Annotated in this window: 94 protein-coding genes, 10 tRNA genes, 9 rRNA genes and 2 other annotated features (1 of these 115 cut by a window edge); of the genes, 2 read left to right on the top strand and 111 right to left on the bottom strand. The window is 40.3% G+C overall.

Going from position 1 to position 115,343, the window contains the following annotated elements:
• Positions 1–104 precede the first annotated feature (104 nt).
• The 70 genes from fusA to spoIIE form a co-directional block, all read right to left on the bottom strand.
• Positions 105–2,183 (bottom strand): elongation factor G, encoded by a 2,079-nt coding sequence (gene fusA / locus ACZ5R4_RS14145; protein ID WP_109985133.1) that lies wholly within the window; start codon positions 2,181–2,183, stop codon positions 105–107.
• A 98-nt stretch (positions 2,184–2,281) separates the two neighbouring features.
• Positions 2,282–2,752: a 30S ribosomal protein S7 gene (rpsG, locus tag ACZ5R4_RS14140; protein ID WP_054787928.1), complete on the bottom strand. Its 471-nt coding sequence runs from the start codon at positions 2,750–2,752 to the stop codon at positions 2,282–2,284.
• A 43-nt stretch (positions 2,753–2,795) separates the two neighbouring features.
• Entirely contained in the window at positions 2,796–3,209 is a 414-nt protein-coding gene (rpsL, locus tag ACZ5R4_RS14135) for a 30S ribosomal protein S12 (RefSeq protein ID WP_109985134.1), read from the bottom strand.
• 105 nt (positions 3,210–3,314) lie between these two features.
• Entirely contained in the window at positions 3,315–3,566 is a 252-nt protein-coding gene (locus tag ACZ5R4_RS14130) for a 50S ribosomal protein L7ae-like protein (protein WP_054861128.1), read from the bottom strand.
• A 210-nt stretch (positions 3,567–3,776) separates the two neighbouring features.
• A complete protein-coding gene (gene rpoC / locus ACZ5R4_RS14125; protein ID WP_464367518.1) occupies positions 3,777–7,388 on the bottom strand; it encodes a DNA-directed RNA polymerase subunit beta' in 3,612 nt (1,203 codons plus the stop codon).
• Between the two features lie 93 nt (positions 7,389–7,481).
• Positions 7,482–11,024 (bottom strand): DNA-directed RNA polymerase subunit beta, encoded by a 3,543-nt coding sequence (gene rpoB / locus ACZ5R4_RS14120; protein WP_109985136.1) that lies wholly within the window; start codon positions 11,022–11,024, stop codon positions 7,482–7,484.
• A 564-nt stretch (positions 11,025–11,588) separates the two neighbouring features.
• On the bottom strand, positions 11,589–12,185 hold the full coding sequence (locus tag ACZ5R4_RS14115; RefSeq protein WP_464367517.1) for a class I SAM-dependent methyltransferase: 597 nt from the start codon (positions 12,183–12,185) through the stop codon (positions 11,589–11,591).
• 117 nt (positions 12,186–12,302) lie between these two features.
• Positions 12,303–12,665, bottom strand: coding sequence for a 50S ribosomal protein L7/L12 (rplL, locus tag ACZ5R4_RS14110; RefSeq protein ID WP_054787931.1), 363 nt, complete (start codon positions 12,663–12,665; stop codon positions 12,303–12,305).
• 65 nt (positions 12,666–12,730) lie between these two features.
• Positions 12,731–13,231: a 50S ribosomal protein L10 gene (gene rplJ, locus ACZ5R4_RS14105; RefSeq protein ID WP_054787932.1), complete on the bottom strand. Its 501-nt coding sequence runs from the start codon at positions 13,229–13,231 to the stop codon at positions 12,731–12,733.
• 55 nt (positions 13,232–13,286) lie between these two features.
• Positions 13,287–13,449, bottom strand: a sequence feature (ribosomal protein L10 leader region).
• Positions 13,450–13,504: 55 nt separating this feature from the next.
• Positions 13,505–14,200: a 50S ribosomal protein L1 gene (gene rplA, locus ACZ5R4_RS14100; RefSeq protein ID WP_109985138.1), complete on the bottom strand. Its 696-nt coding sequence runs from the start codon at positions 14,198–14,200 to the stop codon at positions 13,505–13,507.
• A gap of 132 nt (positions 14,201–14,332) precedes the next feature.
• Positions 14,333–14,758, bottom strand: a complete 426-nt coding sequence (gene rplK, locus ACZ5R4_RS14095) for a 50S ribosomal protein L11 (RefSeq protein ID WP_139180338.1) — start codon at positions 14,756–14,758, stop codon at positions 14,333–14,335.
• A 165-nt stretch (positions 14,759–14,923) separates the two neighbouring features.
• The gene (gene nusG / locus ACZ5R4_RS14090; protein WP_109985158.1) at positions 14,924–15,460 is read right to left on the bottom strand and encodes a transcription termination/antitermination protein NusG; all 537 of its coding nucleotides are present in this window, start codon (positions 15,458–15,460) and stop codon (positions 14,924–14,926) included.
• 166 nt (positions 15,461–15,626) lie between these two features.
• Positions 15,627–15,806, bottom strand: a complete 180-nt coding sequence (secE, locus tag ACZ5R4_RS14085; protein WP_109985139.1) for a preprotein translocase subunit SecE — start codon at positions 15,804–15,806, stop codon at positions 15,627–15,629.
• Between the two features lie 37 nt (positions 15,807–15,843).
• Positions 15,844–15,990 (bottom strand): 50S ribosomal protein L33, encoded by a 147-nt coding sequence (gene rpmG, locus ACZ5R4_RS14080; RefSeq protein ID WP_109985140.1) that lies wholly within the window; start codon positions 15,988–15,990, stop codon positions 15,844–15,846.
• 76 nt (positions 15,991–16,066) lie between these two features.
• The gene (sigH, locus tag ACZ5R4_RS14075; protein ID WP_054787933.1) at positions 16,067–16,711 is read right to left on the bottom strand and encodes an RNA polymerase sporulation sigma factor SigH; all 645 of its coding nucleotides are present in this window, start codon (positions 16,709–16,711) and stop codon (positions 16,067–16,069) included.
• 106 nt (positions 16,712–16,817) lie between these two features.
• Positions 16,818–17,327 (bottom strand): NYN domain-containing protein, encoded by a 510-nt coding sequence (locus ACZ5R4_RS14070; protein ID WP_054787934.1) that lies wholly within the window; start codon positions 17,325–17,327, stop codon positions 16,818–16,820.
• Complete coding sequence (gene rlmB, locus ACZ5R4_RS14065; protein WP_464367516.1) at positions 17,327–18,076, bottom strand: 23S rRNA (guanosine(2251)-2'-O)-methyltransferase RlmB; 750 nt, start codon at positions 18,074–18,076, stop codon at positions 17,327–17,329. The genes ACZ5R4_RS14070 and rlmB overlap by 1 nt, the downstream gene beginning before the upstream one ends.
• A 1-nt stretch (position 18,077) precedes the next feature.
• Positions 18,078–18,473, bottom strand: a complete 396-nt coding sequence (locus ACZ5R4_RS14060) for a Mini-ribonuclease 3 (RefSeq protein ID WP_054787935.1) — start codon at positions 18,471–18,473, stop codon at positions 18,078–18,080.
• Positions 18,473–19,873 (bottom strand): cysteine--tRNA ligase, encoded by a 1,401-nt coding sequence (gene cysS / locus ACZ5R4_RS14055; RefSeq protein ID WP_464367515.1) that lies wholly within the window; start codon positions 19,871–19,873, stop codon positions 18,473–18,475. Before cysS ends, ACZ5R4_RS14060 begins: the two co-directional genes overlap by 1 nt.
• The gene (gene cysE, locus ACZ5R4_RS14050; protein WP_109985159.1) at positions 19,863–20,516 is read right to left on the bottom strand and encodes a serine O-acetyltransferase; all 654 of its coding nucleotides are present in this window, start codon (positions 20,514–20,516) and stop codon (positions 19,863–19,865) included. The genes cysS and cysE overlap by 11 nt, the downstream gene beginning before the upstream one ends.
• A 174-nt stretch (positions 20,517–20,690) precedes the next feature.
• Positions 20,691–20,919, bottom strand: a binding site (T-box leader).
• Positions 20,920–20,962: 43 nt separating this feature from the next.
• Positions 20,963–22,429 carry a glutamate--tRNA ligase gene (gltX, locus tag ACZ5R4_RS14045; RefSeq protein WP_054861131.1) on the bottom strand — a complete coding sequence of 489 codons (1,467 nt, stop codon included), beginning with the start codon at positions 22,427–22,429 and terminating at the stop codon, positions 20,963–20,965.
• Positions 22,430–22,529: 100 nt separating this feature from the next.
• Positions 22,530–23,009, bottom strand: a complete 480-nt coding sequence (gene ispF / locus ACZ5R4_RS14040; RefSeq protein WP_054861132.1) for a 2-C-methyl-D-erythritol 2,4-cyclodiphosphate synthase — start codon at positions 23,007–23,009, stop codon at positions 22,530–22,532.
• The gene (gene ispD / locus ACZ5R4_RS14035; RefSeq protein WP_464367514.1) at positions 23,010–23,711 is read right to left on the bottom strand and encodes a 2-C-methyl-D-erythritol 4-phosphate cytidylyltransferase; all 702 of its coding nucleotides are present in this window, start codon (positions 23,709–23,711) and stop codon (positions 23,010–23,012) included. It abuts the gene before it with no gap.
• A gap of 128 nt (positions 23,712–23,839) precedes the next feature.
• A complete protein-coding gene (locus ACZ5R4_RS14030; RefSeq protein WP_109985145.1) occupies positions 23,840–24,940 on the bottom strand; it encodes a PIN/TRAM domain-containing protein in 1,101 nt (366 codons plus the stop codon).
• 57 nt (positions 24,941–24,997) lie between these two features.
• The gene (gene radA, locus ACZ5R4_RS14025) at positions 24,998–26,371 is read right to left on the bottom strand and encodes a DNA repair protein RadA (RefSeq protein ID WP_054787936.1); all 1,374 of its coding nucleotides are present in this window, start codon (positions 26,369–26,371) and stop codon (positions 24,998–25,000) included.
• A gap of 187 nt (positions 26,372–26,558) precedes the next feature.
• A complete protein-coding gene (clpC, locus tag ACZ5R4_RS14020; protein WP_109985146.1) occupies positions 26,559–28,988 on the bottom strand; it encodes an ATP-dependent protease ATP-binding subunit ClpC in 2,430 nt (809 codons plus the stop codon).
• A 1-nt stretch (position 28,989) separates the two neighbouring features.
• Positions 28,990–30,066, bottom strand: a complete 1,077-nt coding sequence (locus ACZ5R4_RS14015; protein WP_054787937.1) for a protein arginine kinase — start codon at positions 30,064–30,066, stop codon at positions 28,990–28,992.
• Positions 30,066–30,608, bottom strand: a complete 543-nt coding sequence (locus tag ACZ5R4_RS14010; RefSeq protein ID WP_277679392.1) for a UvrB/UvrC motif-containing protein — start codon at positions 30,606–30,608, stop codon at positions 30,066–30,068. The genes ACZ5R4_RS14015 and ACZ5R4_RS14010 overlap by 1 nt, the downstream gene beginning before the upstream one ends.
• Before the next feature lie 11 nt (positions 30,609–30,619).
• Entirely contained in the window at positions 30,620–31,084 is a 465-nt protein-coding gene (locus ACZ5R4_RS14005) for a CtsR family transcriptional regulator (protein ID WP_054787938.1), read from the bottom strand.
• 174 nt (positions 31,085–31,258) lie between these two features.
• On the bottom strand, positions 31,259–31,951 hold the full coding sequence (locus tag ACZ5R4_RS14000) for an MgtC/SapB family protein (RefSeq protein WP_245902359.1): 693 nt from the start codon (positions 31,949–31,951) through the stop codon (positions 31,259–31,261).
• Positions 31,952–32,069: 118 nt separating this feature from the next.
• On the bottom strand, positions 32,070–33,236 hold the full coding sequence (locus ACZ5R4_RS13995) for a GNAT family N-acetyltransferase (RefSeq protein WP_109985148.1): 1,167 nt from the start codon (positions 33,234–33,236) through the stop codon (positions 32,070–32,072).
• Positions 33,233–33,436, bottom strand: a complete 204-nt coding sequence (locus ACZ5R4_RS13990) for a hypothetical protein (RefSeq protein WP_109985149.1) — start codon at positions 33,434–33,436, stop codon at positions 33,233–33,235. The genes ACZ5R4_RS13995 and ACZ5R4_RS13990 overlap by 4 nt, the downstream gene beginning before the upstream one ends.
• On the bottom strand, positions 33,417–35,477 hold the full coding sequence (locus ACZ5R4_RS13985) for a GxGYxYP domain-containing protein (RefSeq protein WP_245902360.1): 2,061 nt from the start codon (positions 35,475–35,477) through the stop codon (positions 33,417–33,419). The genes ACZ5R4_RS13990 and ACZ5R4_RS13985 overlap by 20 nt, the downstream gene beginning before the upstream one ends.
• A 107-nt stretch (positions 35,478–35,584) precedes the next feature.
• Positions 35,585–38,584: an alpha-mannosidase gene (locus tag ACZ5R4_RS13980; protein ID WP_464367513.1), complete on the bottom strand. Its 3,000-nt coding sequence runs from the start codon at positions 38,582–38,584 to the stop codon at positions 35,585–35,587.
• 51 nt (positions 38,585–38,635) lie between these two features.
• On the bottom strand, positions 38,636–40,834 hold the full coding sequence (locus ACZ5R4_RS13975; protein ID WP_464367512.1) for a hypothetical protein: 2,199 nt from the start codon (positions 40,832–40,834) through the stop codon (positions 38,636–38,638).
• A 21-nt stretch (positions 40,835–40,855) separates the two neighbouring features.
• Positions 40,856–42,877 carry a glutaminase family protein gene (locus ACZ5R4_RS13970; protein WP_109985152.1) on the bottom strand — a complete coding sequence of 674 codons (2,022 nt, stop codon included), beginning with the start codon at positions 42,875–42,877 and terminating at the stop codon, positions 40,856–40,858.
• 85 nt (positions 42,878–42,962) lie between these two features.
• Positions 42,963–44,597 (bottom strand): extracellular solute-binding protein, encoded by a 1,635-nt coding sequence (locus ACZ5R4_RS13965; RefSeq protein ID WP_109985153.1) that lies wholly within the window; start codon positions 44,595–44,597, stop codon positions 42,963–42,965.
• A 37-nt stretch (positions 44,598–44,634) separates the two neighbouring features.
• Entirely contained in the window at positions 44,635–45,525 is an 891-nt protein-coding gene (locus ACZ5R4_RS13960) for a carbohydrate ABC transporter permease (protein WP_109985154.1), read from the bottom strand.
• A 17-nt stretch (positions 45,526–45,542) separates the two neighbouring features.
• Complete coding sequence (locus tag ACZ5R4_RS13955) at positions 45,543–46,493, bottom strand: ABC transporter permease (protein WP_054861140.1); 951 nt, start codon at positions 46,491–46,493, stop codon at positions 45,543–45,545.
• Between the two features lie 208 nt (positions 46,494–46,701).
• Positions 46,702–47,826, bottom strand: a complete 1,125-nt coding sequence (locus ACZ5R4_RS13950) for a GntR family transcriptional regulator (RefSeq protein WP_109985155.1) — start codon at positions 47,824–47,826, stop codon at positions 46,702–46,704.
• A 149-nt stretch (positions 47,827–47,975) separates the two neighbouring features.
• Positions 47,976–48,092: ribosomal RNA gene (gene rrf, locus ACZ5R4_RS13945) — 5S ribosomal RNA — on the bottom strand.
• Between the two features lie 100 nt (positions 48,093–48,192).
• A 23S ribosomal RNA gene (locus ACZ5R4_RS13940) occupies positions 48,193–51,106 on the bottom strand.
• Positions 51,107–51,534: 428 nt separating this feature from the next.
• Positions 51,535–53,096, bottom strand: a 16S ribosomal RNA gene (locus ACZ5R4_RS13935).
• Positions 53,097–53,199: 103 nt separating this feature from the next.
• Positions 53,200–53,275 (bottom strand) — tRNA-Ala (locus tag ACZ5R4_RS13930).
• Positions 53,276–53,291: 16 nt separating this feature from the next.
• Positions 53,292–53,368 (bottom strand) — tRNA-Pro (locus ACZ5R4_RS13925).
• 4 nt (positions 53,369–53,372) lie between these two features.
• Positions 53,373–53,449, bottom strand: a tRNA-Arg gene (locus ACZ5R4_RS13920).
• 4 nt (positions 53,450–53,453) lie between these two features.
• A tRNA-Leu gene (locus ACZ5R4_RS13915) sits at positions 53,454–53,542 on the bottom strand.
• A 50-nt stretch (positions 53,543–53,592) separates the two neighbouring features.
• Positions 53,593–53,667: transfer RNA gene (locus ACZ5R4_RS13910), tRNA-Gly, on the bottom strand.
• Between the two features lie 16 nt (positions 53,668–53,683).
• Positions 53,684–53,768, bottom strand: a tRNA-Leu gene (locus tag ACZ5R4_RS13905).
• Positions 53,769–53,775: 7 nt separating this feature from the next.
• Positions 53,776–53,851 (bottom strand) — tRNA-Lys (locus ACZ5R4_RS13900).
• 4 nt (positions 53,852–53,855) lie between these two features.
• Positions 53,856–53,931, bottom strand: a tRNA-Thr gene (locus ACZ5R4_RS13895).
• Positions 53,932–53,937: 6 nt separating this feature from the next.
• Positions 53,938–54,013 (bottom strand) — tRNA-Val (locus ACZ5R4_RS13890).
• Positions 54,014–54,020: 7 nt separating this feature from the next.
• Positions 54,021–54,137 (bottom strand): 5S ribosomal RNA (rrf, locus tag ACZ5R4_RS13885).
• 125 nt (positions 54,138–54,262) lie between these two features.
• Positions 54,263–57,176, bottom strand: a 23S ribosomal RNA gene (locus ACZ5R4_RS13880).
• Positions 57,177–57,604: 428 nt separating this feature from the next.
• Positions 57,605–59,166: ribosomal RNA gene (locus ACZ5R4_RS13875) — 16S ribosomal RNA — on the bottom strand.
• Together the 16S, 23S and 5S rRNA genes with 9 tRNA genes alongside form the textbook arrangement of a ribosomal RNA operon.
• Positions 59,167–59,559: 393 nt before the next feature.
• A complete protein-coding gene (lysS, locus tag ACZ5R4_RS13870; RefSeq protein WP_109984857.1) occupies positions 59,560–61,041 on the bottom strand; it encodes a lysine--tRNA ligase in 1,482 nt (493 codons plus the stop codon).
• A 66-nt stretch (positions 61,042–61,107) separates the two neighbouring features.
• Positions 61,108–61,314, bottom strand: a complete 207-nt coding sequence (locus ACZ5R4_RS13865) for a helix-turn-helix domain-containing protein (RefSeq protein ID WP_109984858.1) — start codon at positions 61,312–61,314, stop codon at positions 61,108–61,110.
• Positions 61,284–61,796: a 2-amino-4-hydroxy-6-hydroxymethyldihydropteridine diphosphokinase gene (gene folK, locus ACZ5R4_RS13860; RefSeq protein ID WP_464367511.1), complete on the bottom strand. Its 513-nt coding sequence runs from the start codon at positions 61,794–61,796 to the stop codon at positions 61,284–61,286. Before folK ends, ACZ5R4_RS13865 begins: the two co-directional genes overlap by 31 nt.
• Complete coding sequence (gene folB, locus ACZ5R4_RS13855; RefSeq protein WP_464367510.1) at positions 61,793–62,158, bottom strand: dihydroneopterin aldolase; 366 nt, start codon at positions 62,156–62,158, stop codon at positions 61,793–61,795. The genes folK and folB overlap by 4 nt, the downstream gene beginning before the upstream one ends.
• Positions 62,151–62,987, bottom strand: coding sequence for a dihydropteroate synthase (folP, locus tag ACZ5R4_RS13850; protein WP_109984860.1), 837 nt, complete (start codon positions 62,985–62,987; stop codon positions 62,151–62,153). The genes folB and folP overlap by 8 nt, the downstream gene beginning before the upstream one ends.
• Before the next feature lie 210 nt (positions 62,988–63,197).
• Positions 63,198–64,124 (bottom strand): cysteine synthase A, encoded by a 927-nt coding sequence (cysK, locus tag ACZ5R4_RS13845; RefSeq protein WP_054861461.1) that lies wholly within the window; start codon positions 64,122–64,124, stop codon positions 63,198–63,200.
• 117 nt (positions 64,125–64,241) lie between these two features.
• Positions 64,242–65,150, bottom strand: a complete 909-nt coding sequence (locus tag ACZ5R4_RS13840) for a peptidylprolyl isomerase (RefSeq protein ID WP_277678496.1) — start codon at positions 65,148–65,150, stop codon at positions 64,242–64,244.
• Between the two features lie 14 nt (positions 65,151–65,164).
• The gene (gene hslO, locus ACZ5R4_RS13835; RefSeq protein ID WP_054789113.1) at positions 65,165–66,040 is read right to left on the bottom strand and encodes an Hsp33 family molecular chaperone HslO; all 876 of its coding nucleotides are present in this window, start codon (positions 66,038–66,040) and stop codon (positions 65,165–65,167) included.
• Between the two features lie 13 nt (positions 66,041–66,053).
• Complete coding sequence (locus tag ACZ5R4_RS13830; protein WP_109984862.1) at positions 66,054–66,833, bottom strand: type III pantothenate kinase; 780 nt, start codon at positions 66,831–66,833, stop codon at positions 66,054–66,056.
• 273 nt (positions 66,834–67,106) lie between these two features.
• On the bottom strand, positions 67,107–69,065 hold the full coding sequence (gene ftsH / locus ACZ5R4_RS13825; RefSeq protein ID WP_109984863.1) for an ATP-dependent zinc metalloprotease FtsH: 1,959 nt from the start codon (positions 69,063–69,065) through the stop codon (positions 67,107–67,109).
• A gap of 134 nt (positions 69,066–69,199) precedes the next feature.
• Entirely contained in the window at positions 69,200–69,745 is a 546-nt protein-coding gene (gene hpt, locus ACZ5R4_RS13820) for a hypoxanthine phosphoribosyltransferase (protein ID WP_054789114.1), read from the bottom strand.
• Positions 69,735–71,192 (bottom strand): tRNA lysidine(34) synthetase TilS, encoded by a 1,458-nt coding sequence (gene tilS, locus ACZ5R4_RS13815; protein WP_464367509.1) that lies wholly within the window; start codon positions 71,190–71,192, stop codon positions 69,735–69,737. The genes hpt and tilS overlap by 11 nt, the downstream gene beginning before the upstream one ends.
• A gap of 66 nt (positions 71,193–71,258) precedes the next feature.
• Complete coding sequence (locus ACZ5R4_RS13810) at positions 71,259–72,188, bottom strand: serine/threonine protein kinase (protein WP_277678494.1); 930 nt, start codon at positions 72,186–72,188, stop codon at positions 71,259–71,261.
• Positions 72,160–72,894 (bottom strand): vWA domain-containing protein, encoded by a 735-nt coding sequence (locus ACZ5R4_RS13805; protein WP_109984866.1) that lies wholly within the window; start codon positions 72,892–72,894, stop codon positions 72,160–72,162. The genes ACZ5R4_RS13810 and ACZ5R4_RS13805 overlap by 29 nt, the downstream gene beginning before the upstream one ends.
• A gap of 93 nt (positions 72,895–72,987) precedes the next feature.
• Entirely contained in the window at positions 72,988–75,447 is a 2,460-nt protein-coding gene (spoIIE, locus tag ACZ5R4_RS13800; protein WP_464367508.1) for a stage II sporulation protein E, read from the bottom strand.
• Between the two features lie 264 nt (positions 75,448–75,711).
• Here spoIIE and ACZ5R4_RS13795 point away from each other — a divergent pair.
• Positions 75,712–75,785: transfer RNA gene (locus ACZ5R4_RS13795), tRNA-Met, on the top strand.
• A 157-nt stretch (positions 75,786–75,942) separates the two neighbouring features.
• Here ACZ5R4_RS13795 and ACZ5R4_RS13790 read toward each other — a convergent pair.
• The 26 genes from ACZ5R4_RS13790 to metG form a co-directional block, all read right to left on the bottom strand.
• On the bottom strand, positions 75,943–76,347 hold the full coding sequence (locus ACZ5R4_RS13790) for a S1 domain-containing RNA-binding protein (protein ID WP_054861456.1): 405 nt from the start codon (positions 76,345–76,347) through the stop codon (positions 75,943–75,945).
• Positions 76,348–76,422: 75 nt separating this feature from the next.
• A complete protein-coding gene (locus tag ACZ5R4_RS13785) occupies positions 76,423–76,800 on the bottom strand; it encodes an FtsB family cell division protein (protein ID WP_054861455.1) in 378 nt (125 codons plus the stop codon).
• Between the two features lie 29 nt (positions 76,801–76,829).
• Complete coding sequence (yabQ, locus tag ACZ5R4_RS13780) at positions 76,830–77,393, bottom strand: spore cortex biosynthesis protein YabQ (RefSeq protein WP_277678492.1); 564 nt, start codon at positions 77,391–77,393, stop codon at positions 76,830–76,832.
• Positions 77,390–77,689: a sporulation protein YabP gene (gene yabP, locus ACZ5R4_RS13775; RefSeq protein ID WP_054789119.1), complete on the bottom strand. Its 300-nt coding sequence runs from the start codon at positions 77,687–77,689 to the stop codon at positions 77,390–77,392. Before yabP ends, yabQ begins: the two co-directional genes overlap by 4 nt.
• A 79-nt stretch (positions 77,690–77,768) precedes the next feature.
• Positions 77,769–78,032, bottom strand: coding sequence for an RNA-binding S4 domain-containing protein (locus ACZ5R4_RS13770; protein WP_109984869.1), 264 nt, complete (start codon positions 78,030–78,032; stop codon positions 77,769–77,771).
• Positions 78,033–78,060: 28 nt separating this feature from the next.
• Positions 78,061–79,512: a bifunctional methyltransferase/pyrophosphohydrolase YabN gene (gene yabN, locus ACZ5R4_RS13765; protein ID WP_277678491.1), complete on the bottom strand. Its 1,452-nt coding sequence runs from the start codon at positions 79,510–79,512 to the stop codon at positions 78,061–78,063.
• A complete protein-coding gene (locus ACZ5R4_RS13760; RefSeq protein ID WP_464367507.1) occupies positions 79,496–81,085 on the bottom strand; it encodes a putative polysaccharide biosynthesis protein in 1,590 nt (529 codons plus the stop codon). The genes yabN and ACZ5R4_RS13760 overlap by 17 nt, the downstream gene beginning before the upstream one ends.
• A gap of 178 nt (positions 81,086–81,263) precedes the next feature.
• Positions 81,264–83,285: a glucose-specific PTS transporter subunit IIBC gene (gene ptsG / locus ACZ5R4_RS13755; RefSeq protein WP_464367506.1), complete on the bottom strand. Its 2,022-nt coding sequence runs from the start codon at positions 83,283–83,285 to the stop codon at positions 81,264–81,266.
• Between the two features lie 139 nt (positions 83,286–83,424).
• A complete protein-coding gene (gene glcT / locus ACZ5R4_RS13750) occupies positions 83,425–84,267 on the bottom strand; it encodes a glucose PTS transporter transcription antiterminator GlcT (protein WP_109984873.1) in 843 nt (280 codons plus the stop codon).
• 173 nt (positions 84,268–84,440) lie between these two features.
• On the bottom strand, positions 84,441–84,977 hold the full coding sequence (gene spoVT / locus ACZ5R4_RS13745) for a stage V sporulation protein T (RefSeq protein WP_054861463.1): 537 nt from the start codon (positions 84,975–84,977) through the stop codon (positions 84,441–84,443).
• 138 nt (positions 84,978–85,115) lie between these two features.
• Positions 85,116–88,649: a transcription-repair coupling factor gene (mfd, locus tag ACZ5R4_RS13740; protein WP_277678486.1), complete on the bottom strand. Its 3,534-nt coding sequence runs from the start codon at positions 88,647–88,649 to the stop codon at positions 85,116–85,118.
• Positions 88,650–88,755: 106 nt separating this feature from the next.
• A complete protein-coding gene (locus ACZ5R4_RS13735) occupies positions 88,756–88,986 on the bottom strand; it encodes an anti-sigma-F factor Fin (protein ID WP_054789165.1) in 231 nt (76 codons plus the stop codon).
• 99 nt (positions 88,987–89,085) lie between these two features.
• Entirely contained in the window at positions 89,086–89,646 is a 561-nt protein-coding gene (pth, locus tag ACZ5R4_RS13730; RefSeq protein WP_464367505.1) for an aminoacyl-tRNA hydrolase, read from the bottom strand.
• 166 nt (positions 89,647–89,812) lie between these two features.
• Positions 89,813–90,439, bottom strand: a complete 627-nt coding sequence (locus ACZ5R4_RS13725; RefSeq protein ID WP_054789163.1) for a 50S ribosomal protein L25/general stress protein Ctc — start codon at positions 90,437–90,439, stop codon at positions 89,813–89,815.
• A 292-nt stretch (positions 90,440–90,731) separates the two neighbouring features.
• Positions 90,732–91,682, bottom strand: a complete 951-nt coding sequence (locus tag ACZ5R4_RS13720) for a ribose-phosphate diphosphokinase (RefSeq protein WP_109984877.1) — start codon at positions 91,680–91,682, stop codon at positions 90,732–90,734.
• Between the two features lie 42 nt (positions 91,683–91,724).
• Complete coding sequence (glmU, locus tag ACZ5R4_RS13715; RefSeq protein ID WP_109984878.1) at positions 91,725–93,089, bottom strand: bifunctional UDP-N-acetylglucosamine diphosphorylase/glucosamine-1-phosphate N-acetyltransferase GlmU; 1,365 nt, start codon at positions 93,087–93,089, stop codon at positions 91,725–91,727.
• 310 nt (positions 93,090–93,399) lie between these two features.
• Positions 93,400–93,687, bottom strand: a complete 288-nt coding sequence (gene spoVG, locus ACZ5R4_RS13710) for a septation regulator SpoVG (protein WP_054789162.1) — start codon at positions 93,685–93,687, stop codon at positions 93,400–93,402.
• Positions 93,688–93,796: 109 nt separating this feature from the next.
• On the bottom strand, positions 93,797–94,621 hold the full coding sequence (gene purR, locus ACZ5R4_RS13705) for a pur operon repressor (protein ID WP_109984879.1): 825 nt from the start codon (positions 94,619–94,621) through the stop codon (positions 93,797–93,799).
• Between the two features lie 54 nt (positions 94,622–94,675).
• Entirely contained in the window at positions 94,676–95,545 is an 870-nt protein-coding gene (gene ispE / locus ACZ5R4_RS13700; RefSeq protein ID WP_464368494.1) for a 4-(cytidine 5'-diphospho)-2-C-methyl-D-erythritol kinase, read from the bottom strand.
• Positions 95,546–95,637: 92 nt separating this feature from the next.
• Positions 95,638–95,817, bottom strand: a complete 180-nt coding sequence (locus ACZ5R4_RS13695; RefSeq protein ID WP_054789161.1) for a small, acid-soluble spore protein, alpha/beta type — start codon at positions 95,815–95,817, stop codon at positions 95,638–95,640.
• Positions 95,818–95,969: 152 nt separating this feature from the next.
• The gene (gene veg, locus ACZ5R4_RS13690; protein ID WP_054789160.1) at positions 95,970–96,236 is read right to left on the bottom strand and encodes a biofilm formation stimulator Veg; all 267 of its coding nucleotides are present in this window, start codon (positions 96,234–96,236) and stop codon (positions 95,970–95,972) included.
• Positions 96,237–96,476: 240 nt separating this feature from the next.
• Positions 96,477–97,352: a 16S rRNA (adenine(1518)-N(6)/adenine(1519)-N(6))-dimethyltransferase RsmA gene (rsmA, locus tag ACZ5R4_RS13685; RefSeq protein ID WP_109984882.1), complete on the bottom strand. Its 876-nt coding sequence runs from the start codon at positions 97,350–97,352 to the stop codon at positions 96,477–96,479.
• Positions 97,340–97,906 carry a ribonuclease M5 gene (gene rnmV / locus ACZ5R4_RS13680; RefSeq protein WP_054861443.1) on the bottom strand — a complete coding sequence of 189 codons (567 nt, stop codon included), beginning with the start codon at positions 97,904–97,906 and terminating at the stop codon, positions 97,340–97,342. Before rnmV ends, rsmA begins: the two co-directional genes overlap by 13 nt.
• Positions 97,907–98,029: 123 nt before the next feature.
• Entirely contained in the window at positions 98,030–99,292 is a 1,263-nt protein-coding gene (locus ACZ5R4_RS13675; RefSeq protein ID WP_054861442.1) for a G5 and 3D domain-containing protein, read from the bottom strand.
• A 168-nt stretch (positions 99,293–99,460) separates the two neighbouring features.
• Positions 99,461–100,228 carry a TatD family hydrolase gene (locus ACZ5R4_RS13670; protein WP_054861441.1) on the bottom strand — a complete coding sequence of 256 codons (768 nt, stop codon included), beginning with the start codon at positions 100,226–100,228 and terminating at the stop codon, positions 99,461–99,463.
• Positions 100,229–100,336: 108 nt separating this feature from the next.
• Positions 100,337–102,280 (bottom strand): methionine--tRNA ligase, encoded by a 1,944-nt coding sequence (gene metG, locus ACZ5R4_RS13665; protein ID WP_464367504.1) that lies wholly within the window; start codon positions 102,278–102,280, stop codon positions 100,337–100,339.
• Positions 102,281–102,570: 290 nt separating this feature from the next.
• Between metG and ACZ5R4_RS13660 the strand changes: the two genes are divergently transcribed.
• The gene (locus ACZ5R4_RS13660) at positions 102,571–102,846 is read left to right on the top strand and encodes an AbrB/MazE/SpoVT family DNA-binding domain-containing protein (protein WP_054789157.1); all 276 of its coding nucleotides are present in this window, start codon (positions 102,571–102,573) and stop codon (positions 102,844–102,846) included.
• Positions 102,847–102,923: 77 nt separating this feature from the next.
• Here ACZ5R4_RS13660 and rsmI read toward each other — a convergent pair whose 3' ends face one another.
• The 15 genes from rsmI to ACZ5R4_RS13585 form a co-directional block, all read right to left on the bottom strand.
• Positions 102,924–103,790: a 16S rRNA (cytidine(1402)-2'-O)-methyltransferase gene (gene rsmI / locus ACZ5R4_RS13655; RefSeq protein ID WP_464367503.1), complete on the bottom strand. Its 867-nt coding sequence runs from the start codon at positions 103,788–103,790 to the stop codon at positions 102,924–102,926.
• Positions 103,753–104,067, bottom strand: a complete 315-nt coding sequence (locus tag ACZ5R4_RS13650; protein WP_109984886.1) for a GIY-YIG nuclease family protein — start codon at positions 104,065–104,067, stop codon at positions 103,753–103,755. Before ACZ5R4_RS13650 ends, rsmI begins: the two co-directional genes overlap by 38 nt.
• Positions 104,054–104,806 carry a tRNA1(Val) (adenine(37)-N6)-methyltransferase gene (locus ACZ5R4_RS13645; protein WP_347836777.1) on the bottom strand — a complete coding sequence of 251 codons (753 nt, stop codon included), beginning with the start codon at positions 104,804–104,806 and terminating at the stop codon, positions 104,054–104,056. The genes ACZ5R4_RS13650 and ACZ5R4_RS13645 overlap by 14 nt, the downstream gene beginning before the upstream one ends.
• An 88-nt stretch (positions 104,807–104,894) precedes the next feature.
• Positions 104,895–105,239, bottom strand: coding sequence for a DNA replication initiation control protein YabA (gene yabA / locus ACZ5R4_RS13640; protein WP_054789156.1), 345 nt, complete (start codon positions 105,237–105,239; stop codon positions 104,895–104,897).
• A 14-nt stretch (positions 105,240–105,253) separates the two neighbouring features.
• Positions 105,254–106,081, bottom strand: coding sequence for a PSP1 domain-containing protein (locus ACZ5R4_RS13635; protein ID WP_109984888.1), 828 nt, complete (start codon positions 106,079–106,081; stop codon positions 105,254–105,256).
• 6 nt (positions 106,082–106,087) lie between these two features.
• Positions 106,088–107,077, bottom strand: a complete 990-nt coding sequence (gene holB, locus ACZ5R4_RS13630; RefSeq protein WP_109984889.1) for a DNA polymerase III subunit delta' — start codon at positions 107,075–107,077, stop codon at positions 106,088–106,090.
• Between the two features lie 110 nt (positions 107,078–107,187).
• Positions 107,188–107,628, bottom strand: coding sequence for a YaaR family protein (locus ACZ5R4_RS13625; RefSeq protein WP_054861692.1), 441 nt, complete (start codon positions 107,626–107,628; stop codon positions 107,188–107,190).
• Between the two features lie 18 nt (positions 107,629–107,646).
• Positions 107,647–107,976 carry a cyclic-di-AMP receptor gene (locus ACZ5R4_RS13620; protein ID WP_054789155.1) on the bottom strand — a complete coding sequence of 110 codons (330 nt, stop codon included), beginning with the start codon at positions 107,974–107,976 and terminating at the stop codon, positions 107,647–107,649.
• A 27-nt stretch (positions 107,977–108,003) separates the two neighbouring features.
• Complete coding sequence (gene tmk, locus ACZ5R4_RS13615; protein WP_054861697.1) at positions 108,004–108,630, bottom strand: dTMP kinase; 627 nt, start codon at positions 108,628–108,630, stop codon at positions 108,004–108,006.
• A 3-nt stretch (positions 108,631–108,633) separates the two neighbouring features.
• A complete protein-coding gene (locus tag ACZ5R4_RS13610; RefSeq protein ID WP_464367502.1) occupies positions 108,634–110,097 on the bottom strand; it encodes an aminotransferase class I/II-fold pyridoxal phosphate-dependent enzyme in 1,464 nt (487 codons plus the stop codon).
• Between the two features lie 14 nt (positions 110,098–110,111).
• Complete coding sequence (locus tag ACZ5R4_RS13605) at positions 110,112–110,306, bottom strand: sigma factor G inhibitor Gin (protein WP_054789151.1); 195 nt, start codon at positions 110,304–110,306, stop codon at positions 110,112–110,114.
• An 82-nt stretch (positions 110,307–110,388) separates the two neighbouring features.
• Positions 110,389–110,811 carry a GNAT family N-acetyltransferase gene (locus ACZ5R4_RS13600; RefSeq protein ID WP_054861696.1) on the bottom strand — a complete coding sequence of 141 codons (423 nt, stop codon included), beginning with the start codon at positions 110,809–110,811 and terminating at the stop codon, positions 110,389–110,391.
• A 123-nt stretch (positions 110,812–110,934) separates the two neighbouring features.
• Positions 110,935–111,051, bottom strand: a 5S ribosomal RNA gene (rrf, locus tag ACZ5R4_RS13595).
• Between the two features lie 100 nt (positions 111,052–111,151).
• Positions 111,152–114,066, bottom strand: a 23S ribosomal RNA gene (locus ACZ5R4_RS13590).
• Between the two features lie 275 nt (positions 114,067–114,341).
• Positions 114,342–115,343: ribosomal RNA gene (locus tag ACZ5R4_RS13585) — 16S ribosomal RNA — on the bottom strand (it continues 560 nt past the right edge of the window).

The raw sequence follows: 115,343 nt of genomic DNA, 5'->3' as shown, positions 1-115,343 counted from the left end.
AAAGTTTTTTAATTTATTTACATGTATCGCAGCTTAGTAGGCGAGTTCACTCACCAAGCTAAGCCTATAATACAAGTTATACTTTAGATTGTGAAAAAAATCAATTATTGACCTGCGTTTTTCTTAATAATTTCTTCTGAAACGCTTTTCGGTACTTCTTCATAGTGATCAAAGTGCATAGTATATACACCGCGACCTTGTGTATTAGAACGGAGAGCTGTTGCATATCCAAACATTTCTGCTAATGGCACAAATGCTTTGACAACCTGTGCAGGTCCGCGTGCTTCCATTCCTTCTACTCTACCACGACGAGAAGTGACATCACCCATGATATCTCCCATATACTCTTCAGGGATAACTACCTCTACTCTCATCATTGGTTCAAGTAATACAGGGTTACATTTGTTTTTAGCAGCTTTAAGTGCCATAGATGCTGCTACTCTAAATGCTGTTTCGTTGGAATCGACATCGTGATAGCTTCCATCATATAACGTAGCTTTTACATCGATTAATGGATAACCAGCTAACACACCGTTTTCCATTGCTTCTTTCACACCAGCCTCAACGGATGGAATGTATTCACGTGGTACAACACCACCAACGATGTTATTCACAAATTCAAAGCCAGCACCTTCTTCATTCGGCTCAAACTTGATCCAAACGTGACCATATTGACCACGACCACCAGATTGGCGAACGAATTTCCCTTCGACTTCTGCAGCTGAACGGAATGTTTCACGGTAAGAAACCTGAGGTGCACCTACGTTTGCTTCTACTTTGAACTCACGCTTCATACGGTCAACGATAATATCAAGGTGAAGCTCACCCATACCTGAAATGATCGTTTGACCCGTTTCTGTATTTGTTTCCGTTTTGAAGGTAGGATCCTCTTCTGCTAGTTTACCTAGTGCTACGGACATTTTGTCTTGGTCCGCTTTTGACTTAGGTTCAATAGCTACGGAAATTACTGGCTCAGGGAATTCCATTGATTCTAGAATAACTAGGCTTTTCTCCTCACATAGAGTATCCCCAGTACTAGTATCCTTCAATCCAACGGCTCCAGCGATATCTCCAGCATATACCTCAGAAATTTCTTCACGAGAGTTAGCATGCATCTGTAAGATACGACCTACACGCTCACGCTTATCCTTCGTTGAGTTCTTTACATAAGAACCTGATTTAAGTGTTCCTGAATATACACGGAAGAAGGTTAACTTCCCAACAAATGGGTCTGTTGCAACCTTAAATGCTAAGGCAGAGAAAGGCTCTTTATCGTCCGCTTTACGCACAACTTCCTCTTCTGTCTCTGGTACATGTCCTTCAATTGGTGGGATATCTAATGGAGATGGTAAGTAATCAACTACCCCATCAATCACTAATTGTACCCCTTTGTTCTTGAAGGCAGATCCACAGAATACAGGATAGAATTCTACACTTAATGTAGCTTTACGAACAGCAGCTTTTAATTCATCATTAGAAATTTCTTCACCTTCTAAGTAACGTTCCATTAGATCTTCATCTAATTCAGCAACTGCTTCGATTAAGTTTGTACGATATTCCTCTGCTTGATCTTGCAATTCAGCAGGTATTTCTCTCGCTTCCGTACGCGTTCCTAAATCATCCTCGTAGTAATAGGCTTCCATTGTGATTAAATCAATAATACCCTCAAATTGATCTTCAGCACCAATTGGAAGCTGTACTGGATGAGCATTCGCTCCTAGGCGATCTTTTAAAGTGCCTGTTGAATAAAGGAAATCTGCACCGACTTTATCCATTTTGTTTACGAAAACAATACGAGGAACGCCATAAGTTGTTGCTTGGCGCCATACTGTTTCTGTTTGTGGTTCTACACCAGATTGGGCGTCAAGTACAGTTACTGCACCATCAAGTACACGAAGGGAACGTTCTACTTCTACTGTGAAGTCTACGTGTCCAGGTGTATCGATGATGTTAATACGATGACCCTTCCACTGAGCAGTAGTTGCTGCAGAAGTAATCGTGATTCCACGTTCTTGTTCTTGCTCCATCCAGTCCATTTGAGAAGCACCTTCGTGTGTTTCTCCAATCTTATGGATACGACCAGTATAGAATAAAATACGCTCTGTAGTTGTTGTTTTACCAGCATCAATGTGAGCCATAATACCGATATTACGTGTATTCTCCAAGGAGAACTCTCTAGGCATGAATCTTTCTCCTTCCTATCTCGAATATAGTTAATCTAATTACTTGGATAGTAGCTTCTGCGTCTTTGGAGCAGGCTATATTAAAAATTTTCGTCGTATTACCAACGATAGTGTGCAAAAGCTTTGTTTGCTTCAGCCATTTTATGCATATCTTCTCTCTTCTTAACTGATGCTCCAGTATTGTTAGATGCATCAAGGATTTCATTAGCTAAACGTTCTTCCATTGTCTTTTCTCCACGAAGACGTGAATAGTTTACAATGTAACGTAAACCTAACGCTTGACGACGTTCAGGTCTAACCTCAACTGGTACTTGGTAGTTAGATCCACCAACACGACGAGCACGCACTTCAAGTACTGGCATAACATTTTTCATCGCTTGTTCAAAAACTTCCATAGCGTTTTGACCACTACGCTCTTGAACTAATTCAAAAGCACGATAAAGAATTTTTTGCGCTTTACCTCTTTTTCCATCAACCATAATTTGGTTAATTAAACGTGTTACAAGTTTTGAATTATATAACGGATCTGGTAAGACATCACGCTTTGGTACTGGTCCTTTACGTGGCATATCTCCCCCTCCTTTCCTTTGTTATTTCAAGCTTTTAAACTTTTTATTTTTTAGGTTTTTTCGCACCATATTTAGAACGACCTTGCATACGGCCTTCTACACCTGAAGTATCAAGTGCACCACGAACGATGTGGTAACGAACACCCGGTAAGTCTTTTACACGTCCACCACGAATTAACACAACACTGTGTTCTTGTAGGTTATGACCAATTCCAGGGATATAAGCAGTTACCTCGATTTGGTTAGACAAACGAACACGAGCATATTTACGTAATGCAGAGTTTGGTTTTTTCGGTGTTAGTGTACCAACACGAGTACAAACTCCACGTTTTTGTGGGGAGTTTTGATTTGTCGCCAGTTTTTTACGGCTATTGTAGCCTCTGTTAAGTGCTGGTGAATCAGATTTTTTAGATTTAGAAACGCGTCCTTTACGTACCAATTGATTAATAGTTGGCATGTTTAGTTCCTCCTCTCTTCTTCATAATGTAATACCACACATCCAGGTGGTTCATTTTAAAGCAAAAAACAAAGCCTTCACAAACTTATACGGTTTGCCAAAACTTTATTGCTTAATTGCCACGGTTGCTGCCCCTACATCAATTCCACATGTTTTGCCTAATTTTTTCATAGAATCAACATATGCTATGGGAACATTGTAATCTTTCGCAACATGTGACACTTTGCTAGTAATATGTTGATCTGCGTCACTAGCAATGATCACTTCTTTTGCTTCACCATTTTTAATGGCTTTTATTACTTGTTTTGTTCCGATAATTTTCTCAATATTCACCTTTGCCACTTTATCATAAGACATCTATTATATCCTCCAAAGTAACAAGGATAACGGAAGCACCTTAAATATACTATCATCACCTAAATTCAATGTCAACTTTAAATTGAGCAAATTTAGTAATTTTTCCTTACTTCCGTTTTTATCCCTTGTTGTTTATCAAGTAAAAATGGAAAGATTGATGTTCGACATCTACCTGAACTAGGTACATGTCGAACGCATTCGTTAGACTGCTTAAGAAGTAATCTCACCTGTTGCTACTTCTTCTGCAAGACTTGGATCTTCTGCTAGTTTTTCCTTGATACGACGGTACTTCTGCATACCTGTACCTGCTGGAACTAGCTTACCAATGATAACATTTTCTTTGAGACCGAGTAATTCATCTCGTTTTCCTTTAATAGCGGCATCTGTTAACACCCTCGTTGTCTCTTGGAAGGAAGCCGCGGATAAGAAGGAGTCTGTCTCTAGAGATGCTTTTGTAATACCTAACAAGACAGGTCTTCCAACTGCAGGTCGACCACCACTGAATAGGGATTGTTTATTTGCATCTTTAAATTGGTGAACCTCAAGTAGAGAGCCTGGTAGTACATCTGTATCTCCAGAATCTGCCACACGGACTTTACGTAGCATTTGTCGCACCATAACCTCTACGTGTTTATCACCGATTTCTACCCCTTGCATACGATATACTTTTTGTACTTCTTTTAGCAAGTATGATTGGACTCCATCAATACCTTGAATCTTAAGCAATTCTTTCGGATCGATAGAACCTTCTGTTAAAGCCTGGCCTGCTTCCACTTCATCTCCTATGGATACTTTTAAACGAGCTCCATATGGCGCAGTGTAGGTTTTCGTTTCGATCGCACCTTGGACAACGATCTCTTGCTTGTCTTTGACCTCTGTCACATCTTTCACAATTCCGAAGATTTCAGAAATGACCGCTTGCCCCTTCGGATTTCTTGCTTCAAAGATCTCTTGGATACGAGGTAAACCTTGTGTAATATCGCTTCCTGCAACACCACCAGTGTGGAAGGTACGCATCGTTAACTGTGTACCTGGTTCACCGATTGATTGAGCAGCAATAATACCTACTGCCTCTCCCACTTCAACCTCTTCACCAGTTGCTAGGTTGCGACCATAGCATTTCTTACAAGTACCATGCTTCGTATTACATGTGAATACCGTACGGATCATTACTTCCTCAATACCTGATTCTACAATCTCTTTGGCAATATCTTCTGTAATCACTTCATTTTTTGAAATAATTAAGTCTTTTGTTTCAGGATGATAAACATTTTGGAATACTGTTCTTCCAATTAAGCGATCAATTAGTGGCTCAATCATTTCAGTACCTTCTGTTATAGCAGTTACTGTTAGGCCTCTGTCAGTACCACAATCTTCTTCACGGATAATAACATCTTGTGCTACATCGACTAGACGTCTTGTTAAATAACCAGAGTCAGCTGTCTTCAAGGCAGTATCGGCAAGACCTTTACGTGCACCGTGAGTAGAAATAAAGTACTCTAGTACGGTTAAACCTTCACGGAAGCTTGACTTGATCGGTAATTCAATAATTCGACCTGCTGGGTTGGCCATTAGACCACGCATACCTGCTAATTGAGTAAAGTTAGATGCGTTACCACGGGCTCCTGAATCACTCATCATAAAGATCGGGTTACGAGGATTCAAGGATTTCATTAATTTATCCTGAATATCATCTTTTGCTTGAGACCAGATAGAAATAACACGATCATAGCGCTCTTCATCTGTAATTAAACCTCTTCGGAATTGTTGTAAAACTTTATCCACTTTAGCTTGAGCAGCTTTTAGAATTTCTTCTTTTTCCGCTAATACGACGATATCGGCTACCCCTACCGTAATACCTGCTTTTGTAGAATAAGCGAATCCTAAATCCTTCATTCTATCTAGCATTTTAGAGGTTTCACTAATTTTAAACTTCTTAAATACTTCCGCAATAATATCTCCTAAAATCCCTTTCTTGAATGGAGGAATAATCTCTCGATTAGCAATTTCCTCTTTAATGTTTACACCTTTTTCAACAAAGTACTTATCAGGAGTTGCCTCTTCTAAGTTCTTCTGAGTTGGTTCATTCATATATGGAAATGATTCAGGTAACATATTATTGAAAATTAGTTTCCCTACTGTTGTAATCATTAACTTTTGGTTCTGCTCATCTGTAAAAGCTTCTTTGTTTAAGGTTGTTGGTTGTACGGCAATTCGTGTGTGTAAATGAACATAGCCATTTTGATAGGCGATTAATGCTTCATTGATATCCTTGAAGACCATCCCTTCACCAACGGCATTTTCCCGTTCCATTGTTAAGTAATAGTTCCCTAATACCATATCCTGAGAAGGGGTTACAACCGGTTTTCCATCCTTAGGGTTTAGAATGTTTTGAGCAGCAAGCATGAGAATACGCGCTTCTGCTTGTGCTTCTGCTGATAAAGGTACATGGACAGCCATTTGGTCACCATCAAAATCGGCGTTATACGCTGTACAAACCAATGGATGAAGACGAATAGCGCGCCCTTCTACTAGAGTTGGCTCAAATGCTTGAATACCTAATCTGTGCAAGGTAGGTGCACGGTTAAGGAGAACTGGATGTTCTTTAATGACATCTTCTAATACATCCCAAACCTCTGCATGTAATCTTTCAATTTTTCGTTTAGCTGATTTAATATTATGTGCCAAACCTCTTTCAACTAGCTCTTTCATAATAAAAGGCTTGAATAGCTCAACCGCCATTTCCTTCGGCAAACCACATTGGTACATTTTTAAATGTGGACCAACTACGATAACCGAACGTCCAGAATAGTCTACACGTTTACCAAGAAGGTTTTGACGAAAACGACCTTGCTTACCTTTTAACATATGAGACAATGATTTTAATGGTCTATTACCAGGTCCAGTAACCGGACGTCCACGACGACCATTGTCAATAAGAGCATCTACGGCCTCTTGTAGCATGCGTTTTTCGTTTTGAACAATAATGCTTGGTGCTCCTAAATCAAGCAACCTTTTCAGACGATTGTTACGGTTAATAACACGACGATATAAATCGTTTAAGTCTGAAGTAGCAAAACGTCCACCATCTAACTGTACCATTGGTCTTAATTCTGGTGGGATGATTGGTAATACATCCATGATCATCCAGCTCGGATCATTACCAGAATTACGGAATGCTTCTAGTACTTCCAAGCGTTTAATCGCACGTGTTCTTCTTTGACCTTGTGCTGATTTTAATTCTTCTCTTAAGAGATCGACTTCTTTTTCCAGGTCGATATCTTGTAGAATTTTCTTAATCGCTTCAGCACCCATCTCCGCCTTAAAAGAATTACCGTATTTATCACGATAAGCACGATATTCTTTTTCAGAGAGTAATTGTTTTTTCTCTAACGCTGTATCGCCTGCATCAATAACGATATAGGCTGCGAAATAGATCACTTCCTCTAAAGCACGAGGAGACATATCTAATACTAGCCCCATGCGACTTGGAATGCCTTTGAAATACCAGATATGAGAAACTGGTGCTGCCAATTCAATATGACCCATTCGTTCACGACGTACTTTTGCTTTCGTTACTTCCACACCACAACGATCACAAACAACACCTTTATAACGAACTCGTTTATATTTTCCACAATGACATTCCCAGTCCTTTTGTGGTCCGAAGATTCGTTCACAGAACAAACCATCTTTTTCCGGCTTTAATGTCCGATAATTAATGGTTTCTGGCTTTTTGACTTCACCATAGGACCAGGATCTAATTTTGTTCGGTGAAGCTAAGCCTATTTTCATGTATTCAAAGTTATTTACATCTAACAAGGGGTCAACCTCCCTTTTTTTATCTTTCGGTTTTTGTTAAGACAGATAGGTTCCTAACCATTGCATAGAATGGTTAGGAACACGTTGATTTCATCAGCTAGTTGTTTCTTCTATTTCTAGGTTAAAGTTGTCAGCAGAATGAGTATCGTCCTCATCCTCGTCCTTTAACTCGATTTCTTGTTCATCACCTGAAAGCATTTTGACATCCATTCCTAAGCTTTGTAATTCCTTAATTAATACTTTAAATGACTCAGGAATTCCTGGCTCAGGGACATTTTCCCCTTTTACAATTGATTCGTATGTTTTCACACGACCAACGGTATCATCAGATTTGACAGTTAGAATTTCTTGTAAGGTATATGCAGCACCATATGCTTCTAATGCCCATACCTCCATCTCACCAAAACGTTGTCCACCGAATTGTGCTTTACCACCTAGTGGTTGCTGTGTAACAAGGGAGTATGGACCTGTTGAACGCGCATGTAGCTTATCGTCAACCATGTGTGCTAGCTTGATCATGTACATAACACCAACAGAAACACGATTATCAAAAGGCTCTCCTGTGCGGCCATCATAAAGAATCGTTTTGGCATCTCTTGAGAGTCCGGCTTCTTCAATCGTTTCCCATACATCTTCTTCACGAGCCCCATCAAATACTGGTGAAGCAACATGAATGCCTAGCTGTCTAGCGGCCATACCGAGATGAAGCTCGAGTACTTGCCCGATGTTCATACGTGACGGTACCCCTAATGGGTTTAACATGATGTCAATCGGTGTTCCGTCTGGAAGGAATGGCATATCTTCTTCTGGAAGGATTTTAGAGATAACCCCTTTGTTCCCGTGACGACCAGCCATTTTATCCCCTTCATGGATTTTCCGTTTTTGAACGATATAAACACGAACTAATTGGTTTACACCTGGTGGTAATTCATCACCATCCGCACGATTAAAGATTTTTACATCTAGTACAATTCCCCCTGCACCGTGTGGAACTCTTAATGATGTATCTCTTACTTCGCGCGCCTTTTCACCAAAGATAGCATGTAATAAACGCTCCTCAGCAGATAATTCTGTCACCCCTTTAGGTGTTACCTTACCGACAAGCAAATCACCATCTTCTACTTCTGCACCTACACGTATAATTCCTCTTTCGTCAAGGTCACGTAAGGCATCTTCCCCAACATTTGGAATATCACGTGTGATTTCTTCAGGTCCTAACTTCGTATCACGCGCTTCTGACTCGTACTCTTCGATATGAATAGAAGTATACACATCGTCTTTTACAAGTCGTTCGCTCATGATGATCGCATCTTCATAGTTATAACCTTCCCATGTCATAAACCCAACTAAAACATTTTGCCCTAATGCAAGTTCGCCATCTTCCATAGAAGGTCCGTCTGCTAGGATTTCTCCTTTAGTAATACGATCACCTTTTTGAACAATTGGTCGTTGGTTATAGCATGTTCCTTGGTTAGAACGAATGAATTTTTGTAGACGATAACGGTCTAAGTCACCTTCTACTTCTTTACCATCTATTTCAGAAATGCGGCGTATGAGAATTTCTTTTGCTTCTACTCTTTCTACAATACCTTCATGCCTACAAATCACAGCAGCTCCAGAGTCTTTACCTGATACATATTCCATACCTGTTCCAACGATCGGAGCTTTTGGTTGCATTAGAGGTACTGCTTGACGCTGCATGTTCGCACCCATTAACGCACGGTTAGAGTCATCATTTTCTAAGAACGGAATACATGCTGTCGCAGCTGAAACTACTTGTTTCGGCGATACGTCCATGTAATCGATCTTTTCACGCTTGACGATCGTGTTCTCCCCGCGGAAACGAGCAATTACTTCATCATCCACGAATCTTCCTTCATCATCAAGCTCAGCATTAGCTTGTGCAACTACATAATTATCTTCTTCATCTGCAGTCAAATAGTCCATTTGATCGGTTACTTTTCCGGTTTCTGGATCAACACGACGGTATGGTGTTTCAATGAAACCAAATTTGTTCACCTTTGCATAAGAAGACAAGGAGTTGATTAGTCCAATGTTCGGTCCCTCAGGAGTCTCAATCGGACACATACGACCATAGTGTGAATAGTGAACGTCACGCACTTCAAAGCCGGCACGTTCTCTTGTTAAACCACCAGGGCCTAATGCAGATAAACGACGCTTGTGTGTTAATTCAGCTAATGGGTTCGTTTGGTCCATAAATTGTGAAAGCTGTGAACTACCAAAGAACTCCTTAATGGAGGCTATCACTGGGCGAATATTAATTAATTGCTGTGGAGTAATAGAAGAAGTGTCCTGAATAGACATTCTCTCACGTACCACACGCTCCATTCTAGATAAACCAATTCTAAATTGGTTTTGCAATAATTCCCCTACAGATCTTAGACGACGGTTACCTAAGTGGTCAATATCATCCGTATCGCCTACTTCATGTAAAATGTTGAAGAAATAACTGATAGCAGACAAAATATCACCTGGTGTAATATTTTTAATATTGCTATCTACATTGTTATTACCGATAACGGTTAGTGTTCTCTCACCTTCAGGATCTGTTGGATCGACAATCTTAATAGATTGTACATGAATTGGGTCTTCTAGGACTCCTTCGTGTGGTTCTAGAACCTTCTCACCAAAGCGGTTATCATCAGAATCTAAGATTGGTAATATCTTATCTAATAAGCGTCTATCTAATTGATCACCCTTATTAGCAATAACCTCACCAGTTTCTGTATCCACAATCGGCTCTGCTAATATTTGATTGAACAAACGATTTTTAATGTGAAGCTTTTTATTTATTTTATATCTACCAACATGTGCTAGATCATATCTTTTTGGATCAAAGAATCTAGAAACAAGGAGACTTTTGGCATTGTCGACAGTAGGTGGCTCCCCTGGTCTTAAACGCTCATAAATTTCTAGTAGCGCTTTTTCACTTGTTTCGGTATTGTCTTTTTCTAATGTATTTCTTAAGTATTCATTTTCTCCTAGTAAATCGATAATCTCTTGATCATCTCCAAAACCTAATGCTCTTAAGAGTACCGTGATTGGTAATTTTCGTGTTCGATCAATTCGAACATGTACGACATCCTTAGCATCTGTTTCAAATTCTAACCAAGCCCCTCTGTTCGGGATAACAGTAGCAGCATAGCCACGCTTTCCGTTTTTATCGACTTTGGCATTGTAATATACACTTGGTGAACGAACCAGTTGAGATACGATAACGCGTTCTGCCCCATTAATCACAAATGTACCTGTATCTGTCATCAGTGGGAAATCACCCATAAACACTTCTTGTTCCTTCACTTCACCTGTTTCGTTATTTAATAAACGAACTTTCACTCGAAGAGGTGCGTTATATGTCACATCTCTTTCCTTCGATTCATCAACAGGATATTTCGGTTCTCCGAGGCTATAATCCACAAACTCTAAGGAAAGGTTGCCCGCAAAATCCTCAATTGGAGAAATGTCCTGGAACATTTCCTTTAACCCTTCATCCAAGAACCATTGATAGGACGCTGTTTGAATCTCGATTAAATTTGGTAACTCTAATACCTCACTAATACGCGCATAACTTCTACGTTGGCGGTGTCGTCCGTATTGAACTAGTTGACCTGTCAACTGATTCACCCCTCGATCATTAATAAAAGATAGTCACCATGTTAAAATGGCCATTAGAAAAACTTGACTCAGCATTTTCGTGACACGAAAACGAAAGTCTATGTTTCACTTATACTATAGTCCCAAGAGCTTAAATAACCAACCTATAGTATAAACGAAACCACACTTACCATTTATACTTTACTAACTATAGGTTATTTGACATTTCTCTATAGATCGTATAATTTAGTAAGTGTTGCATTTCCGTTCGGGCATACACACCGAACAAACCTGTGGTAATTTGCTCACAAGTTATATATAGACACCTGCTAGTGAGCAGATGTTATTCATTTGCTAAATGTTTCTGTGGAAAAATAATAAGGAATCTAATAAGATTGAGTAGAGAACTCTATTAGCTAATAAAATGCCATTATAGTTACGAATAAGATTACAAGTATGCTAAAACAGCGCATGTTAGATAGTTTTTCCAACATTTTTAAAAATATACATTAAAATTTATACTTGACAAGGGTTTCGTCCTATTGGCATTTTTCAATATTAACACAAGTGGATGGCAGAGTCAACTTATTTAGCACGAAATATAAAATATCCTTTTTTCTTTGCGACAACTTCAACCTCCGAAAAAAGTTCTTCTAGTTTCTTCTGAGCAGATGGAGCCCCCTGCTTTTTCTGAATAACGACAGATAATTCCCCACCATACAGCAATGCTTCCTTTGAATCTTCTAGCATTTGATGCACCACTTGCTTACCTGCGCGGATAGGCGGATTCGTCAAGATCGCAGCAAATTTCTTTTCTTTTATTTCACTAAATATATCACTTTCTAGAAAGCTTACATTTTTCACATCATTTTGCCGTGCATTTTCGTTTGCCAGTTCGAGAGCCCTTTGATTAATATCAACCCCAATGATATTTCGATCAGGGAAATCCTTCGCGAGTGCGATACCGACCGGACCATACCCACAGCCTAAATCTAATATATCTCCATCAACAGCAGGAAGGGTAAAGGTATCGATTAAAAGTCTAGAGCCAAAATCGACCTCATTTTTCGAAAAAACACCGTTATCTGTTGTAAAGGTAAGAGAATACCCCCTTAATGGAAAAGTCCACGTCCTCCGATCACTCTCCACATCAGGGTTCTGAGAAAAATATTGATTAGTCATGGCATAACTCCTTTCCATGCAAAAAAAGGATTCGATCAAAAATCCAGCACATATTCTAAGCATATCCTAACACAAAAGCTCGCCATTATATAGCGAGCTTTTGCGGGTGTTCCTCTATTATTTTAATTCTACAGTTGCGCCTGCTTCTTCAAGCTTAGCTTTCATTTCTTCTGCTTCTTCTTTTGCTACGCCTTCTTTGATTGCTCCAGGAGCGTTATCAACTAAGTCTTTTGCATCTTTAAGTCCAAGACCAGTGATTTCACGAACAGCTTTAACCACTTTGATTTTAGAAGCTCCAGCATTTTCAAGAACTACATCAAATTCTGATTTTTCTTCAGCTGCTTCTCCACCAGCTGCACCTGCTACAGCAACAGGAGCTGCTGCAGTTACACCAAATTCTTCTTCAATTGCTTTTACTAAATCATTTAACTCAAGAACAGACATTTCTTTGATCGCTTCAATAATTTGCTCTTTAGACATGTTTAATTCCTCCTAATTTTTTATTATTTATGAACATATCCGAATGTTTTTTATATACCAAAAACTTAAGCGCCTTGCTCTTCTTTTTGCTCCGCAACAGCTTTTGTTGCATAAGCGAAGTTGCGTACTGGCGCTTGTAGAACGCTGAGTAGCATAGAAAGCATACCTTCGTAGTTTGGAAGGTCCGCAAGCTCCTTGATTTGCTCAAGGGAAGCGACAGATCCTTCTACAACGCCACCTTTAATTTCAAGTGCTTCATGCTCTTTTGCAAAGTTACTCAATACTTTTGCAGGAGCTACAACATCCTCTTTGCTAAAAGCAATAGCAGTTGGTCCCGCAAGGACATCTGTTAATTCATTTAACTCTGCCTCTTCTACTGCACGACGGGTCATTGTGTTTTTGTAAACCTTGAATTCTACACCAGCTTCACGTAATTGTGAACGTAATTCTGTTACTTCTGCTACATTTAATCCACGGTAGTCTACCAAAATAGTTGATTGGCTTTCTTTAAACTTGTCAGCAATTTCAGCAACCACCTGTTTTTTCTGCTCCAATACTTTTGACATGATTCCACCTCCTGTTTTGCGATCATTATACCGCACTTATAAAAGATAAATATCTTTTACCAAAGTAAAAACCCCCATATAGACATGGAGGTTTTATGACTGTCATTTATTGAAAGAGCATATGAAAACACACAAGCTCTTTACATTTATCCAGACACACCTCGGTAGGAAATTAAGCATAACGCACCTACTGTCTACGGTATAATGTATATATTTTGATTAACTTAACCTTTGTGAATTATACAGTGTACAATTCTAAAAGTCAAGAATAAATTATTTCGCAAATGCTGATGAATCTACTTTGATACCAGGGCCCATTGTAGATGATACAGCAACGTTTCGTAGGTAAGTACCTTTTGCAGCTTGAGGCTTAGCTTTAACAATTGTTTCAGCTAATGCTTGGAAGTTCTCTACGAGCTTATCTAAGTCGAAAGAAACCTTTCCAATTGGCACGTGGATATTTGATTGTTTATCTACGCGGTACTCTACTTTACCTGCTTTAATTTCTTGGACAGCTTTTTCTACTTCGAAGGTTACTGTACCTGTCTTAGGGTTTGGCATTAAGCCTTTTGGTCCTAATACACGACCTAGCTTACCTACCTCTGCCATCATGTCAGGAGTTGCAACGACTACATCAAAATCAAACCAACCTTGGTTAATTTTATTAATTAGGTCTTGTTCTCCTACATAATCTGCTCCAGCAGCTTCCGCTTCCTTCGCTTTATCCCCTTTAGCAAAAACTAAAACAGTTTGGCTTTTACCAGTACCATGTGGTAATACCATTGCTCCACGGATTTGTTGATCCGCTTTTTTCGGATCAACCCCTAAACGAAATGCTACTTCCACTGTTTCATCAAACTTCGCAGTTGCTGTCTTTTTTACTAATTCTAAAGCTTCTTTTACTTCATATGCTTTTGTGTTATCAACAAGCTTTAAAGCTTCTTGTTGTTTCTTTGTTTTTTTAGCCATTATATTTTCCTCCTTTGTGGTTTTAACGGTTATACCTCCCACTTCTATCAAAAGCTAAAACATAACAAAGGTTGCGACATGAGGTATTCCTCTACTACCGCAACCCATTAGCCTTTGTACAACGCTGTGAGATTAGTCCTCGATTACGATACCCATACTACGTGCAGTACCTTCGACCATACGCATTGCAGCTTCAACATCAGCAGCATTTAAATCAGGCATTTTCAGTTCAGCGATTTCCTTCACTTTGTCGCGTTTAAGTGTTGCAACTTTATTGCGATTTGGCTCCCCTGAAGCAGTTTCAATACCTGCTGCTTTTTTAAGCAATACTGCTGCTGGTGGAGTTTTTGTAATAAATGTAAATGAACGGTCTTCAAAAACCGAAATTTCTACTGGAATGATCAAACCAGCTTGATCCTGTGTACGAGCATTAAACTCTTTACAAAATCCCATGATATTAACACCCGCTTGACCTAATGCAGGTCCAACTGGTGGTGCTGGGTTCGCTTTTCCTGCTGGAATTTGAAGTTTAACAACTTTCTCTACTTTTTTAGCCACGAGACACACCTCCTTAAGTCCGTGATGTGGTAATAGGGTTTCACCCTCCCACTCTAATACATATGTTAAATAACCTTCTACTCGAGGCATAAAGAACATAAGAATTTTAGCATTAATTAGCTTAAAATGCAAGTACCTCTACCAATTAATTTAAATTCTAATTCCTTATGACATTTTTTTCACTTGTGAGAAATCTAATTCTACTGGTGTTTCCCTTCCGAACATGTTGACATGTACTCGAACCTTTTGTTTATCTAAATCTATTTTTTCAATCGTTCCGGAGAAATTATTGAACGGACCATCCACTACTTCTACCGTTTCTTTTAACTCAAAGTCTATTTCCGTTACAGGCTCTTGATAACCCATTCGCTTCAGAATTGTTTCCACTTCTTCTTCTAATAATGGGGTTGGTTTAGATCCAGAACCGGCCGAGCCAACAAATCCCGTTACACCTGGCGTGTTTCGGACCACATACCACGAATCGTCTGTCATCACCATTTCAGCTAATACATAGCCAGGGAATACCTTTTTCTTTGCCACTTTCTTCTTACCATTCTTGATTTCTGTTTCTTCATCTTCGGGAACTAACACTCTGAAAATCTTGTCTTCCATCCCCATGGACTCTAGTCTTTTTTCTAAATTCGTTTTTACTTTATTCTCATATCCAGAATAAGTATGCACGACATACCATCTTTTTTCCATTTCTAGAGGGCGTTTTTCGCCCATCCCTCCCTTATTTATTAACTTGTCTTCTACGGCCGAATTCTAGTGATTTTGTTATTTGATTCCATTTAAAAAACCCGTCACGCGGGTTCTCATTAAATATTTTAGACATATTTATAAATAGTATAACATATATAAATTCTATTTATTCAAATAAAAGATTTAAAAGTTGCGTAATTCCAAGATCTATTAATGCAAAAAAGATTGTAACAAAAGCGACGGTAACAATTACGGTAATCGTATAACGGGTTAATTCGCGCCCTCTCGGCCAGGACACTTTTTTCATTTCTCTGGATACGTTCTTCAAAAAAGTTACAGGATTCACTATGTGTACCTCCAAACTGTCTTCAATGCCAGTAAAACTATTTCGTTTCCTTATGAATGGTATGTCTATTGCACTGCTTACAAAACTTTTTCACTTCTAATCGAACCGAATCTGTTGTGTTTTTCTCCGTACTATAATTTCTATTATGACAAACCTCGCATGCAAGGACGACCTTTTTTCCCATGTTTTTCACCCTTTTTAATGTAGCATGGTTGAATAAGCCTGTCAACGACCTACTAAATAATCCCCAGGTTTTTAGATTAGGAGATATAAATATCGCTTTCTTCGAGGTACTTTTCTAATTTCCTCTTTACACGCTGAAGTGCATTATCAATTGATTTCGCATGTCGATTTAATTCCGCTGAAATTTCCTGATAGGTTTTGCCCTCTAAATATAACAATAGGACATCTCGTTCTAATCTACTTAACAGCTCTGCTAGTTTTCCCTCCATATCACCATGCTTCTCTCGACTAATAATTAGTTCTTGTGGGTCTAAAGCAATCGTTGCTTCAAGAACATCTAACAAGGTGCGATCTGATTCCTCGTCATAGATAGGCTTGTCCAATGATATATACGAATTTAACGGCATATGCTTCTGTCTTGTTGCTGTCTTCACTGCTGTAATAATCTGTCTCGTAATGCAAAGCTCAGCAAACGCCCTAAAGGAAGATTGCTTATCCTGTTGAAAGTCCCGAATAGCCTTAAATAACCCAATCATACCTTCTTGTGTAATATCCTCATGATCTGCTCCAACAAGAAAATAAGATTTAGCTTTAGCACGAACAAATGATTTATATTTTTGGATCAGAAAATCTAGTGCATATGTATTTCCACCCTGAATTAGCAAAATTAACTCATTATCGTCCAACAGTTGAAAATTTAGCTCGTTATTCTCTCTGCGCATGGTTATAATCAGGACTCCTCCTAGCTAATGCCAATATAGTTAAAGCAGACTAATATAATAGCAATATTATACAGGAAGCGCTTTATAACCGTCAACCAGTGTTTTTCTATTTATTACCACGTCGCCACCTTTCAAAAACTTGTAGGACATGGTCATTAAGAGGAATTTTACTCCTTATTTTCTTTTGTTGATGTATTTTAATATCTTGTTTGATTTCTTTTTGAATGTTTTGAATCTCTATTTCTAGCTCTCTTGCCGACATACGAAATGCCCCTTGAGCAAAAATCATTCGTTGCTCCGTATAATCAGAGGTTGCGACAAATACTTTTGTTTTTACATTTTTCAGTTCCTTAATCAACCGTTCAATACATTGATCAGCTGTTTCATTTTCCTTCGTAAAAATAACCTCCACCTTATATTGTTCGTGACGGTTTTCGAGTCCTCTAACCTCATAGGCATCAAATACAACAATGACTCTTCTCCTTCTGTAGGCTTGATATTCTGCCATTTTATCGATCAATAACAATCTAGCCTTATCGAGATCCTCCTCTCGTAAAGCCTTTAGCTCCTGCCACGCACCAATCATGTTGTAGCCATCGACTAATAAAATGTCCATTACGATTCACCAATTGAATACCTTTTTCGATAAATTTCATACATGAGAATACTTGCTGCAACCGAAGCATTCAACGAGGAAACACGCCCTTTCATTGGGAGGCTAACTGTCCAGTCACAGTTTTTCTTCACGAGCCTACTCATTCCCTTCCCTTCATTTCCGATGACAAGGGCTAATGGTAAGCTCCCATCCAATTGGCGATAATCCTCTGTTGCTTCCGCCTCTGTGCCAACGACCCACACATTTCTTGCTTTTAATTCTTCGATTGTCTGCACGATATTTGTCACTCGGACCACAGGGATATGCTCAATTGCTCCCACAGAAGTCTTCGCAACTGTAGCGGTTAAGCCTACCGCTCTACGCTTTGGTATGATAACACCATGGGCTCCTGTTGCATCAGCTGTTCGGAGAATGGAGCCAAGATTGTGAGGATCCTCTATTTCATCTAATAAGATAAAAAAAGGATTCTCGTTTCTTTCTTCTCCAATCGCAAATAATTGTTCAAGACTTGCATACTCATAGGCAGACACAAGGGCAGCAATTCCTTGATGATTACTATTCTCTACAAGCTGATCTAATTTCTTTTTTGGTACCCGTTGCACTGTAGCATTCGCTTTTTTTGCCATTGCTTGAATTTTCCTTGCTAGAGATGGATTCAAATTCTCTAATAAGTATATTTTTTCAATCGATCTTCCTGATTCTAATATTTCCATCACGGTATTTTTGCCAACCATCCATTCTTGCCCCATCCTATTCCTCTCCTTTCTCGATGATAGTGATAGCCTGTTGAATAAGCTCATCTAACCGTTCTGTTTGTCCGTCTAAATATAAATAGCCTAGTAGTGCCTCAAAGGCCGTACTATGGCGGTAGGCTTGGACACTTGTATTCTTGGGAACAGAACCTGACTTAGCATTCCGCCCCCTACGAACAATCGCTTCTTCGCCTTCCGTTAGTACTCCAGCGTCCAGCCAACTTTGAACAACCTTTGCTTGAGCATATGCCTTCACATATTGAACCGCTAATTGGTGTAATTCATGCACTCTTACATTGCCCTTCTCCAATAAATATTGACGTATTTGGGTTTCATAGACGGCATCCCCCATATAGGCTAGTGCTAGACTTTTTAATTGTTTTGCATTTTCCATTATAATCCTCGTTTCCAGCGCGTTCCTTGTGGTGTATCCTCAAGAATAATATTACGTTCCTTTAAATCATCACGAATCTTATCAGCGAGCGCAAAATCCTTATTTTTTCTCGCTTCTATCCGTTGCTCAATTAATTGCTCGATTTCTTCATCAAGTAACGCTTCTTCCTCACGTTGAATGCCTAAGATCTTTAACCAGCTATTTAAAGTATTTTCAAAAGCTTCTATAACCTCTGTATGTGTTTGACTTTCTTGTAGATACGTGTTCGCCTTTTTGACTAAATCGAAGATGACAGCAATGGCGTTAGCTGTGTTGAAATCATCCTCCATTTCCATTTCAAAGGAGTGCTGCATGTTCGTGATTTTATCCAACCATACTTGATTATCAGCCACTAAATCTAAACTAGATGTTTTACGGTGCTTTAAATTTACCAACACATTTTCAATCCGATCAAAGCTATTCTTAGCACTTTCTAATAATGCATCACTAAAGTTAATCGGATTACGGTAATGGACACTTAACATAAAAAAGCGAAGCACTTTCGGATCATGACGTTCGATTAGATCATGGGCTAATACGAAGTTACCTAACGATTTAGACATCTTTTCATTATCAATATTAATATAACCATTATGCATCCAATAATTAGCGAAGGACTTGCCTGTCGCTGCCTCTGATTGCGCTATTTCATTCTCATGATGTGGGAAAGTAAGATCCTGTCCACCCGCATGGATATCAATGGTCTCTCCTAAATATCGCTTCGCCATTGCCGAGCATTCAATGTGCCAGCCTGGTCTTCCTTCCCCCCATGGGGATTGCCAAGATATTTCTCCATCCTTTGCCTGCTTCCATAACGCAAAATCAAGCGGATCTTCCTTTTTCTCTCCTATTTGTATACGGGCACCAGACCTAAGCTCATCTATCGATTGATGGGACAGCTTTCCATAATGCTGAAAGGATCTCGTCTTAAAATAAACATCTCCGTCCGCAGAATAAGCATGCCCCTTATCGATTAATGTTTGGATAAAAGCAATAATATCATCCATTGTCTCGGTTACACGTGGATGATGATCTGCCTCCTTCACCCCAAGTGCCCCTACATCTTCCTTATATGCTTCAATAAATCGATTCGCAATAGTTGGAACCTCTTCTCCTAACTCTTTGGCTGCTTTAATCAACTTATCATCCACATCGGTAAAATTGAGCACATACTCGACATCATAGTCTTTGTATTCCAGGTATCTTCTAACCGTATCAAATACGATGGCAGGGCGTGCGTTTCCAATATGAATGTAATTGTAAACAGTTGGACCACATACATACATTTTCACTTTTCCCGGCTCTATCGGATGAAAGGCTTCTTTTTTTCGAGTCAGTGTGTTATATATTTTAATCGTCATCACGTTTCGCTCCTTTAATCATTTCTAACTCTGTTCTTAATGCACTAATTTCTTCGCGCATCTCTTTTAATACTTCACTTATGGGATCAGGCAACTTATGATGATCTAAATCTTTTCTTAGCTTTTCTCCATTTTGGACAACAACACGTCCTGGTATACCGACAACGGTAGAATGGTCTGGTACATCCTTTAGCACAACAGACCCTGCACCGATTTTGGAGTTTTCACCAATCGTAATTGAGCCTAACACTTTTGCTCCGGTTGCTATAAGCGCATTATCCTTTATCGTAGGATGTCGTTTCCCTTTCTCTTTCCCAGTTCCGCCTAATGTCACACCCTGGTAAATCGTAACATTATCGCCTATTTCACAGGTCTCTCCAATCACTACCCCCATACCATGATCGATGAAGAAGCGTTTGCCGATCTTAGCCCCTGGATGGATTTCCACCCCCGTAAAAAAACGACTTATTTGTGAAATGACTCTTGCGATAAAGAAAAATTTCTTTCGGTAAAGGCCATGAGCAATCCGATGTGACCAAATAGCATGCAGTCCTGAATAGGTAAGGCAAACCTCCATATAAGTTCTTGCCGCAGGGTCTTGGTCAAATACCACTTCGATATCTTGCTTTAACAATTTAAACAATCCCAATGATTATCCCTCCCTTAAGGCAACTTCCTATTTTGAACCATTCTCTCAAAGCTTCTCTAATGAAAACAGATTGAATAGCTTAAAGGAAATTTAGTAACAGCATCTCTCTATTGGTTGAATCTCACGTGATCCCTTCCACAATAAAAAAGCGCCCCTGTGTTTATACAACACAGAGACGCTTACCGCGCGGTTCCACTCTGTTTAGGAATTTTAGGTTAAATAAATTCCTCCACTCTTAGCACAGATAACGGCGTGCATCCCCGTTCTCCCCTACTATCTTTCAAGAAGAAACTCCTGAGGTGCATTTCAACAATGATTACTTCAACCACTCGCAGCCAATTGGTGGTATTCTCTGTAGAAGCTTCTATTGTTTACTTTTCCTCATCTACGATCTAATATATCATTTGTTTTATTATATATAGTTCTTAGGAAAATGTCACTTATTTAATTAGGGAAAGCACATTATTTAATCTTGCCTTAACAATCTCAGGACCTAATAAGTGAATAGCATTTGGCAATTCTGGTCCATGAACTTGTCCAGTTGTTGCTACACGAATAGGCATAAATAGCTTTTTCCCTTTTTGTTTCGTTTCTTTTTGGGTCGCTTTTATTGCTGCCTTAATATTATCAGGTGATAACTGTTCGATTTGTTCAAATTGGGAAAGGAAGCCAGTAATAACCTCTGGTACTTGTTCTTCTTTTAGTACATTCATCGCATCCTCATCATATTGGATATCCTCTTTGAAGAATAGCTCCGTTAGTTCAACAATTTCCGCACCATAGGATAACTGGTCATGATACAACCGAATGACATCAATCGCCCATTGCTTGGTTACTTCATCCATATTTTCTGAAAGTCTACCTGCAGCTATTAAATGAGGACGACTAAGCTCGACAACCTCTTCCAATGAAGCTTGTTTAATGTATTGGTTATTCATCCATTTTAATTTCGCTGGATCAAAGATTGCTGGTGAGGTGGACAGTCTCTCTGGATCGAAAATCTCGATAAACTGCTCTTGTGTGAAGATTTCCTCCTCACCAACAGGAGACCAACCTAGCAATGCGATAAAATTAAATAACGCTTCTGGTAGATAGCCTAGATTCTTATATTGCTCAATGAATTGTAAAATGTGCTCATCACGCTTACTTAGCTTTTTACGATTTTCGTTTAAAATCAAGGTCATATGTCCATATTGTGGAGGCTCCCAGCCAAAAGCATCAAAAATCATCATTTGCTTAGGTGTGTTGGAAATATGCTCTTCTCCACGTAGAACATGACTGATCTCCATTAAGTGATCATCAATCGCCACAGCAAAGTTATAGGTTGGAATACCATTCTTCTTCACCATTACCCAATCTCCAAAATCACTGGATTCAAAAGTAATCTTTTCACGTACAATATCTTGGAATGTATATGTCTTTTGATCTGGTACACGGAAGCGAATACTAGGCTGTCTTCCTTCCGCTTCAAATTGTTCGATTTGTTCTTCGGTTAAATCACGATGTGCTCCAGAATATTTAGGAACCTGACCATTAGCTCGTTGTTCCTCACGCTCTTGCTCTAATTCTTCCTCTGTCATATAGCACTTGTAGGCAAGGCCTCTTTCTAAAAGCTCATCGACATATTTTTGATAAATATCTAGTCTTTCCATTTGGCGATACGGACCATATTCACCGCCAATATCAGCACCTTCATCCCACTTGATTCCTAACCATTTCAAATAATTAAGCTGGCTTTCCTCGCCACCCTCTACATTTCTTTTCGCATCGGTGTCCTCTGTTCGAATAATAAAGGATCCACCTAGGTGTTTGGCATATAAATAATTAAATAAAGCCGTTCTCGCATTACCGATATGGAGATGTCCTGTCGGGCTAGGCGCATAACGAACTCTTACTTTTTTTGTCATGAGTAAACTCCTTTCCAATTTTCACGTAACTTTTATAAAATGCTTTCCTTATTTTATCATTATCTTAATGAAAATGTTATGTTTTGAGCTTATGATCTCTCTAGCCTTTCTGTACTAAAAGAACAACAGCCTGAGCAGCTATCCCTTCTTTTCTCCCAGTAAAGCCTAATTGCTCTGTAGTGGTTGCTTTGACATTTACTTGTTCGATGTCTGCCTTTAGCAATCTTGCAATATTTTGACGTATTTCGTCAATATATGGCGCCATCTTAGGTGCCTGCGCAATAATCGTACAATCTATATTACCTAATATATAGCCTTTTTTCGACACGAGCTCCCATACATGCTCTAACAATTTTTCAGAATCTGCATCCTTATAGGCAGGGTCTGTATCAGGGAAATGCTTTCCAATGTCTCCTTCAGCAATGGCTCCTAAGCAAGCATCGGTAATGGTATGGAGTAACACGTCTGCATCCGAGTGCCCGAGTAAGCCCTGTTCATAAGGTATGTGAATCCCACCAATTATACAAGGACGGTTTTGCGCAAATTTGTGTACGTCAAAGCCTTGTCCAATTCGAAACATCTACAAATCTCCTCTCTTTTGTAAAATCCATTCCGCACGAAAAATATCTTCAGGGGTAGTCAACTTCACGTTTTGATAACTTCCTTCTACAATCTGAACAGGTTGGTCTGGCAGGTATTCTTCCACTAATGAGGCATCATCTGTTCCCAAAAAACCATGCTCTTGAGCTAACTCGTGTGCTTTTGTGATTACTTGATAATGAAAAGCTTGTGGTGTTTGAGCAGCCCATAATGTAGATCGATCCAATGAATGGACACCAGTTGCCGTTTTTTGCTTAATTGTATCTGTCACTTGGACCGCTAGAAGGGCTGCTTGCTGTTTTTGTGCTGTCTCCGCTAATAAGTGCAGGTGTTCTTGTTCTATAAACGGCCTTGCCCCATCATGTACCATCACAATTTCATCTGGATTATCTACTTGCACTGCTTTAAGCCCCTTAAACCCACTACCCTGACGCTCACTGCCTCCTGAAACGAATTGTAGTCGATGAAACCATGGAAATGGCTTAAATAAGGCTTCCATTTCTGTCCGCTCATGTGGATTAACGACGAGATAAACAGCCTTACACCAATCATCATGAATAAAGTTTTGCACTGTATGTATGATTAATGGTTGATCAAGCAAATGGATAAATTGCTTATTCTTCCCTGCCTTCATTCGCTTGCCCTGGCCAGCAGCCAGCACGATGACATTATATTTTACCATATTGGCACCTCATATTCTTCCAACAATGCTTACATTGTCATAGCTAATCGAAATATTAGGACGAGCAAAGAAAAGTGATAACATAGATGTTATCACTTTTCTTCTATTCCTTATATGTTATACCTTTTTTATAGAGCTTTTTCAAGCAATTTTGGTTTTGCGAAAATCATGCGCCCTGCTGATGTTTGAAGAACACTAGTGATGACAACTTCAATCGTTTTGCCAATATAGCTTTTTCCTTCTTCTACCACAATCATCGTACCGTCATCTAGATAAGCAACACCTTGGTTCTGTTCCTTACCATCTTTAATGACTTGTACCATTAATTCTTCTCCAGGTAAGACGATTGGCTTCACCGCATTTGCTAAATCATTGATATTTAGTACGGGTACTTTTTGAAATTCACAAACTTTATTTAGGTTAAAATCATTTGTCACCACAATCCCATTCATGACTTTTGCCAATTTGACTAGCTTACTATCAACCTCTTGAATCTCTTCAAAATCACCTTCATATATTTCAACATTGATTGGTAATTCCTTCTGTATTCGATTTAAAACATCCAGACCTCTTCGCCCACGGTTACGCTTCAAGGCATCAGATGAATCAGCAATATGCTGTAACTCCTCTAGCACAAATTGCGGAATAATAATGGTTCCTTCTAAAAAGCTAGTTTGACAAATATCTGCAATTCTTCCGTCAATAATAACACTTGTATCTAGGATTTTTGGTTTCGGCATTTCGCTTCCTACATCCTCTGTTTGAGGGGCTTTTTTCTTTTCTTTTTTCGGGATTGTCAGTAGATTAAGGAATTCATCTCTTCTTTTAAAACCAACTTGAAAACCTAAGTATGCTAGAAGAATACTTAAAAAGATGGGAATAACCTGTGACACTACTCTGATTTCAATCGCTTGGATTGGTGCATTTAAGAAATAAGCTATAATTAAACCAACGATAATACCTAAACTACCAAATAACAAATCTGCTACCGGAGCTTTTAATAAGGTTTCCTCAATCCAATTAAAGAAGTTTACTATATAATCTGCACACCACAATGAAATAAGAAATAAAATAATTGCTCCTAATACTAGCCCTAGATATGGGGCAAAATCTGACTGTAGCCAAGCGCTATCTGCAAACCCCATTACTTCCAATAATTTTGGAATATATAAATATCCCGCGGTACCACCTGCAATAATAAAAAATATTTGCACGAATCTTTTTAGCACCACATTCACCTCCTATATAGTATTCTCTCCTATTAAAAAATTTTTAAACGTGCGTCATTAGGATTGTCCCAAGGTTTCTCTGATTGCATGTTGGACTGATTCCACACCAATAACCTCGATCGATGAAGGAGGAGTCCAACCATCCATATTCTTCGCTGGAATGATCGCTCGTTTGAATCCAAGCTTTGCCGCCTCTTGTACTCTTTGATCTATTCTGGATACACGGCGAATTTCACCTGTTAGGCCTACTTCGCCGATTAAGACATCATCTGCTTGTGGTGGCTGGTCTCTAAAGCTTGAGGCAATGCTGATGGCAACTGCTAAATCTATGGCCGGCTCATCTAGCTTCACACCGCCTGCTACCTTTACATAAGCATCTTGATTTTGTAGCATTAGTCCCACTCTTTTCTCTAGAACAGCCATCAATAACGGTACACGATTATGATCAATTCCTGTTGCCATTCGTCTAGGGTTCCCAAAGCTAGTAGGGGAAATCAATGATTGAATCTCGACGAGCACTGGCCTTGTTCCTTCCATGGAGGCGACAATGGCTGAGCCTGCTACACCTTGCGATCTTTCCTCTAGAAATACTTCAGAAGGGTTCAAGACCTCTACTAGACCTAATTCCTTCATCTCAAAAATGCCCATTTCATTCGTACTACCAAATCGGTTCTTGACCCCACGTAATATTCTAAAGGTATGATGTCGTTCCCCTTCAAAATACAATACAGCATCTACCATGTGCTCCAGCAATCTTGGTCCTGCAATGGAACCTTCCTTCGTTACATGTCCTACAATAAAAATAGGGATATGCTTTTGCTTCGCAATGCGCATTAGCTCACTTGTACATTCTCTTACTTGGGAGACACTTCCAGGTGCACTTGTCACTTCCTCTTTATAAACGGTTTGGATCGAATCAATGACAACAAAGCCTGGGTTAATGGCATCAATTTGATTGACAATATCGACTAAATTAGTTTCTGCTAATACATATAGTTGATCGGAGTTAATGTTTAAACGATCGGCCCTTAGCTTTGTCTGTTTGATAGATTCTTCACCAGATATATACAACACATCTACATTACTCTCTGCTAGCTGACTAGATACTTGCAGTAATAAAGTAGACTTACCGATACCTGGATCCCCTCCAATTAAGACAAGCGATCCTGGAACAACACCGCCACCTAATACACGATTTAATTCTTGCATTTGTGTTTTGATTCTTGGTTCTTCTTGAGATTGTATCTGGCTAATCTTTTCTGGTTTATGGATGGTTGCAGCACTAGAAGTCCAATTTCCTCTTTTGGTGGAGCTTGCCACTACTTCTTCCACTAATGTATTCCATTCATGACAGCCTGGACATTTCCCCATCCATTTAGGTGATTCATATCCACAAGATTGGCAAACAAATTTTGATTTTCTTTTAGCCAAGATAATCCCTCCTATTTATTATAAACGAAAGTCATGTGCTATAAGTTACAAAGATCTATCAATTTAGTTAAAGTTATATGTAAAAAGTGTGGAATAGTAGAAAATCGAGGTATTCACATTTAGGGTACTTAAAAATAGAAAAAAAGAGAAGAGAAAATCGGAAGGATCGCCTTCCGATTTTCAATAATTAAGATACAATCGCAAATTCGCCCTTATCATCAAGATCAATTTTGACTTTTTGGCCTTTATGAATTTTTTCCTTCAACAATTCTTCTGACAATAAATCCTCTACGTTCTTTTGAATAGATCGACGTAAAGGTCTTGCCCCGTATTCCGGATCAAAGCCTTCCTTTGCAATTTTCTCGACTGCTTTATCAGACAATGAAAAGTCAATCTCTTGGTCGATCAAGCGTTTTTGCAGTTCCTTGACCATGAGCTCCACAATGTGCTTCATATGCTTTTTCTCTAATGAGTGGAACACAATCGTTTCATCAATACGGTTTAAGAACTCTGGACGGAAAGCCTTTTTCAATTCTTCCGTTACTTTTGAACGCATGTCTTTATAGCTTTGTTCTTCATCGCCTAGGCTGAAGCCAACATATTTGTTTCGCTTTAGCTCATTTGCCCCTACATTCGACGTCATAATTAAGACCGTATTGCGGAAGTCTACAGTCCGACCTTTAGAGTCTGTCAGACGGCCATCTTCTAATACTTGTAAGAGAATATTGAAAACCTCTGGATGGGCTTTTTCCACCTCATCTAACAGAACAACCGAATATGGCTTCCTTCTCACTTTTTCAGTTAATTGGCCACCTTCCTCATAACCTACATAACCAGGAGGTGAACCTACTAAACGTGAGGTTGCATGTTTTTCCATGTATTCTGACATATCAATACGAATCATGGCATCCTCATCACCGAACATCGATTCAGCTAAAGCTCTGGCTAATTCTGTCTTCCCTACACCTGTTGGCCCAAGGAAGATAAAGGATCCAATTGGGCGCTTCGGGTCTTTTAATCCAGCACGAGCACGGCGAATGGCTTTTGAGACGGCCTTTACCGCTTCTTCCTGACCGATTAAACGACTATGCAGAATGTCTTCCATGTTTAGGAGACGTTCGCTTTCATCCTTCGTTAGAGCCGATACTGGAACTCCTGTCCAAATGGATACGACACTCGCAATATCCTCCACCGTAACCTCTGAGTTCTCTTGCCCTTGCTTTTCCTTCCATTTGGATTCTGTTTCTTCTAAATCCTTTCGAAGACGCTGTTCACTATCACGTAAGGAAGCAGCCTTTTCGAATTCTTGACTTTGCACGGCAGCATCCTTTTCTTTCTTCACTTCCTCCAGCTTTTGCTCTAATTCCTTTAAATTAGGGGGAGTTGTATAGGAACGCAGACGCACCTTAGATGCCGCCTCATCAATTAAGTCAATTGCCTTATCTGGTAAAAATCGGTCTGTAATATAGCGATCGGATAGCTTAGCTGCTGCTTCCATTGCTTCATCCGTGATCGTTACTCGATGATGTGCCTCATAACGATCTCTTAATCCTTCTAAAATTTGAATCGATTCTTCTACCGTCGGCTCATCCACTTGAATCGGTTGAAATCTTCTCTCTAGAGCCGCATCTTTTTCTATATATTTACGATACTCATCTAGTGTTGTAGCTCCAATACATTGAAGCTCTCCACGAGCAAGGGATGGCTTTAAAATGTTCGATGCATCAATTGCGCCTTCCGCGCCACCTGCTCCAATTAATGTGTGCAGCTCATCAATAAATAAGATAACATTGTTCGCTTGGCGAATTTCCTCCATTACCTTTTTTAAGCGATCTTCAAACTCCCCACGATATTTTGTTCCTGCAACCACTGTTCCCATGTCCAATGTCATGACGCGTTTATCACGGAGTATTTCAGGTACTTCATTTTGTACAATTTGCTGTGCCAATCCTTCCGCTACGGCCGTTTTCCCAACACCTGGTTCTCCGATTAAGACAGGGTTGTTTTTGGTTCGTCTACTTAATACTTGGATGACGCGTTCAATTTCTTTACTACGCCCGATGACAGGGTCAATGTTTCCTTCCTTCGCGATCGCTGTTAAATCGCGTGCAAGCGAATCTAAGGTAGGTGTCGCTGCATTATTATTTTGACTACCTCTCCCATTCGAAGCGCCACTATTTTCATTATTACCGAGTAATTGTAGAACCTGCTGGCGCGCTTTATTAAGACTTACTCCTAAGTTATTTAAAACACGTGCTGCGACCCCTTCTCCTTCACGAATTAATCCAAGGAGAATATGTTCTGTTCCTACATAGGAATGGCCGAGCTTCCTTGCCTCATCCATCGACAATTCAATGACCTTTTTCGCTCTTGGTGTATAGTGGATCGTTTGGGAAACTTGATTGCCCTTTCCAATTAGTGCTTCCACTTCTTCTCTAATTTTTTCTGCACCGAGACCGATGGCATGTAAGGCTTTAGCAGCGATACCATCCCCTTCACTAACTAGTCCTAGCAGAATATGCTCTGTACCAATATTATTATGTCCTAATCGAACGGCTTCTTCTTGGGATAAGGCTAATACTTTTTGAGCCCTTTCTGTAAAACGTCCAAACATCATATTAAAATTCCTCCCTTTGCTCTAACGTGAACCTTTCACGAATTAATGATGCCCGAAAAACATCACGTTCATGAGGTGTAAGCATTCTTCTAGCATATTGCTGTAGGAATGCCGGTTGCGTTAGTACCATTAATTCATTCAAAATAGATTTGGAAATATGCTTAATATATCCTAGGTCAATCCCTAACCGAACATCCGAAAGACATTTGGCCGTTTCTTTGGATTCGATAATTCGACTGTGTTCTAGGATGCCATAAGAGCGAAACACACGATCTTCAAGCTCTAGCTCAGACTGTTGCTTTAATATTGTTCTTGCTTGTCGTTCCTGTTCGATTAATTTTTGAACAACACTTGTTAGGTCTTCGATGATATCCTGCTCTGATCTCCCTAAGGTGACTTGGTTAGAAATTTGAAAGATATTCCCCAATGCTTCACTGCCTTCACCATAGATCCCTCGCACTACTAAACCTAGCTGATTAATAGCCGGGATCATCCGGGAAATTTTCCTTGTCATAGCTAATGCAGGGAGATGCATCATCACAGAAGCTCGTAATCCTGTTCCCACATTGGTTGGACAGCTTGTTAAATAGCCTCTTTCTTCATCAAAGGCGTAATCTATCTTTTGCTCTAACCAATCATCGATGTGAAAGGCTTCTTCTAAGGCCCTTTTTAATTGGAAGCCTGGAAAGTATAATTGCATCCGAATATGATCCTCTTCATTGACCATGATGGAAACCTGCTCATTTTTGGAGATTAATGCGGCACCATATTGGGATTTCTCAGCGAGATGTGGACTTATTAGATGTTTTTCAACCAATACCTGTTTTTCAATTGATTTTAAATCCGCCATTCTAACAAATTCAAGCTGTTCATATTGTGTAAAACTACGATGATTGAATTCTTTTTCTAAAAAATATAAGATACCTTCAAGATGCTCTTCATTTGCAATTAAAGGAAATGGTGACTGTTCAAAGTTTCGAGCTAGTCGAATGCGACTGCTCATCACAATATCACTATCTGGTCCATCTTCCTTTAACCATGGACTAATGGCTTCATTGATAAATTGTTCAAGCCCCATTAAGCATCACCCTCCCCTTTTTGGTTTAGGTTTTTTTCTAGCTGTCTTATTTGATCACGAATGTTCGCAGCTTCCTCAAATGCCTCATCAGCAATTAGTTGTTGGAGTTTCCATTTTAAGTTTCTTAGCTGCTTCCTTTCATAAATATCCGCACCTACACGTTTCGGAACCTTTCCGTCATGGGTTGTATTTCCACTATGAACTCTACGAAATATTGGATTTAAATGACTAGAAAACGTCTCATAACAAGTGGCACATCCAAATTTTCCAATTCGTGTGAACTCTTGATAGGTCATACCACATTTTTCACATTGGAGATCTTGCTCCATTGAATGATGTGGAGATGATGTATGGAAGGCATCTGAATCAAATTGAAAAAGCCCTGATAACAGATTGTGTAAGGAATAGGATTCGTCTTCAGGAGGTACATAGCCTTTTTCCTTCGCACACTGATGACAGACGTGAATTTCCTTTTTCTCTCCATTAATCACCTGAGCAAAGTGAAGTGTTGCAGGATTCTGTTGACATTCTTGACATTCCATAAGAACACCTCCTAAGATTCATATTTTAAGGATTGTAGCATTGCTGCCATAATTCTAGCTCGCAACTCATCTCTCAAGGGTAGCTGGAAGGATAAGATATTACGATTCAATGCAGCAACCATTAACTTCGCTTCTCTTGTCGTAATAAGCTCCTCCTCCAGTAATCGCTCCAATATATTGGCGGCCTTCTGCTGGGAGATTTTCGGTAAAATCATCTCAATAATTTCATCGATTAACTTTGCTTTATCGTCATTGGTAATTTTACTAATTCTAATATAACCTCCACCGCCACGCTTACTCTCGACTAGATACCCTTTTTCTAAAGTGAATCTTGTATTGATCACATAATTAATTTGAGAGGGTACACATTCAAAACGATCCGCAATCTCGCTACGTTTAATCTCAATGATTTTCGTTTGATTGCTTTGCAATACTTCCTTCAAATATTCTTCAATAATATCTGAAATATTGCGCATTTTCCCTCCTCCTATCTGACTTTGACTATATTTGACTATATTATTATTATACTGCATGTGAGGACGGATGCAACTATAATGTTCCTAATTATTATTGCCTTTTTTCCACTATTAGAAACATGTTTTTGGAATTTTATGCTAAAAGCAAGACTTACATCCGTGGGTATGCTTCTTTTATTGAAACTTCATTTTTATTTTCTTGACATCATCTTGCTCTAGTAGCCATTCATGAAGGTTATCGCGGTTTTTCTGATGGGTAACATCAATATACATTTTAATCCGTCTGTTTCCTTCTTCATCATTTGTAATGTCAAACTGCTTGACTTCAATTGGAAATGATTGTATTTTTTCAAGAATTTTAGCCGTATTTTTGTCTTTTGCTACTTTTATTTCAAATGAAATTTGATGTCTTTTTCTATGAATCTGTTTTTCCCACTTATTCAAAACAACTAGGCTAACAAGAATGATCACCGTCGTGACAATGGCCTCTTTATACATGCCTATACCGATAATTAACCCTAATCCGGCAACTGCCCATATAGATGCTGCTGTGGTTAGGCCTCGAATCGTTCCACCATTGACAATAATTGTTCCAGCCCCGAGAAAACCAATCCCACTGATGACATAGGACGGGATTCTCGCAGGATCGAAACGGATGTTATCATAATTTTCGATAAAATAATCAAAGCCATTTATCGATAATAGCATCATAAGACAAGAGCTAATGCCAACTAATATATGTGTACGAAATCCTGCTGAATGTTTATTTAGCTCTCGTTCGAATCCTATTAATCCGGATAGTAATAAAGCAATAGCTAATTTTGAGATCGACTCTATGAATTGTGCATCAAAGATATCTTCAAGCAAATATCTCACTCCTAAGTGCGGTAATTTTAGTTGATAATTCATTTATACCCTATTTCTAATCAAAATATTTCATGTTATTAAAGTTTATCTATAGAAAAAAATCACCCAATGGATGATTTTAAAAAAAGTCTGGAAAATATGTCTGTTTATTAGGAATGATCGCATCTAATGTTTGAATTGCCGTCACATCTCCTTGAATCAGTTGGAGGCCAGCTAAATTTGTTGCGTTTTGATAACTTAATAGGATAGAAGTTAATTGCTGAACGGAACAATAAATATGTTGACATTTCCCGTCGGGTTTATCTCTACTGACGACGATATCACTATTTTCCTTGGTTAAGTAATAGGTACCTGTATTCTCTGGTAAAAATTCATCTTCTACTTCGATAGCGATAGGATGAAATCGATCCGTCATCCGGAAGCGATATTGCCTTAAAAAGGCAGACACATCCACAATTCTACTCATAAAATATGGCACGAGCTTTTGCTCATATCTTGGTTCATCTACTAATAAAGGCAAGGAGTCATCCGCTGGCACCTTCATCTCTACTGACGTTACCATTGAATCATGATTAGAAAGTAATTGAAGAATTAATTTTAAACCATTTGAGTTAACATATGCCATATCTTCTACATATAATATACGATCCTTCACATGGTATAGGAGATAACCTTCTGGTTCATTCTGGTCATTATAGCAAATCGTGATGATCGTGTCTTTTTTGATAACGCGTTGCTGCCACCATTTTTCGTCTCGGATAAGTCCACCATTGTATCTATTTATATAGGTGGAATAAATCTTGTCTAACTCCTGATAATTTTTACTTCTTCTTGCATAACCATTCGGGCTCCACTTTTTCTTAAGGGTCTCGATTGGAATCTGATACCTTTTGTACGGAAAGGTAAGCTCATACCCATATCTTCGGTAAAAAGGAACAGAAAATGGGTGTAAATAGGAAATAATATAACCATTCTCCTTCATGGACTGCAAAACTGTAAGCAAAAGTTTTTTAATCATCCCACCACGTCTATATTCTGGCCATGACGCAACAGAAGCGATGCCACCCATCTTCACCTTATTTCCATTAATATTTACCTGGAGTGGAATCATATGGACCTTTGCGCATAATTGCTCTTCTTCTAGCCATCCCCAAATTTCATGACGCTCCGCTTCTTTTTCCTTTTCTTCTAGTTCTACCTCATTTAAGGTGTATTGAAAGGCAAATTGGGATAATTTAAATATTTCCGGATAATGATCATGCGATAATTTCTTAATTTGATTCACAATTTTTCACCTCTTTTTAAATGTTTACTTCCCATTGTGAAACCTTTTTCCCATGCTCCTCCTTTGTATATGTATGCTATAAGTATCTCAATTTTTTGTCCATCCACCAACCGTTTTGCATTAGGAAATAAAAAACCCCAGAGAAAATAGATTCCTCCAGGGTCATCATTGGAAAAAATATTATTTTTTTGGTAATCCATTGGCTTCACGGATTAATTCAAAGTATTGGTCTCCACGGACAATTTCATATTCTGAGCTCAGTGATTCTGCAATTTCTACAACGTCTGATGGTGTAAGAGACCACGATAACATCCCCAATGAAATAAATAGTGGTGAATCTCCGTCCCAATCACGAGAGGCATCTGCTATCGCCTCTTTTGCTTCACTGACACTGCTGACACCACGTAAAATCGACTGTGGTAGCTCATTATTTAAGATAGATGTTCCTGTATTGCTCTCCCAGCTTAAGAACATTCCTTGTGGGTCTACATAGTCCAAGTAATCCTGTACTTTGGATTCTGTTAAAGGTACATTTTGTTCATCTACACGATTTAATGCATAAATAATATCCATTCCCGTACGTTTCATGTACCTTTTTGTTTGTCTAGCGAATAAATCAAATGTATCATCAGGCCACGGTGTAGGATAGATATAACCTGCCCCCGATGGACCAGCAATTAAAAGGTCGTTATCTGTAGCAGTTTGCTGGTAATAGCCTAATATGGATGGTGCAACATCATAAAGAAGTGGACTTGTTGTCCAATTAATTGGCACACTTCCTCTTGCTTTGTCATCCCATAATTGTCTTAGCTTATGTTGATTATATTGAAGGTTGTCACCTTCACCGAATGTGAAGGTAAGATAAATCTTGTTGTCCAATTCTGGAGCAGCTATTGGTTTTTGCTTTTTAATTTTCCCTTTAACACCAGAGAAGACCGTCATATTGTTAAACCAATCGGCGGCTAGCACATACACACTGTGTTCAGAAGCTAGCTCTGTTGAACTGAATTCCCCTGCAACATCATTACTGAACCACCCTAAGTATGGTGTATTTGGTTCGACATCAGACATGATTTGCTCAAATAATTCCTTTTCCTCTGCTACATTTGATTCAAGCCAAAATACCATTGCACGATTTGCCACTGCATAATCTCTTAAATATCCGTATGGTTCTGTTTCACCCGCTGCAACTGGTTGGACATTCGATGCAGAGACCTTAAATTGATTCCACATATCTACTGAAACAACCAATTCTTCGGTATTCGCAGGTGGTGTAAATCGATAGATAAAGTAATTACCATTATCTGCCCAGCGGTGGCCGCCATAACGCTCATCCGCACTGGAATGATAACCATCATATAGGTAGGGCGCTTCCTCTGCTTGTCCAGGTATAAACTGTGCAATAACCTGTCCATCTGCTTTTACGGTTACTTGATGGACCGCCGGCCCCCAACCATCCTTTGTAAAAGCATCTTGAAAACGAAGGTAAACAGATTCTCCTTCGAGAAATTCTGAGAGGTCTAAGTCATAGATATCTCGGTTAGAGCTATCTCTAATTTCTTCCTCTTCTTCCACAATCACTTGGAAATCATCCCAATTATCTTCAGGCAATTCGACACTTCTATGAGGATTTAATCCAACTAACATTCGTTTAGTTGTTCTTGGCCATAGATTTTCATATTGCCATTTATACGCATCTAACCCGTCATCGAATTGTCCACGTAAATCTTCTATTATCTTAAGATTATATGGTGGTTTCGTCAGTTTCTCTGCCAATTCAGGGCTTGCTACTACCCCTTGCTCCAAACCAGCCATTGTTGTAGCAACATTGATAGAGTCTTTTACTTCCGGGTCATAGACTATCATCCCAGATAGTTCATCTTTATACTTTAACAATAGCTCCCAAGGGTTCTCCCTAATGCTGTAAGGGATGTTCCAATCATTTAACCATGTGAAATTTCCTTCCTCATAGTCATTTTCTATCATGTATATCCTTGGTTTTTCCCGATTCACATTTCCTTGCAGTGTCGTAAATAGTAGCTTCTCATCGCCTGTATTTTCTCTTAAATCCAACACATCTAGATGCTTTGCCTTCGCAAAAGTAGGTAAAGCCTGACTTTTTGGCCATGTGATTTTACCATTTTTCATGGATTCTGCTTGTGTTTCTGTTGCTTGGATACTATTAATACTGGATAGGATTAAAAACAAGGTGAAACATATCAACACTAATTTGCGAATCATTGATTTTCCTCCTTTGTCCAATCAGTTCAAAAGACCATTTACCTACCTACATCCGAATAAATAATTTACAGAGAGAAATCACCTCCCTTAAGTTCACAATAATGACATTAACTTGAGCTCTTTACTTTCATTTTTAGTGTTTTAATTTCAAACGGTGTGAAGGAGATAGGACTATCGAGAGATATTGATTGTTTTGGATTTTCTAACAAATTCGTTTCTACTATTTTCTCAACAACAAAGCTTAGGTCTAATTTGGTCGTTGTATGATTACCAGATATTTCATATAGGCGGATAATCATCTCATTATCCAGTTCTGCTTTTTTGATCGTCTCAATCATCACACTTCCACCCTGTAATTGAATAAATGAAGCGGAGCTGTCCTTTTTTACAGTAGCCGCATCTGTTTTCTCCACTTTTCGCACTGGTATATTCAATTCATAGCCTTTTTTATACACTTCTCCCGAGACAAACTCACCCTTATGTGGGTAAAAACTATAGACAAATTCGTGATCTGCCCGATCTGCATTAGGATCTGGACTGTCGGGGCTTCGTAATAAATTCAGGTCAAGCTCATCTTCCTCGGCACGATGACCATATTTGCAATCATTTAAAAGGGCAACACCATAATCCGGCTCGGAAATATCAATCCATTGATGTGCACATATTTCATCCTTTGCAAAATCCCACTGTGTATTTTGATGGGTAGAGCGATTGATATAACCAAATTGAATTTCACAATGGACACGGTCACTTCTTACTTGAAGTGGAAAGGAGGTCCGAAGCATTTTGTTCGATTCCTTCCAGTCTACTTTTGTCTGAAAGTCAACTTGTCTGCTTCCTAACTTCATCTTCACAGATTGCTGAATTGTTGAGTTTCCAAACGTGTAAAAATGGGTCATTACCGCAATGGGACCATTAATTTCGCAATGAATATCCTCGAGAATCGGTTTCATTTTTGGAACAGATTTATAATCAGATGGGAAATCCCATGCATCTCCATGATCATGATAAATAGCCAGTTGATTAGCTGGACGGTGCTTCGCTATCGTTTCTCGGTTATTTTCTTTATCAAAAATCGAGCGTATCGTTCCATCACGATTAAAGGAGACAACTAGAAGTTCATTCTCCATCCTTGTCTTTTCAACCTTCAATTCTGTGTGTCCAGTAAGAGCTTGTGATGGTTGATCCTTTATTTCGAGATAGCCCATTGGAGGTATCGTGATTTCTCTCCACTTCCCGTGGACCTCCACCCACTCTCGCCTTGCCCAAGGTAGTGAATTAAAAAAGGTTATTCCGGATAGATGAAGGTGTTGATACAAAGCCTGGTAGTGTTCCTCTATTAATCTCTCTACTTTTTCATTTATCTTTTGATAACGCTCGAGTGATTCATCATATACACGGCTGATAGAGGACCCAGGTAATATATCATGAAATTGGTATAGCATAACCTCCTTCCATATCGAATCTAATTCCTCAGAAGGATATTGCTTGATTCCCTTCATCATCGTGAGACTTGCGACAAACTCTAACTCACGGAGCGCTTTCTCGATCTTCCGGTTATATTTTTTATTACGTGCTTGGGAGGTCAAGGTACCTTGATGCTTTTCTAAATAAAGCTCGCCAGACCATGTTTTATATTTACTGGAAGAGGACTCTAATTTTCTAAAAAAATTGATCGATGGCTCTTGTACTACTGGAGAAAGACCAAGGAGATTTCTTTCCCGTTTAAGACGTTCCAGATGCTCTTCTCCAGGTCCACCACCACCATCTCCTATGCCAAATAACATTAGACTGTGTTCTGAAATGTTCTTATCATAATACTCTCTTTCTATCTTTTTAATCGATCTCGGTGCAGCAGGACCATTATACGTATCTTCTGGCGGTAAATGGGTCAGTACTTTACTGCCATCAATCCCCTGCCAGTAAAATGTGTGATGTGGATGATCGTTATATTCGCTCCAAGACAGCTTTTGAGTCATGACATAATCAATTTCTGATTGCTTCAAAAGTTGTGGCAAACTAGCAGAATAACCAAAAATGTCAGGTACCCAGAGAGTCCTAACTTCCTTGCCAAATTCCTCTAAATAAAACCTTTTCCCGTAAAGGATTTGGCGAATTAATGATTCTCCACTAGGAATATTGGAATCAGGTTCTACCCACATTCCGCCTTGGACTTCCCAACGCCCTTCCGCAATTCGTTGTTTTATTTGTTCATACAGAGCAGGGTAGTATTCTTTCATCCATTGGTATAATTGTGGCTGACTAGCTCCGAAAATATAATCCGGATATTTTTCCATGTTACGAAGTACTGTGGAGAATGTCCGTGCCCCTTTTCGAATCGTTTCCCTTATTGGCCAGAGCCACGCAAGGTCAATATGAGCATGACCAACAGCACTAATCGTCAGGTCCACATCGCCATTTTGTTTTTGGAGTGGTATGGCAAGTAGTTCTCTAGCCTTCCTTACATTTTCATCTGTCCAATCGACAAGTAATAAGGAAATATCATACAGTGCTTGGTAGATTCTAGCTCTTCTAGCCGAGTCTTCTTCTAATTGCTCAGCTAGCTCTAATAGCACCTCTACGTCATAATAAAGCTGGCGTATTTCTTCCTTACATATTGCAATATCTGCTATTTTCAATGTTCCAGACCTGAAATGACCGAACAAATCATTGCAACCTGCATCTGCCCAAAGATCAATCTCTTCTGTACCGGAAGCTTTCTCTGCAATTTCGACCACTCTTTTTCCGGGCTTACCAAGAGATAATTCAAATTCGGAATTTACATTGGTTAGCCCTTGCATCGGTGATCCATTACGATCAACTAGACACAATTCACCATTGACATCAATCAGAAGAACAAGCTTCTCTCCTCTTGCTTGACTCGGAACTTTCCCAGAAAAGTAAAACCAAGCGCAATCCCAAAGCTCTCCCCATTTGTCGCCAGCAGACAACGTAAGATGCGTTCCTGTCTTTCGCTCCTTAAACGTCGTTGGTTCTTTCGTCACCCAAGCTTCTACTTTTAGAGAGGACAAGCTTTGATATATTTTCCCCTCAATAAATGCTTTCATTTGATGTAGTTTTTCATTGTTTATCTTCTCGTATGGCATTCCTGACCCTCCGCAATTGTGCTTTATCATTTTAATTTTGAATGGATATCATTAACTTGATGAAATATCGACAGCATAATGCAATATCTTGATTTTGGTACCCTCTGGATTATTTTTATAGTAAAAGAAGAAGGTATTACTTCTTTGATCCCATTCAAAATTTATTGATTTTTCCTTATTCTGTTCATCAACAATTAGGATTTTTAATGGTTTGACTGGATATCTTATCCTACATACTCCTGGTACATGTAATGGACCTTTCATTAGAATCGAATATTCGTTATGAGCCTTTTCAACACTTTCCATTCTGGATGAAGAGGCAATGACTTGAATATCTGTTTCGTTTGTCTGACTATTTAAATCATAGAGAAGTGATTGATTACCCGGCAGGATCGTAACCTCTTCTTTTATCGATAAATTAGGATCCAATAAATCAACATACAGGCCGCTTAAACGAAGTGGCTCCATATGAACCGATTCCTCCATGACAGAACTGATGACATAAGGGCCTCTTCTCAATAACAAATAATTCTTTTCATCCCACCGAAATGAATCTTGTGCACTTTTCTCTGTCGCTTTTTTCACAGTATCCTTTAGAAGCTTTGCGTTCTGTTCATTCTGAGCAAATTCCTTCGGATGATTTGGCAGTATAGTCACGAGCCCTTTCCCAACATGTTGAATGCCTTCTCTCCATTCCACTCCTAATGACTCAAGAAGGTGCTCTGCAGGGTTATTATAATCAGCCTCTTGTGTGTTCCACCATTCTCTTACTTGGTGAAAAGCATCACTCCCATCACCTACGTAAATCAAATTGCCTCCGTTTTGCACCCATTGACTTATGCCAAGGTGAATATCTGGCGCTTCCGGCTTCATAAATTCATAGCTTAGGATTAAAGTTTTGTAATGGTTTAAATAGGACGTGAATCGCCGGATATTGTCTAACTGGATCGGTCTTACTGGAATCCCGGATTTCAGCAACGGTAAAGCTAATCCGTAAAACTCTGACCAATAAAGTAGCTCTTTAGCTTTATTTCCCTTCAGCATCTCTCGTTCTGTTCCATCATATTTTTGTGAAGTATCTTCTCCTGAAATCTCAGGATGGTTTCTTTGAAACATGGCGGTATCAGAGAGCATTAGACCAACCGGATCCAAACCATTCTCCCAATTTATTTCATCTTGGTTTAAGTCACGGAGTACATTCATAATAATAAGCAAACTCGTTGCATAGCTAGGTGGAATGGGCTCTTTTCCTTTTCCATCCTTCTTAGGATACGACCGGTTGAAGATTCGGTTGGGCCAAGGCGATATTTCATACCGAAACACATCTGGATGAAAAAGGGATGCCACTAATGTTTTGACATAATTATTCTTATAGTCCTCCCAATCATAATTCGGATTATCCTCGATTGGATCATGTAGAAACCACATTCTTCTTTCCGTTCCTCGCGCCAATTCTTGCATAACTCCATATTCTAAGTAAGCCGTTTCAAATGTCCTTTCTTTTGCGATCCCACCATAGACATTAGGCGTACGAGAAGTCCCTGTCCATACTTGTGCGATATAGCCATCAACTGTTGGCAGACTAAGCAATTGGGACTGTGGGCTGACGATCCGCCATTGTGTATAGTTAATTAGACTATGTGTAGGGACATAAAACCGTAAAGTTCTCTGATATTTTACTTGTGCATATTCCTTAAGCTCTGTACATAGACGATCTAAACATCTCTTATACAAAAATGCCTTTAACTTGGAAGCACGGTACTGCCCATCTACAGATTCATGTGGTGGTGTCCATTCCTCCTTGTAGAAAATCCGCCACTCTCGCTTAAAAGCTTCGGAGTAACCTCCTTCCACCCAAAACTCTGGTTCTTCGAGATGAATGGCTTCTACCCCAGCATCTACAGCCTTCTTGATACGACTCGTTAAATAGTTAGTAAAGGCAATGGTTGGCACCATATATGGAACATCTTTACCATGACTGATAGTTTCACCATATCGATTTTTCTGAGCTTCGTCCCAATGATTCCTGCCATCCACTTGACCATATAAATAATCTTGATATTCTCCCCATGCCACCCCTGTCATGAGATGAACTACATACCCACATTCCTGCCATTCTTTGATTCTTTCCGGCATTGAATCATCGATGCCATAAACCATCACAAAATCGGTTCGCAAATCTATGGAGGGGTGATATGCTACTCTTTCCTGAAAACCTGTTCTTTCTTCCCATCTATCATCTATTTTCATGCTTCTCCTCCCGAAAAAACGTTAATTTTTAATCCAATCCCTTGTGAGCAGTAAGATAAATAATCCTCCGACAACAGAGCGGTTCTTAAAATTTAGTCGTTTCGCTGTTTTTGTATCATACCAATCTGTAAATGGAACACGATCCTCGGTCTCATTTAAAAAGTGCCAAAGCGGTTCTATTAGGGAAAGTCTATCCTCTTCCCGTTCAGCTAATGCCGCTGCCCAAACTAACCAATCGGCTTTCGTATACGTTTGGCGACTATCCAAAGGGGTTCCATAGCGATTCTTCCTTGCGAGATAATAATTTACTTCTTTTTGCTTTACTTCATCGGAGAATAAATTCAGAGAGAACAGATTATCCCAAATGAGGTTATATTTGAGGCTCCAAGTTCCAGACTGATCAAATGTCAATTTAAAATGATCGTTATCATCTGCCATCTCTTCCCATTCCCTTGCCATCAGCTGTGCATGATGTAGGTAATCCTCCTTTTCTTCCGCCTTTCCTAGCAATCCACACAGAATTCCATAACTACCTACCCCTATAATTGCTTTAATAGAAAGATTCGCATTATGGGCCAAATGGCCTGCAAAGTCATCTGTACAAAGCTGATGTCCTGGGTCCAGTCCGTTTCTTCGGAGGTATTTTGCCCATTGTGTTAGTAAATCCCAATTTTCTTCCGCAAATTGCGTTTTTCCTTCCGCTAGACAAACTGCTGTCATCATAATGAGGATGTTGCCACATTCTTCAATCGGCATTTGGTTCTCAACGGCATTCTCCCCATATACCTGACCATTAGCAATCGGATATGTCCCGACATCATGTGGAGCAAAATCAAACGGCCATTCATCTGATCGTGCATAACAGAAAATCGGGCGCATCATCCCCTTGACTAATGCTGGGTTATAAAGTAAAAATAATGGGGCGGATGGGTAACTGATATCGACTGTTCCTATACAGCCGTTACTGTTGTTTTCCTTAGATAAAAATAACAAATCACCTTTTTCATCAAGAACTAGCTTATGGGCAGCAATTGCCTGACGGTATGCTAGAGACACCATATCTCGATATTTATCGCCTCCAAGCTTCGTTGCCTTTTCCTTTAATTTTTTGTTAAATCTAGCACAAGCTTTTTTGATAGTTGGATACTCCCTTATGGCCAATAGCAACATTTGACCCATCGTTAGACCATCTCTCTTCCAATATCCAGGAAGCTGTTGATGGAAGTATTCGATGGAAACGATATCATCATATGCCAGAACTAAGAAGTCCGATTTCTTTTCTGATGTCACCATTCCAAAATCCAGTACGGCTGCCATTACTGGGCAATCTCCCTCTACACTGCGTGGCATTTGTGTATCATCCTTTTTAGGTAGTGACCCTTGCTCCATCCATGTTCTTCGGATATCCATCGAATGAATGACTGTTTCTCCATAGTAAGTGTCAGAAACTACTAAATGAAGATAACCCCAGTCAATGCGTGTATCATCACCTTTGCGTCCTAAAATAGGCTGATCCAAGGAACCCATTTTCATACTTTCGAAACGTCCTCCTAGATTTACTCGTGACCAGTTCACTTGTTGGGTGGGTTCATGGACACACCATTCTCCTGTCACATCAAAGTAAATTTGAACATCATGTAGATTACCATCATTCGACCAGACGTCAAATGTTATATAAGACGCAGGTCGCGATAGAATATCTAGATTATCTAGTAAAAGCGGGGTCATAAATTCTACTTGAAGTGTTATCCCTGCACCTTCAAAAGTATAGATCGTATTTAATGGATCGACGGTTAGAGCAACTTGCTGTAAATAGTCTTGCTCTTCTCCATGTTCAGTTTGAGGAAGCTTCCCCATAAATCGCCATGCTTTTCCATCAATACGGATCATTCCCATCATTCCATGGATACCAGCAGTTCCGCCTTGCTGAAATGTCCAATGATGTGTGTGATCATCGAAAAGATGATCATTACTACTCCATACATTAAAATAAGGATCTACAGTTACTAGAGGCACAGCAGGAGGTCTAAGTGTAAATGTCATTATGTCACATCCATTCTCGTATTATCGTTTGTTAGGTGGAAGCCCCCTCAGTTATCAACAAGGGGACCTCTAGTTCATAAGAAACTTAGTTTGAAGTTCGATAACGCATAAATTCTGTTCCACTTTGTGCTTGCTTGGTGATTTCATCTGCCACTTCTTCAATTCCAGCCTCTATTAATGCGTCACGAGTTTCATTAATAATATTGAGTGCCTCCTCATCAGAGCCTGCATGAATTGCCTGTTGAACCACATCACCCATTACAACCGTTACTGGTTCTATCTGCTCAAAATTCGGGTGGTTCTGTAATACGGAATATGGATCAATTCCTGTAATTGGCTGTATACCATCTTTCCTTCTAATTTTGATAAATTCTTGCTTTACCTCATACTGCTTATCAAATTGATGACCAAATGGTCCACCACCAAGTGAGTCCTCCCGATCTAATCCTGAGAATGCGATATAATGATTAATTCCTTCATTCTTAAATGTTCCATCATTAATTTTCTCTACCATCTCTTCCTTAGCAACTACTTTTCCATCCACTAAATCGTAATGTACCCCTTCAATGCCGAACTTAGTTAGAAGAAAACCTTCATCACTTGATAAATAATCAAATAACTTAACGAAAGCATCCAATTTTTCCTCAGATGCATCGGCAAAAATAGCGATTAACTGACTACCTTGAACATTAAACTCTGTCCGATAACGATCTCCACTAAAGTCTTCTAGTGGTCCCAATGGCACATATTTTTCTTCTATACCTCCCTGCTTCGTGTCATTCCAAAGACCCGGGAATTGGTTTGGTATGACGGCATATCTCCCTTGAGAAACCTTTTCTCTTGCAATGGTTCCAGTATGTGAGTAGACTTCCGGATCAAGTAATCCTTCACTCATTAACCTTCTCATATACAGAATCCATTCTTCATATTCCTCCGTCATAAAGTTATACCTTGCATTTCCCTCCTCATCGATAAACCAACTGCCAGCTCCTGCTACAGGTACAAACATTTCAGAGGTAATATCCAATGGCCATCCATTGTCATATGCACCTAATGGGAAAACAAGATTACCACTTGCTTGAAACTCGCCCTCTTTTACCGCTTTCAAAAAGTTATATAAATCCTCTGGTGTTTTTACAGAGCCTGGATCTATTCCAACCTCCTTTGCAATGTCTTTATGAACATACAGCCCATACAGCCAATCCTCTATATCTGCTTCTGTAGCAGGATACATAGAGTGAAGCATAAATTGACCGCCTTCCTGCTGACTAATAATATCGTTATATAAAGAGGTGGACATATTTTCCTCTTTTACAACTTCCGCTAAGTTTGGGTACTTTTCTATATATGGTGTTAAATCATGCAAAAGTCCATCATTTGCCGCTTCTAGTAACATTTCCGCTTCCTTTCCCCATGCCGGACCAATATAGACATCCGGGAACTCTCCAGTTGCCAAGACCTGTGTTAACTTATCCACTTCACTACCATTTGTGTACTCAAAGTCTAGCTTCACTCCTGTTTCTTCTAATATCTTTTCTGCAACAGGATTCATTGGATCTTCTGGAGCATTTGCCCCTGAGCCATTCCAATTATGCAAAACCTTTAATGTCACTGTATCCCCATCTTCTGAACTACTACTCTCTTCACTACAAGCTACTAACAAGGTGAATAGGATAAAAACAAGGAAAGCTATAAACGATCTGATCATTGCTCGGTTCATGGAAATCCCTCCAAAATTCTATTTAATCAAACAAATATTACCCCTTGATAGAACCAACCATAACGCCTTTAACAAAATACTTTTGTAAAAATGGATACACACAAATAATAGGTAATGTGGCAACGATCAATGTCGCCATCCGTAATGATTCAGGTGTTACCGAAATCATCCCAGTTGATACGGTTGTGCCTGTTTGTGAAGCTCTTTGGGCTGCATTTGCTAACGCCTCAGATTCCGTTAATAATTCATTTAGAAGTGTTTGCACGGGTCTTAATGATTCTTCCGTCACAAAGTAGGTTCCTGTAAACCAATCATTCCAATGAAAAACTCCTTGAAACAAGGCAATAGTAGCAAGCACCGGCATAGACAACGGCAGAATAATGCTCACAAATACCCTAAAGTTACTAGCTCCATCTATTTGTGCTGATTCTTCTAAGGAGCTCGGAAGCTGTTGAAAAAAGGTTCGCATAATAATGATATGGAAGAAACTAAACAAAAAGGGAAAAACAAAGACCCAAAAATTATTAATCAATCCTAATTCCCGATAAAGTATAAAGTTTGGTATCATTCCACCACTAAATATAGAAGGTATAAAAATAAAAAAGGTGAAAAAGGTTTTCCCAGGCAGATTCTTCCTTGTTAAAGCATAGGCAAATAGTGCTGATAAAACGACATGCAAGATCGTACCAATTACGGTCCGAAGTATTGTAATGACATATGCATTTAAAAATGTACTATCTTTAAATATCTGTATATAATTTTCAAATGTGAATCCTCTCGGCAGAAAATAAATAGGGTAATTCATTGCTTCAACGCCGTCACTTAAAGAATAAGCAAGGATATAAATAAACGGATATAAGGTTGTAAAAGCGAAGATGGCGAGAAACAAATAATTAAATACCGAAAAAATCGACCACTTTTTTTTCATTACGATATGAACCTCCTTTACCATAATGATGTTTCATTTACTTTCTTGCTAATGCTATTGGCTACTATAATTAGAATGACACCGATGATCCCTTGAAATAAACCTACTGCTGTGGCATAACTTAACCTCCCTTGCTCTAAGCCTGATTGGATTACATATACATCTAACACCGTTCCGATGGAAGCAGTTGATGGAGTATTTAATAGTAATAATTGTTCATATCCTACGGTCATGATACTTCCACATGCTAGCAAGAACATAATGACCATTACTGGACGTATCGAAGGGATCGTAATATGCCACATTTGTCTAAATCTATTAGCACCATCCATTTTAGCTGATTCATATAATTGTTGATCCACTCCTGAAATTGCAGCTAAATAGATAATGGCTCCAAAACCTACTGTTTTCCAAATGTCCGAGAGTATAACGACTTGATAAAAATATTCAAGATTGCCTAGGAATTGAATTTTGTCGAAACCTAAAGAAGCTATCATTTCATTTATTGGGCCACCATATGGAGTAAGCATTCGTTGTAAAATAGTCACGACAACGACCCAAGATATAAAGTGAGGTAAATAGGAGATAGTCTGTACAGTCTTTTTAAATTTCATTAATTTTACTTCATTTAATAACAACGCAAGGATAATTGGCATTGGGAAACCTATCACTAACTTCATAACACTAATTGTTAATGTATTGCGAATAATTTCCCATGATTGATAAAAATTAAAAAATTCCTTAAAATATTTCAACCCAGCCCAAGGACTGCCTGTAATTCCGCCTATAAAATTAAAATCTTTAAAGGCTACCGTTAAACCGTACATAGGGATATACGAAAAAATAATAAACCAAATTATGCCTGGAAGCATGAACAGATAATATAAACGATGCTGCCATATTCTTCGCCATATACTTTTCTTCTTTTTTTTAGTTAGATTTGTCGTACTAATCCCGGCATTATTCATTACTCCCACTTCCCTTCCCTTTTAAATGAATAAACATGCCTTCTTTCCACAACATCATATGTATGCGCTTGCATTTAATATAATTGATAATATATTATATGTCAATATATTTTATTCGACAATTAATATAATAATATAATATATAAACGCTAATAAAAAAGCTGTTTCGATGGAATGTGTCCACAAAACAGCATGAGTTTTTCCTTTATTAAACATTCAAATGACCACTAGTCACATTGTTTTTTACTGTTGTATTTCCTTCTACCAAATGTGCTGATACACGAATATCATCTATGGAGAAGTTTCCATTATACATTTCTAACAAATTACTTAACGCTAGTTGACCAATCTCTTCTTCGTTTTGTTGTAAATGTGTGAAATTCCACTCTAAAGCATTCCTAGGTGGACTATCAAAACAGAGAATCGATATATCCTCTGGTATCTTTAAGCCCAACTGTTCCACTGCTTGTTTTGCTAATACAGCAATATTATATTCCAGTGCGAATAATGCTGTAATTTCTGGGTTGTTTTTAATATGATTCTTGATCACTTCTATATCCTTTTTCGTATCCTCATGGGTGGGGTATGGACTTTTTATCTCTGAACACCATAAATCATGATTTACAATCATTTTTCTATCTGCAATGGCTTCCACAATACCTTTAATACGATCTTCTATGGTTGTGGTACCATTATCCTTCGGTATTAAAATCCCTATATTTTCATGCCCTAAATCTAATAAATGATTTATCCCCTTTTTAGCTGCTTGTTTATTATCTGTGGAAACTGAGGTTGTGGCTAATCCTTTAAAGGATCTATCAATTAAAACTAACGGAAATTGATTAACAACCATTTTAAGTATTTCAAGGCTGTAATGTTCGGCTTTTGCAGGAGATATGATAAGTCCGTCAATGCCGTATTCTAGTAATTCTTTGATGACCTTGTCTTCCCTATTTGGAATACTTAAAGAACGCCTTAAAATTATACAACAATTATCATGGGATGCTTCCTCAATGCTTGCAATTAGCTTATTTCCAAAGCTATCATCAAAAGTAGTGAGAACCAAACCAAACAAAGGTTTTTTCATTTTCACATTATTTTTCACATTACCCATATCAAGCGTATTTTTTGATACGAATGTTCCTTTTCCTCGTTTACGGTAAACATAGCCCTCATTTGTTAACTTTTCCAATGCCTTTTTAGTTGTGATTGTGCTTACGTTAAAATATTCCGATAACTCCTTTTCAGACGGGACCTGATCACCAACTTTATATTTTGCAGATACTATATCCTGCTTTATTGATTCGTATATTTGTTCATATAATGATTTCATATGCCACCACCTATATTTAATCAGTTAATATAACAATATATGATTTATGTTAAAAGTGCTAGTAAAAGACGTTATTTTCCTTGTTCTTGTGGTATATAAAAAAATCCAGTTATAAAGTTTTAAAAACTTTATAACTGGATTTTATAAGTGCCTGGCAACGTCCTACTCTTGCAGGGGCGTGAGCCCCAACTACCATGGGCGCTGGAGAGCTTAACTACTGTGTTCGGTATGGGAACAGGTGTGACCTCTCCGCTATCGCCACCAGACTTGGTGGATATAAGCTAATCCTTATTAAGATGGGAGAAACTATACCATCAAAACTAGATAAGAAGTAGACAAACCATTGGTTTTTCATCCAAAGAACGTATAGATAAGTCCTCGATCGATTAGTATTCGTCAGCTCCACATGTCACCATGCTTCCACCTCGAACCTATCTACCTCATCGTCTCTGAGGGATCTTACTCACTTAAAGTGTGGGGAAGTCTCATCTTGAGGGGGGCTTCATGCTTAGATGCTTTCAGCACTTATCCCTTCCACACGTAGCTACCCAGCGATGCTCCTGGCGGAACAACTGGTGCACCAGCGGTGTGTCCATCCCGGTCCTCTCGTACTAAGGACAGCTCCTCTCAAACTTCCAACGCCCACGACGGATAGGGACCGAACTGTCTCACGACGTTCTGAACCCAGCTCGCGTACCGCTTTAATGGGCGAACAGCCCAACCCTTGGGACCGACTACAGCCCCAGGATGCGATGAGCCGACATCGAGGTGCCAAACCTCCCCGTCGATGTGGACTCTTGGGGGAGATAAGCCTGTTATCCCCGGGGTAGCTTTTATCCGTTGAGCGACGGCCCTTCCATTCGGTACCGCCGGATCACTAAGCCCGACTTTCGTCCCTGCTCGACTTGTAGGTCTCGCAGTCAAGCTCCCTTCTGCCTTTACACTCTTCGAATGATTTCCAACCATTCTGAGGGAACCTTTGGGCGCCTCCGTTACTCTTTAGGAGGCGACCGCCCCAGTCAAACTGCCCACCTGACACTGTCTCCGAACCGGATCACGGTTCTGGGTTAGAAGGTTCATACAGCCAGGGTGGTATCCCACCGGCGCCTCCACGTAAGCTAGCGCTCACGTTTCCAAGGCTCCCACCTATCCTGTACAAGCTGTACAAACATTCCATATCAGGCTACAGTAAAGCTCCACGGGGTCTTTCCGTCCTGTCGCGGGTAATGCGCATCTTCACGCATAGTATAATTTCACCGGGTCTCTCGTTGAGACAGTGCCCAAGTCGTTGCACCTTTCGTGCGGGTCGGAACTTACCCGACAAGGAATTTCGCTACCTTAGGACCGTTATAGTTACGGCCGCCGTTTACTGGGGCTTCAGTTCAACGCTTCGCTTACGCTAACGCATCCCCTTAACCTTCCAGCACCGGGCAGGTGTCAGCCCCTATACTTCGCCTTTCGGCTTCGCAGAGACCTGTGTTTTTGCTAAACAGTCGCTTGGGCCTTTTCACTGCGGCTTACTCGTAAGTAAGCACCCCTTCTCCCGAAGTTACGGGGTCATTTTGCCGAGTTCCTTAACGAGAGTTCTCCCGATCACCTTAGGATTCTCTCCTCGCCTACCTGTGTCGGTTTGCGGTACGGGCACCCTTTTCCTTGCTAGAGGCTTTTCTTGGCAGTGTGAAATCCGGAACTTCGGTACTCATTTTCCCTCCCGATCACAGCTTGTGATTGCCAGACGGATTTGCCTATCTGACTCACTCACTGCTTCGACGCACACGTCCAGTCGTGCGCTTTCCTTATCCTACTGCGTCCCCCCATCACTCAAACGGAATTGGGTGGTACAGGAATATCCACCTGTTGTCCATCGCCTACGCCTTTCGGCCTCGGCTTAGGCCCCGACTAACCCTGAGCGGACGAGCCTTCCTCAGGAAACCTTAGGCATTCGGTGTAGAAGATTCTCACTTCTATTTCGCTACTCATACCGGCATTCTCACTTCTAAGCGCTCCACCAGTCCTCACGGTCTGACTTCCCTGCACTTAGAACGCTCTCCTACCATTGTTCGTAGAACAATCCGTAGCTTCGGTGATACGTTTAGCCCCGGTACATTTTCGGCGCAGCGTCACTCGACCAGTGAGCTATTACGCACTCTTTAAATGATGGCTGCTTCTAAGCCAACATCCTGGTTGTCTAAGCAACGCCACATCCTTTTCCACTTAACGTATACTTGGGGACCTTAGCTGACGGTCTGGGCTGTTTCCCTTTCGACTATGAACCTTATCACCCATAGTCTGACTCCCAAGGTAATATGATTGGCATTCGGAGTTTGACTGAATTCGGTAACCCGGTGAGGGCCCCTAGTCCAATCAGTGCTCTACCTCCAACATACATCCCTTGAGGCTAGCCCTAAAGCTATTTCGGAGAGAACCAGCTATCTCCGTGTTCGATTGGCATTTCACCCCTACCCACACCTCATCCCCGCACTTTTCAACGTACGTGGGTTCGGGCCTCCAGTCAGTGTTACCTGACCTTCACCCTGGACATGGGTAGATCACACGGTTTCGGGTCTACGACCCCCTACTATCTCGCCCTATTCAGACTCGCTTTCGCTGCGGCTCCGTGTCTTCCACTTAACCTTGCAGGAGATCGTAACTCGCCGGTCCATTCTACAAAAGGTACGCCGTCACCCATAAAAGGGCTTCGACTACTTGTAGGCACACGGTTTCAGGTTCTCTTTCACTCCCCTCCCGGGGTGCTTTTCACCTTTCCCTCACGGTACTGGTTCACTATCGGTCACTAGGGAGTATTTAGCCTTGGGAGATGGTCCTCCCGGATTCCGACGGAATTTCACGTGTTCCGCCGTACTCAGGATCCACTCTGGAGGAAACACGCTTTCGACTACAGGGCTGTTACCCGCTGTGGCTGACCTTTCCAGATCGATTCGTCTAACGTATTTCTTGGTAACTCCGTATAGAGTGTCCTACAACCCCAAAAAGCAAGCTTTTTGGTTTGGGCTAATTCCGTTTCGCTCGCCGCTACTCGGGAAATCGCGTTTGCTTTCTCTTCCTCCGGGTAATGAGATGTTTCAGTTCCCCGGGTCTGCCTCCTCTATCCTATGGATTCAGATAGAGGTTCTACTCCATGACGAGTAGAGGGTTTCCCCATTCGGAAATTCTCGGATCAATGCTTACGTACAGCTCCCCGAGACATATCGGTGTTTGTCCCGTCCTTCTTCGGCTCCTAGTGCCAAGGCATCCACCGTGCGCCCTTTTTCACTTAACTATACTCATGCTTCAGATGAAAAAGTCGTTGGTTTTTATTTGATGTCTTGTCATCAGTTTCGTGTTGGCTTCTTTTGGTGCCTTCACGTCCTGATTTCTTCTTATCTAGTTTTCAAGGTACAGCTTCCACACGAGGTGGTGACTTCTGTATTCGTCACAAAACATGACGGGTTTTAACAGAAGATCCTCTGAGCATCAATCGCTCAAAACTGAACCAAACAACCAAGTACAATCTATGATGATCTACGCTAGTAGACCATTTCCTATTGTGTCTAGCTCCAGCACCCAGCGACTAGCACAACTTCCCTCACCTCCGTACGATAAGTCAACATCAAGTCGCTAAGCTCCTTGTGTTTCCTTTATCTCCTTCGGTTCAGTCCAGTTTGTACGTCGCTAACCGGGTGCTTCCGCCTTTCACTTTATCCTTAGAAAGGAGGTGATCCAGCCGCACCTTCCGATACGGCTACCTTGTTACGACTTCACCCCAATCATTGGCCCCACCTTCGGCGGCTGGCTCCAAAGGTTACCCCACCGACTTCGGGTGTTGCCAACTCTCGTGGTGTGACGGGCGGTGTGTACAAGGCCCGGGAACGTATTCACCGCGGCATGCTGATCCGCGATTACTAGCGATTCCGGCTTCATGTAGGCGAGTTGCAGCCTACAATCCGAACTGAGAATGGTTTTATGGGATTGGCTTCACCTCACGGCTTCGCTGCCCTTTGTACCATCCATTGTAGCACGTGTGTAGCCCAGGTCATAAGGGGCATGATGATTTGACGTCATCCCCACCTTCCTCCGGTTTGTCACCGGCAGTCACCTTAGAGTGCCCAACTCAATGCTGGCAACTAAGATCAAGGGTTGCGCTCGTTGCGGGACTTAACCCAACATCTCACGACACGAGCTGACGACAACCATGCACCACCTGTCATTCGGTCCCCGAAGGGAACTCCCTATCTCTAGGGACATCCGAAGATGTCAAGACCTGGTAAGGTTCTTCGCGTTGCTTCGAATTAAACCACATGCTCCACCGCTTGTGCGGGCCCCCGTCAATTCTTTTGAGTTTCAGCCTTGCGGCCGTACTCCCCAGGCGGAGTGCTTAATGCGTTAACTGCAGCACTAAGGGGCGGAAACCCCCTAACACCTAGCACTCATCGTTTACGGCGTGGACTACCAGGGTATCTAATCCTGTTCGCTCCCCACGCTTTCGCACCTCAGCGTCAGTTACAGACCAGAGAGCCGCTTTCGCCACTGGTGTTCCTCCACATCTCTACGCATTTCACCGCTACACGTGGAATTCCGCTCTCCTCTTCTGTACTCAAGTTCCCCAGTTTCCAATGACCGCTTGCGGTTGAGCCGCAAGATTTCACATCAGACTTAAGAAACCGCCTACGCGCGCTTTACGCCCAATAATTCCGGACAACGCTTGCCCCCTACGTATTACCGCGGCTGCTGGCACGTAGTTAGCCGGGGCTTCCTCGATAGGTACCGTCAAGGTACCGCCCTATTCGAACGGTACTTGTTCTTCCCTAACAACAGAACTTTACGATCCGAAAACCTTCTTCGTTCACGCGGCGTTGCTCCGTCAGACTTTCGTCCATTGCGGAAGATTCCCTACTGCTGCCTCCCGTAGGAGTCTGGGCCGTGTCTCAGTCCCAGTGTGGCCGATCACCCTCTCAGGTCGGCTATGCATCGTTGCCTTGGTGAGCCGTTACCTCACCAACTAGCTAATGCACCGCGGGCCCATCTGTAAGTGATAGCTTGCGCCACCTTTCCACTTCGGTTCCTATGAACCAAAGTACTATCCGGTATTAGCCCCGGTTTCCCGGAGTTATCCCAGTCTTACAGGCAGGTTGCCCACGTGTTACTCACCCGTCCGCCGCTCGTTCCACTCACGTCCTCCCGAAGGATTCAGTCAGCTTCCCGCGCTCGACTTGCATGTATTAGGCACGCCGCCAGCGTTCGTCCTGAGCCAAGATCAAACTCTCCATAAAATAGATGCACCGAAGTGCTTGTGTTGATCAAGCTCGCTTAAAGCTAGCATGTTCTTACTTTTTGTACTGGTTGTTTTGTTCAGTTTTCAATGATCAATAAAAATGGTGGAGCCTAGCGGGATCGAACCGCTGACCTCCTGCGTGCAAAGCAGGCGCTCTCCCAGCTGAGCTAAGGCCCCACATAAAAAATGAAGATGGTCGGGAAGACAGGATTTGAACCTGCGACCCCTTGGTCCCAAACCAAGTGCTCTACCAAGCTGAGCTACTTCCCGGAAATGGCGCGCCCGAGAGGAGTCGAACCCCTAACCTTTTGATCCGTAGTCAAACGCTCTATCCAATTGAGCTACGGGCGCTAAGTGGTGCCGAGGGCCGGACTCGAACCGGCACGGTGGAAACCCACCGCAGGATTTTAAGTCCTGTGCGTCTGCCAATTCCGCCACCCCGGCATGGGATAATACCAATCTAATCATCTGGCAAACAAAATGATTAAATCTACTGGAGCGGAAGACGGGATTCGAACCCGCGACCCCCACCTTGGCAAGGTGGTGTTCTACCACTGAACTACTTCCGCAATATATTTATTAATATGGTGCGGGTGGAGGGACTTGAACCCCCACGTCGAGAGACACTAGATCCTAAGTCTAGCGCGTCTGCCAATTCCGCCACACCCGCATTAAAATGGTGAGCCATGGAGGATTCGAACCTCCGACCCTCTGATTAAAAGTCAGATGCTCTACCAACTGAGCTAATGGCTCTAAATGGTGCCGGCCAGAGGACTTGAACCCCCAACCTACTGATTACAAGTCAGTTGCTCTACCAATTGAGCTAGACCGGCATAACATGGTGGAGGATGCAGGGCTCGAACCTGCGACCCCTTGCTTGTAAGGCAAGTGCTCTCCCAGCTGAGCTAATCCTCCTATGTATGCCTGGCAGCGTCCTACTCTTGCAGGGGCGTGAGCCCCAACTACCATGGGCGCTGGAGAGCTTAACTACTGTGTTCGGTATGGGAACAGGTGTGACCTCTCCGCTATCGCCACCAGACTCGTTTTTTCAAGGACAAGATACATTATAACGCATTTCTCACAACAAATGCAAGAGTTTTTTAAAAATACCTTGAAAACTAGATAAGAAGTAGACAAACCATTGGTTTTTCATCCAAAGAACGTATAGATAAGTCCTCGATCGATTAGTATTCGTCAGCTCCACATGTCACCATGCTTCCACCTCGAACCTATCTACCTCATCGTCTCTGAGGGATCTTACTCACTTAAAGTGTGGGGAAGTCTCATCTTGAGGGGGGCTTCATGCTTAGATGCTTTCAGCACTTATCCCTTCCACACGTAGCTACCCAGCGATGCTCCTGGCGGAACAACTGGTGCACCAGCGGTGTGTCCATCCCGGTCCTCTCGTACTAAGGACAGCTCCTCTCAAACTTCCAACGCCCACGACGGATAGGGACCGAACTGTCTCACGACGTTCTGAACCCAGCTCGCGTACCGCTTTAATGGGCGAACAGCCCAACCCTTGGGACCGACTACAGCCCCAGGATGCGATGAGCCGACATCGAGGTGCCAAACCTCCCCGTCGATGTGGACTCTTGGGGGAGATAAGCCTGTTATCCCCGGGGTAGCTTTTATCCGTTGAGCGACGGCCCTTCCATTCGGTACCGCCGGATCACTAAGCCCGACTTTCGTCCCTGCTCGACTTGTAGGTCTCGCAGTCAAGCTCCCTTCTGCCTTTACACTCTTCGAATGATTTCCAACCATTCTGAGGGAACCTTTGGGCGCCTCCGTTACTCTTTAGGAGGCGACCGCCCCAGTCAAACTGCCCACCTGACACTGTCTCCGAACCGGATCACGGTTCTGGGTTAGAAGGTTCATACAGCCAGGGTGGTATCCCACCGGCGCCTCCACGTAAGCTAGCGCTCACGTTTCCAAGGCTCCCACCTATCCTGTACAAGCTGTACAAACATTCCATATCAGGCTACAGTAAAGCTCCACGGGGTCTTTCCGTCCTGTCGCGGGTAATGCGCATCTTCACGCATAGTATAATTTCACCGGGTCTCTCGTTGAGACAGTGCCCAAGTCGTTGCACCTTTCGTGCGGGTCGGAACTTACCCGACAAGGAATTTCGCTACCTTAGGACCGTTATAGTTACGGCCGCCGTTTACTGGGGCTTCAGTTCAACGCTTCGCTTACGCTAACGCATCCCCTTAACCTTCCAGCACCGGGCAGGTGTCAGCCCCTATACTTCGCCTTTCGGCTTCGCAGAGACCTGTGTTTTTGCTAAACAGTCGCTTGGGCCTTTTCACTGCGGCTTACTCGTAAGTAAGCACCCCTTCTCCCGAAGTTACGGGGTCATTTTGCCGAGTTCCTTAACGAGAGTTCTCCCGATCACCTTAGGATTCTCTCCTCGCCTACCTGTGTCGGTTTGCGGTACGGGCACCCTTTTCCTTGCTAGAGGCTTTTCTTGGCAGTGTGAAATCCGGAACTTCGGTACTCATTTTCCCTCCCGATCACAGCTTGTGATTGCCAGACGGATTTGCCTATCTGACTCACTCACTGCTTCGACGCACACGTCCAGTCGTGCGCTTTCCTTATCCTACTGCGTCCCCCCATCACTCAAACGGAATTGGGTGGTACAGGAATATCCACCTGTTGTCCATCGCCTACGCCTTTCGGCCTCGGCTTAGGCCCCGACTAACCCTGAGCGGACGAGCCTTCCTCAGGAAACCTTAGGCATTCGGTGTAGAAGATTCTCACTTCTATTTCGCTACTCATACCGGCATTCTCACTTCTAAGCGCTCCACCAGTCCTCACGGTCTGACTTCCCTGCACTTAGAACGCTCTCCTACCATTGTTCGTAGAACAATCCGTAGCTTCGGTGATACGTTTAGCCCCGGTACATTTTCGGCGCAGCGTCACTCGACCAGTGAGCTATTACGCACTCTTTAAATGATGGCTGCTTCTAAGCCAACATCCTGGTTGTCTAAGCAACGCCACATCCTTTTCCACTTAACGTATACTTGGGGACCTTAGCTGACGGTCTGGGCTGTTTCCCTTTCGACTATGAACCTTATCACCCATAGTCTGACTCCCAAGGTAATATGATTGGCATTCGGAGTTTGACTGAATTCGGTAACCCGGTGAGGGCCCCTAGTCCAATCAGTGCTCTACCTCCAACATACATCCCTTGAGGCTAGCCCTAAAGCTATTTCGGAGAGAACCAGCTATCTCCGTGTTCGATTGGCATTTCACCCCTACCCACACCTCATCCCCGCACTTTTCAACGTACGTGGGTTCGGGCCTCCAGTCAGTGTTACCTGACCTTCACCCTGGACATGGGTAGATCACACGGTTTCGGGTCTACGACCCCCTACTATCTCGCCCTATTCAGACTCGCTTTCGCTGCGGCTCCGTGTCTTCCACTTAACCTTGCAGGAGATCGTAACTCGCCGGTCCATTCTACAAAAGGTACGCCGTCACCCATAAAAGGGCTTCGACTACTTGTAGGCACACGGTTTCAGGTTCTCTTTCACTCCCCTCCCGGGGTGCTTTTCACCTTTCCCTCACGGTACTGGTTCACTATCGGTCACTAGGGAGTATTTAGCCTTGGGAGATGGTCCTCCCGGATTCCGACGGAATTTCACGTGTTCCGCCGTACTCAGGATCCACTCTGGAGGAAACACGCTTTCGACTACAGGGCTGTTACCCGCTGTGGCTGACCTTTCCAGATCGATTCGTCTAACGTATTTCTTGGTAACTCCGTATAGAGTGTCCTACAACCCCAAAAAGCAAGCTTTTTGGTTTGGGCTAATTCCGTTTCGCTCGCCGCTACTCGGGAAATCGCGTTTGCTTTCTCTTCCTCCGGGTAATGAGATGTTTCAGTTCCCCGGGTCTGCCTCCTCTATCCTATGGATTCAGATAGAGGTTCTACTCCATGACGAGTAGAGGGTTTCCCCATTCGGAAATTCTCGGATCAATGCTTACGTACAGCTCCCCGAGACATATCGGTGTTTGTCCCGTCCTTCTTCGGCTCCTAGTGCCAAGGCATCCACCGTGCGCCCTTTTTCACTTAACTATACTCATGCTTCAGATGAAAAAGTCGTTGGTTTTTATTTGATGTCTTGTCATCAGTTTCGTGTTGGCTTCTTTTGGTGCCTTCACGTCCTGATTTCTTCTTATCTAGTTTTCAAGGTACAGCTTCCACACGAGGTGGTGACTTCTGTATTCGTCACAAAACATGACGGGTTTTAACAGAAGATCCTCTGAGCATCAATCGCTCAAAACTGAACCAAACAACCAAGTACAATCTATGATGATCTACGCTAGTAGACCATTTCCTATTGTGTCTAGCTCCAGCACCCAGCGACTAGCACAACTTCCCTCACCTCCGTACGATAAGTCAACATCAAGTCGCTAAGCTCCTTGTGTTTCCTTTATCTCCTTCGGTTCAGTCCAGTTTGTACGTCGCTAACCGGGTGCTTCCGCCTTTCACTTTATCCTTAGAAAGGAGGTGATCCAGCCGCACCTTCCGATACGGCTACCTTGTTACGACTTCACCCCAATCATTGGCCCCACCTTCGGCGGCTGGCTCCAAAGGTTACCCCACCGACTTCGGGTGTTGCCAACTCTCGTGGTGTGACGGGCGGTGTGTACAAGGCCCGGGAACGTATTCACCGCGGCATGCTGATCCGCGATTACTAGCGATTCCGGCTTCATGTAGGCGAGTTGCAGCCTACAATCCGAACTGAGAATGGTTTTATGGGATTGGCTTCACCTCACGGCTTCGCTGCCCTTTGTACCATCCATTGTAGCACGTGTGTAGCCCAGGTCATAAGGGGCATGATGATTTGACGTCATCCCCACCTTCCTCCGGTTTGTCACCGGCAGTCACCTTAGAGTGCCCAACTCAATGCTGGCAACTAAGATCAAGGGTTGCGCTCGTTGCGGGACTTAACCCAACATCTCACGACACGAGCTGACGACAACCATGCACCACCTGTCATTCGGTCCCCGAAGGGAACTCCCTATCTCTAGGGACATCCGAAGATGTCAAGACCTGGTAAGGTTCTTCGCGTTGCTTCGAATTAAACCACATGCTCCACCGCTTGTGCGGGCCCCCGTCAATTCTTTTGAGTTTCAGCCTTGCGGCCGTACTCCCCAGGCGGAGTGCTTAATGCGTTAACTGCAGCACTAAGGGGCGGAAACCCCCTAACACCTAGCACTCATCGTTTACGGCGTGGACTACCAGGGTATCTAATCCTGTTCGCTCCCCACGCTTTCGCACCTCAGCGTCAGTTACAGACCAGAGAGCCGCCTTCGCCACTGGTGTTCCTCCACATCTCTACGCATTTCACCGCTACACGTGGAATTCCGCTCTCCTCTTCTGTACTCAAGTTCCCCAGTTTCCAATGACCGCTTGCGGTTGAGCCGCAAGATTTCACATCAGACTTAAGAAACCGCCTACGCGCGCTTTACGCCCAATAATTCCGGACAACGCTTGCCCCCTACGTATTACCGCGGCTGCTGGCACGTAGTTAGCCGGGGCTTCCTCGATAGGTACCGTCAAGGTACCGCCCTATTCGAACGGTACTTGTTCTTCCCTAACAACAGAACTTTACGATCCGAAAACCTTCTTCGTTCACGCGGCGTTGCTCCGTCAGACTTTCGTCCATTGCGGAAGATTCCCTACTGCTGCCTCCCGTAGGAGTCTGGGCCGTGTCTCAGTCCCAGTGTGGCCGATCACCCTCTCAGGTCGGCTATGCATCGTTGCCTTGGTGAGCCGTTACCTCACCAACTAGCTAATGCACCGCGGGCCCATCTGTAAGTGATAGCTTGCGCCACCTTTCCACTTCGGTTCCTATGAACCAAAGTACTATCCGGTATTAGCCCCGGTTTCCCGGAGTTATCCCAGTCTTACAGGCAGGTTGCCCACGTGTTACTCACCCGTCCGCCGCTCGTTCCACTCACGTCCTCCCGAAGGATTCAGTCAGCTTCCCGCGCTCGACTTGCATGTATTAGGCACGCCGCCAGCGTTCGTCCTGAGCCAAGATCAAACTCTCCATAAAATAGATGCACCGAAGTGCTTGTGTTGATCAAGCTCGCTTAAAGCTAGCATGTTCTTACTTTTTGTACTGGTTGTTTTGTTCAGTTTTCAATGATCAATGTTCGCCGTCTTTTTGCGACAGCTTTTATATCATATCACCATAAATCACAATTGTCAACAGCTTTTTTTAAGTTTGTAAATTGTTTAGTAGATTATATTAACTACCTTATTTAAAGCGACGCTAAACAATATATCACACCTCACTCAGAAGTGTCAATAGCTTTTTTAACTTTCCATGGATTGTTTTTCATGACTTGACAGTCTAAGTTTTCTTTTTTTGCTTTTAAAGAAAGATAACCCCAAAAAGTTGAGCGGGAGGTCTAACTTTTCAGGGTTGTTGTATGGGTTCTTTCTATTACTTATTACGCATTTGCGGGAATAGCAGCACATCACGAATCGATGGTGAATTAGTTAGTAACATTACTAAACGATCAATCCCGATACCAAGACCGCCGGTTGGTGGCATACCATATTCTAAAGCTTCTAAGAAATCTTCATCCATTTCGTGAGCTTCGTCATTTCCTTGTTCTTTTTCCTTCACTTGGGCTTCAAAGCGTTCACGCTGATCAATAGGATCGTTTAACTCAGAGAACGCGTTGGCATGCTCTCTACCAACAATAAATAGTTCGAAGCGATCTGTAAAACGATCGTCATCCTTGTTTTTCTTTGCAAGTGGTGAAATTGCAACAGGGTGTCCGTACACAAAAGTCGGCTGAATTAATTTCTCCTCCACTCTCTGCTCAAAGAATTCATTTACAATATGCCCATAGGTCATGTTATCTTCTATTTCTATTCCGTGCTCCTTCGCAAGAGCTTTCGCTTCACCATCACTCATTTGCTGCCAAAAATCTACTCCAGTGTATTCCTTAATTGCATCCACCATATGGAGTCTAGTCCATTTAGGTTGTAAATTAATTTTGTCTTCACCGTAAGAAATAGTTGTCGAACCAAGAACCTCTTTAGCTATATGTGCTACCATATTTTCAACTAGTTCCATTATATCGTGGTAATCCGCATATGCTTCATATAACTCAATCATCGTAAATTCAGGATTATGCCTAGTCGATACTCCTTCATTTCGAAAAACACGGCCAATCTCATAAACTTTTTCCATACCACCTACAATAAGTCGTTTTAGATGTAATTCAATCGCAATCCTCATATATAAAGGAATATCTAAAGCGTTATGATGAGTTTCAAAAGGTCGAGCAGATGCTCCTCCCGCTATTCCGTGCATCATCGGTGTTTCTACTTCCAAGAAACCTCGATCGTCTAGATATCTACGCATGGATTGAATGATTTTACTTCTTATAATAAATGTTTGCTTACTATCGATATTTGTAATCAAATCTAAGTAGCGTTGGCGATAGCGTTGTTCTACATCCTTTAATCCATGGAATTTCTCTGGCAACGGCCGTAACGCCTTTGTAAGTAGAATGAATTGCTCTGCTTTTACAGATAGCTCGCCTACATTTGTTTTAAAAACAGTCCCTGTAACGCCTACAATATCCCCAAGATCCGCTGTTTTGAAAATTTCGTACGCTTCCTCGCCTACTGTATCCTTTCTCACATACAACTGGATTTGACCACTTAGATCTTGAATATGAGAGAAGCCTGCTTTCCCCTTCCCTCTTTTTGTCATAATACGACCAGCAATTGTCGTCTCTATTTTTTTCTCTTCTAATTCCTCTTTAGAATATTGATCATAGTTAGCTCTTAATTCTTCTGCTAAATGTGTACGGGTAAACTTATCTCCAAAAGGATCCATCCCTTTTTCGATATAGGATTCTAATTTTTCTAACCGGACACGCATGTGTTCACTTAATTCTTCACTCATTTTTATCACTCCATATTAAAAATTGTAGTTGGCTACGAGGTAATCCTATCACTTATCCACCCTAGTTTATTTCTTAGGTTCTAATTCTTGGATAGAAATATCTAATTGCTCAGAGATTTTTTCTAGGGTTTCCAATGTTGGTACCCGTTTACCTCGTTCTATGTCTCCTAGCTGAGAAACTGACATTCCGAGCTCTTTTGCAAAACCTATTTGTGTATAGCCTTTTAATTTTCTATAAGCCTTTATTCTTTTCCCCCATCTATTTTGTTGCATTGAACTACCCCTTCTTTTTCTTTCAAAGACATTTCACTAATTAAAGTAGAAACATCCTTCTCTATATGTGATAAGTATAAATGATGATTTATGTCCATTAATGGCATTAATACAAATGCCCGCTCATGCATACTTGGATGTGGTAAAGTTAATCGTTCTGTTTCTATATTCTCTTGATTATATAACAAAATGTCAAGGTCTATCGTCCTCGGCCCCCACTTTATTTCACGTTTTCTGCCTAAGCTATGTTCAATTTCCTGACAAGTATCCAATAATTCAAGTGGGGACAAAGTTGTTTCGATACGAGCAGCCATATTGAGAAAATCATTCTGATCCGTAAACCCAACCGGTGCTGTTTCGTAGATCCCTGAGACCTTCTTGATCTGAATGGATCGATGTTCTTTCAATCGTTGTATTGCAAGTTGTAAATATTCTAATCTTGGTTCAATATTAGATCCTAACGCTATATATGCTTGATTCATTTGTTCTTCTCCCGATAAATCTCAACTGCTACCGAACGATAATGTCCAGGGATTGGTGGATCTGGCTTATAAACCTTGACGGTGCATGCCTGGAGTAAAGGAAGACTCGTTAACAGTTTATCGGCAACAGATTGTGCTACAGCTTCGACTAAGTTCTTTGCTTCCCCTTCCACTATCTCTTTGGTTAATTGATAAACAAGTCCATAATCGATCGAATCTTCCATGTTGTCAGACTTACCTGCCTTACGCAATTCCAATTCAAGTATAAGGTCGACTGAAAAGCGTTGGCCTAGCTTTCTCTCTTCTGGAAACAAACCATGATAACCATAAAATTGCATCTCATGAACATAGATCTTATCCATCTATCTCACTACCTTTACCTATCATTTGATCCATCATGCTGGTCATCCGCGCAATCATTTCTACATTGTGCACTCGAACGATCTCTACCCCTTTTGTGATTCCGTAGCATACCGTTGCTCCTGTCCCTTCATCTCGTTGACCAACAGGTAAATTCAATGCATGTCCGATCATAGATTTCCTAGAGGTACCTAACAAAACAGGGTATCCTAATGTTTTAATTCGTTCGAGTTCTCGCATTACTTGCATGTTTTCCTCAAAGGACTTTGCAAAACCAATTCCAGGATCAAGTATAATATTTTCTTCTTTTACACCTCTCGCAAGGGCAATTTGTATACTTTCCTCAAGATCTGACAATACATCATTCATTAAAGACTGATAGTGACGATCTTCACGATTATGCATGAGGATAATCGGAGCTTGATATTCTGCAGCAACCTTGGCAATCTCAGGTTCCTTCTTTGCCCCCCAAACATCATTAATAATCGAAGCACCTGCTTGAACAGCTGCTTTTGCTACCTTGGACTTGTACGTATCTACTGATATGGGTATCGTTATTTCCTGGGCAATAGCCTCAACAACTGGTACCACACGGTTTAATTCTTCTTGTTCAGATACAGGCTTGTGCCCGGGTCTAGTGGATTCACCACCAACATCAATGAGATGGGCACCTTGCTCTTCCATTTTTTTCGCTTGTGCAATCGCCTGATCGATTGTATGATAGCTCCCACCATCTGAAAAGGAATCTGGAGTAACATTCAAGATACCCATCACCAACGTTTGATCAGAATAGCGAAAATCTTTCACCTTCGTCTTTAGCCAATCGTTCATCTAAATCCGTCCTTCATTCTTCTATTTCATTCCTATCATAGGATATAATAGGTATTATTATACAAAAGTCAATTATAGCATAATTTTAACCCTTTTTTGTCAAAAATGCACGATCTTATTAGAGAAACTGATGTGTTAGTTTAACCTTCGTTGCATGACCCTGCCAAACATTAAAAAAGACTACCTATAAAATAGATAGTCTCACCAATCTTATTCTTCATCAAATTGATATAAAGGTGTTGATAAATAACGTTCTCCATTACTTGGTAATACCGCTAGAACCTTTTTACCTTTTCCAAGCTTTTTCGCTACTTGCTTCGCCGCATAAATAGCAGCGCCAGAGGATACTCCACCGAGGACTCCATCTTTTTTAGCAGCTTCTCTTGCTGTTTCATAAGCTTGATCATTTGTGACAGTAATAACTTCATCATAAACCTTTGTATTTAATACACCTGGAACAAAACCTGCACCTAAACCTTGTATCTTATGAGGTCCTGGCTTTCCTCCGGATAATATTGCAGAATCTGCTGGTTCTACAGCATAAATTTTTATATCCTTGAAGTGCTCCTTTAAAACTTTACCGGCACCAGTAATCGTTCCACCTGTACCAATACCTGAAACAAATGCATCTAATTGATCTCCCATTTGCTCCACAATTTCTTTACCTGTTGTCCGTGCATGTACATCTGGATTAGCTTGGTTGTTAAATTGTTGTGGCATGAAGTATCCATGCTTTTCTTGAAGCTCACTTGCTTTTTTGATGGCACCTTTCATACCCTCTGCACCTGGTGTTAGTAATAATTCAGCACCATATGCTCGTAATAAATTACGCCTTTCCATACTCATTGTATCTGGCATGACAAGAATAGCTCTATATCCTTTCACTGCTGCTACGAGTGCTAAACCGATACCTGTATTACCGCTTGTTGGTTCAATGATTGTATCTCCAGACTTTAATACACCTTCTTGTTCCGCTGCTTCAATCATCGCTAATCCAATACGATCCTTCACAGAGCTTCCCGGGTTCATGAATTCAAGCTTTAAGTAGATTTCCGCAGCTTCTGGATCAGCAGTACGATTTAACTTAACAATAGGAGTATTGCCAATCAATTCTGCGATATTTTGAGCAACTTTCATTTAACTTCCTCCTCAATCCCAAGTAATATAATTGGTTTTATATACAATGTACATGAAAAAGGTATCATTTGTCAACCCATAACTTGGAAAAGTCCTATATCCTTTTGACCTTGCTCCTTAGTCATTTTTATCTAGCACTGTTGTGACTTCTAGTTCTTCCCACAACAATTCAGGATCTAAATTCTGGTCCATTTGATCTAGTGCTAAATCCTGCTTCACTTCTTGATAGGCTTCTTCATAGCTTACATTAACTGCAGGAATATGATGATGTAGAAACACAATACTAAAGCCTTGATCTGTTCGGATAGGCTGACTAAATGTCCCCTCGTCCATCGCTAACGTTTCATGAAAATATTCAGGAGGAATAAAGCTATTAGTCTCTGTATAATAACCGAGATATCCGCCTTCAGAAGCTGTCTCCTCATCCATAGAATATTCTTGCGCTACATCTGTAAAAGAAGCTCCTGACTCTAACTTTTGGTAAGCCTCATCCGCTTCCGCTTCGCTGGATACAACAATATGAGATAGTTGAACAACCTCTTCAAATTGATACTGGTTCTCGTAGGTTTGAAAATACTGCTTCACTTCAGAGTCTGACACTTCGACATCACGCGTTAATAAAGCCTTCATGTAATAACGATATTTAATTTGTTCTGTCCATTTCTCTTGAAGGGATTTCCTTTCCTCTTCCGTTAGGACACCTTGCATGATTAATAGCCTTGCTATTTCACGCTCTACAATCTTTGAATCGATTTCTAACTCCTCTTGCTCCGCGAGTTGAAAAACCACCTCTTGATTAACCATTTCGGTTAACACCTTTTCACCATAGCCTCTAGTTAATAAATCCAGCCATTCCTCATACTTTATCTTTTCATTTTCGATAGTGGCTAATGGTTTTTTTTGATGGATAACAGATTCATCATCTAATGCAATTTCCGTATTTCCTTTGGAGAAAAGCAGTGTTGTTATATTCGTGATGAGCAAAATAAAAATAATGACCCACAAAGACAGCTTCGACAATCTCACAACACTTTTCCTCCTTAAGAAGATTTTAATGCACGTAATTCATCAATGGAGAAGGTATAAACCTCATTACAAAAATGACAGGTAGCTGTCGCCCCGTGATCCTCTTTAATCATTGCATCGATTTCCTCATTCCCAAGTCCACTAATCGCAGTCGACAACCTCTCCTTCGAACAAGGACAAGAGAATTGAACTGGCATGTTTTCTAGTATATTAAGCTTGCCTTCCTCTCCTACTAAAAGGGTAAGGACTTCTTCTGGTGTTTTTCCTTCCTGTATAAGCTGGGAGATAGGAGCAATCTCTTCAATTTGTTTTTCTACCTTTGCAATTGTCTCATCAGAAGCTCCTGGTAGCATTTGAATAATAAAACCACCTGCTGCCAAGATAGAATGGTCGGGATTCACAAGGACACCAGCTCCTACAGCAGATGGAATTTGCTCTGAATTTGCCAAATAATAGGTGAAGTCCTCACTTACTTCTCCTGATACGATCGGGACTTGTCCTGTAAAATGATTTCGCAGTCCAAGATCCTTGACCACACTTAAGGTTCCTTCTGTCCCCACTGCTCGACGGACATCCAATTTGCCTTGAGCATTGGACTCAAAATCTACATGAGGATTGATAACATAGCCTCGTACCTCTCCTTTATCATTGGCATCTGCAATCACAGCACCAATCGGGCCATTCCCTTCAAGTTTCACGGTCAATTTTGCATTATCCTTTAACATCACACCAAGCATTGCCGTGATCGTAATCGTTCTTCCTAAAGCAGCAGAAGCAGTCGCCCAAGTATCCTGTCTTTCTCTTGCTTCCTCCACTGTATTGGTAGATTTGATCGCATATGCCCTCACTTCACCATCAAAGGCTGTTGCCTTTAAAACATAATCCTTCATCTATAACACCCTTTCACTCAAAGGTTTTTTCGTTTTTTTGATAAATTTCATACAACCCTTTTAAGGTTAAAAATGGATCGACAATATCGATTGTCGCAGAATCCTCTACTAGGAGTGTTGCGAATCCTCCAGTTGCAATAACTTGAGCAGAGGTGCCTGTTTCCCCTTTAATTCGGCTAACTACTTCATCTACTTGTCCTACGTAACCGTAGTAAACACCTGATTGCATCGCCTCCACCGTAGAAGAACCTATGACCTTATCGGTTCTTTTCAGTTCAATTTTCGGAAGCTTTGCAGCATTGGTATACAGTGCATCCAATGAAATATTAATACCTGGTGTAATCGCACCACCAACATATTCCTCCTTTTCATTAATATAACAATAAGTCGTTGCCGTCCCAAAATCAATGATAATACTAGGAGCACCATATTCTTTGATCGTTCCAACTGCATTCACAATTCGATCTGCGCCTATCTCCTTCGGGTTAGGGTAGGCCATTTTTAAATGAGGATTAACCATTTCTTCGCCAATCACCATTGGTCTACAGTGAAAGTATTTATCTGCCATCCTCTGTAATGCGAACAAAATAGGGGGCACAACAGAAGAGATAATAATCCCGTCAATATCTGAAAAGCTTATGTCCTCGTGAGCGAACAATGATTTAAAGAACATTCCGAATTCATCTTCTGTTTTGTTCTTATCTGTTTGCATACGCCACTGATACTTTAGTTTGCCCTGATCGAAGACCCCTAATACAGTATTTGTGTTACCAACATCTAATACAAATATCATTTCCCACACCGCTTTTCTTTTTTATAGATCATTTTCATATTGTATAGGTAATAATTAATAATTAGCAAGTGAATTGAATTAGATTTGACCTGAAAGCATGATCGATTCAAATCCCTTTTGAGAAACTCACATTCGCTCGTCCTTTAGTGGAAGTATTAGCTTTACTTATACTTTGGACTTCAAAATTTTCGCTACTTCCTGCAAAAATTTTATGCTTTCCTAACGTAAAACAAAAAGCAGCCTCCCTAATTTAGAGAGGCTGCATTTCTAATGTTATTCTTTATCTTGATTGTCTTCAGAAACTTCCTCATTGTTTTCTTTGGATTGGATGTTTACTCGAACATCCTGAGATTGATCATCAGCCTTTTCCTCTGAATGCTTCTCTCCATCTTGTTCTGACACTACTGGGTCTGGTAAAACACCATCCTCAAACAATGATTTAATTTGACTTGCATCTAACGTTTCTACCTCAAGTAAGGTTTTAGCAACTAATTCTAGCTTACTACGGTTTTCTGTAAGAATCTGTTTCGCACGATTATAACAAGTTTGAATGAAGTGCTGGATTTCTTGGTCAATTTCATAAGCAATCGCATCACTATAGTTTTGGTCGGATTGCATATCACGACCTAAGAAAACTTGACCATTACTATTACCAAATTGAAGTGGGCCAATTTTTTCACTCATACCATATTCCATTACCATCTTACGCGCAATTCCTGTAGCACGTTGGAAATCATTGTGTGCACCTGTACTTACTTCGCCAAAAATAATCTCTTCTGCTACACGTCCACCTAATAGACCCGTAATCTTATCCAATAATTCTGGCTTAGTCATAAAGTAACGATCTTCACGAGGAAGCATAACTGCATATCCACCAGCTTGACCTCGAGGAACAATAGTAACTTTATGTACCATGTCAGCATCATCTAAAACCATACCTATAATGGTATGTCCACTTTCATGATAGGCTACAATATTTCTTTCCTTATCAGAAATTACACGGCTTTTCTTCGCTGGACCTGCAATGACACGATCAATCGCCTCATCTACATCGTCCATTTCGATCTTTTGCTTATCGGATCTTGCTGCAACTAATGCCGCTTCATTTAACAAGTTCTCTAAGTCAGCCCCAGAAAAACCTGGTGTACGCATCGCAATAGTCTTAAGCGAGACATCGTCCGATAATGGTTTATTACGAGCATGTACTTTTAATACATCCTCACGTCCTCTTAGATCTGGTCGGTCTACTGTAATTTGACGATCAAATCGACCAGGTCGTAATAAGGCAGGGTCTAAAATATCTGGACGGTTTGTTGCAGCGATAATTATAATTCCTTCGTTTTCACCAAACCCATCCATTTCAACGAGTAATTGGTTTAAGGTTTGCTCCCGTTCATCATGTCCACCACCAACACCAGCTCCACGTTGGCGACCGACTGCATCAATCTCATCAATAAAGATAATACATGGTGCATTTTTCTTCGCATTTTCAAATAAATCTCGGACACGAGACGCACCGACACCAACGAACATCTCAACGAAATCAGAACCACTGATAGAGAAGAAAGGAACACCCGCTTCCCCTGCAACAGCACGAGCTAATAACGTCTTACCAGTACCTGGAGGTCCTACAAGAAGTACCCCTTTTGGAATCTTAGCTCCAATAGCGGAGAATTTACGTGGATCCTTTAAGAAATCCACCACCTCAACTAATTCCTGCTTCTCCTCATCTGCACCAGCAACATCTCGGAAACGAACTTTTTTCTTTTCTTCATTGTACATCTTCGCCTTGCTCTTACCGAAGTTCATCACACGACTTCCGCCACCCTGTGCTTGATTGAGCAAGAAGAAAAACAGAATAAATATGATAACAAATGGAATCATGGTGGTTAAAAAGGTTACCCATCCACTTGGTTGTTCTTCCTCTTTGACCGTTAGGATTTGTTGTTCCTCAGCCGTTTCGGTAACTTGGCTTACAATCGTTGTATTGTCAGGAATATTCGTTACAAAGTTCTTATCCTCACCTGACTCTAATTCACCAACAATTCTCATGACACCATTTGATGGGCGCATTTCCATTTCTTTTATTTCATTATTTTCCAATGCTTCCATGAATTCATTTACTTTAAATTCTTGTGCTTGGTTGTTTTGATTAATAAAAACATTGATGATCCCTATCACTACAAGAAATATAAATAGATATAGGATCACATTACGTATTATCCGATTCATTGCCTACCTCCTCCCGTAACGAGAAAACTATAGTAAATAGTACCATATTAAAATAGTTTATTACAACTAATTACCTCTATAAAATTTGCATATGTATGTTTCCATATACATTGCACTAAGACTTTAATTTAAACTTATTCTTCTCCACCGTAAACCTCTGGCTTTAATACACCGATATACGGTAAATTTCTAAATTTTTCTTGATAATCCAGTCCATAACCTACGACAAACTCATTTGGGACTTCAAATCCTACCAGGTCTGCTTTAATATTAGCTGTACGACCTTCTGGTTTATCTAGAAGGGTTACAATTTTAATCGATTTCGCTTTTCGATATTTAAATAAATCCACTAAATAACTTAAGGTTAAACCACTGTCTATAATATCCTCTATGATAAGTATGTCTCTTCCTTCTACTTTTGTATCCAAATCTTTGACAATTTTCACTTCACCGGAGGAGCGCATTTCATTACCGTAACTTGACACATCCATAAAATCCATTTCAATATGTGTATGGATATTACGTAATATATCAGACATAAATGGTAGAGCACCTTTCAAAATTCCAACTGCTAGAGGGAATTTTCCGTCATATTCTTCGGTTAATTGCTCACCTAACTCCTTACATTTTTGTTGTATGGATTCTGCTGAAATCAACACTTCTTTTATTTCATCGTGCATCATGGTGCCTCCTACTTATATTTTGCTCAGTACTTTCCGCTTTCTTCGCAGCACTTTTATAGTGTAACGATATAAAGGTATCCATTTTTTCTAAAAGAATCTCTGCCTTCGTTAAGCCTATAATCCATAAAATCGTACCATTATTTCCTACTAGCAATGGCCAGCTATCCCTTTTTTCGATAGGAATTTTTTTATCGATAAAAATATCTTTGACTTTTTTACTGCCATTTAACCCTCTTATTTTCATTCGATCTCCTGCTTGCCTTGTTCTTACTATTAGGGGAAATAACGATTCGTCATTTGGAAGGTACATCGAATGATGACTTTCCTGCTTAGTGAAGGTACTAATGCTGGACTCTATGACAAAACCATTCCATAATGCTTGCACACCTGGGATATGTAATTTTTGCGCCACGGTTTTCTTGGGCTGCTTTATTTGAAAATGAAAGGAAATTTCCTGATAGCTTTTCGTTATATGTAGCGATTTAGGTAAATCGATCGTTACATTAGCTCTAGATTGTTGTAGCAATGTGAGGAAATCTTCTTCATGCTTCATCGAAATCTTATCAGGGATTTGATGATTGTATAGATAATTTAATATTAGATGAAAGGCTCGTCTTTGTAAAGCAATCGGGTATTGTAAAAAGGAAGGAATGGAAAAAGAAGCCGTCTTCCCTGCAGATGGAAATTGTACTATTTCGGATACCATCTCCTCTGCTTTCTGGGTTAGATACTTATCGTCTTCTCTAATTCTTTCAGTTAATTGCTGAACTTGCCTATGTATGTTTTGATTTTTCTCCTTGAGAAATGGCAGAACATTTAATCGATAAAAATTTCTAGTGTAATCAACAGATTGGTTTGACGGATCCTCTCTTGGCATCAGCTGATGCTGATCACAATAATGATAGATCGCTTCCTTCGTTGTGCATAAAAAAGGGCGAATAATCTCTCCTGTACTAAATTTACGTTTAACTGGTATACCTGCTAATAAGGACGGATTACTATGTTGTGTGAGACGCATCAGGACAGTTTCTAATTGGTCATCCCCATGGTGGGCCAATGCTAGATAATCTGCGTCAAATTGTTCCATCACCTTCTCAAACACCCTGTATCTGAGCTTTCTAGCTACCAATTGTGTTCCTTCCTGTAGCTTATTTTTTTCCTTCTTTACATCTACTTTTTCCTTAACAAAGGGCACTTGCCATAAAGCACACAATTGCTCTACGAACTTCACATCTTCTGCTGATTGCCTTCCTCTTAATCCATGATCCACTGAAACGGCAGCAATATGTAGTTTCCACTTATCTCTTAATGTACAAAGATAGTGTAGTAATGCTATCGAATCGGCTCCACCCGAAACGCCAACAACAATGGTAGCCTCTTCTTTCAATAGCTGATGCTTTTTAATAAACACCATAACGGTTTGCTCAAATGATTGATTTGACATCCACCACCACCCCACAAAAACTCTTTTAGACTATTTTAACATATTATGAAATAGCATTTCGATTTATCACATAAATAATGTCATATATAAATAACATCCGCCACTTATTGTTAATATACTTAAGATCTCTAATAAAGGGTAGTAATGCTCGTCATTCCTCTTGGTGGCCCCCCGACGCTTCCTCTTTTCCCTTGTGAAATAATGGACTAGAAAATCCTTTACTTGATTCGCCTCAGTAATTTCTCCACTAATCATCTTTAACAGCAATTGTTTAATAGAAGGAGAGGATATCGCCAAATTTATTTTTTGTTGGAGGATTTTTTTAGGATTAGACCCCTTCGTAAAACCATTTGGGTAATAGATTCTTAACACTACCATCGCTAAAGCGAATAGGTCATAGCTTGGCTCCGCTCTTCTCGTCCCCATTTGCCAATAGGCTCTATCATAGAATTCGGTATATTCCTTGATCGATCTTCCAATTAACGTCGTCCCTCCTACATCCACCCAACGAAGACGAACTGGATTCCTGGAAACAATCAAATTATCCAACTTCAGATCCCCAAACACATAGCCTTGTCGGTGCAGCATGTCTAAATCCTTCACAAATCCCATCAACAAGGTAAACAAACGATCCTGACCATTTCTCCGTATGAAATCTGGTAAGGAGTCACCCGAAATATATTCCATAACATAAAAGGCATAAACATGACCATTTGGCGCAATAAAATCATCTACATCGATTAAAGAAGGCCCAAGGTGATGGCCTTGAACCTTCTTAAATCCTTTCAATACATTTACTTCTGAGCTGATCGAGGTACTTTGTTTACTCACCTTTAGCGCAACTTGTTGGTTGTGGTGTACACATAAGTATACCGTACCAATCGCCCCGCTCCCAAGCTTGCGAATCACATAATAGCTATGATGGTGCCATTTTCCTTTAATCGTCTGTCCTTTTATTAAATTGACATTAGGCTTCTTCGATGTTTCCGTATTCATTAGGCAAGAATCTCCTTCTTAAGCTCTTCTTTCCAAATTGGTGCATCGCTTCTTTCAGAGCTGGTCCTGTGGGTGTAACACCACCACTTGCTAATTTGGAAAAAATAGCAGTAATCGAGTCTAATTTCCCTGTCCAATCTACTAATTGATGAATGGCCTTCTTTCTTCCCGGAAATTGATAGACACTGAATCTACTTCGTCCAATTCGTGCATTCATACTGATCGACAAATCGATTAATGCTTCTTGTACAGTTGGAAGCTTATTCGCCATACTAGCACTCGTATCTACTAATACCAAAACCTCCAGATCACAAGTTTCTCCTAATTCATCCACTACCTCCATTACTTCGCCTCTTTGTTCAGGCGGTAGCTCTTCCATTGTCTGCTGATTGCCTAATATTTGTTTGAGTTCTTGATTGACCACACCTTGTAATGTCTCCGTCATCGCTTGCTTAGTGACAGCCTGGACCGTCTGAGATAAGATTTGCTTATAGACAATTTGACTGACCCCTTGACCACAACTGGCAATCTCTTCTACTTCTAATAGACCTGTAGGTTCCTCTGTATCATCATCTTCTAAAATACCAATTACGTTGACTGTAATACCCTGCTCTGCGATGATGGTTGCTACTTGTGCCGGGTCCTCCCCTTGGTTCGAGCAACCATCTGTTATTAATAGAATCTGCTTTAACGTTCCTGTCTTCATCTAATACTCCTCCTATTTCTAGCCTTTTTCTACATCTTCACCAAAAAAAGCTAGAAATATACTTCCATGCTTACCGGTTTTTCAGTAAAAAAACTATTGCCAGCTATAAGCAGGGTAAAAAGAAGCATCTGTGCGAATCGGTGCCCATTTAGGGTGATTTTTATCAATTTGAGCTACTAATACAGTCATATCATCTTCAATCATTCCACCTTGTGAACGAATCACTTCCTCTAGTAACAAATCGGCTATTTCTTGAGGTTCCTTCGTCTCCATTTCTCTTAGCTTTCGCTTTAGCCACATATCTACATTCTCGATTTCCTTTGGCCCTTCAAAAATTCCGTCACTCATCATAATAAGGTAGTCGCCTGGTTTAAGCTCAGCTGTTACGACCTCGACATCGAATTCTTGTATAATGCCAATGGGTAGATTACTCGCTTCAATTCGTTCAATGGCATCACTTCGCATCACATAGCTAGGGGACGAGCCTATCTTCAAAAATCTTACCGATGCGTGGTGGAGATCAATCATCGCCAAATCTAAAGTGGCATATATTTCTTCGTTTGTCCTTAAAGAGAGGATGGAATTAATCGATTTTATCGCAACTTGTTCATGAAGCCCTGATTCTAGGATTTGCTGTAATAATCGCAATGTTTCCATACTTTCTTCATGTGCCCTGTCTCCGTTCCCCATGCCATCACTTATAGCTAAGGCATAATGACCTGCACCAAGTTCCATTGCTTTATAGGAGTCACCTGATACTAAGCCACCACCTTTTGCTGCATGAGCCATTCCAGTAGATACGACATAACGCCGAGCAGATCCAAAGGTAAAGAAGCTATGACCTTTCGCCATCGGAGAAACATCCTCTGTTACCACAATAATCGTTTCATCTAATATATCAGATAGAATTGGTGCGATGAGCTTAGCAGCTTCTCCATGATACTGCTGGAAGAGAATCACCATTTCGATATCAATATTTCCTTTTTCTAGACTGTATACATCTAATTTTTCTAATTCAATTCCTACATGCTTTAATGCGGCTACTATCTCTAATTCTTGTTGCTCATGATTTTCCTTTTCCTTTAAAATCTCTTTCGCAAAGTTTTCCATTACATCGGAAACACCGCTAAGCTGATCTGCTACAAACCTTCTGCTTTCTAGTACTTGCTTCTTTAATTGTTGATTCGCCTGAAAAAAAGAAAGCTCCTGTTGCATTGCATCTATCACTCTTCTTGACTTGATACAATGATTCTCAAATTGATGCTTCGTTACCTTGCTTAAGCCAGAAGGTGTTTCTAATTCTGATTTAACCCCTTTCATTAGATCATAGGTTTGATCAAACTGCTTAACCCAGCATGTTTCTTTCTTAAAGCATGTTTGGCATGTTTTCTCTGCTACATTGCTCAGATAATAATCCACCTCAATATCTTCGTCTTTTAATTGATTGGAATCTATTTGAAAACTTCGTGACAATGCCTTAAACACACTGGAAAAACGCTCGACTCGATGTGCTGTTACATCACGAACTTTTTGTAAATACTGCTCTTGTTCTTTTGTATGCTCTACCGTCCCTGGGATATATCTAGCTATTTTGGAAATGAGCGCATTTGGTGTAAGCACAAATAAAAATACAGCAAAGCTTGATTCAATTAATGCCGCACCAATATAATCAAAGGAATCTCCATATAAGCTTAACAATACCGTACTGACAAACAAACCTACACTTACAGCGAGTTTTTTCCCTTCTTTTAATAGACCGCCCAGTAGTCCAGCGAAGGCTAGTAGACTCATCTGATAGAGATTCCCAATATTAGCCAGACTAAGAATGAGACCAGCTACCACACCTACCGTCGAACCGATAGAAGCTCCGCCGATGAGAGCAAGTAATAGCACGAGATATCTTGCTAATATTTGTTCAAATTGGGCACCGTACCACTCGATTCCCGTTAAGCCTGTTAGTACTGAAGCAAGTAAAATGATCAAACAAACAATTTCTTCATTTTTTAATGTAGGTTTATATCTTTTTGGTGATAATAAAGGGAGGCTTTGCATAAATATTAGAAGTAAGACGGCAGCAAGCACTCCCTCGACTAAGGCAAGCATCCACTGAACATAGGTTAGTGGGCCTTCCCATGCATACAAGCATAAGCGGGGTAAGAATGTGGATATTAAAGCAATAAGCGGAAGTAATTTCTCGATGTGTTTGACATGAAAAAAAATGATATTGAGTAAGAGCATCGTCGCAATGGCTAATACGAGATAGACACCGTGCATTATTGAATATGTACATGCCCCTATTAGCGAAAAACAAATCAAAGCGACAACTTTGTCTCTCCGCAAATACCATACTGAAACGATAAACGCCAAGGCAAATGGGGATAAAGTAGACAAAATAACTGCACGTCCTAACAGTAAACCTAATAGACAAAGTAGAAAACCTTTCTCAATCATGAAATGATGCCACCATCTCATGAGGTTCTTTTGTGAAAAGAACATGGAAAAACGAGCCTTTAATTCGATAGATTTTGGTTTATTCTCCGTAATAGTATTCATCTACATCACTCCTTGTCCTCTATTAAAACACATTCTTTTTTTCTTTTTTGTCAAAACAAGGAAGTAGAATTGGAGAAATGTTCGACTCTTTTTCTAACTAAAAAGCTAATTCAATCGTTAAGCGACACAATCTGGATGAAAACATGTCAGTTTTCATCTTTTTTATGTCGATGATGTCTTATAGCGTTTTTTTATCTTCTCTCTTTTTTTGAGTTGACAGAAAAATAAAGCTGTTGTATTATATTCTTTGTGTCTTTACATTAAGGCGGTGTAGCTCAGCTGGCTAGAGCGTACGGTTCATACCCGTGAGGTCGGGGGTTCGATCCCCTCCGCCGCTATATATGGAAAAAGAGTTGTGAAAAAAATTCACAGCTCTTTTTTATTTTGTTTCTACACATGTAAAAAAGCTACCAATCTAGATAGGTAGCTTTTTGATCTATTGTTCACGAGTCACATCCGTCTTTGTCTTCTATATCCTACATAGACAGCAAGTGTTTAGCCTTTTCTCGCTCCTCGTCCTCCGCGTTTTGATTCTGTATGTTTCTTTAATGTTGCTAAACGATCCTCAGAATCTTTTAAGAAACGATTCATTTTTTGTTCAAATGATTCGCCTCTCTCGCGGTTATTTTTTTGATTGCCTTGATTTCTTCGACGGTTAGGTGGGTTATCCTTTGCTTTTTTGATGGATAAACCAATTTTACCATCGTCCTCTACATTAAGAACTTTAACAGTGACTTCATCACCGACTGTTAAATGCTCGTTAATGTCCTTTACATAATTATCGGCAACCTCACTAATGTGGACGAGACCTGTTTTTCCATCAGGTAACTCAATAAAAGCTCCAAAATTAGTGATACCTGTTACCTTTCCCTGCAACTTGCTGCCTACTTCGATTGACATAAAGAAATTGCTCCTCCTTAAAATTTTTAAAGAATCGTACTCATACTATATTATAGCGAAGCAATAAAAACGGTGTCAATAAGATGACTCCTCTTCTGGTAATTTAAACACAATTTCGCCTTCTTCTGTGAAGAAATAGTTGGTTTTCGCAATTTGTAGTAAGTATTCTTCATCATTCAATAGCTTGATTTCTTGTGTCAGCTTCTTTTCCTCTTTTTCCAGTGATGCTAATTGATCAGATTTCTCTGTATATTCTGCTTGCAATTCATTATATTTTACCCGTTGCTTAATGTGATAGGTAGTAACACAAACTATTGTAATCATGACAACTAGGCCGAACAAAGCAAGTCGTCGAAATAATCGCTTTTTTCTTTGCTTTTGTCTTCTTATGTAAGCATCATGTTGTTCAATATAAGCTTCGTTTATTCTAGATACATTACTAGATTTTGCCATGATTAATTCTACCTCCTTAAAGGGTTCTATTACTTTTTCTTTTTTATTTTACTAAATAAACGAAAAAATTGGTAGAGATAATTTTTCTCCATTTTCGGCATAAAACGTTTCACGTAATTCCATAATAAGATAAATGGATAGAAAAGTATACGGAAAATGAAAGAAAATAAACGAAAGAATAGCTGGTAAAGCCATGAAAGGCAAACAACGACAAACGTGAAAAGTAAAGTGATAGGCTTTATTAGTACCCAATGAATGATGGCATAAACCATCCGGAGAATATGTGAAATAATCCGGATGGCAAGTTCTAACCCTTTACTGTAGGCTTGCTCCAACAGAGCCTTGAACATTGCATAGCCACAAAACACAGCTAAAAATATATAGAAGCGCAGTATTCCTTCATTTACCTGATACAATACATAGAAAAAGACGAAGGCTTGTACGATCCAAAAAAGGAATTCTAGAAGGTATCTTCGTATAATACCATCTGCCCACCACTTTTCGATTCGCTTAAACGTATAGTATGCTGCCCCAATATATACCCCCATTGCCACCATTGTAAACATTGTGAGGAACTGCGTGTTTAACGTCATTTGAAGAGCTTGCTAAAAAGACCTTTAGCTTTATCTCCATGCTGCTCGTCTAGATAAGAGAGCTCATAAACCTTACCCTTTATCGATACATGACCGGACTCTACATCTAAATTTTTCATTTGGAGATTGTCCCCACGAATGACAAGATAGCCCATGACGGTCTGTAGCAGAAATTCCTCACTATCAAAGCTATCTACTTCCTTCACTCCGTCTATTTCTAGTAAACGTCTATTTGTCATTTTCACATGGTGATCCATTTGTGATGTTGTCATTGGTTTTTTATCATAATAGTTCATTGCAAATCCCTCCCTTTTATCCATAACTACTTTATGAAAAGAGGGACAAGTTTAGAACTATTTTTATAGAAATGGCGCTTTACTCGTTCTCTCGATATTCTTCACTCTTTATCGTATATAGTGTACTAGCTTCTTCTTTTCTTACTGTTTCTTTTAATTGGTCTACTTGAATCGTTAACAGCTTTTGGCCAAATTGAATCTTCAGTTCATCACCAACGGCAATGGTGGTTGCAGCCTTCGCTGTTTGATCGTTTACGATAATTCTGCCTTGATCGGCTATTTCTTTAGCCAAGGTTCGTCGTTTAATCAATCGTGAAACCTTTAGAAATTTATCTAATCGCATAATTATTCCCTTCCTGATAGAGGTTTGTCTACTCTTTTTGTTTTGCCTTCTCCCAAAATATATCTAATTCAGCTAGAGTAAAATCCGTCCAATCCTTGCCACTATTCGCTACTTCTTTTTCGACAAATTGAAAACGATTCATAAACTTGTTATTTGTTCGCATTAATGCTATTTCTGGATTAATTTTATAATATCTTGCAAGATTAATCATTGCAAATAGAATATCTCCAAATTCTTTTTCTTTCTCGATTTGGTTTTCTTCCGCTAACGCTTCCCTCCATTCTACTATTTCCTCCTCCACCTTCTTCCTGATGTCTTCTGAATTATCCCAATCAAAGCCTACCTTCGCCGCCTTTTTTTGTAGATCTTCTGCTAATAGAGTTGCTGGCAATCCTTTGGTTATACCGTCCAATACCGAGGAGTGCTTGTCTTTTTTCTCTCTTTTCTTTATTTCCTGCCAGTTTCGTATAACATCCTCTTCCCCATCTACATGTACATTGCCAAAAACATGAGGATGTCTTCGAATCATTTTTTCCGTGATACTATATATTACGTCATCGATGGTAAAATATCCTGCTTCTTCCGCAATTTCACTATGAAGCATTACTTGTAATAGAACATCACCTAGCTCCTCTGCAATTGCCTCATCATCTTCCCGATCTATCGCTTCTAACACCTCATAGACCTCTTCAATCAAGTACTTTTTTAATGATTCGTGGGTTTGCTTTTTATCCCATGGACATCCATCTGGCCCTCGCAAAATATGGACAACCTCTCTCAATTGGGAAAATTGGTGATGGAGCTTTTCTTTAGTAATCGGTGGTATGTAGACACTTGTTAAGTTACTTAAATCTACTTGCTGATCCAATGCCACTAGTGGAATATGCTTGATTACCTCATTCTCACTGCCTACTGCCTCCGCTATGAAAATCATATGATCTGCAGGAAGATCCTCCAACAAGGTTAATTTTACCTCGGAGGCAACAAAAGAATCATAAACCTGACAAAATACAAGGTGTTGCTCATATTGTAGCTGATGTCTTAAAAAGCTTGTCGCATCTACCATTTGAAAGCCTTCAATTGGGTCAAAGCCAAATGCCCGAAACAGATCATCCAAAAAGCTCTGACCACCTGATATTTTCAATTCAATTTGATTATGTTCCCGTAAGAGCTGTACCGTACGTTCTGCTAACATGGGATGGCCCGGTACCGCATAGAGAATTCGGTTCTTTTTTAATGCTTGGTTGATTAAGCAATCGACAATCTCCTGATAAACGGCTTCAAACTGATCGTGCTTTTCATAAACCGTATCAAAGCTCTCGAATACAACCCCTTCTTCCTCTAATGATGAAATTACTGGATGATCGATCGTGCGCACATAGCAAATATCCTTTGTGTCTATTAATTTTCGGTACAAGCCTAATGGTAATTGATGTATATCTCCACCACCAAGACCTATTACTTCAATGATTGGTTTCATCTCTATTGACTCCTTTATAGTTCCATTTTTTCGGCATAGGAAGCTGGTTCCACTCTTCTTTTGTTAATATATTTAACCATCGTAGACTAAATAGAAAAACTAAGAAACCAAGAACCACACTAAATAAGACAAATATGACTAATTCTAGTCGAGTTACTAGATGTAGAAGGTTATTGTTTAGAAATTTCAAAAGACATTCTATCGCGATCAGAAGTCCTGTTGCTAGAATAAGACGTAAAAGCGGGAGGTGAAGTAGCCTTTGTTTGATGACCCTTTTTCTTAATAGCCAGTAATTGATAACAAAGATAACCACAATCGTACACACGGTGGCAAGAGCATTACCACTAATTCCAAATGAAGGAACAAACCATTTATTTAATAAAATTTTTACCCATAATCCAAAAAAGATAAGAAAGGCTGTCCATTTCATATAGCCAAAACCTTGTAGTAAAGAAGCAACGACTAAAGTAAGTGGACTGACTAAAAGAGTAAGTGCTAAAATACGCAAACTATTCGAACCAAGCCTATCGGTGAATAATAATTGGTTAATCTCTGGCATTAGGATCCATAAACCTGCTGTTGCACCAACAGACAACAATAAACAAAATTTTAACGATGACTGGATTTGGTTGAATGTTTGCTTTTTATTAGCATGCCAATTCCGCTTCGTTATTTCTGGCATTAACGCCATCGCAAAGGAAGACCCAACAACCGTCACAAGCTGAAGTAATGGCTGACCGCGATCGATAACTCCCTTCGCCTTCATCGCTTCTGTTGTAGAAAGTCCATATTCCACTAGCCCTGGCACAACCGTAACAGAATCTGCAAATTGCATTAATAACAATAGCATATGGTTTAAGCTAATCACGATTCCACCAAAGATGATCGTACTCCATAGACTACTGAATCCAAATACCCTTTCTTCCATTCCATCACTCAAAGGCCCTTTCTTTCGATGAAAAAGTAAATATAAGGTAGAGGCAAGGAATGCTACAGTTGTAGCCAATACTGCGCCATCTGCAATCCGATAAACAGAAAGATAGCCTAAAGAGATGAAAGCAGCTGTACTAATAATGATACAAGCACGAATTAGTTGTTCGGTTAACTGAGAATTTGCTGTAAGGTACAGCCTTTTTTCTGATTGTTGTATTCCCCTGAGTAAGGACAAGATAGGAACAAAAAGAAATATCCACGCCACTAGTTTTAATGCCTCTACTAGGTCTTCATCCCCCATCCATAAAGCTATCTGTGAACGGAAACAATAGATAAGCAAGAAGAGAAACACATGGAAAAGAAGCAGGACCCCTATTATATTTTTCGATAGAGGTTTTGATGCTTTTGCTTTATTTTCTGCTAAAAATTTAGCGATCGCGGAAGGAAATCCATAAAGGGCTATGGTGATAGCAATCCCAATAATTGGATAGATTTGCTGATAAATATAAAAACCGATATCACCGGTTAGGTTCTGTAATGGTATGCGATAAAAGGCACTAATAACCTTACCTATTATGCCAGCAAATACTAGTGCAAAGGCACCCTTATATATTTGCTTATTTTTAGTTGAATGATTCATCTATTTCTTCCTTCAATGATGTTTTTTTTATTATAGCATAGATGTGAATCGTACAAATGGCTGCTTAGGAATGTATAACCCAGTGAGTGCCATAGGGGCTATAGTGAGATTTTGATCACAGTGAAGCATTAAAAAGCTCTCTCCCTAGCCAACTGACCAGGGAGAGAGCTCCAAGCATTTATTGTATTTGTATAATATTTTGGTCTTCTTTATTTACTTTACCAGAGGCTTTCACACTAACTTCTTGGTCTTCTTGTAAATTAGTGAAGATAACTGGCGTTACTGTAGAAGGGGCATTTTGTTCGACAAAGGCTAAATCCACTTCCATTAGGACTTGGCCTTGCTTTACCTCATCGCCTTCTTCTATTTTGGCCGTAAAACCTTCTCCTTTTAAATTAACCGTATCGATACCGATATGGATTAGAATTTCTGTTCCATTGTCCGCTAAAATACCGATAGCGTGCTTTGTTGGGAAGATATTGATGATTTTACCATTCACTGGTGAAACTATTTCACCTTGAGATGGTTTAATCGCAAATCCATCCCCCATCATTTTTTGCGAAAAGACTTGATCTGGCACCTCTGATAATGGCATGATTTCACCTGTCATCGGGCTAGTGAAATCTAGATCGCCTTCTATATTAGCTGACGCAGCTACTGTCTCTTCTTTATTATCAGTAGCTTTTTTCGTTGGTGTTTTACCATCCATAATATCTTGCATTTGACCTCTTAATGTATCTGAAACAGGTCCATAAATTGCTTGAATATTATTTCCTACTTCCATTACTCCAGAAGCACCAAGCTTTTTCAAACGTCCTTTATCCACTTTGTTTTTATCATCTACACTAACACGGAGACGGGTAATACATGCATCCAAGTTCGTAATATTACCCTTGCCACCCATTGCTTCCAAGATCTCATAAGGACGATCATCTACTTCGCCTTCATCATCGCTATCTTCTGCCTCATCTTCACGGCCCGGTGTCGCTAGGTTGAATTTTTGAATGGCAAATCGGAAACCAAAGTAATAAATAACCGAGAAGACCAATCCAACAATAATTACCCACCACCAGTCTGTACGGTTAGGCATAACACCGAATAGAAGGAAGTCAATCAGACCACCTGAGAATGTCATACCAATTTTAACATCTAGTAAATACATCGTCATAAACGATAAACCAGCAAAAATTGCATGAATTCCAAATAATAATGGTGCAACGAATAAGAATGAGAATTCAAGTGGTTCTGTAATCCCTGTTAAGAAAGAAGTTAATGCAGCAGAGAACATAATCCCTCCAACTACCTTTTTTCTTTCCGGTTTTGCTGTATGATAAATAGCTAATGCCGCAGCAGGAAGTCCAAACATCATGAACGGGAATTTACCTGTCATGAAATTACCTGCCGTAAAGTCTACCCCATCCTTCAATTGCTCGAAGAAAATACTTTGGTCACCACGAATGATTTCTCCAGCAGCATTCGTATATTGTCCAAATTCGAACCAGAATGGAGAATAGAAAATGTGATGTAACCCAAATGGAATTAACCCTCTTTCAATCACACCAAATACAAATGTTGATATCGTGCGGTTTGTTTCTAGCATGAAATGAGAAACCGCATTAAGCCCTTCTTGTGCAAATGGCCATACTAAAAACATGATAATACCTAATATTAAGGATGAAAAGGCTGTAATAATAGGAACAAAACGCTTTCCTGCAAAGAATCCTAAAAATTGTGGAAGCTCTATATTGAAATACCGATTGTACATAAAGGCTGCTAATATACCGACAATGATCCCGCCAAACACTCCTGTTTGCAATGTCGGAATCCCTAGGACACTTGCGTAGGCTGGATTTGAAGTCATTTCTGCTGTGATATCTCCAAATACACCCATCGTGACATTCATGATTAAGTAACCGATGATAGCCGCAAGTCCAGCAACCCCATCACCTTTTGCTAAACCGATTGCAACACCGACAGCAAATAGTAATGGTAGGTTATCAAATACGATTCCACCTGCTTCTGACATTACTTCTAATATTTTTTGTACGGTTGCATTACCGAACCACGGGAATTGTTCGACCCATTGATCCTGTGCAAAGCTTGTACCAAATGCAAGCAGTATACCTGCAGCCGGTAATAAAGCAACCGGTAGCATTAAAGCTTTACCGACTTTTTGCAATGTACCAAATATGTTGGACATGTTAATTTTCCTCCTTCTTGTTTGTATTGCAACAAAAAAGGCATGAGTAAAATGCATTTAGATCCTATGGTATATACTTCTCCCCATAGAATAACCTAAAACATCCATTTTACTCATGCCTGATCGTATCAGTAACACGTTATGATGATTGCGTTAATCGTTGTAGGTGAATGGTCAGATAAAGTACTTCTGACTCATCTACACGTGTATGCAGTTGTTGTTGCATTACTTTAATTAATTTCCAAGCAAGATTATAGCATATGGGATAAGTCGATTTCAACACTTTTGCTAAATTCGTTTCTTGCCCTAATGTTTCCCCTTCGTATACCCTTTCAATCGCACGATGCAAATGCTGAATTAAGCGGTTATAATTAATGCCTTGGCGATCGAGTTGAATGCCTAGATTTTCTTCAATAATTTCTACAAGCTTGGCAATCAATTGATGATGCCGATTCATATCTCGTAATGATTTATCTGTCACTGCACTGTGAATATGCAGCGCTATAAATCCAACTTCCCCTGGGGGAAATGCGACACCTATTTTCTCCTGCAAGACTTGAACAACCTCTTGTGCTACTTGGAATTCCTTTGGGTATAAGGATTCAATCTCAAACAAAAAAGGATTGGAAAATTGTACATTTTGATTGGCACGATTTATTGCAAATGATAAGTGATCGGTTAAAGCAACATGAATGTGTTCATATAATGTCTCACCCATCCGCTTCTCAATTAATACCATCACATCATTTAATATCTCGAGCAAATCTTGATCTACATAGGATATGAGTTGTCTGTATTGTTCCTGTTCCTGCTCATCCTTTAATAAAAACGTTTTCTCTGCTTGATCCTCTGGTACAACATCTCCCTTTTTCTTGCCGAAGCCGATCCCTTTACCAATAAGGATAACTTCTTTATAAAGAGGATGAGAAGCTATGAGTACATTATTGTTTAGTGCTTTTTTGACGATTATTTTCTCCTCCACCAGTTTCACCTCACTTACCATCTTCTATCTTACTAAAAACGACAGAGATAGCCAAACCGAAAAGCTTTTTCTTATACTTTGGGCATCAACATTTTCGCATCTTCGCCTTCCTAGTGTACAATAAAAAACTAGTGCATGAGATTTCTCAGGCACTAGTTTTCCTATCGGTCTTTTTAATCCATCTGTTTAGCTAAAAATTGACTAGCGGTATGGGCGGCCTTTTCTTCTACCTTGCCGAATTCTTTCTTTTCTCTTGTAAAAATGACCAAGCAGCCAATGGGATCACCATTTGCTACAATGGGATATAAAAGATGTGCTTCCAATTCCTCTTCCTTATTCTCGACTAGCTCTACATTTGCTGCTTCTTTTTGCATCACTAGCTTTCGACCTTCCATTGCTTCATCTATTTTCTTGGAAATATGCTTACCTAAATATTCCTTCTTAGACTCTCCGGCAACTGCAATAATATCGTCACGATCACTAATTAATACAGATAAACCTAAGGATTCATATAATGCCTCCGCATATTCTGTTGCAAAATCACCTAATTCACTGATTGGTGAGTATTTTTTTAGAATCACTTCCCCATCTCGATCTACAAAGATCTCCAAAGGATCTCCTTCACGAATTCGCAATGTTCTACGAATTTCCTTAGGGATTACAACCCTTCCTAAATCATCAATGCGTCGTACAATTCCTGTAGCCTTCATAATTAAATCATGACCTCTCTTTCCATTTTTAACATATAAACAATTATTTCTCCAACTGATGAAATAATTATGTTGTAAGGTTAGTATGATTTAATTATTAGAAAACTATACAAAATTACCATATATTTTCTAACTTACTTACCCGACAGGGGTCTGTTTCATCTCCTTTAATGCTTGAATGAAGGACTCTAACACTTCATAGCGTTTAAGCTTCGGTTCTCTACTAAAGCGGAATTTAACCTTTAATTGGCGATTTTCGGTTCCTAGCTGAATCATTCTCCCGTATTGATTAGCAAATTCAAACAGCTTTGCTCCATCTATTTCTTGACTTCTATCTTCCTCTACTAATAGCTCCATTTGGTGATTTTTTTCGGTAATGGACTCAATTCTCTCTTTCTTTGCCTGCATCTTTAAAGTCGTGACAAGGAATAGGTTCTCTACCTCTTCTGGATAGTCGCCAAATCGATCGATCAATTCATCTCTTAAATCGTGGATATCCTCTTGTGTCATGATAGCTTGGAATCTTTTATACATGTCAATTTTTTGTTTTTCATCTTCAATGTAATTATCAGGAATATAGGCATCTATCTTCAAATCAAGCTCGACCTCAAATGGCTTCACTTCTTCCAAGGATTTACCCTGCTTCTTCGCCTGTACTGCTTCATTTAACATTTGGGAATACATATCAAACCCAACCGAATCAATAAACCCATGCTGCTGTGCTCCTAGAATATTCCCTGCACCACGAATCGATAAATCGCGCATAGCTATTTTAAAGCCTGATCCAAGCTCCGTAAATTCCTTGATTGCCTGCAACCTTTTTTCAGACACTTCTGTTAAAATCTTATCTTGTTGATAGGTGAAATAAGCATAAGCAACACGATTAGAGCGACCAACCCGACCTCTTAATTGGTACAATTGGCTAAGTCCCATATGATCAGCATTATATACAATAAGTGTATTGACATTTGGTATGTCGACACCTGTTTCGATAATCGTTGTACTAACTAAGACATCGGCTTCTCCTTCTAGGAAAGAGAACATCACATTCTCTAGCTCCGTTTCTTTCATTTGCCCATGTGCAACGACCACACGCGCATCTTCCACTAATGCTTGGATATCCTGCGCTACTTTCTCTATCGATTCTACTCGATTGTATAAGAAAAACACCTGCCCACCACGAGCTAATTCTCTTTCGATTGCTTCCCTGACGAGCGGCCCATTATATTCCATTACATATGTCTGGATAGGAAAACGATTTTCAGGAGGTGTTTCAATGACAGACAGGTCTCTCACGCCGAGCATAGACATATGCAAGGTTCTCGGAATTGGTGTTGCTGTTAGTGTGAGTACATCTACATTTGTTTTTAATTGTTTTATTTTTTCCTTGTGCTTTACACCAAACCGTTGTTCTTCATCGACAATTAATAGCCCTAACTCCTTATAGGTAACATCTTTGGATAGTAAACGGTGTGTGCCTATCACAAGATCAACCATGCCATTTTTTAGTCCTTTAAGTGTCTCTGTTTGTTGCTTCCTTGTTCTAAAACGACTCAATAAGCTTACATTGACCGGATAATCTTGAAATCTCTCCATAACGGTTTCATAGTGTTGCTGTGCAAGGATCGTCGTCGGTACTAGTATCGCAACTTGTTTACCATCTGCAATGGCCTTAAAGGCGGCGCGAATCGCTACTTCTGTCTTTCCATAGCCAACATCCCCGCATAATAATCGATCCATTGGGCGTTCCTTTTCCATATCCTGTTTGATTTCTTCAATACAGCGAAGTTGATCGTCCGTTTCTTGATAAGGAAAGGCCGCCTCAAATTCTCTTTGCATCTCGGTATCCTCCGAAAATGCATAACCCTTTGCCGCTTCACGCTCTGCATACAGCTTGATTAAGTCATCGGCAATATCTTCTACCTTAGACTGGACCTTACTTTTTACTTTCTTCCAATCATTACCACCTAGTTTGTATAACTTCGGTTCTTTCCCTTCTGATCCCACATATTTTTGGACAAGATCAATTTGGTCGATTGGAACAAAAAGCTTATCATCACCGGAATACTTTAACAGCATAAAATCCTTGTGTAGTCCATTGACTTCTAATGTCTCTATTCCTACATATCTACCGATCCCGTGATTCGTATGAACCACGTAATCCCCAATTTGTAGCTCTTGGTAGCTTTTAATTCTTTCCGCATTGGAGATTTTTTGCTTTCTTTTTGTTCGTACTGTCTGTTGCTTAAATAGCTCACTATCTGTTAAAACAGCTAGCTTATGCAGCGGAATTTCAAAGCCACCGCTTATATTTCCTGTCGTTATACATGGTGTCTGTACAGGTAAGGAAGGAATGGTTTCCAGAACACTCGCTGTCATCTGATAATCTTCAAGGACGGAATGAATCTTTTCGACCCGTTTTTTATTTGGCGCCAGAATAATGACAGAGTATCCGGCCTTTTGCCATCTTTCCATTTCATTTTGCAACAAGTTCATTTGACCGTGAAATTGCTGCATTCCTCTACTAGATAAATTGACAATATTAGCAGGATTCGTATTCGGAATATGGCGCAAAAAGACAGACATGTACAGACGTTGTCTATCCATTTTGGCCCAAGTATCTGGCCAATCAAAGGATAAATGCATATCACTTACCGCCTGATTCCTGCTTAAATGATCCTTTAACCATTCTCCTTCTTCCTCATCTAGGTGGAGAGCCGTTTCTTGAATTCTGCTCATCTCATCTAAAATGATCAGACCATCCTTCGGTAAATAATCTAACAAACTAGTTTGCACTGGATAAAAGTAAGAAATATATCTTTTCATTTCTTGAAAGCGCTCGCATTGGTTCAGACGTTCAATGTCTGCTGTAATTGCTTTTTCTAGAGCTTGTTGATCGGCTTTATTTTTTGTTTTCTTTAATGTCTGCTGAAGTGCGTGCTCTATTCGTTGTGCTGCCGTAACTAAGTCCTCATCAGTAGCTAAAAGCTCTGTTGCTGGACCGATTGTTACTTGGTCGAGCTTTTTCAAGGATCGTTGAGTTTCGGCATCGAAAAAACGGATCGAGTCAACTTCATCATCAAATAATTCAATTCGGATAGGATCCTCGTCTGTGATTGGATAAACATCTAGTATCCCACCGCGCAAACTGAATTCGCCAGGACTACTCGTCATTTCTTGCCTTACATAACCCATTTCTATTAGCTTTTGTAGCACTTCCTCTATATCTAATGTTTTTGTCAATTCTACCTTAATCTGATACTTATTCCAATACTCAGGTGGAGGTAACATGCGTTTCAAACCAGCAACTGGTGCGATTAATATCCCTTTATCTGCTTGAATCCAGGCATTTAATGCATCCATTCGTTGGCTTAATAGTTCTGGGCTTGCTATCGCCAATTCAGATGCTAATAATTCATTGACTGGATAAAGGAATACATCCTTTGCCTCTGAAAATTCTAAAAGATCCTCATACAGCTGCTGTGCATGATTTAGTTGATGTGTCACAATAAGTACCTTTCTCTGTACAGCCTCATGAATAAGTGCAGAGAACAAGCTCCTGCTTGAGCCTGATAGACCTGAGATTAGTTGTTCTGATAATCCTGAATGTATACCTTCAATAACAGAGTATACATCTTCCTTTTTTTGTAAATACTGTTTTAATTGCTGCATAGTGCTCCCCCTACCATTACTTTAACCAAACACGTATCCCGTTCATAACTGCAAAAATGCTTTGGTTAGAACCAAAGCGGATGTCTTACTAATATCGATTAATCTATTATTGAATGAAATAGTCTAACTCATGATAATTCGGATTATCTTCTAAAAGACGTTGACAATTTTCACATATGGATTGAATCATCACTTGCTGATCTGGCTTTAGTTTCATCAATTGCGATTTTTCTTCAGGTGAAAGGTGTTCCCAGCCGATCTTATTTAAGTCCACCATTTCTGATGGTAGTCTTCCTACCTCATTACCACAATGCTTGCATTTATAGACAAGTGTCATTTTTTACCCTCCGTATTACTCTTGTATTATTCTTATCATTTCCCGAGCAATAAATATTTATACGAAGGGTTTATTAAACAGGTGGTGTTCATTTCATTTTTATTGATTATAATCATTCATTACTTTTGGAAAGGGCTCTGTCATCCATGCTTCTAGTGCATTCACCGCATGGTCTACGGCCTGTTCTAAAGTGGTCTGCTCCTCTTTTTGAAATTTCCCCAATACGTAATCAATTACTGGAATCGGTGTAACAGGTCTGCCAATACCAAAGCGGATACGATTAAATTTCTTTGTTCCTAAATGATCAATGATCGACCGCACACCATTATGCCCACCATGTCCACCTGTTTGTCTTAAACGAATTTTGCCGAGCGGAAGATCTAAATCATCATAAATGACCACAACATCCTCTGGTGCCAAATCATAAAAATCCATCAAAGGCTTTAAGGATTCTCCTGATAAATTCATATATGTTTGGGGCTCTAAGATCAAAACCTTTTCATTATGTAATGTTTCCATCGTATAATGACCATTAAATTTATTCTTCGATAAAGTCCAATTATTACGCTTCAAAAGCTCATCTACGACAATAAAGCCAATATTATGACGAGTGGAACGGTATTTTAATCCTGGATTTCCCAAACCTACGATACATTTCATTTGTCTTAACTTCCTTTATCAATATTATTCTATTATTCATCTTAACATATTATTTCTGTTTAATATATCAAATAATTTCCACTTTCCTTCGTTCTTCCTTTAGAAAGCCTGCTAAAAAATTCCTGACGTAGAAAAGGGCGCAACTTCATTCGTTGCGCCTCTGTTTTTATTCTTCTGATTCTTTTTCATTCATCACTTCTGGTTCGGCCTGTTCTTCCGCTTCCTCTGTCTCTTCTACTGGTTCCTTGTCTGGCACAAGAATGGTAACAATCGTCGTTGCTTCGTCTTCAAGTATTTCATAGTTTTTCCCATCCTTCAGGTCAGAAACCAATATGCTGTCCCCTACCTCTAATTCGGATATGTCAACAGTGATTTGCTCTGGAATGTCGTTAGGCTTTGCTCTTACTCCTAGCTCATAAAGTGGCTGCTGTAAGACGCCACCTTCTTTCACACCTCTCGCTTCTCCTTCTAGAACAAGCGGAACCTCGACATCCATTTCCTCTGACATATTGACGACATAAAAATCCGCATGAACTAACTCATCCTTTAATGGATCAATCTGATATTCATGGAGCATGACTTGAAATGTTTCCCCATCCACCTTCAAGGAGATAATCGCATTTTTCCCCTCATCACGAACGGTTTTTAATAGTTCTATACTATCAACAGCAACTGTTTTAGGTTGCACATTATAGCCATATATAACTGCCGGTACACCACCAGCTAATCGCACTTCCTTTGTCTTAGATTTCGTTAGATCCTCTCGTTTATTTGCTTGTAAAACTACTGCCATGGTTTCATCACCCTCCAATTATTTTAACAATAGTAATTATATATTTCCCGCTTTTCGACTACGTTAAACATGTATTACTATTAGAAAATCTCGTATTTGCTCGTCCTTTAGCAAATACGTCAGCTTTTCTTATACTAAGGACTTCAAAATTTTCGCTTCGTTACATTACTTCCTACAAAAAATCCCTACTTTCCTAACGTATAAAAAATTCAGCATTCAGGTATGAAGTTCATAGATGAAAATCTCAAACTTTCTCAATCATGACTTAATTTTCAGCAAAAATGGACTGATCTTAATCGAATAATATACTTACAGATTGTCTTTCATGGACACGGATAATCGCCTCACTGATCAATGGTGCAACAGAAAGCTGTGTAATCTTATCAATTAGTTTTTCCTCTTTCAAAGGAATACTATTTGTCACCACTAATTCTTTGATTTGCGAATTTGCGATTCTCTCAATGGCTGGTCCTGATAATACAGGATGTGTACAGCAAGCATAGACACCTGTTGCGCCACTTTCGATTAGCGCATTAGCGCCGATCGTAATTGTTCCAGCGGTATCAATGATATCATCAATTAATATGGCTGTTTTTCCTTCGATATTACCGACAATATTCATTACCTCTGCCACATTAGGACGTGGTCTTCTCTTATCGATAATAGCAATTGGTGCCTTTAGTCGATCTGCTAGATTACGTGCACGTGTTACTCCACCATGATCAGGTGAAACAACGACAATATCATCAAGACCTTTTTTGCTCCAATAGCTAGATAAGATTGGTACACCAACTAATTGATCGACTGGGATATCGAAAAATCCTTGAATTTGTGGAGCATGGAGGTCCAGTGTAATCACCCTTGAAGCCCCTGCAGTTTGTAATAAATCTGCAACAAGTTTAGCAGTAATCGGCTCTCTTGCTCTTGCCTTGCGATCCTGTCTTGCATATCCATAATATGGCATAACAATATTGATCGATTTCGCTGATGCTCGTTTTAATGCATCAATCATAATTAAAAGCTCCATGATATGTTGGTTGCCTGGTTCACAGGTTGATTGAACAACATAAACGTCACAACCACGGATACTTTCTTCAATATTGATTTGAATTTCGCCATCACTAAACTTTGTTACCGAACTCTTTCCTAATTCGACACCAATATTTGCTGCAATCTCTTCTGCTAGTTTTGGATTCGAATTTAATGTAAAAACCTTCAAAGATGAATCCTTGTATTCGGACATCTTGTTTGATACCTCCATCAGCTTATTTGTTCCCAATCATGCTTATTTGTATTTTTTGGCATATTCTTCTTTGTTCACTTGTTGTGCTCTTCCAATGGATAAGGCATCACCTGGTACATCATTCGTAATTGTCGAACCAGCTGCTATTAAGGCCCCTTTTCCAATGGTTACTGGCGCAACTAGATTTGCATTACATCCAATAAAAGCATCGTCTTCTATTCTCGTTAAAAACTTGTTTTTCCCGTCATAGTTTACTGTGATCGTACCACAGCCAACATTGACGTTACTACCTATTTCCGCATCCCCAATATAACTTAAATGAGATACTTTACTTTTATTATCTATTTTTGTTTTTTTAATTTCAACAAAATTACCAATCTTCACATCATTGCCAATTGTAGCATCAGGACGAATATGTGCAAATGGTCCAATTTGAACACGCTCTCCGATATAGCTAGAGGTGGCTACACTGTGCTTCACTTTGGATTCCTTCCCAATATGGCAGTTCACAATCTCTGAGTTTGGGCCGATCTCTACCTCATCCTCGATGATCGTTTCCCCTTTAATCACACTGCCTGGATGAATGACTACATCCACCCCAATTTTTACATCTGCACCGATGTACGTATTGGCAGGATCGATAATGGTAACTCCTTCTCGCATGTGATTTTCATTAATTCTTTTTTTCATGAAGGCTTCTGCCTGAGATAATGCAACACGATCGTTTACACCAATTGTTTCATTAAACTCATCTGTCTGGTAAGCAGCCACCTTTTGTTGCTGTTCTTGAGCTATTTGAATAACATCTGGTAAGTAGTATTCCCCTTGGGCATTATCATTAGACACTTGCTTTAAGGCAGCAAATAATAGCTCATTATCAAAGCAATAAGTACCTGTATTGATTTCTTGAATGGCTTTTTCTGTTTCTGTCGCATCCTTTTGTTCAACAATTTTCTCCACCTGATTGTCCGCATTACGAACAATTCTTCCATAACCAGTCGGATCCTGGGCATGTGCGGTTAGAATCGTTACTTTTGCTTCTTCCTGCTCATGAAATTCTAATACTGCTTGTAATGTCTCTGCTTTCAGTAATGGTGTATCTCCACATACTACAAGTGTTGTACCTTTTTTGCCTTCCAAGTATTTTCCGGCTTGGATGACCGCATGACCAGTCCCTAATTGTTCCTCTTGTACGACATATTCAGAAGCATCACCCAGTTGTTCCTGAACTTTTTCCGCTCCAAAACCTACAACTGTTGTAATGTTCGCTAATTTTAATGTTTTTAATTGGTCGACTACATGCTGTACCATTGGTTTACCTAGTACAGGGTGTAAAACCTTATATAGCTTTGATTTCATTCTAGTACCTTTTCCAGCTGCTAAAACGACTGCATAACGATTCGGCAAGACTTTCCCTCCGTCCTATTTTAAAAAAATGATTTGATTTAAAAATTTACATTACTTGATTAAGTTGTACAAGTTTCCCCTTATGAATATATATGAAATACAGAGTTTTTTCAATGAAAGTTTCTTTACAATAAAGAAAACAGAGGAGAAAAGTGAAAATAGCTCGGAGCACAACCAACAGGTGGTAGGAAATAATTGTTTTGTATACAGAGAAAAGGCCTAATCACGGGAAACGATTAGGCCTTTTTATACGATTAAATAATTGGTTGATAATACATTTAAGAGCAATTACATTTAAAAAAGGAGCTAATTATGAAGCCCCTGCTTCTTCAAATTCTTGCACCTCACCAGCACGATGGTATTCTTCTAAAACCGCATCTTGAATTTTTGATCGAGTGGTTGAGTTGATTGGATGTGCAATATCTCTAAATTCTCCATCAGGAGTTCTTTTAGAAGGCATTGCAACAAACATTCCGTTATTCCCATCGATCACACGAATATCATGTACGACAAATTCATGATCTAACGTAATGGATGCGATCGCTCGCATTCTTCCATCGGTATTCACGCGGCGTAATCTCACGTCTGTTACTTCCATTATGTATCACCACCTTTTCCCTAATTAAGAGCATATTATCTTAATTCAACAAATGTTCTTAAATTCCTGCTAATCTTTTAAAAATTTTTATCTTTTTTTGGAAAAAGTATTAGTGATTGGAAGTTTGGAAGTAGTTTCCTTTTACAACTTCTATCTCTTTGTTATTCGCATCTACGTTCTTAATCTGTAATAATGAGATATAATCATCCACTACACGCTCTTCTTCTTCATCCTCTGCTTCTGCTAGGACTCCAATTGCGCATACATTTGCATTGAATTCCTGGAGTAAGCTTTTCATTCCATTAATCGTTCCTCCAGCCTTCATAAAATCATCAATGATACAAACGTTTTCTCCCAAATCTAGACTTCTTTTTGAAAGAACCATTGTCTGTATTTTCTTAGATGAACCGGATACGTAATTAATACTGACTGTGGAACCTTCCGTCACTTTGGGATCTCTACGAACAATGATAACCGGTACATTTAGAAAAGAAGCAACGGCATATGCTATCGGTATTCCTTTTGTCGCCACTGTAACAATCGAATCAATATCCAAATCAGCAAACTTAGAAGCGAACAGTCGGCCAATATTACGTACAATGCTAGGGTTTCCTAATACATCACTCATAAATAAATAGCCACCAGGTAAGATTCGGCTTGGATCCTCTAAATCCTCACACAAACGCTCAATAAATGATTGACTATGTTCCGGCCCAACCCTCGGGATATATTTCACCCCTCCAGCAGCACCAGATATGGAAGCTAGATAGCCAATGCCATCCTCTTGAAATCTACGGTTGATAATAGTTAAATCCTCACTGATCGAGGATTTAGCGGCACCATACGTATCCGAAAAAAATGGAAGAGAAATTAATTCCATAGGATGTTCTATTAAATAATTTGTCATTGCTACTAAGCGATCACTTCTTTTCATTACTACACCTCAAAAACCGAATATTTTGTCGTAAATATAACATTTTATACGTGTTTAATCAAGTGTTTGATGAGATCCGAGCATCCTAACAATGTAGACCTCTTCACAAAACCCTCTTAGGCTATTATAGATTCTAACCGCCCTACTTTCGTGTTTGACTAAACCAAATACGGTTGGACCACTTCCACTCATTAATACTGCATCTGCACCTGATTGTAGCATTTGTTGTTTTATTTGTTGTACCTGTGGATACTTAGGTAATGTCACAAGCTCTAGTACATTTTTTAACCGTGAACAGATCCCATCATAATCGGAATTCTTTAGTGCCTCGACCATTCCTATCGTATCCGGATGCTCGACTTTATCTAATGGTAAGGATTGATAAACTGATTGGGTAGATACCCCTTGCGATGGTTTTGCCAATACGACCCAGCATGATGGTGGGGCTGGTAATTCTGTGATGATCTCTCCTCTTCCTTTTGCTAATGCTGTCGAGTTATATACACAAAAAGATACATCTGATCCAATTTCTGCACCTAACGCAGCTAATTGCTCAGTACTAATACCCAGTTGCCATAAACGATTTAGGCCTCTTAGCGTAGCAGCAGCGTCACTACTTCCTCCAGCAAGGCCTGCAGCAACCGGAATTTGTTTTTCGATAATGATTTTCACACCTGCTGATATTTTAAAGCGCTCCTTTAGCAGTTTTGCTGCACGAAAGGCTAGATTTCGCTCATCATTTGGAATAAAACGATTTTCAGATTGTATCATAATTTCATCACGATCGAGTAAATATAATTCAATACGATCAGCTAAATCCACTGTGGTCATCACCATTTCCACTTCATGAAAATCGTCTGATCTTTTATATAGGACATCCAACGTAAGGTTTATTTTCGCTGGAGCCTTCTCAGAAGTATACATTTCTGTTGTCACCTACTTTACTTAGCTGTGTACTAACGGAGATACACTTTATGTAAAGATACCATAAATAGATTAATGGGACAAAGCCATATCTAGGCTTTGTCCCTTTTCATACTCTCTTCCGCTATTTGCACAGCTCTTTTCACCATGCTTCCAGCTTCTCGAGCTGTTATTTCTCCCCAACCGTGTTGTGACACCTTGTCGTAAAAACCTAATTCTTTAGCAAGCTCTTCCTTAAAACGTTCAGACATGATTCCTCGTCTTCTGCCCATAGAAGATACTCCCCCTCTGTCGTTTCATACGACAGTTATAGCTTATGCCTAATCCGATGGTTTATCCTTTAATAATAATGGTATGTAAGTGAAATTCGGGGAGATGATCCAATTTCTTTTTAAGCAAAGAAAAAAAGCAGCAAACATATTGTTTACCGCTCTCCTACCGCTGCTTTTTCTAATTCGTCCATAAAATTTAATTCAACTGTTTCCGTTAGAACATCTGCATAACTATAAGAAACACGCTCGAACGCATTTTCCTCCTGGTCTAACTCTACAATAAATACAGAAGGAAAAGTTTCAGCTAATGTTCCATAGCGCTCAATGGTCTTTTTCCTTCCACCATTAGCTCTAATCTTAAGTCGTTTGCCAACATTACCATCTAGGCCTTGTTTGATTTCAACCAATGTTTTTGCCAATGCACTCCACCTCACTACATATAGTATACTACATTCTTGTCCAACAGTCAATTAAAAATATTCTATTATAACAATATTAATTGAAAGCTGTCAATAAGAAAATCTCAATTATTCGAAAAATAAGTTAGCCACCTAGTACCTCACACTTCTGCTACAAGTAGTTTGTCTTACTTTATGAAAATTATGTATACGATAAGGAATTCTTTCTAAATTGGTAAATGCTTCGGTGCTTAAGGACGGTTAGCGTTGGTTGTAAAATGTATTAGCTAATAGGGCAAATTCCTCCATTGTTAGTGATTCAGCCCTTCTCGTGCCATCAATTCCCGTCTCTTGTAGAGTTTTTTCAATCATTGGTTTGTCAAGATTCGCAAAATGTCTTGATAAATTATTTCTCAATGTTTTTCTTCTCTGTTGGAAGCATGCTTGTACGAATAAAAAGAAAAAGTCCTCATCCATCACATCTACAGGTGGCTTTTTTCGCATTTGCAAGTGCAACACGGCGGAATCTACGCGAGGCTGTGGCATAAAAACAGTTTTCGGGACAATCATTTCGACACTTGCTTCTGTATAATATTGAATAGCAATGGACAATGAACCATATTCTTTTGTATTTTCGGTAGCTGCCATTCTATCTGCTACTTCTTTTTGGATCATTACCGTGATACTGGATATAGGTAGTTTAGCCATTAGCAAGTGCATTAAAATTGGTGTGGTAATGTAATAGGGTAAATTGGCAACTATTTTTATTTCTTTTTCATCATAAAAATTTTGTTGTAATAGGCTCTGTATGTCGGCCTTTAAAATATCTTGATTGACAATATTCACATTATCATAAGGACTTAACGTATCCTCTAATATTGGTACTAAACGCTGATCAATCTCAAATGCCACCACTTTGTTCGCATAGATGGCAAGCTGTTCTGTCAATGCCCCTATTCCTGGTCCAACTTCAATCGCATTTGTCTCCTTCGTAATATCGGCAACATTCAGAATATTTTTAAGAATATTAACATCAATGAGAAAATTTTGTCCTAAGCTTTTCTTGAAAGCAAATCCATACTTTTTCAGTATTTCTTTTGTCCTGTTTGGTGTTGCGATTGCTTTTATGTTTGCCATTTGCCTTCCTCCTGCAAAATCTGCTCCATCGCCTGCTTCAATTCATTTTGATCTATATGAAACATTTGAAGTCTTTTTAATAATTGCTTGCCATTTACATAGCCAATTCTTAAGGAGATACCTAATTGTTTTCTTCTTTCCTTTGCACCTTGGCCACCTATAAGTCCATATTTTAATAAATCAGCTCTTGTCAGTGTATTCACACCATCTTCTGTGACTTCATAGACCGCTTTTAGTGCTTGGCGAATAACAGGGATGGATGCATGCTCAATTCCTAACCCTTTGCCATTTTTAGCTACCGCTTCTTCCTTTGTCAAAAAAGCATGCTTACAGCCAGGAACGTGCTCATCAATAATTTTACGAATTCGTTGTCCAGGATAGTCAGGATCAGTGAATATGATCACTCCTCGTTTCTGCTTAGCATGGGCTATTTGATCTAATGTTTGCTTATTTATTGCGGAACCATTTGTCTCAATGGTATCTACATCAAGTGCTTGTTTTAGCTTTGCTGTGTCGTCTTTCCCTTCCACTACTATTATTTCTTTTACCTTCAAGGAATATCCTCCATTTCATCATCTCCACTTATTATACCACGGAAAAAGAAGCAATGTCGCTAGCAAATAGCATAGAAAAATCCGAGCTCATTCATCAATGAACTCGGATTTATTGACTGATAGCTATTCTAATATTTTTACCTTTACTCGTTTACTCCCAAAGCTCATAGCCTGCTTTTGGGTTGGCATATGAACATCGATACGGTTCCCTTTAATAGAACCACCAGTATCTCTTGCGACAGCATACCCATAGCCTTCTACCCAAACCTTTGTGCCAAGAGGAATTACACTTGGATCGACTGCCACGACGCCATTCGGGTTCGCCTTCAAGTCATAGCCTGTCGAAGTCAAACCACGACCATCACAGGAAGGACAATCCCAATTGTAAGCAGTAGCATGCATATAAATGGTTTTACTACTACTTTCACTTCCTCTAGATACCGTCGTTCTAACCGTATTTTTTTCGGCTGTTGCTACTGTTTTCGTATCAGTAGAGCTAGGCGTTGGTTGTTGCGTTTCTTGTACCTCTTTTGTGCCAACAGCAACTACCTTATCCTGGCTTTCTTTTTTTACTTCTTCTTTGATTAGTTCACGTGAAACTTCTTCCCCATTTTCCAAAACGACTTCATAATGTTTTGCAATGACGCCATTTTCTCCTTCAGAAACCACTTCCTCTGTTCCCTTCGTCAAAGAGGCATCGCTTTGCTTTACGGTCGCGAATTCCTTCGGTTCTTCAACTACGTCTGTTACTTTTTCTACTCTTGTTATATTAATCACAGACGCATCCTTAATCTTTGCACTTTGCTTAGGTTCAACTCGATCTAATTCAGACAATGTCGTATCCGTTTTGGCTAGTAACTCTTCAACTGTAGCCCCAATTGTCCAGACTTTTTCCTTTTGACCTGCATCATTAATCGTGACCTGGAATGCTTTTAAGATATCGACAATCATTCCATCTTTGATCTTGTTATCCATGGCTACAGACAATTGATCATGCTCTCGGAGATTCAAGTCCACCTCTCCAACAAAATCCTCTACTCGGTCTGCAGTCGTATAATAGACTTTTTCTTCTCCATTTTGTCGAACGATTACCTGATCTGCAACCGTGTGTTCGATTTTCATTTCTGAGGAAACTATGTCATTTAACTTATGTGATAATTTATCATGTTCTGCTACATGTATGTTTAATTGTTTGAGCACTTCTTCTACAGTATTCGCGTGGGTACGAACTGTAGTCGCTTCGCCTTCTTGAACAACGGTGACCTCTGCCTTAGAAATTTCATAAAATAAAAAACTAATAGTTCCTATAATAGCAAATAGTGTAACAGCATAGACAAAGTCTTTGTTGTTCAATAGGTTTCGCAAGCTGAAAAGACGTTTTAACATTCTCTCACCCTCCTTATGCTCGCCGTTGTATTATATATAGTTAAAAAAAAGCTGTCAAACAGGCGTTTACACAAAAAGAAACAGAAAAACCCTTGATTTCTAAGGACTCTTCTGTTTCTTTCATTTAAATATTTCAAATTCATTACATTATCGTAACAGGCAGTAATACTATTGGATGCCAAAAAAGCGTTTAGCATTTTCTGTCGTTATCTTACAAATGCTGTCATAATCAACACCGCGAAGTTCGGCAATTTTCTCAGCAACAAGTCGGACATATGCCGGTTCATTTCTTTTCCCTCGATTTGGATGTGGTGCTAAAAAGGGACAATCGGTTTCAATTAATAAGCGATCCTCCGGAACCGCAATCGCCACCTCTTTCGGTAGCTTAGCATTTTTAAACGTAACTGGACCACCTAAAGAAATATAAAAGTTCATAGCAAGACAGGCATCCAGGTAATCAGTAGAATCATTGTAGCAATGCATAATCCCACCAACCTCATTTGCCTTTTCCTCTTGTAGGATCTTAATTATATCCTTTGTCGCCTCCCGATTATGGATAATAATCGGCAATTGAACCTTTTTGGCTAATCGAATTTGTTTTCGAAATACTTCTTTTTGTACATCCTTAGGAGACTTATCCCAATGATAATCAAGACCCATTTCTCCTATTGCGACAACCTTTGGATGGTTTGCTAATTGTTCTATGCGTAAAAGGTCTTCTTCTGTCATATCAATCGCATCAACAGGGTGCCAGCCAACCGCTGCATAGATAAAATCATGCTCCTCGGCAAGCTCGATCGCTTTCGGTATTGTCTCATTATCAAAGCCGACGATGACCATATGCTCTATCCCTGCATCCCTCGCTCTTTTTATGACTTCCTCTCTATCTTCTTCAAATTGTGCGACATTGAGATGAACATGTGTATCAAATAACATGTTTATGCCTCCTTCGTTCCAATATAGTAAAACTAATAATCACAACATATAAAATAGATATACCTCCGTTTCACTTTAAAGGAAATGGAGGTATATTAGAATGATGCATTATTTTACGACAGAACCATTCGGTAAATCTGATTCAACAGTAGCTAAGGATAGCTTACCATCCTTGTCTTCACCTGAGAGGATCATACCCTCTGATAGCTCCCCGCGCAGTTTAACTGGTTTTAAATTAGTTACACAAATAACCTTTTTACCTACCATTTCTTCAGGTGTATAGAATTTGGCAATACCGGAAATGACTTGACGCTTTTCTTCCCCTAAGTCTAATTGAAGGCGGAGCAGTTTATCTGCATTTTCCATTTTTTCTGCTCGAACCACTTCTGCTACCTTTAAATCTAGCTTCATAAAGTCGTCGTAGGTTACTTCATTTGTTTTAGCGGTGTTTTTCTTCTCAGGCTCTGGCTGCTTCATCATATCTTTAATAATTTTCACTTCTTTTTCGACGTCTAAACGTGGAAAAATTGGATCTTTTTTGACGATAGAAGTGCCTTCTGCTATCACACCAAACGCTCGTGCACTATTCCACTCCTGATCTTTTTGCTCTGTCACCCCGATTTGCTCAAATATTCGGGCTGGAGTTTCCGTTAAGAATGGGCGTAGTAAGATTGCAATACGACGCAAACTATCTGTTAAATGGGCCATAACATTCCCGAGGCGAGCTTTTTTATTGTCGTCCTTTGCTAATACCCATGGCTCTGTTTCATCGATATATTTATTTGTTCTACTAACATATTTCCAAATACTGGTTAAGGCGACCGAGAATTCCATTTCATCAAGTGCTTTTTCTACATTTTCGATCGTTTCTTGACCAAGCTTCTCTAGTGATTGATCAAATTCGTCCTCTGATGCATTAAAAGCAGGAATTTTTCCATCAAAATATTTTTGAATCATCGCAACCGTACGATTAAGTAAATTTCCTAAGTCATTCGCTAAATCATAATTGGTTCGATCCACAAATCCTTCTGGTGTGAAAACACCATCAGAACCAAATGGTACTTCACGTAATAAGTAATAACGCAGTGCATCAAGGCCATAACGATCGATTAAATCGATCGGGCTGACAACATTCCCCTTGGATTTAGACATCTTGCCATCCTTCATCAAGATCCAACCATGGGCAAATACTTTTTTCGGTAATGGTAAATCAAGAGCCATTAGCATAATAGGCCAATAAATCGTATGGAAACGAACAATTTCCTTACTCATTAAATGTACATCTGCCGGCCAATATTTTTGGTATAGGGAATCATCATCTGAACCATATCCAAGTGCTGTAATATAATTCGTTAATGCATCAATCCATACATAGATAACATGCTTCGGATCACCAGGTACCTTAATTCCCCAATCAAAGGTCGTTCTCGAAACAGCTAAATCCTCAAGACCTGGCTTAATGAAGTTGTTGATCATTTCATTTTTACGGCTTTCTGGCTGAATGAATTGCGGATTTTCTTCATAAAAAGCTAATAAACGATCTACATATTTCCCCATTTTAAAGAAATATGATTCTTCTTTTACTTGTTCCACTGGTCCACCACAATCTGGGCATCGACCATTCTCTAGCTGACGCTCTGTAAAAAAGGATTCACAGGAAGTACAATAGCTTCCCTCATATTCATCTAAATAAATATCCCCTTGATCTACTAATTTCGCAAAAATCTTTTCGACAACTTTTTTATGTCTTTCTTCTGTTGTTCGAATAAAATCATCGTTAGAAATATCAAGTTTTTGCCACAATTCCTTGATGCCACTTACAATATTATCGACATACTGCTGTGGCGTAACGCCTGCTTCATCCGCTTTTTTTTGAATTTTTTGTCCATGTTCATCCGTTCCCGTTAGATAACGAACATCATAACCACGCAAACGTTTATATCTTGCCATGGCATCCCCTGCAACTGTACTATAGGCATGACCAATATGTAAATTACCACTTGGGTAATAAATTGGTGTAGTTATATAAAAAGTTTTGCTATTTTCTGACATCGGGCAATCCTCCTTTTATTTTTTCCATCTCAAAATCAGTCTGCTTATATTGTAGCGATTTTTCGTTTACTTTTCCATTATTATTGCATATTCAGCCAATTTCATAAGAAAAAGGTTGAAAAAATACATTTTTTAAAGAAAAATGTCGAATCTCAGTAATACTTCCATTTCCTTAAAATTTCTTGAAAAAATCTCAAAATTCGTTTGACATTAATGGCAACTAATGGTATTATAACGCTATAGATGTCGAATCTTGCCGAATTTTTATTTATTGAAGGGGAGAATAAATAATGAAATCAACTGGTATTGTACGTAAGGTAGACGAATTAGGTCGTGTCGTTATCCCGATTGAACTTCGTCGTACACTAGGAATTAACGAAAAGGACGCGCTTGAAATTTACGTGGATGATGAAAGAATTATCCTACAGAAGTACAAGCCAAACATGACATGCGCTATTACAGGTGACATCTCTGATGACAACCTATCACTTGCGGATGGCAAGTTAATTCTAAGCCAAGAAGGCGCAAAACAGTTAATTGAAGAAATCCAAAGCAAAATGAAGTAATGAAATATTAACCCGAACTGATACAGTTCGGGTTATTTTGTACTTCTGGATTTTTTTCGATAAATGCTTATCTTGTTCTAATCTGTATGATAAGCCTGGTATACTTCACGCTTTGGAATCTTTCTCTCCTTTGCGACAACCTTAATCGCTTCTTTGCTTGAAATATCTTCAATAGCAGCTATTCTTTCTACATGTTCTTTGAGTGTGAGTGGATCCCACCAGTTCTCTTCCTCTGTCCATGCTTGACCTTCTAGGACAATACAGCATTCGCCTTTAAAGGTACGATCCTCCGCCCATTTGGCAACATCACTTAATGCACCACGAGTGAATTCTTCAAACTTTTTGGTTAATTCTCTTGCGATGCTAATTTGTCGATCTCCTAAGCTTTCTAATAAATCACTTAACGTATCTGATAGTCGATATGGCGATTCATATAAAATAATCGTCGAATCCTGCTTCTTTAACCGCTCTAAAGCATCATCTCGATCCTTTTTTTTCCGTGGTAAAAAACCATAAAAATAAAATTGCTCCGTCGGCAGGCCTGAACCAACTAATGCACATAATGCTGCACTTGCCCCAGGTAATACAATCACCGGAACATCTTCTTCGATTACCGAATTCACGATATCATAGCCCGGATCAGATATTCCAGGCATTCCAGCATCGCTCACTAAGGCTAATTTCTCTCCATCTGCTAATTTAGCTAAGATCGCTTCTCGTCTTTCCAGCTTATTGTGCTCATGATAGCTTAAGAACGGCTTTTTTATTTCAAAATGATGCAATAATTTCCCTGTATTCCGCGTGTCCTCTGCCAAAATTAAATCTGCTTCTTTCAAAATTCTCAGTGCTCTTATCGTGATATCCTCTAGATTGCCAATCGGGGTTGGCACAATATACAAGACACCGTTATCGTATGGCTCTGAAAAGCTTTTTTGAATCTTCATCCTCTTCACCTATCTTTTGATTTGCTTCATGAATCAAAGCTAATTTTCTTTGCTTAGGTAACTTCTTTATCTGTGCCTCAAGCTGCATGGCTTCTGATTTTGTTTGACATTTTTGCTTGTAAACGAGGGTAAAAGGCGCTCTTCCTCTTGTATATTTGGCTCCCTTACCTTCCATATGCTTTTTCAGGCGCTTAGCAACATTTGTTGTATAGCCTGTATATAGAGTTTGATCCTTACACCTCAATATGTATACATAATGCTGACTATTGCTTGCCATATAAGATCCCCTCTAACTCTTCTGAATATTGATCATTGTCGTAAAACGCAAACAAAGGTGGTAGTATTTTAAGATCTGGCTTACCATCTCGAATGCCTTCGATGAGGACGATATTCGCCTCTTTATCCTTTTTCGGATAGACCAATCGCATTCGCTTTGGTTCTATCTTGTATTGTCTGAAAAGGGTTAGTATATCCATTAATCGTGCAGGACGATGCACCATCGCTACCTTACCTCCTGATTTCGCAAGACGACTACAGGCTTTTACCACATCCTCTAGCGTACAAAAGATCTCGTGACGTGCTATCGTTAAATAATGATTTTCGTTCTGGTGTGCTTTATTTTTCGTTTGAAAATATGGTGGGTTGACGGTAACGACATCAAACTTGTTGTTACCGAAGCGGGTAGGCATGTCCTTAAGATCACCGTGGATCATACTAATTTGATCCTCCAGCTTATTTAATCGGACATTTCGTTCTGCCATGTCATAGAGTCTAGCTTGGATCTCTACACCCGTAATGGGAACGTTCGTTTTTCGCGATAACAATAGAGGAATAACAGCATTCCCACTACATAAATCGAGAATCTTCCCTTTTTTTAAAGGTATTTTTGCAAAATCTGCTAATAATACTGCATCTAATGAAAAGGCAAAAGCACTTTGGCTTTGAATGATCTTCATTGTTTCATCTGCCAATAAATTGTCGAGTCTTTCATCTTCTTTTAACTGCAACTTGTTCATCACCTTGTCTTTACATAATAAGTTATAAAAGTCCTCACTGTATAAAAAGACTGACATGTAAAACGCCAGTCTTTGTGAATAGAGTCAATTATTTCGTTTTATTTAAAAACAATAAACAGAACAAGCAATCCCCATCCTGTCTTGGGCTACCGAAATGGACATTACAGATATGAAAACCTTCCTCATATAATCGTGCTAGGTTATCATATCCTTCTCCAATGGCTAAGTCACCTTCTTCGTTCCCTTCACTCTCTTCTTTCTTCTCTTGTTTCTCCTCCATCCGATTACGTAGATGGTGATTTTCCATCTCTAATCGATGATTTTCTTCGAGGATATCTCGTAACTGCTGTTTTAAATCACCCAGCTGTTGATACAATTGTCCGATCTGTTCCTCCATATCTGAAACCTGTTCAAATAATTCTTTTTTTTTCAAGTGTTTTCACCCCATCATTCTGCAGCCTGGGTCTTTATAACGCCTTCTTCCATTAATTCATCTAGTGTGTACTCAACGACTCTTTCCTTTTCAGGGATTTCTATTTGGATCAATCTTTCTAGAATATTCAAACCAACGACTTTACCATTGCCATAAGAAGTTTTAATACTTTCCCCTAAATCTGGTAGCTCACGCTTTGCTGTTTCATAATCATCATTTTCATATTTTAAACAACACATCAAGCGACCACATAGACCAGATATTTTCGAAGGATTTAAGGAGAGGTTCTGATCCTTTGCCATTTTTATCGATACTGGCTCAAAGTCTCCTAAAAAGGTTGAGCAACAAAGCATACGACCACATGGGCCAATTCCTCCAAGTAATTTAGCTTCATCTCTTACCCCTATTTGGCGTAATTCAATCCTTGTTTTAAAGACAGAAGCTAAATCCTTTACTAGATTACGAAAATCTACCCTACCATCTGCAGTAAAGTAAAAAATAACTTTATTCCGATCAAAAGTATATTCCACATCGACCAAGTTCATTTCTAAATCATGTTCTTTAATTTTTACCTGGCATGTCTCATATGCTTCTTGAGCGACTTCCTTATTTTCTAGAACGAGTACTTTATCTTTCTCATTCGCCATACGAATCACTTTTTTCAGTGGTAGTACGACATCTTCCTCGTCTACCTCTTTATTCGCTACGACTACCTTACCAAACTCTATGCCACGAACGGTTTCTACTATCACATAGTCCTCGTTCGTAAACTTAACCTCATCAGGGTCAAAATAATATATTTTACCCGCTTTCTTAAAGCGGACACCAATAACTTCTATCACTAAAGTTCACCTCTGTATTTGAAGTGTTAATTGCTCCATGACTAATTGTGGATGGACGTTTTGTTCAAGCTTTCTCTTCGCTTCCATAATAGCTTGGAGGTTCTCTGTTACATTTTTCATTGACCAGAACATGCTAGAAGCCTCGATTTTCTCCATTTGATGAACGAATACGATCTTTGAATGCTCCTCAAGATGATATTGAAGCAAATCTCTAAAAAATACTAGCAATAAATCTAGCCCTTCTTGTAACTGATTCCTCTCTTTAAAATGCGGCATCCATTGAGTGTGCAAAAATACTGGCACTTCGTCTTTGTTGTGCTGAAGCATTTCAATTAATTGTACCACTAACTTTCGCGCCTGTGCAAACCAAGTATCCTTACTTTTTTCGATAGCATCCTCCACATTTTGTGTAAAGATCGTCATTAGCTTAGCAGAGGCCGCCGATAACCCTTCTTTTAGTAATTGTTCTTCTAATTGCTTGGGGTTAAGAGGGTGTAGAGACATGATTTGGCACCGAGACCGAATAGTGGAGAGGACTGCTTGACTATTTTCTGTTAACAGGATAGCGGTTGTCTTTTGACTAGGCTCCTCTAAAAACTTCAATAATCGGTTAGCAGCATTGTCTGTCATTTTATCGGCATCAACAATTATATATACTTTTGTATTTGATTCTAATCCAGTATAAGTGAATTCCTTTTGTAGATGTAGAATTTGGTCTTTTTTAATACTCGCACCATCTGGTTTAACAATATGCAAGTCAGGATGATTGCCACTTTCAATACGTCGACAATCTCTACACGTTTGGCAAGGCTCTTCTCCGTTCTTATGCTGACAAAAAATACTTTTAGCAAACATATGAGCGAGTGCATATTTCCCTGCTCCTTTATCCCCTTGAAATAAATAGGCATGAGAGATTCGACCCTTTGCAATACTATTCATCATCATTTTACTAATAATTGGCTGTCGTTTTTTTATATCTAACCATGAACTTACCATATATTGGCCTACCTTCTATTTTTAACCTTTTATATTAAATCCATTGTGTAAAGAAAAAAGGATTGATTAGTATTTGAAGCTAATCTATCCTCCCCCTCTTGGTTATCATATTACGTATATAAGTTAATGAGTAATCCTTTGATCTCACCAATTACATCTAAGATTTCAATTGAGTTTTTTTCTTGATCCAATACCGCTTCCGATAATTCGACTAGTTTCTCATCGATCTCTTTGACGATCGTTAATCTTCTGTTATCGCCATCCATTAAGAAGCTGTGCGATTTCTTTAATCCAAGACCAAAGTTAACCGCCTCTTTGACAAAGCGTTTTACCATCCTTTTATAGGCAGCTAAATCCTTAAATGAACGAAATCGAGCAATCCTTTCTCCTTGCGCTGTCAATTCGGACATTAATTTTTGCAATTCTGCTTGCTTTAATTGGGTAGATTCAGCCTTCACTAAAGAATCAAATCGCTGGTTATTCACCCTTTTTTGTTGCTCATTTTTGTTCATTGATTCCAGCTGTGTTCTCATTTCTTGGCTAATTTTCATCCTAATCCTACCTTTAGTTTAAAATTGATGAAACTCATCAACAGGTACAACAAAAACTGTTGCTCCTCCCACCTCTACGTTAATAGGGCGTGGAATATAAGAGTCGGCACTACCTCCCATTGGAGATACAGGAGAAACCATTTGCTCTCTTTGGCTACAATTATCCTTGATAATAGCTAAACCTTCTTCAACATACTTATCCTCACAGCCCACCATTAAAGTTGTGTTACCTTCCTTTAAGAATCCGCCTGTGGAAGAAAGCTTCGTTGTCTTAAAATGCTTTTCATTCAACGCATCTATTAATCGGTTACTATCCTTATCTTGAACTACAGCCAAAATTAATTTCATCCTTACCGCCTCCTTTATGATATTTTATTAAGGGAGAAAGCCTTCTAACACTTTATATGCTGCATTTTCTACATTTATTATATCAGAATTTGCATCGATCTTCTTGATCCGTTGTGGAAATTTTTCAATTAATTGTTGATAGGCATCATAGACCTGTTGGTGAAAGGATAAGGCCTCTACATCTAATCGATTTTTTTCTCTATCTTTATTATGATCAATTCTCGCTAAACCATCCCTAGGAGAAATATCAAAAAACAAGGTCAGATCTGGCATCCTACCATCAATCGCAAATTGATTGATTTGATACACTTCTTCCATACCAAGACCTCGCCCTACACCTTGATAGGCTAAACTACTATCAATAAAACGATCGCATAAGACAATTTGATTTTTTTCTAATGCAGGAATAACCACTTCTACTAAATGCTGTCTTCTCGCTGCAGCATATAACAATGCTTCTGTTCTTGCATCCATCATCGTATGGGACCGATCTAGAATAATCCCTCGGATTTTTTCGGCAATGGGAATGCCACCTGGCTCTCTTGTGGTGACCACTTGATAATTCTCTTTTTCTAAGCGTTGGGCCAGTCTATTTAGCACGGTCGTTTTACCAGCACCTTCGCCTCCTTCAAAAGTTATAAATAATCCTGACAACATTCATTCTCCTTCAGATTGGTCTTTCTTTTCCTTCTCGAAAACATACAATCCATCTAATACGTTAGATGGTTGGAATAAGATATGGTTTGCCTGGAATGTATGGATTTGCTGCACATGTTCGTCTGTAATATATTCCCCTTTCACCAATAATGGAATTCCAGGGGGATACGGGACAATAGCTTCAGCAGCTATGTAACCAATTGTATTCTCAAGCTTTACCCACTTACTATCTTTTTCTTTCATCTCTTGATAGGAAAGTGCCAATTCGTTCGTTCTATATGGAATAAAACGATTGTTTGTTTCTATTCTATCATGATTTGTTAACAATTTTAATCGATCTTTTATTTTTTTGATCGTATTCTTTAGCGATCTTACCGGTATAGTTGGTTCTAGCCCAAAGATAAATAAGATATCTTGTTCTGTTACGAGCTCTGGGATGAGTCCTTCCGATTGACATACTTCTGCCACCATCGCTGGTGTTAGGGAAGGATTTATTTTCCACACACATTTTAATGGATCATCCATTTCCTCTTGTTCTTCTAGTCGCCAGAAATCATTTGTTGCAAAAATTTCACGGGCTTCGTCCATATAACGCATTAATTGGTAAAATTGCTCCCTTTTATAATTTGCTAAGTAATGTCTCGCTAAATCTAAGCTAATCATAATTAAATAAGATGGACTGCTAGATTGCAACATTTGTAAATAATATTGAAGTCGGTGAACATCTACTCGCTCTGTTTTATTTACATGTAAAAAAGCCCCCATCGTTAAAGCGGGGGTCATTTTATGGGCAGATTGGACAACTATATCAGCACCTAACGATACTGCTGATGGGGAAGATAGATATGGGATAGAAAAATGGCAGCCATGTGCTTCATCAATTAAAACGACCATATTTCTTTGATGTGCTTTTTCTATCATTTGTTTTAGTTCAAAGGTTTTTCCAAAATAATCTGGATAAGTTAATATGAGTGCTTTTGCCTCTGGATAAAGCTCGCTAGCGTTTTCTAATGTTTTAATAGATGGATGATCATAACGTTCTGTATCATGATCAAATTCAGGAGCAAGAAATACTGGTCGGACACCAGCAAGCTCTAATCCATGTAAAATAGATTTATGACAATTTCGCTGTACAAGTACCATATCGCCCGATTGACAAGTAGCCATTATCATCGCTAGATTTCCAACTGTACTACCATTTACAAGGAAAAATGTTTCCATAGCACCAAACCAATTCGCTGCTAATTGTTGTGCATCCTTTATCATTCCTTCAGGTGCATGGAGATCATCCAAGCCTGGTAATTCTGTTAGGTCAAATCTTAAAACTTCTTTAAAATGTTCGTATCCGATTTCATTAAAAATTCTTCCATTTTTATGACCTGGTACGTGTAAAGAATATGGTTGTTTTTTTGCAAGCTCAAGTACTTGATCATATATTGGAGTTTTTCTTTGGTTGATTTCCATTGCTTTTATCCTCACTATTGAATCATTGAAGTAGTTTGATTGATTGCCTTCAACTTTTTGACAAAATAGTCGTAATGACTATCCGAAGGGTTTGTAGCGACAATCTCTTTCTCACATTCGTGACAAATAAACATATGATATAAATAGATTCCATCTTTCTTTGATTGATCACATACTCCGCAGTGTGTGCTGAATGTTTTTTCCTTCATTTTTTACACCTCCACTACTATTGTGACCAATCTATGAAAATATATTCCTACTTTATAGAAAAAATTTTTTCACGTGAAACAATTATAAAGGTGCTTTAAATACATAACTAACCTTATCATAATTCATCTTTTCTTCATAGAATCGATGGGCGTCCTCTCGTTGCAATCCTGAGGAAAGTGCGATACTTTCATAATCATTATCTTTTGCCCATTGATGAAGATAAGAAAGTAATTGCTTTCCATAACCTAGTGATCGATGATTATAATCTGTAACTAGATCACAAACCCAAATAAATTTACCATAATAGAGAGTGATCATCGGTTGAAACCCAATCACAGCTATTATTTCGTTCTCTACTATTAATGCAACCATTTTATAATTTTCTTTTTCTTGCGCCTCTTTTACTAATGCTAGATACTCTTGCTCTTTCAAATGTGATCTTAATTGCTTGATCACCTTATAGGCAGTTTTTATTTCATCTTCTGTATGTAACTCGTTTATCATAACTCCTTGCACGATTCAACTTCCCCCTTTTTAAGGATACTATAACATGGACAAAATTCAATGCCTCCTCCATATACAAAAAACCTCTTAGTTTTAATGTTAAAACTAAGAGGCTTTTCCGTTGCCTGGCAGCGTCCTACTCTTGCAGGGGCGTGAGCCCCAACTACCATGGGCGCTGGAGAGCTTAACTACTGTGTTCGGTATGGGAACAGGTGTGACCTCTCCGCTATCGCCACCAGACTTGGTGGATATAAGCTAATCCTTATTAAGATGGGAGAAACTATACCATCAAAACTAGATAAGAAGTAGACAAACCATTGGCTTTTCATCCAAAGAACGTATAGATAAGTCCTCGATCGATTAGTATTCGTCAGCTCCACATGTCACCATGCTTCCACCTCGAACCTATCTACCTCATCGTCTCTGAGGGATCTTACTCACTTAAAGTGTGGGGAAGTCTCATCTTGAGGGGGGCTTCATGCTTAGATGCTTTCAGCACTTATCCCTTCCATACGTAGCTACCCAGCGATGCTCCTGGCGGAACAACTGGTGCACCAGCGGTGTGTCCATCCCGGTCCTCTCGTACTAAGGACAGCTCCTCTCAAACTTCCAGGCGCCCACGACGGATAGGGACCGAACTGTCTCACGACGTTCTGAACCCAGCTCGCGTACCGCTTTAATGGGCGAACAGCCCAACCCTTGGGACCGACTACAGCCCCAGGATGCGATGAGCCGACATCGAGGTGCCAAACCTCCCCGTCGATGTGGACTCTTGGGGGAGATAAGCCTGTTATCCCCGGGGTAGCTTTTATCCGTTGAGCGACGGCCCTTCCATTCGGTACCGCCGGATCACTAAGCCCGACTTTCGTCCCTGCTCGACTTGTAGGTCTCGCAGTCAAGCTCCCTTCTGCCTTTACACTCTTCGAATGATTTCCAACCATTCTGAGGGAACCTTTGGGCGCCTCCGTTACTCTTTAGGAGGCGACCGCCCCAGTCAAACTGCCCACCTGACACTGTCTCCGAACCGGATCACGGTTCTGGGTTAGAAGGTTCATACAGCCAGGGTGGTATCCCACCGGCGCCTCCACGTAAGCTAGCGCTCACGTTTCCAAGGCTCCCACCTATCCTGTACAAGCTGTACAAACATTCCATATCAGGCTACAGTAAAGCTCCACGGGGTCTTTCCGTCCTGTCGCGGGTAATGCGCATCTTCACGCATAGTATAATTTCACCGGGTCTCTCGTTGAGACAGTGCCCAAGTCGTTGCACCTTTCGTGCGGGTCGGAACTTACCCGACAAGGAATTTCGCTACCTTAGGACCGTTATAGTTACGGCCGCCGTTTACTGGGGCTTCAGTTCAACGCTTCGCTTACGCTAACGCATCCCCTTAACCTTCCAGCACCGGGCAGGTGTCAGCCCCTATACTTCGCCTTTCGGCTTCGCAGAGACCTGTGTTTTTGCTAAACAGTCGCTTGGGCCTTTTCACTGCGGCTTACTCGTAAGTAAGCACCCCTTCTCCCGAAGTTACGGGGTCATTTTGCCGAGTTCCTTAACGAGAGTTCTCCCGATCACCTTAGGATTCTCTCCTCGCCTACCTGTGTCGGTTTGCGGTACGGGCACCCTTTTCCTTGCTAGAGGCTTTTCTTGGCAGTGTGAAATCCGGAACTTCGGTACTCATTTTCCCTCCCGATCACAGCTTGTGATTGCCAGACGGATTTGCCTATCTGACTCACTCACTGCTTCGACGCACACGTCCAGTCGTGCGCTTTCCTTATCCTACTGCGTCCCCCCATCACTCAAACGGAATTGGGTGGTACAGGAATATCCACCTGTTGTCCATCGCCTACGCCTTTCGGCCTCGGCTTAGGCCCCGACTAACCCTGAGCGGACGAGCCTTCCTCAGGAAACCTTAGGCATTCGGTGTAGAAGATTCTCACTTCTATTTCGCTACTCATACCGGCATTCTCACTTCTAAGCGCTCCACCAGTCCTCACGGTCTGACTTCCCTGCACTTAGAACGCTCTCCTACCATTGTTCGTAGAACAATCCGTAGCTTCGGTGATACGTTTAGCCCCGGTACATTTTCGGCGCAGCGTCACTCGACCAGTGAGCTATTACGCACTCTTTAAATGATGGCTGCTTCTAAGCCAACATCCTGGTTGTCTAAGCAACGCCACATCCTTTTCCACTTAACGTATACTTGGGGACCTTAGCTGACGGTCTGGGCTGTTTCCCTTTCGACTATGAACCTTATCACCCATAGTCTGACTCCCAAGGTAATATGATTGGCATTCGGAGTTTGACTGAATTCGGTAACCCGGTGAGGGCCCCTAGTCCAATCAGTGCTCTACCTCCAACATACATCCCTTGAGGCTAGCCCTAAAGCTATTTCGGAGAGAACCAGCTATCTCCGTGTTCGATTGGCATTTCACCCCTACCCACACCTCATCCCCGCACTTTTCAACGTACGTGGGTTCGGGCCTCCAGTCAGTGTTACCTGACCTTCACCCTGGACATGGGTAGATCACACGGTTTCGGGTCTACGACCCCCTACTATCTCGCCCTATTCAGACTCGCTTTCGCTGCGGCTCCGTGTCTTCCACTTAACCTTGCAGGAGATCGTAACTCGCCGGTCCATTCTACAAAAGGTACGCCGTCACCCATAAAAGGGCTTCGACTACTTGTAGGCACACGGTTTCAGGTTCTCTTTCACTCCCCTCCCGGGGTGCTTTTCACCTTTCCCTCACGGTACTGGTTCACTATCGGTCACTAGGGAGTATTTAGCCTTGGGAGATGGTCCTCCCGGATTCCGACGGAATTTCACGTGTTCCGCCGTACTCAGGATCCACTCTGGAGGAAACACGCTTTCGACTACAGGGCTGTTACCCGCTGTGGCTGACCTTTCCAGATCGATTCGTCTAACGTATTTCTTGGTAACTCCGTATAGAGTGTCCTACAACCCCAAAAAGCAAGCTTTTTGGTTTGGGCTAATTCCGTTTCGCTCGCCGCTACTCGGGAAATCGCGTTTGCTTTCTCTTCCTCCGGGTAATGAGATGTTTCAGTTCCCCGGGTCTGCCTCCTCTATCCTATGGATTCAGATAGAGGTTCTACTCCATGACGAGTAGAGGGTTTCCCCATTCGGAAATTCTCGGATCAATGCTTACGTACAGCTCCCCGAGACATATCGGTGTTTGTCCCGTCCTTCTTCGGCTCCTAGTGCCAAGGCATCCACCGTGCGCCCTTTTTCACTTAACTATACTCATGCTTCAGATGAAAAAGTCGTTGGTTTTTATTTGATGTCTTGTCATCAGTTTCGTGTTGGCTTCTTTTGGTGCCTTCACGTCCTGATTTCTTCTTATCTAGTTTTCAAGGTACAGCTTCCACACGAGGTGGTAACTTCTGTATTCGTCACAAGACGTGACGGGTTTTGACAGAAGATCCTCTGAGCATCAATCGCTCAAAACTGAACCAAACAACCAAGTACAATCTATGATGATCTACGCTAATAGATCATTTCCTTATATCCTTAGAAAGGAGGTGATCCAGCCGCACCTTCCGATACGGCTACCTTGTTACGACTTCACCCCAATCATTGGCCCCACCTTCGGCGGCTGGCTCCAAAGGTTACCCCACCGACTTCGGGTGTTGCCAACTCTCGTGGTGTGACGGGCGGTGTGTACAAGGCCCGGGAACGTATTCACCGCGGCATGCTGATCCGCGATTACTAGCGATTCCGGCTTCATGTAGGCGAGTTGCAGCCTACAATCCGAACTGAGAATGGTTTTATGGGATTGGCTTCACCTCACGGCTTCGCTGCCCTTTGTACCATCCATTGTAGCACGTGTGTAGCCCAGGTCATAAGGGGCATGATGATTTGACGTCATCCCCACCTTCCTCCGGTTTGTCACCGGCAGTCACCTTAGAGTGCCCAACTGAATGCTGGCAACTAAGATCAAGGGTTGCGCTCGTTGCGGGACTTAACCCAACATCTCACGACACGAGCTGACGACAACCATGCACCACCTGTCATTCGGTCCCCGAAGGGAACTCCCTATCTCTAGGGACATCCGAAGATGTCAAGACCTGGTAAGGTTCTTCGCGTTGCTTCGAATTAAACCACATGCTCCACCGCTTGTGCGGGCCCCCGTCAATTCTTTTGAGTTTCAGCCTTGCGGCCGTACTCCCCAGGCGGAGTGCTTAATGCGTTAACTGCAGCACTAAGGGGCGGAAACCCCCTAACACCTAGCACTCATCGTTTACGGCGTGGACTACCAGGGTATCTAATCCTGTTCGCTCCCCACGCTTTCGCACCTCAGCGTCAGTTACAGACCAGAGAGCCGCCTTCGCCACTGGTGTTCCTCCACATCTCTACGCATTTCACCGCTACACGTGGAATTCCGCTCTCCTCTTCTGTACTCAAGTTCCCCAGTTTCCAATGACCGCTTGCGGTTGAGCCGCAAGATTTCACATCAGACTTAAGAAACCGCCTACGCGCGCTTTACGCCCAATAATTCCGGACAACGCTTGCCCCC

The sequence above is a fragment of the Gracilibacillus sp. JCM 18860 genome (genome assembly GCF_055395245.1).
The sequence above is the reverse complement of the archived record's forward strand: the minus strand, read 5'-3'. Positions and strand labels throughout refer to the sequence as shown.

What these genes read in the sequence shown, in the direction of transcription:
- ACZ5R4_RS13955 (WP_054861140.1), bottom strand. Translation starts at nt 46,493, where the DNA reads ATGAATAATGCCGGGATTAGTACGACAAATCTAACTAAAAAAAAGAAG.
- spoIIE (WP_464367508.1), bottom strand. Translation starts at nt 75,447, where the DNA reads ATGAATACTATTACGGAGAATAAACCAAAATCTATCGAATTAAAGGCT.
- ACZ5R4_RS13670 (WP_054861441.1), bottom strand. Translation starts at nt 100,228, where the DNA reads ATGTTATTTGATACACATGTTCATCTCAATGTCGCACAATTTGAAGAA.
- ACZ5R4_RS13645 (WP_347836777.1), bottom strand. Translation starts at nt 104,806, where the DNA reads ATGAACAAGTTGCAGTTAAAAGAAGATGAAAGACTCGACAATTTATTG.
- ACZ5R4_RS13990 (WP_109985149.1), bottom strand. Translation starts at nt 33,436, where the DNA reads ATGGATTACCAAAAAAATAATATTTTTTCCAATGATGACCCTGGAGGA.
- ACZ5R4_RS13950 (WP_109985155.1), bottom strand. Translation starts at nt 47,826, where the DNA reads ATGAAATCATTATATGAACAAATATACGAATCAATAAAGCAGGATATA.
- ACZ5R4_RS14070 (WP_054787934.1), bottom strand. Translation starts at nt 17,327, where the DNA reads ATGGACATTTTATTAGTCGATGGCTACAACATGATTGGTGCGTGGCAG.
- sigH (WP_054787933.1), bottom strand. Translation starts at nt 16,711, where the DNA reads ATGCGCAGAGAGAATAACGAGCTAAATTTTCAACTGTTGGACGATAAT.
- ACZ5R4_RS13760 (WP_464367507.1), bottom strand. Translation starts at nt 81,085, where the DNA reads ATGAATCATTCAACTAAAAATAAGCAAATATATAAGGGTGCCTTTGCA.
- ACZ5R4_RS13605 (WP_054789151.1), bottom strand. Translation starts at nt 110,306, where the DNA reads ATGAAGGAAAAAACATTCAGCACACACTGCGGAGTATGTGATCAATCA.
- mfd (WP_277678486.1), bottom strand. Translation starts at nt 88,649, where the DNA reads ATGCAGCAATTAAAACAGTATTTACAAAAAAAGGAAGATGTATACTCT.
- ACZ5R4_RS13610 (WP_464367502.1), bottom strand. Translation starts at nt 110,097, where the DNA reads ATGGAAATCAACCAAAGAAAAACTCCAATATATGATCAAGTACTTGAG.
- rpsL (WP_109985134.1), bottom strand. Translation starts at nt 3,209, where the DNA reads ATGCCAACTATTAATCAATTGGTACGTAAAGGACGCGTTTCTAAATCT.
- ACZ5R4_RS13650 (WP_109984886.1), bottom strand. Translation starts at nt 104,067, where the DNA reads ATGGCAAGCAATAGTCAGCATTATGTATACATATTGAGGTGTAAGGAT.
- tilS (WP_464367509.1), bottom strand. Translation starts at nt 71,192, where the DNA reads ATGTCAAATCAATCATTTGAGCAAACCGTTATGGTGTTTATTAAAAAG.
- ACZ5R4_RS13970 (WP_109985152.1), bottom strand. Translation starts at nt 42,877, where the DNA reads ATGACATTTACACTTAGACCTCCTGCTGTGCCTCTAGTAACTGTAGAT.
- cysS (WP_464367515.1), bottom strand. Translation starts at nt 19,873, where the DNA reads ATGACGATTAAAATATATAACACACTGACTCGAAAAAAAGAAGCCTTT.
- pth (WP_464367505.1), bottom strand. Translation starts at nt 89,646, where the DNA reads ATGAAATGTATCGTAGGTTTGGGAAATCCAGGATTAAAATACCGTTCC.
- ACZ5R4_RS13790 (WP_054861456.1), bottom strand. Translation starts at nt 76,347, where the DNA reads ATGTCAATCGAAGTAGGCAGCAAGTTGCAGGGAAAGGTAACAGGTATC.
- ACZ5R4_RS13695 (WP_054789161.1), bottom strand. Translation starts at nt 95,817, where the DNA reads ATGGGCAGAAGACGAGGAATCATGTCTGAACGTTTTAAGGAAGAGCTT.
- holB (WP_109984889.1), bottom strand. Translation starts at nt 107,077, where the DNA reads ATGGTAAGTTCATGGTTAGATATAAAAAAACGACAGCCAATTATTAGT.
- ACZ5R4_RS13965 (WP_109985153.1), bottom strand. Translation starts at nt 44,597, where the DNA reads ATGAACCGAGCAATGATCAGATCGTTTATAGCTTTCCTTGTTTTTATC.
- purR (WP_109984879.1), bottom strand. Translation starts at nt 94,621, where the DNA reads ATGAAAAGAAGTGATCGCTTAGTAGCAATGACAAATTATTTAATAGAA.
- spoVT (WP_054861463.1), bottom strand. Translation starts at nt 84,977, where the DNA reads ATGAAGGCTACAGGAATTGTACGACGCATTGATGATTTAGGAAGGGTT.
- ACZ5R4_RS14130 (WP_054861128.1), bottom strand. Translation starts at nt 3,566, where the DNA reads ATGTCTTATGATAAAGTGGCAAAGGTGAATATTGAGAAAATTATCGGA.
- ACZ5R4_RS13675 (WP_054861442.1), bottom strand. Translation starts at nt 99,292, where the DNA reads ATGTTAAAACGTCTTTTCAGCTTGCGAAACCTATTGAACAACAAAGAC.
- clpC (WP_109985146.1), bottom strand. Translation starts at nt 28,988, where the DNA reads ATGATGTTTGGACGTTTTACAGAAAGGGCTCAAAAAGTATTAGCCTTA.
- hslO (WP_054789113.1), bottom strand. Translation starts at nt 66,040, where the DNA reads ATGAAGGATTATGTTTTAAAGGCAACAGCCTTTGATGGTGAAGTGAGG.
- ACZ5R4_RS13770 (WP_109984869.1), bottom strand. Translation starts at nt 78,032, where the DNA reads ATGCGATTAGATAAATTTCTAAAGGTTTCACGATTGATTAAACGACGA.
- ACZ5R4_RS13660 (WP_054789157.1), top strand. Translation starts at nt 102,571, where the DNA reads ATGAAATCAACTGGTATTGTACGTAAGGTAGACGAATTAGGTCGTGTC.
- rplL (WP_054787931.1), bottom strand. Translation starts at nt 12,665, where the DNA reads ATGTCTAAAGAGCAAATTATTGAAGCGATCAAAGAAATGTCTGTTCTT.
- rlmB (WP_464367516.1), bottom strand. Translation starts at nt 18,076, where the DNA reads ATGGGGCAAGAATGGATGGTTGGCAAAAATACCGTGATGGAAATATTA.
- ACZ5R4_RS13625 (WP_054861692.1), bottom strand. Translation starts at nt 107,628, where the DNA reads ATGAAAATTAGCCAAGAAATGAGAACACAGCTGGAATCAATGAACAAA.
- rpsG (WP_054787928.1), bottom strand. Translation starts at nt 2,752, where the DNA reads ATGCCACGTAAAGGACCAGTACCAAAGCGTGATGTCTTACCAGATCCG.
- spoVG (WP_054789162.1), bottom strand. Translation starts at nt 93,687, where the DNA reads ATGGAAGTAACAGACGTGAGATTACGCCGCGTGAATACCGATGGAAGA.
- ACZ5R4_RS14005 (WP_054787938.1), bottom strand. Translation starts at nt 31,084, where the DNA reads ATGCGCAATATTTCAGATATTATTGAAGAATATTTGAAGGAAGTATTG.
- folB (WP_464367510.1), bottom strand. Translation starts at nt 62,158, where the DNA reads ATGGATAAGATCTATGTTCATGAGATGCAATTTTATGGTTATCATGGT.
- rpmG (WP_109985140.1), bottom strand. Translation starts at nt 15,990, where the DNA reads ATGGGAAAAAAGGTCGTCCTTGCATGCGAGGTTTGTCATAATAGAAAT.
- lysS (WP_109984857.1), bottom strand. Translation starts at nt 61,041, where the DNA reads ATGAGTGAAGAATTAAGTGAACACATGCGTGTCCGGTTAGAAAAATTA.
- gltX (WP_054861131.1), bottom strand. Translation starts at nt 22,429, where the DNA reads ATGACAAAAAAAGTAAGAGTTCGTTATGCGCCTAGCCCGACAGGACAT.
- ACZ5R4_RS14010 (WP_277679392.1), bottom strand. Translation starts at nt 30,608, where the DNA reads ATGGAATGTCAAGAATGTCAACAGAATCCTGCAACACTTCACTTTGCT.
- ACZ5R4_RS13830 (WP_109984862.1), bottom strand. Translation starts at nt 66,833, where the DNA reads ATGATATTTGTATTAGATGTTGGTAACACAAATACTGTATTAGGGGTC.
- ACZ5R4_RS13960 (WP_109985154.1), bottom strand. Translation starts at nt 45,525, where the DNA reads ATGAAAAAAAAGTGGTCGATTTTTTCGGTATTTAATTATTTGTTTCTC.
- ACZ5R4_RS14115 (WP_464367517.1), bottom strand. Translation starts at nt 12,185, where the DNA reads ATGACTAATCAATATTTTTCTCAGAACCCTGATGTGGAGAGTGATCGG.
- ispD (WP_464367514.1), bottom strand. Translation starts at nt 23,711, where the DNA reads ATGGTAAAATATAATGTCATCGTGCTGGCTGCTGGCCAGGGCAAGCGA.
- hpt (WP_054789114.1), bottom strand. Translation starts at nt 69,745, where the DNA reads ATGCACGATGAAATAAAAGAAGTGTTGATTTCAGCAGAATCCATACAA.
- ACZ5R4_RS13735 (WP_054789165.1), bottom strand. Translation starts at nt 88,986, where the DNA reads ATGACACTTGTCTATAAATGCAAGCATTGTGGTAATGAGGTAGGAAGA.
- ACZ5R4_RS13805 (WP_109984866.1), bottom strand. Translation starts at nt 72,894, where the DNA reads ATGAAGACAGGAACGTTAAAGCAGATTCTATTAATAACAGATGGTTGC.
- fusA (WP_109985133.1), bottom strand. Translation starts at nt 2,183, where the DNA reads ATGCCTAGAGAGTTCTCCTTGGAGAATACACGTAATATCGGTATTATG.
- ACZ5R4_RS13720 (WP_109984877.1), bottom strand. Translation starts at nt 91,682, where the DNA reads ATGTCCGAATACAAGGATTCATCTTTGAAGGTTTTTACATTAAATTCG.
- folP (WP_109984860.1), bottom strand. Translation starts at nt 62,987, where the DNA reads ATGAACGATTGGCTAAAGACGAAGGTGAAAGATTTTCGCTATTCTGAT.
- ACZ5R4_RS13975 (WP_464367512.1), bottom strand. Translation starts at nt 40,834, where the DNA reads ATGAAAATAGATGATAGATGGGAAGAAAGAACAGGTTTTCAGGAAAGA.
- nusG (WP_109985158.1), bottom strand. Translation starts at nt 15,460, where the DNA reads ATGGAAAAAAGATGGTATGTCGTGCATACTTATTCTGGATATGAGAAT.
- rsmI (WP_464367503.1), bottom strand. Translation starts at nt 103,790, where the DNA reads ATGAAGATTCAAAAAAGCTTTTCAGAGCCATACGATAACGGTGTCTTG.
- metG (WP_464367504.1), bottom strand. Translation starts at nt 102,280, where the DNA reads ATGTCAGAAAATAGCAAAACTTTTTATATAACTACACCAATTTATTAC.
- ftsH (WP_109984863.1), bottom strand. Translation starts at nt 69,065, where the DNA reads ATGAATCGGATAATACGTAATGTGATCCTATATCTATTTATATTTCTT.
- yabN (WP_277678491.1), bottom strand. Translation starts at nt 79,512, where the DNA reads ATGAAACCAATCATTGAAGTAATAGGTCTTGGTGGTGGAGATATACAT.
- ACZ5R4_RS14060 (WP_054787935.1), bottom strand. Translation starts at nt 18,473, where the DNA reads ATGGAAAATGCAAAACAATTAAAAAGTCTAGCACTAGCCTATATGGGG.
- ACZ5R4_RS13985 (WP_245902360.1), bottom strand. Translation starts at nt 35,477, where the DNA reads ATGATTCGCAAATTAGTGTTGATATGTTTCACCTTGTTTTTAATCCTA.
- rsmA (WP_109984882.1), bottom strand. Translation starts at nt 97,352, where the DNA reads ATGGCAAACATAAAAGCAATCGCAACACCAAACAGGACAAAAGAAATA.
- ACZ5R4_RS13810 (WP_277678494.1), bottom strand. Translation starts at nt 72,188, where the DNA reads ATGAATACGGAAACATCGAAGAAGCCTAATGTCAATTTAATAAAAGGA.
- ACZ5R4_RS13865 (WP_109984858.1), bottom strand. Translation starts at nt 61,314, where the DNA reads ATGCAACAAAATAGATGGGGGAAAAGAATAAAGGCTTATAGAAAATTA.
- ispE (WP_464368494.1), bottom strand. Translation starts at nt 95,545, where the DNA reads ATGTATACTTCTGAGAAGGCTCCAGCGAAAATAAACCTTACGTTGGAT.
- ACZ5R4_RS13980 (WP_464367513.1), bottom strand. Translation starts at nt 38,584, where the DNA reads ATGCCATACGAGAAGATAAACAATGAAAAACTACATCAAATGAAAGCA.
- ptsG (WP_464367506.1), bottom strand. Translation starts at nt 83,285, where the DNA reads ATGTCCAACATATTTGGTACATTGCAAAAAGTCGGTAAAGCTTTAATG.
- ACZ5R4_RS14015 (WP_054787937.1), bottom strand. Translation starts at nt 30,066, where the DNA reads ATGGGGCTTGAACAATTTATCAATGAAGCCATTAGTCCATGGTTAAAG.
- rplA (WP_109985138.1), bottom strand. Translation starts at nt 14,200, where the DNA reads ATGGCTAAAAAAACAAAGAAACAACAAGAAGCTTTAAAGCTTGTTGAT.
- rplJ (WP_054787932.1), bottom strand. Translation starts at nt 13,231, where the DNA reads ATGTCAAAAGTATTGGAGCAGAAAAAACAGGTGGTTGCTGAAATTGCT.
- ACZ5R4_RS13600 (WP_054861696.1), bottom strand. Translation starts at nt 110,811, where the DNA reads ATGATAAACGAGTTACATACAGAAGATGAAATAAAAACTGCCTATAAG.
- ACZ5R4_RS13620 (WP_054789155.1), bottom strand. Translation starts at nt 107,976, where the DNA reads ATGAAATTAATTTTGGCTGTAGTTCAAGATAAGGATAGTAACCGATTA.
- cysK (WP_054861461.1), bottom strand. Translation starts at nt 64,124, where the DNA reads ATGAAAGTTGCTCAAAATATCGCAGAATTGATTGGCAATACTCCTATT.
- folK (WP_464367511.1), bottom strand. Translation starts at nt 61,796, where the DNA reads ATGAATCAAGCATATATAGCGTTAGGATCTAATATTGAACCAAGATTA.
- yabP (WP_054789119.1), bottom strand. Translation starts at nt 77,689, where the DNA reads ATGAACTATTATGATAAAAAACCAATGACAACATCACAAATGGATCAC.
- ACZ5R4_RS13725 (WP_054789163.1), bottom strand. Translation starts at nt 90,439, where the DNA reads ATGGCAGTAGTTTTACAAGCAAATAAACGAGAGGATCTAACGAAATCT.
- yabQ (WP_277678492.1), bottom strand. Translation starts at nt 77,393, where the DNA reads ATGACGTTAAACACGCAGTTCCTCACAATGTTTACAATGGTGGCAATG.
- ACZ5R4_RS13785 (WP_054861455.1), bottom strand. Translation starts at nt 76,800, where the DNA reads ATGGCAAAATCTAGTAATGTATCTAGAATAAACGAAGCTTATATTGAA.
- ispF (WP_054861132.1), bottom strand. Translation starts at nt 23,009, where the DNA reads ATGTTTCGAATTGGACAAGGCTTTGACGTACACAAATTTGCGCAAAAC.